The sequence below is a fragment of the Paenalcaligenes sp. GW821-LYS-B07-1 genome, from assembly GCF_058803365.1.
Genome location: NZ_CM179516.1, coordinates 1427132 through 1539426 on the forward strand (window position 1 = coordinate 1427132; position 112295 = coordinate 1539426).

At 50.2% G+C, this 112295-nt stretch carries 120 protein-coding genes and 1 pseudogene (2 of these 121 running past the window's edge); 74 read left to right on the plus strand and 47 right to left on the minus strand.

The genetic code is table 11. The features are described 5' to 3' along the window. The 14 genes from AC3QL0_RS06710 to AC3QL0_RS06775 all read left to right on the plus strand — a co-directional run. Nucleotides 1-698, plus strand: partial view of a DUF2184 domain-containing protein gene (locus AC3QL0_RS06710; protein WP_493010641.1) — the 3' portion only. Its footprint begins 253 nt before the window's first position; 698 of the gene's 951 nt are visible here — the last part of the coding sequence; its start codon lies beyond the left edge, outside the window; its stop codon occupies nt 696-698. A 2-nt stretch (nt 699-700) separates the two neighbouring features. After that, nucleotides 701-1018 (plus strand): hypothetical protein, encoded by a 318-nt coding sequence (locus AC3QL0_RS06715; RefSeq protein ID WP_493010642.1) that lies wholly within the window; start codon nt 701-703, stop codon nt 1016-1018. A 2-nt stretch (nt 1019-1020) separates the two neighbouring features. Beyond that, entirely contained in the window at nt 1021-1437 is a 417-nt protein-coding gene (locus AC3QL0_RS06720) for a DUF4054 domain-containing protein (RefSeq protein ID WP_493010643.1), read from the plus strand. Next, nucleotides 1437-1904: a hypothetical protein gene (locus AC3QL0_RS06725; RefSeq protein ID WP_493010644.1), complete on the plus strand. Its 468-nt coding sequence runs from the start codon at nt 1437-1439 to the stop codon at nt 1902-1904. The genes AC3QL0_RS06720 and AC3QL0_RS06725 overlap by 1 nt, the downstream gene beginning before the upstream one ends. Beyond that, on the plus strand, nt 1901-2266 hold the full coding sequence (locus tag AC3QL0_RS06730) for a hypothetical protein (RefSeq protein WP_493010645.1): 366 nt from the start codon (nt 1901-1903) through the stop codon (nt 2264-2266). The genes AC3QL0_RS06725 and AC3QL0_RS06730 overlap by 4 nt, the downstream gene beginning before the upstream one ends. Nucleotide 2267: 1 nt before the next feature. Further along, complete coding sequence (locus tag AC3QL0_RS06735; protein WP_493010646.1) at nt 2268-2795, plus strand: phage neck terminator protein; 528 nt, start codon at nt 2268-2270, stop codon at nt 2793-2795. Nucleotides 2796-2814: 19 nt separating this feature from the next. Then, nucleotides 2815-3951 carry a DUF3383 family protein gene (locus AC3QL0_RS06740; protein WP_493010647.1) on the plus strand — a complete coding sequence of 379 codons (1137 nt, stop codon included), beginning with the start codon at nt 2815-2817 and terminating at the stop codon, nt 3949-3951. A gap of 15 nt (nt 3952-3966) precedes the next feature. Further along, nucleotides 3967-4380, plus strand: coding sequence for a hypothetical protein (locus AC3QL0_RS06745; RefSeq protein ID WP_493010648.1), 414 nt, complete (start codon nt 3967-3969; stop codon nt 4378-4380). Next, entirely contained in the window at nt 4380-4763 is a 384-nt protein-coding gene (locus AC3QL0_RS06750) for a hypothetical protein (RefSeq protein WP_493010649.1), read from the plus strand. Before AC3QL0_RS06745 ends, AC3QL0_RS06750 begins: the two co-directional genes overlap by 1 nt. Before the next feature lie 20 nt (nt 4764-4783). After that, on the plus strand, nt 4784-4939 hold the full coding sequence (locus AC3QL0_RS06755; protein WP_493010951.1) for a DUF6889 family protein: 156 nt from the start codon (nt 4784-4786) through the stop codon (nt 4937-4939). An 88-nt stretch (nt 4940-5027) separates the two neighbouring features. Next, on the plus strand, nt 5028-6422 hold the full coding sequence (locus tag AC3QL0_RS06760; protein WP_493010650.1) for a hypothetical protein: 1395 nt from the start codon (nt 5028-5030) through the stop codon (nt 6420-6422). Beyond that, nucleotides 6419-7090: a phage baseplate protein gene (locus tag AC3QL0_RS06765; RefSeq protein WP_493010651.1), complete on the plus strand. Its 672-nt coding sequence runs from the start codon at nt 6419-6421 to the stop codon at nt 7088-7090. Before AC3QL0_RS06760 ends, AC3QL0_RS06765 begins: the two co-directional genes overlap by 4 nt. Continuing rightward, on the plus strand, nt 7087-7389 hold the full coding sequence (locus AC3QL0_RS06770) for a phage baseplate plug family protein (RefSeq protein WP_493010652.1): 303 nt from the start codon (nt 7087-7089) through the stop codon (nt 7387-7389). Before AC3QL0_RS06765 ends, AC3QL0_RS06770 begins: the two co-directional genes overlap by 4 nt. After that, nucleotides 7374-8780 carry a baseplate hub protein gene (locus AC3QL0_RS06775; protein WP_493010653.1) on the plus strand — a complete coding sequence of 469 codons (1407 nt, stop codon included), beginning with the start codon at nt 7374-7376 and terminating at the stop codon, nt 8778-8780. The genes AC3QL0_RS06770 and AC3QL0_RS06775 overlap by 16 nt, the downstream gene beginning before the upstream one ends. Here the strand turns inward: AC3QL0_RS06775 and AC3QL0_RS06780 are convergent. Beyond that, nucleotides 8777-9034, minus strand: a complete 258-nt coding sequence (locus AC3QL0_RS06780) for a hypothetical protein (protein WP_493010654.1) — start codon at nt 9032-9034, stop codon at nt 8777-8779. The genes AC3QL0_RS06775 and AC3QL0_RS06780 overlap by 4 nt on opposite strands. A 23-nt stretch (nt 9035-9057) precedes the next feature. Between AC3QL0_RS06780 and AC3QL0_RS06785 the strand changes: the two genes are divergently transcribed. From AC3QL0_RS06785 to AC3QL0_RS06810, 6 genes are read left to right on the plus strand one after another with little or no spacing between them, the layout of a single operon-like run. Further along, nucleotides 9058-9756 carry a Gp138 family membrane-puncturing spike protein gene (locus AC3QL0_RS06785; RefSeq protein ID WP_493010655.1) on the plus strand — a complete coding sequence of 233 codons (699 nt, stop codon included), beginning with the start codon at nt 9058-9060 and terminating at the stop codon, nt 9754-9756. Next, complete coding sequence (locus tag AC3QL0_RS06790; protein WP_493010656.1) at nt 9753-10124, plus strand: contractile injection system sheath initiator; 372 nt, start codon at nt 9753-9755, stop codon at nt 10122-10124. Before AC3QL0_RS06785 ends, AC3QL0_RS06790 begins: the two co-directional genes overlap by 4 nt. After that, entirely contained in the window at nt 10112-11329 is a 1218-nt protein-coding gene (locus AC3QL0_RS06795; protein WP_493010657.1) for a baseplate J/gp47 family protein, read from the plus strand. The genes AC3QL0_RS06790 and AC3QL0_RS06795 overlap by 13 nt, the downstream gene beginning before the upstream one ends. After that, nucleotides 11326-11970, plus strand: a complete 645-nt coding sequence (locus tag AC3QL0_RS06800; protein WP_493010658.1) for a baseplate wedge 1 family protein — start codon at nt 11326-11328, stop codon at nt 11968-11970. Before AC3QL0_RS06795 ends, AC3QL0_RS06800 begins: the two co-directional genes overlap by 4 nt. A gap of 2 nt (nt 11971-11972) precedes the next feature. After that, nucleotides 11973-13061 carry a hypothetical protein gene (locus AC3QL0_RS06805; protein WP_493010659.1) on the plus strand — a complete coding sequence of 363 codons (1089 nt, stop codon included), beginning with the start codon at nt 11973-11975 and terminating at the stop codon, nt 13059-13061. A gap of 4 nt (nt 13062-13065) precedes the next feature. Beyond that, nucleotides 13066-13452 carry a hypothetical protein gene (locus AC3QL0_RS06810; protein ID WP_493010660.1) on the plus strand — a complete coding sequence of 129 codons (387 nt, stop codon included), beginning with the start codon at nt 13066-13068 and terminating at the stop codon, nt 13450-13452. A 10-nt stretch (nt 13453-13462) separates the two neighbouring features. Here AC3QL0_RS06810 and AC3QL0_RS06815 read toward each other — a convergent pair whose 3' ends face one another. Beyond that, nucleotides 13463-13819, minus strand: coding sequence for a hypothetical protein (locus tag AC3QL0_RS06815; RefSeq protein WP_493010661.1), 357 nt, complete (start codon nt 13817-13819; stop codon nt 13463-13465). 322 nt (nt 13820-14141) lie between these two features. On the opposite strand from AC3QL0_RS06815, the gene AC3QL0_RS06820 reads away from it, so the two are divergent. The 4 genes from AC3QL0_RS06820 to AC3QL0_RS06835 are packed head-to-tail and all read left to right on the plus strand — an operon-like array spanning nt 14142 to nt 15409. Further along, nucleotides 14142-14387 (plus strand): holin, encoded by a 246-nt coding sequence (locus AC3QL0_RS06820; protein ID WP_493010662.1) that lies wholly within the window; start codon nt 14142-14144, stop codon nt 14385-14387. Beyond that, entirely contained in the window at nt 14384-14932 is a 549-nt protein-coding gene (locus tag AC3QL0_RS06825) for a glycoside hydrolase family protein (protein WP_493010663.1), read from the plus strand. Before AC3QL0_RS06820 ends, AC3QL0_RS06825 begins: the two co-directional genes overlap by 4 nt. After that, nucleotides 14914-15252: a hypothetical protein gene (locus tag AC3QL0_RS06830; RefSeq protein WP_493010664.1), complete on the plus strand. Its 339-nt coding sequence runs from the start codon at nt 14914-14916 to the stop codon at nt 15250-15252. The genes AC3QL0_RS06825 and AC3QL0_RS06830 overlap by 19 nt, the downstream gene beginning before the upstream one ends. Beyond that, nucleotides 15239-15409 (plus strand): hypothetical protein, encoded by a 171-nt coding sequence (locus AC3QL0_RS06835; protein ID WP_493010665.1) that lies wholly within the window; start codon nt 15239-15241, stop codon nt 15407-15409. Before AC3QL0_RS06830 ends, AC3QL0_RS06835 begins: the two co-directional genes overlap by 14 nt. Here the strand turns inward: AC3QL0_RS06835 and AC3QL0_RS06840 are convergent. Then, complete coding sequence (locus AC3QL0_RS06840; protein ID WP_493010666.1) at nt 15372-16784, minus strand: hypothetical protein; 1413 nt, start codon at nt 16782-16784, stop codon at nt 15372-15374. The two genes, AC3QL0_RS06835 and AC3QL0_RS06840, sit on opposite strands and share 38 nt — an antisense overlap. A gap of 718 nt (nt 16785-17502) precedes the next feature. On the opposite strand from AC3QL0_RS06840, the gene AC3QL0_RS06845 reads away from it, so the two are divergent. Then, nucleotides 17503-17904, plus strand: coding sequence for a hypothetical protein (locus tag AC3QL0_RS06845; protein WP_493010667.1), 402 nt, complete (start codon nt 17503-17505; stop codon nt 17902-17904). Nucleotides 17905-18366: 462 nt separating this feature from the next. Then, the gene (locus tag AC3QL0_RS06850) at nt 18367-18969 is read left to right on the plus strand and encodes a hypothetical protein (protein ID WP_493010668.1); all 603 of its coding nucleotides are present in this window, start codon (nt 18367-18369) and stop codon (nt 18967-18969) included. Between the two features lie 118 nt (nt 18970-19087). Here the strand turns inward: AC3QL0_RS06850 and AC3QL0_RS06855 are convergent, their stop codons facing one another. After that, nucleotides 19088-20284: a GGDEF domain-containing protein gene (locus AC3QL0_RS06855; RefSeq protein WP_493010669.1), complete on the minus strand. Its 1197-nt coding sequence runs from the start codon at nt 20282-20284 to the stop codon at nt 19088-19090. Between the two features lie 599 nt (nt 20285-20883). Between AC3QL0_RS06855 and AC3QL0_RS06860 the strand changes: the two genes are divergently transcribed. The 9 genes from AC3QL0_RS06860 to AC3QL0_RS06900 are packed head-to-tail and all read left to right on the plus strand — an operon-like array spanning nt 20884 to nt 29467. After that, nucleotides 20884-21147 (plus strand): hypothetical protein, encoded by a 264-nt coding sequence (locus AC3QL0_RS06860; RefSeq protein WP_493010670.1) that lies wholly within the window; start codon nt 20884-20886, stop codon nt 21145-21147. Beyond that, nucleotides 21144-22436 carry a hypothetical protein gene (locus AC3QL0_RS06865; RefSeq protein WP_493010671.1) on the plus strand — a complete coding sequence of 431 codons (1293 nt, stop codon included), beginning with the start codon at nt 21144-21146 and terminating at the stop codon, nt 22434-22436. Before AC3QL0_RS06860 ends, AC3QL0_RS06865 begins: the two co-directional genes overlap by 4 nt. Continuing rightward, complete coding sequence (locus AC3QL0_RS06870) at nt 22433-23050, plus strand: TadE/TadG family type IV pilus assembly protein (RefSeq protein ID WP_493010672.1); 618 nt, start codon at nt 22433-22435, stop codon at nt 23048-23050. The genes AC3QL0_RS06865 and AC3QL0_RS06870 overlap by 4 nt, the downstream gene beginning before the upstream one ends. A 3-nt stretch (nt 23051-23053) precedes the next feature. After that, on the plus strand, nt 23054-23713 hold the full coding sequence (locus AC3QL0_RS06875; RefSeq protein ID WP_493010673.1) for a hypothetical protein: 660 nt from the start codon (nt 23054-23056) through the stop codon (nt 23711-23713). A gap of 27 nt (nt 23714-23740) precedes the next feature. After that, nucleotides 23741-24724 carry a Flp pilus assembly protein CpaB gene (gene cpaB, locus AC3QL0_RS06880; protein WP_493010674.1) on the plus strand — a complete coding sequence of 328 codons (984 nt, stop codon included), beginning with the start codon at nt 23741-23743 and terminating at the stop codon, nt 24722-24724. After that, the gene (locus AC3QL0_RS06885; protein ID WP_493010675.1) at nt 24717-26099 is read left to right on the plus strand and encodes a type II and III secretion system protein family protein; all 1383 of its coding nucleotides are present in this window, start codon (nt 24717-24719) and stop codon (nt 26097-26099) included. The genes cpaB and AC3QL0_RS06885 overlap by 8 nt, the downstream gene beginning before the upstream one ends. Beyond that, nucleotides 26092-27732, plus strand: a complete 1641-nt coding sequence (locus tag AC3QL0_RS06890) for a TadA family conjugal transfer-associated ATPase (protein WP_493010676.1) — start codon at nt 26092-26094, stop codon at nt 27730-27732. The genes AC3QL0_RS06885 and AC3QL0_RS06890 overlap by 8 nt, the downstream gene beginning before the upstream one ends. Nucleotides 27733-27746: 14 nt before the next feature. Next, on the plus strand, nt 27747-28595 hold the full coding sequence (locus tag AC3QL0_RS06895; protein ID WP_493010677.1) for a type II secretion system F family protein: 849 nt from the start codon (nt 27747-27749) through the stop codon (nt 28593-28595). Between the two features lie 53 nt (nt 28596-28648). After that, nucleotides 28649-29467, plus strand: a complete 819-nt coding sequence (locus AC3QL0_RS06900) for a type II secretion system F family protein (protein WP_493010678.1) — start codon at nt 28649-28651, stop codon at nt 29465-29467. A 395-nt stretch (nt 29468-29862) separates the two neighbouring features. On the opposite strand, the gene AC3QL0_RS06905 is transcribed toward AC3QL0_RS06900, so the two are convergent. Together AC3QL0_RS06905 and AC3QL0_RS06910 are read right to left on the minus strand one after the other, a co-directional pair. Further along, complete coding sequence (locus tag AC3QL0_RS06905) at nt 29863-30666, minus strand: BPSS1780 family membrane protein (RefSeq protein ID WP_493010679.1); 804 nt, start codon at nt 30664-30666, stop codon at nt 29863-29865. A 10-nt stretch (nt 30667-30676) separates the two neighbouring features. After that, nucleotides 30677-31648, minus strand: a complete 972-nt coding sequence (locus tag AC3QL0_RS06910; protein WP_493010680.1) for a homoserine kinase — start codon at nt 31646-31648, stop codon at nt 30677-30679. 216 nt (nt 31649-31864) lie between these two features. Between AC3QL0_RS06910 and dusA the strand changes: the two genes are divergently transcribed. Next, nucleotides 31865-32893: a tRNA dihydrouridine(20/20a) synthase DusA gene (dusA, locus tag AC3QL0_RS06915; protein ID WP_493010681.1), complete on the plus strand. Its 1029-nt coding sequence runs from the start codon at nt 31865-31867 to the stop codon at nt 32891-32893. Nucleotides 32894-32900: 7 nt separating this feature from the next. Here the strand turns inward: dusA and AC3QL0_RS06920 are convergent, their stop codons facing one another. After that, nucleotides 32901-33359, minus strand: a complete 459-nt coding sequence (locus AC3QL0_RS06920) for a CBS domain-containing protein (protein ID WP_135864811.1) — start codon at nt 33357-33359, stop codon at nt 32901-32903. After that, the gene (locus AC3QL0_RS06925) at nt 33352-34704 is read right to left on the minus strand and encodes a YihY family inner membrane protein (RefSeq protein WP_493010682.1); all 1353 of its coding nucleotides are present in this window, start codon (nt 34702-34704) and stop codon (nt 33352-33354) included. The genes AC3QL0_RS06920 and AC3QL0_RS06925 overlap by 8 nt, the downstream gene beginning before the upstream one ends. A 72-nt stretch (nt 34705-34776) precedes the next feature. Between AC3QL0_RS06925 and AC3QL0_RS06930 the strand changes: the two genes are divergently transcribed. From AC3QL0_RS06930 to AC3QL0_RS06995, 14 genes are all read left to right on the plus strand, one after another. After that, the gene (locus tag AC3QL0_RS06930; protein WP_493010683.1) at nt 34777-35175 is read left to right on the plus strand and encodes a DUF2069 domain-containing protein; all 399 of its coding nucleotides are present in this window, start codon (nt 34777-34779) and stop codon (nt 35173-35175) included. Nucleotides 35176-35177: 2 nt separating this feature from the next. Next, nucleotides 35178-36653 (plus strand): protein adenylyltransferase SelO, encoded by a 1476-nt coding sequence (locus tag AC3QL0_RS06935; RefSeq protein ID WP_493010684.1) that lies wholly within the window; start codon nt 35178-35180, stop codon nt 36651-36653. 73 nt (nt 36654-36726) lie between these two features. After that, nucleotides 36727-37791, plus strand: a complete 1065-nt coding sequence (gene aroC, locus AC3QL0_RS06940; RefSeq protein WP_493010685.1) for a chorismate synthase — start codon at nt 36727-36729, stop codon at nt 37789-37791. Nucleotides 37792-37800: 9 nt separating this feature from the next. Next, nucleotides 37801-38640: a M48 family metallopeptidase gene (locus tag AC3QL0_RS06945; protein WP_493010686.1), complete on the plus strand. Its 840-nt coding sequence runs from the start codon at nt 37801-37803 to the stop codon at nt 38638-38640. Between the two features lie 188 nt (nt 38641-38828). Beyond that, entirely contained in the window at nt 38829-40241 is a 1413-nt protein-coding gene (gene leuC, locus AC3QL0_RS06950; RefSeq protein ID WP_493010687.1) for a 3-isopropylmalate dehydratase large subunit, read from the plus strand. A 2-nt stretch (nt 40242-40243) separates the two neighbouring features. Continuing rightward, nucleotides 40244-40894, plus strand: coding sequence for a 3-isopropylmalate dehydratase small subunit (gene leuD / locus AC3QL0_RS06955; RefSeq protein WP_430223469.1), 651 nt, complete (start codon nt 40244-40246; stop codon nt 40892-40894). A gap of 113 nt (nt 40895-41007) precedes the next feature. Further along, entirely contained in the window at nt 41008-42084 is a 1077-nt protein-coding gene (gene leuB / locus AC3QL0_RS06960; protein ID WP_493010688.1) for a 3-isopropylmalate dehydrogenase, read from the plus strand. A gap of 22 nt (nt 42085-42106) precedes the next feature. After that, nucleotides 42107-43228: an aspartate-semialdehyde dehydrogenase gene (gene asd, locus AC3QL0_RS06965; RefSeq protein WP_493010689.1), complete on the plus strand. Its 1122-nt coding sequence runs from the start codon at nt 42107-42109 to the stop codon at nt 43226-43228. Then, nucleotides 43229-44632: a type IV pilus assembly protein FimV gene (locus tag AC3QL0_RS06970; protein ID WP_493010690.1), complete on the plus strand. Its 1404-nt coding sequence runs from the start codon at nt 43229-43231 to the stop codon at nt 44630-44632. After that, complete coding sequence (gene truA / locus AC3QL0_RS06975) at nt 44629-45471, plus strand: tRNA pseudouridine(38-40) synthase TruA (RefSeq protein WP_493010691.1); 843 nt, start codon at nt 44629-44631, stop codon at nt 45469-45471. Before AC3QL0_RS06970 ends, truA begins: the two co-directional genes overlap by 4 nt. Before the next feature lie 94 nt (nt 45472-45565). Then, nucleotides 45566-46198: a TRAP transporter small permease subunit gene (locus AC3QL0_RS06980; protein ID WP_493010692.1), complete on the plus strand. Its 633-nt coding sequence runs from the start codon at nt 45566-45568 to the stop codon at nt 46196-46198. Between the two features lie 5 nt (nt 46199-46203). Continuing rightward, nucleotides 46204-47880 carry a TRAP transporter large permease gene (locus AC3QL0_RS06985; protein WP_493010952.1) on the plus strand — a complete coding sequence of 559 codons (1677 nt, stop codon included), beginning with the start codon at nt 46204-46206 and terminating at the stop codon, nt 47878-47880. Between the two features lie 16 nt (nt 47881-47896). Further along, nucleotides 47897-48550: a phosphoribosylanthranilate isomerase gene (locus AC3QL0_RS06990; protein ID WP_493010693.1), complete on the plus strand. Its 654-nt coding sequence runs from the start codon at nt 47897-47899 to the stop codon at nt 48548-48550. Nucleotides 48551-48594: 44 nt separating this feature from the next. Continuing rightward, nucleotides 48595-49419: a TlpA family protein disulfide reductase gene (locus AC3QL0_RS06995; RefSeq protein ID WP_493010694.1), complete on the plus strand. Its 825-nt coding sequence runs from the start codon at nt 48595-48597 to the stop codon at nt 49417-49419. Here AC3QL0_RS06995 and AC3QL0_RS07000 read toward each other — a convergent pair. Beyond that, a complete protein-coding gene (locus AC3QL0_RS07000; RefSeq protein ID WP_493010695.1) occupies nt 49416-50402 on the minus strand; it encodes a bile acid:sodium symporter family protein in 987 nt (328 codons plus the stop codon). The genes AC3QL0_RS06995 and AC3QL0_RS07000 overlap by 4 nt on opposite strands. Nucleotides 50403-50513: 111 nt before the next feature. On the opposite strand from AC3QL0_RS07000, the gene AC3QL0_RS07005 reads away from it, so the two are divergent. After that, the gene (locus AC3QL0_RS07005; protein ID WP_166409207.1) at nt 50514-50996 is read left to right on the plus strand and encodes a YajQ family cyclic di-GMP-binding protein; all 483 of its coding nucleotides are present in this window, start codon (nt 50514-50516) and stop codon (nt 50994-50996) included. 13 nt (nt 50997-51009) lie between these two features. On the opposite strand, the gene AC3QL0_RS07010 is transcribed toward AC3QL0_RS07005, so the two are convergent. Further along, a complete protein-coding gene (locus tag AC3QL0_RS07010) occupies nt 51010-51771 on the minus strand; it encodes an ABC transporter permease (RefSeq protein ID WP_493010696.1) in 762 nt (253 codons plus the stop codon). After that, nucleotides 51768-52718: an ABC transporter ATP-binding protein gene (locus tag AC3QL0_RS07015; RefSeq protein WP_493010697.1), complete on the minus strand. Its 951-nt coding sequence runs from the start codon at nt 52716-52718 to the stop codon at nt 51768-51770. Before AC3QL0_RS07015 ends, AC3QL0_RS07010 begins: the two co-directional genes overlap by 4 nt. 114 nt (nt 52719-52832) lie before the next feature. Between AC3QL0_RS07015 and tadA the strand changes: the two genes are divergently transcribed. The 5 genes from tadA to AC3QL0_RS07040 all read left to right on the plus strand — a co-directional run bounded on the left by tadA (nt 52833) and on the right by AC3QL0_RS07040 (nt 58168). Then, a complete protein-coding gene (gene tadA, locus AC3QL0_RS07020; protein ID WP_493010698.1) occupies nt 52833-53366 on the plus strand; it encodes a tRNA adenosine(34) deaminase TadA in 534 nt (177 codons plus the stop codon). An 85-nt stretch (nt 53367-53451) separates the two neighbouring features. After that, nucleotides 53452-54396: an LD-carboxypeptidase gene (locus AC3QL0_RS07025; RefSeq protein ID WP_493010699.1), complete on the plus strand. Its 945-nt coding sequence runs from the start codon at nt 53452-53454 to the stop codon at nt 54394-54396. A gap of 91 nt (nt 54397-54487) precedes the next feature. Further along, nucleotides 54488-56089 (plus strand): ABC-F family ATPase, encoded by a 1602-nt coding sequence (locus AC3QL0_RS07030; protein WP_493010700.1) that lies wholly within the window; start codon nt 54488-54490, stop codon nt 56087-56089. Between the two features lie 10 nt (nt 56090-56099). Next, complete coding sequence (locus tag AC3QL0_RS07035) at nt 56100-56702, plus strand: IMPACT family protein (RefSeq protein WP_493010701.1); 603 nt, start codon at nt 56100-56102, stop codon at nt 56700-56702. A 173-nt stretch (nt 56703-56875) separates the two neighbouring features. Continuing rightward, on the plus strand, nt 56876-58168 hold the full coding sequence (locus AC3QL0_RS07040) for an MFS transporter (RefSeq protein WP_493010702.1): 1293 nt from the start codon (nt 56876-56878) through the stop codon (nt 58166-58168). A gap of 110 nt (nt 58169-58278) precedes the next feature. On the opposite strand, the gene AC3QL0_RS07045 is transcribed toward AC3QL0_RS07040, so the two are convergent. Then, complete coding sequence (locus tag AC3QL0_RS07045; protein ID WP_493010703.1) at nt 58279-59118, minus strand: PA3715 family protein; 840 nt, start codon at nt 59116-59118, stop codon at nt 58279-58281. 222 nt (nt 59119-59340) lie between these two features. Between AC3QL0_RS07045 and AC3QL0_RS07050 the strand changes: the two genes are divergently transcribed. Further along, entirely contained in the window at nt 59341-59844 is a 504-nt protein-coding gene (locus tag AC3QL0_RS07050) for a macro domain-containing protein (RefSeq protein ID WP_493010704.1), read from the plus strand. A gap of 119 nt (nt 59845-59963) precedes the next feature. On the opposite strand, the gene AC3QL0_RS07055 is transcribed toward AC3QL0_RS07050, so the two are convergent. Then, complete coding sequence (locus AC3QL0_RS07055; RefSeq protein WP_493010705.1) at nt 59964-60944, minus strand: AraC family transcriptional regulator; 981 nt, start codon at nt 60942-60944, stop codon at nt 59964-59966. A 233-nt stretch (nt 60945-61177) separates the two neighbouring features. On the opposite strand from AC3QL0_RS07055, the gene AC3QL0_RS07060 reads away from it, so the two are divergent. From AC3QL0_RS07060 to AC3QL0_RS07095, 8 genes are all read left to right on the plus strand, one after another. After that, nucleotides 61178-62266: an LLM class flavin-dependent oxidoreductase gene (locus AC3QL0_RS07060; RefSeq protein ID WP_493010706.1), complete on the plus strand. Its 1089-nt coding sequence runs from the start codon at nt 61178-61180 to the stop codon at nt 62264-62266. 113 nt (nt 62267-62379) lie between these two features. Then, nucleotides 62380-62505 (plus strand): hypothetical protein, encoded by a 126-nt coding sequence (locus AC3QL0_RS07065; RefSeq protein WP_493010707.1) that lies wholly within the window; start codon nt 62380-62382, stop codon nt 62503-62505. 434 nt (nt 62506-62939) lie between these two features. Further along, nucleotides 62940-64124: an ABC transporter substrate-binding protein gene (locus AC3QL0_RS07070; protein ID WP_493010708.1), complete on the plus strand. Its 1185-nt coding sequence runs from the start codon at nt 62940-62942 to the stop codon at nt 64122-64124. A 15-nt stretch (nt 64125-64139) separates the two neighbouring features. Continuing rightward, nucleotides 64140-65060 (plus strand): branched-chain amino acid ABC transporter permease, encoded by a 921-nt coding sequence (locus tag AC3QL0_RS07075; RefSeq protein WP_135865122.1) that lies wholly within the window; start codon nt 64140-64142, stop codon nt 65058-65060. An 11-nt stretch (nt 65061-65071) separates the two neighbouring features. Next, nucleotides 65072-66058: a branched-chain amino acid ABC transporter permease gene (locus tag AC3QL0_RS07080; RefSeq protein ID WP_493010709.1), complete on the plus strand. Its 987-nt coding sequence runs from the start codon at nt 65072-65074 to the stop codon at nt 66056-66058. Then, nucleotides 66055-66819 (plus strand): ABC transporter ATP-binding protein, encoded by a 765-nt coding sequence (locus tag AC3QL0_RS07085; RefSeq protein WP_493010710.1) that lies wholly within the window; start codon nt 66055-66057, stop codon nt 66817-66819. The genes AC3QL0_RS07080 and AC3QL0_RS07085 overlap by 4 nt, the downstream gene beginning before the upstream one ends. After that, complete coding sequence (locus AC3QL0_RS07090; RefSeq protein ID WP_493010711.1) at nt 66816-67541, plus strand: ABC transporter ATP-binding protein; 726 nt, start codon at nt 66816-66818, stop codon at nt 67539-67541. Before AC3QL0_RS07085 ends, AC3QL0_RS07090 begins: the two co-directional genes overlap by 4 nt. Nucleotides 67542-67601: 60 nt before the next feature. After that, the gene (locus AC3QL0_RS07095) at nt 67602-69224 is read left to right on the plus strand and encodes an AMP-binding protein (protein WP_493010712.1); all 1623 of its coding nucleotides are present in this window, start codon (nt 67602-67604) and stop codon (nt 69222-69224) included. A gap of 70 nt (nt 69225-69294) precedes the next feature. Here AC3QL0_RS07095 and AC3QL0_RS07100 read toward each other — a convergent pair whose 3' ends face one another. The 5 genes from AC3QL0_RS07100 to AC3QL0_RS07120 form a co-directional block, all read right to left on the minus strand. Then, on the minus strand, nt 69295-70239 hold the full coding sequence (locus AC3QL0_RS07100; protein WP_493010713.1) for a ketopantoate reductase family protein: 945 nt from the start codon (nt 70237-70239) through the stop codon (nt 69295-69297). Between the two features lie 5 nt (nt 70240-70244). Beyond that, nucleotides 70245-71564: a TRAP transporter large permease gene (locus AC3QL0_RS07105; protein ID WP_493010714.1), complete on the minus strand. Its 1320-nt coding sequence runs from the start codon at nt 71562-71564 to the stop codon at nt 70245-70247. A gap of 2 nt (nt 71565-71566) precedes the next feature. Then, nucleotides 71567-72088: a TRAP transporter small permease gene (locus AC3QL0_RS07110; protein ID WP_493010715.1), complete on the minus strand. Its 522-nt coding sequence runs from the start codon at nt 72086-72088 to the stop codon at nt 71567-71569. A 61-nt stretch (nt 72089-72149) separates the two neighbouring features. Continuing rightward, nucleotides 72150-73121, minus strand: a complete 972-nt coding sequence (dctP, locus tag AC3QL0_RS07115; protein WP_493010716.1) for a TRAP transporter substrate-binding protein DctP — start codon at nt 73119-73121, stop codon at nt 72150-72152. A 145-nt stretch (nt 73122-73266) separates the two neighbouring features. Continuing rightward, nucleotides 73267-73878 carry a flavin reductase family protein gene (locus AC3QL0_RS07120; protein ID WP_493010717.1) on the minus strand — a complete coding sequence of 204 codons (612 nt, stop codon included), beginning with the start codon at nt 73876-73878 and terminating at the stop codon, nt 73267-73269. Between the two features lie 164 nt (nt 73879-74042). Between AC3QL0_RS07120 and AC3QL0_RS07125 the strand changes: the two genes are divergently transcribed. Continuing rightward, the gene (locus AC3QL0_RS07125) at nt 74043-75026 is read left to right on the plus strand and encodes an AraC family transcriptional regulator (protein WP_493010718.1); all 984 of its coding nucleotides are present in this window, start codon (nt 74043-74045) and stop codon (nt 75024-75026) included. A 9-nt stretch (nt 75027-75035) separates the two neighbouring features. Here AC3QL0_RS07125 and AC3QL0_RS07130 read toward each other — a convergent pair whose 3' ends face one another. From AC3QL0_RS07130 to AC3QL0_RS07150, 5 genes are read right to left on the minus strand one after another with little or no spacing between them, the layout of a single operon-like run. Continuing rightward, nucleotides 75036-76625: a phytoene desaturase family protein gene (locus tag AC3QL0_RS07130; protein ID WP_493010719.1), complete on the minus strand. Its 1590-nt coding sequence runs from the start codon at nt 76623-76625 to the stop codon at nt 75036-75038. 3 nt (nt 76626-76628) lie between these two features. Then, nucleotides 76629-77156, minus strand: coding sequence for a flavin reductase family protein (locus tag AC3QL0_RS07135; protein WP_493010720.1), 528 nt, complete (start codon nt 77154-77156; stop codon nt 76629-76631). 19 nt (nt 77157-77175) lie between these two features. Then, entirely contained in the window at nt 77176-78423 is a 1248-nt protein-coding gene (locus tag AC3QL0_RS07140) for a styrene monooxygenase/indole monooxygenase family protein (protein ID WP_493010721.1), read from the minus strand. 32 nt (nt 78424-78455) lie between these two features. Beyond that, nucleotides 78456-79244: an SDR family oxidoreductase gene (locus tag AC3QL0_RS07145; RefSeq protein ID WP_493010722.1), complete on the minus strand. Its 789-nt coding sequence runs from the start codon at nt 79242-79244 to the stop codon at nt 78456-78458. Between the two features lie 24 nt (nt 79245-79268). Continuing rightward, entirely contained in the window at nt 79269-80159 is an 891-nt protein-coding gene (locus AC3QL0_RS07150) for a SphA family protein (protein ID WP_135866480.1), read from the minus strand. Nucleotides 80160-80324: 165 nt separating this feature from the next. Between AC3QL0_RS07150 and AC3QL0_RS07155 the strand changes: the two are divergent. From AC3QL0_RS07155 to AC3QL0_RS07170, 4 genes and pseudogenes are all read left to right on the plus strand, one after another. Next, nucleotides 80325-80414 (plus strand): annotated as a pseudogene (locus tag AC3QL0_RS07155) (RlmF-related methyltransferase); the annotation flags it as partial. Between the two features lie 108 nt (nt 80415-80522). Continuing rightward, nucleotides 80523-81449, plus strand: a complete 927-nt coding sequence (locus AC3QL0_RS07160) for an alpha/beta hydrolase (protein ID WP_493010953.1) — start codon at nt 80523-80525, stop codon at nt 81447-81449. Nucleotides 81450-81611: 162 nt separating this feature from the next. Beyond that, nucleotides 81612-82607, plus strand: coding sequence for a 23S rRNA (adenine(1618)-N(6))-methyltransferase RlmF (gene rlmF, locus AC3QL0_RS07165; protein WP_493010723.1), 996 nt, complete (start codon nt 81612-81614; stop codon nt 82605-82607). Nucleotides 82608-82677: 70 nt separating this feature from the next. After that, nucleotides 82678-83004, plus strand: a complete 327-nt coding sequence (locus AC3QL0_RS07170) for a hypothetical protein (RefSeq protein ID WP_493010724.1) — start codon at nt 82678-82680, stop codon at nt 83002-83004. Nucleotides 83005-83133: 129 nt separating this feature from the next. Here AC3QL0_RS07170 and AC3QL0_RS07175 read toward each other — a convergent pair whose 3' ends face one another. The 21 genes from AC3QL0_RS07175 to AC3QL0_RS07275 all read right to left on the minus strand — a co-directional run bounded on the left by AC3QL0_RS07175 (nt 83134) and on the right by AC3QL0_RS07275 (nt 106367). Further along, on the minus strand, nt 83134-84165 hold the full coding sequence (locus AC3QL0_RS07175; RefSeq protein WP_493010725.1) for a TRAP transporter substrate-binding protein: 1032 nt from the start codon (nt 84163-84165) through the stop codon (nt 83134-83136). A gap of 12 nt (nt 84166-84177) precedes the next feature. Further along, nucleotides 84178-85212 (minus strand): TRAP transporter substrate-binding protein, encoded by a 1035-nt coding sequence (locus AC3QL0_RS07180; protein ID WP_493010726.1) that lies wholly within the window; start codon nt 85210-85212, stop codon nt 84178-84180. Nucleotides 85213-85239: 27 nt separating this feature from the next. Continuing rightward, entirely contained in the window at nt 85240-86529 is a 1290-nt protein-coding gene (locus AC3QL0_RS07185) for a TRAP transporter large permease (RefSeq protein ID WP_135865652.1), read from the minus strand. A gap of 16 nt (nt 86530-86545) precedes the next feature. Next, entirely contained in the window at nt 86546-87055 is a 510-nt protein-coding gene (locus AC3QL0_RS07190; protein WP_493010727.1) for a TRAP transporter small permease, read from the minus strand. A gap of 116 nt (nt 87056-87171) precedes the next feature. Beyond that, nucleotides 87172-87900 carry an SDR family NAD(P)-dependent oxidoreductase gene (locus AC3QL0_RS07195; protein WP_493010728.1) on the minus strand — a complete coding sequence of 243 codons (729 nt, stop codon included), beginning with the start codon at nt 87898-87900 and terminating at the stop codon, nt 87172-87174. 26 nt (nt 87901-87926) lie between these two features. Further along, entirely contained in the window at nt 87927-88319 is a 393-nt protein-coding gene (locus AC3QL0_RS07200) for a Zn-ribbon domain-containing OB-fold protein (RefSeq protein ID WP_430219592.1), read from the minus strand. Nucleotides 88320-88321: 2 nt separating this feature from the next. Continuing rightward, the gene (locus AC3QL0_RS07205) at nt 88322-89491 is read right to left on the minus strand and encodes a thiolase family protein (protein ID WP_493010729.1); all 1170 of its coding nucleotides are present in this window, start codon (nt 89489-89491) and stop codon (nt 88322-88324) included. After that, the gene (locus AC3QL0_RS07210) at nt 89491-91107 is read right to left on the minus strand and encodes an AMP-binding protein (protein ID WP_493010730.1); all 1617 of its coding nucleotides are present in this window, start codon (nt 91105-91107) and stop codon (nt 89491-89493) included. Before AC3QL0_RS07210 ends, AC3QL0_RS07205 begins: the two co-directional genes overlap by 1 nt. Before the next feature lie 23 nt (nt 91108-91130). Next, entirely contained in the window at nt 91131-91616 is a 486-nt protein-coding gene (locus AC3QL0_RS07215; RefSeq protein WP_493010731.1) for an aromatic-ring-hydroxylating dioxygenase subunit beta, read from the minus strand. 38 nt (nt 91617-91654) lie between these two features. Then, nucleotides 91655-92962 carry an aromatic ring-hydroxylating dioxygenase subunit alpha gene (locus AC3QL0_RS07220; RefSeq protein WP_493010732.1) on the minus strand — a complete coding sequence of 436 codons (1308 nt, stop codon included), beginning with the start codon at nt 92960-92962 and terminating at the stop codon, nt 91655-91657. A gap of 15 nt (nt 92963-92977) precedes the next feature. Continuing rightward, nucleotides 92978-93949, minus strand: coding sequence for a PDR/VanB family oxidoreductase (locus AC3QL0_RS07225; protein WP_493010733.1), 972 nt, complete (start codon nt 93947-93949; stop codon nt 92978-92980). A gap of 706 nt (nt 93950-94655) precedes the next feature. Further along, a complete protein-coding gene (locus tag AC3QL0_RS07230) occupies nt 94656-94913 on the minus strand; it encodes an SMI1/KNR4 family protein (RefSeq protein ID WP_493010734.1) in 258 nt (85 codons plus the stop codon). Between the two features lie 42 nt (nt 94914-94955). After that, nucleotides 94956-95747, minus strand: a complete 792-nt coding sequence (locus tag AC3QL0_RS07235) for a cyclase family protein (protein ID WP_493010735.1) — start codon at nt 95745-95747, stop codon at nt 94956-94958. A 72-nt stretch (nt 95748-95819) separates the two neighbouring features. Further along, complete coding sequence (locus tag AC3QL0_RS07240) at nt 95820-96845, minus strand: carbon-nitrogen hydrolase family protein (protein ID WP_493010736.1); 1026 nt, start codon at nt 96843-96845, stop codon at nt 95820-95822. 11 nt (nt 96846-96856) lie between these two features. After that, nucleotides 96857-97780, minus strand: coding sequence for a fumarylacetoacetate hydrolase family protein (locus tag AC3QL0_RS07245; protein WP_493010737.1), 924 nt, complete (start codon nt 97778-97780; stop codon nt 96857-96859). 55 nt (nt 97781-97835) lie between these two features. Next, on the minus strand, nt 97836-98963 hold the full coding sequence (locus tag AC3QL0_RS07250) for a cupin domain-containing protein (RefSeq protein WP_493010738.1): 1128 nt from the start codon (nt 98961-98963) through the stop codon (nt 97836-97838). 45 nt (nt 98964-99008) lie between these two features. Beyond that, nucleotides 99009-101297 (minus strand): bifunctional salicylyl-CoA 5-hydroxylase/oxidoreductase, encoded by a 2289-nt coding sequence (locus AC3QL0_RS07255; protein ID WP_493010739.1) that lies wholly within the window; start codon nt 101295-101297, stop codon nt 99009-99011. Nucleotides 101298-101403: 106 nt separating this feature from the next. Beyond that, the gene (locus AC3QL0_RS07260; protein WP_430219604.1) at nt 101404-101856 is read right to left on the minus strand and encodes an acyl-CoA thioesterase; all 453 of its coding nucleotides are present in this window, start codon (nt 101854-101856) and stop codon (nt 101404-101406) included. Between the two features lie 105 nt (nt 101857-101961). Next, complete coding sequence (locus tag AC3QL0_RS07265) at nt 101962-102477, minus strand: MarR family winged helix-turn-helix transcriptional regulator (RefSeq protein WP_493010740.1); 516 nt, start codon at nt 102475-102477, stop codon at nt 101962-101964. Nucleotides 102478-102633: 156 nt separating this feature from the next. Further along, complete coding sequence (locus AC3QL0_RS07270; protein ID WP_493010741.1) at nt 102634-104145, minus strand: indolepyruvate oxidoreductase subunit beta family protein; 1512 nt, start codon at nt 104143-104145, stop codon at nt 102634-102636. Nucleotides 104146-104165: 20 nt separating this feature from the next. Beyond that, complete coding sequence (locus tag AC3QL0_RS07275) at nt 104166-106367, minus strand: thiamine pyrophosphate-dependent enzyme (RefSeq protein ID WP_493010742.1); 2202 nt, start codon at nt 106365-106367, stop codon at nt 104166-104168. Nucleotides 106368-106546: 179 nt separating this feature from the next. On the opposite strand from AC3QL0_RS07275, the gene AC3QL0_RS07280 reads away from it, so the two are divergent. Then, a complete protein-coding gene (locus AC3QL0_RS07280; RefSeq protein ID WP_430223427.1) occupies nt 106547-107002 on the plus strand; it encodes a MarR family winged helix-turn-helix transcriptional regulator in 456 nt (151 codons plus the stop codon). Nucleotides 107003-107325: 323 nt separating this feature from the next. Here AC3QL0_RS07280 and trxA read toward each other — a convergent pair whose 3' ends face one another. Both trxA and AC3QL0_RS07290 read right to left on the minus strand, forming a co-directional pair. Next, the gene (trxA, locus tag AC3QL0_RS07285) at nt 107326-107703 is read right to left on the minus strand and encodes a thioredoxin (RefSeq protein WP_135861521.1); all 378 of its coding nucleotides are present in this window, start codon (nt 107701-107703) and stop codon (nt 107326-107328) included. A gap of 155 nt (nt 107704-107858) precedes the next feature. Next, the gene (locus AC3QL0_RS07290; protein WP_430219610.1) at nt 107859-109145 is read right to left on the minus strand and encodes an NCS2 family permease; all 1287 of its coding nucleotides are present in this window, start codon (nt 109143-109145) and stop codon (nt 107859-107861) included. A 190-nt stretch (nt 109146-109335) separates the two neighbouring features. On the opposite strand from AC3QL0_RS07290, the gene tsaD reads away from it, so the two are divergent. Then, on the plus strand, nt 109336-110379 hold the full coding sequence (gene tsaD, locus AC3QL0_RS07295) for a tRNA (adenosine(37)-N6)-threonylcarbamoyltransferase complex transferase subunit TsaD (RefSeq protein WP_493010743.1): 1044 nt from the start codon (nt 109336-109338) through the stop codon (nt 110377-110379). 210 nt (nt 110380-110589) lie between these two features. Here tsaD and plsY read toward each other — a convergent pair whose 3' ends face one another. Beyond that, nucleotides 110590-111216 carry a glycerol-3-phosphate 1-O-acyltransferase PlsY gene (plsY, locus tag AC3QL0_RS07300; RefSeq protein WP_493010744.1) on the minus strand — a complete coding sequence of 209 codons (627 nt, stop codon included), beginning with the start codon at nt 111214-111216 and terminating at the stop codon, nt 110590-110592. Nucleotides 111217-111340: 124 nt separating this feature from the next. On the opposite strand from plsY, the gene surE reads away from it, so the two are divergent. Beyond that, nucleotides 111341-112099: a 5'/3'-nucleotidase SurE gene (gene surE / locus AC3QL0_RS07305; protein ID WP_493010745.1), complete on the plus strand. Its 759-nt coding sequence runs from the start codon at nt 111341-111343 to the stop codon at nt 112097-112099. Beyond that, a protein-coding gene (locus AC3QL0_RS07310; RefSeq protein WP_493010746.1) for a protein-L-isoaspartate(D-aspartate) O-methyltransferase crosses the window boundary here: on the plus strand, nt 112080-112295 show its 5' portion. It continues 609 nt past the right edge of the window; only the first 216 of its 825 coding nucleotides appear in the window; the start codon lies at nt 112080-112082; its stop codon lies off the right edge, out of view. Before surE ends, AC3QL0_RS07310 begins: the two co-directional genes overlap by 20 nt.

Below are 112295 nucleotides of genomic sequence, written 5' to 3' on the forward strand. Positions count from 1 at the left end.
TGGGTACGCATCCGGTGCAAACCGCTGCATTGGGCTACGGTTTTAGTTTGGAAGAAATCAACCAAGCTCGCATGCTCAATATCAACTTGAGCGCGGACAAGGCTAAGGCGTCGATGCGCATTGCTGAGCAAGGCTTGAATAAGCTCGCCTATGTAGGCAACAAAGAAGCGGGCTATGGTGGCTTGTTCAATATGCCGGGCATTGGCGTAACAGCGGCAGGATCAACAATTGCAGCATTGGTAGCGGGTGCTACTGACGTGGCTGGCGCACAAGCTGTAGTAACTTTTTTCCAGCAAGCGATTGATGAGGTGTACCTCACCAATACCAACACCACATTTGCACCAACACATATCCTGTTGCCTCCTGCGCAGCGTAATTTGTTGTCGTCCGCGATTCTACCGTTTGGCGGCAATATGACATTGCTTCAGTACTTGGAAATGAACCTCGTGTCTGGCCGCAACGGGAAAGTGAAGTTCACGCCTGAGCTAAGCCTGAAAGGTGCTGGTGCGGGCGGTACTGATCGGATGATGGTTTATACCAAATCCGAAGAAACCGCTAAATTCCATTTACCAATGGGCTTTCGCTTCCAGTCTCCATACCAAGACAGTGCGCTGAGCTGGTTTATTCCTGGCATCTTGCGTACTGGCGGTACGGAAGTTCGTATTCCTAAGGCTCACCAATACCGTGACGGGGTGTAAACATGGCAGAGATTACCAACAAATCCAATCACCCCTTACGACACATCATCGGGAGCGAAGTGATTGATATTCAACCAGGCGAAACACATACTGTGGCCGATTCAAAAGAGCTTGCTGAGAGTGCGTTTGTTAAGGCGAAGTGGTTGGAGTATGTAGGGGGCGACAACGGTGATTCCAAAGGCACATCCAGTAAATCTTTGACAGTAGGTGAAATCAAGGCAGCGCTGGAAGAGATGGGGGTTGCGATTCCGGAAGGCGTCACAAAGAAAAATGATCTTCTCGCGCTACTGAACGACCAAGAAACCGGTACCGAGGAGTAATCATGGTGCAAATAACCCCAGACGTTGTGGCTGACTTCCGTGCCTACTTCAAAGGGCAATTCTCCGATAGTACGAAGTGGGCGGACGATACCATTGAGGAGGTGCTGTGCGAGGCAGATGCGGAAACCAGCGGCAGCGGCTGGGGTGTGTTTGCGCTGAAGTGCGGTAACTTCAAGCGGCGAGGCATGTATCTGTACGCTGCGCACTGGTTAACGTTCTTCTATGGCGATAACCCAACCAATGGCGTGGGGGGAATAGCCAGGCTTAACACGCAATCTAAGCAGGTAGGAGATGAATCAATCTCGTACCGTGTGGCTGCAATGATGGATGCTGGTAACGATGCCCTGACATATACGGTTTACGGGCAGCAGTTTTATAGGCTTCGTAGGCGTGCTGGCATGGGGGCGAGGGTAGTGTAATGAGCATGAACATAAAAGGGCTTCAGCAAGTGCAGGCTGCGCTTAAAAAGGAAGTCGATAAGCTGCGCACATCACACTATGCGCTTGTAGGTATTCACGAATCAGCGGGCCAAGCCAAGGATAGCGATATTACAACCGCTACCCTTGGTGCTATTCAGCACTTTGGCAATGACGACATACCTGCTCGCCCGTGGCTGGATAAAGGCCTAGAGTCAGGCACCAAAGAAATACTAGAAACCATTCAAGAGGGTATTGCTGAGGGGGTGGACGCTAAGCAGGTTATTGCACGAGCTGGACAAGAGGCTGAGAGTGCCATTAAGCAATACATCGATGATCTTGATACTCCACCAAACAAGCCGGCCACAATCAAACAGAAAGGGTCCAGTAATCCGTTAATTGATATGGGCAATATGCGTAACTCTGTCACATCAGTTGTGGTACGGAAAAAACCGCAGGAGGGTGTATGAGTGGGCCGTTAGATATGGCTGGGCACATTGATGATGTGTTCGCATCGCCTTCTGTGACTATCAATGCGTTTGAAGAAGGGCGCCGCGATGATTACGGTATTTGGGTGCCGGGAGTGCCGATTGAGGAAACCTACACGGCAACGATTCAGCCGCTGCGAGACCGGGAACTTGAAAATCTTCTTCGGGAGGGTAAACGAATACTAGACTCGCGCAAGATCTACATTAACTCGGGCGACTTGGAAAAGCTGAAGCTCAGTCACGACATTGAAATGCTGGACCAGCGATGGGAAATCATCGACTCAGATATCCGGCCATGGCGCACCTACGCAAAACTCATAGTAAGTCGTTACGACGACCAGTGATATGAAAAACATTGAACTGTACAAGCTACTTCATACAGCAGTAGCTAAGGCTTCTTGCGTCCCTACGATTATCCCCGCTGCCGATAATCACAAAGCACCGAAGGGTAGCTACGCGTCAATTCATATCGGCACGAACATACGTGAGCGTGGCATGGCCTTCAAAGACAGGCAGCTATTGCCGGATGACGAAACCTTTGAACACACGATCCGCAGCCAACAAGAGGTGACTTGTACGGTCGAGTTTTACCGAGACGGGGCAAAGGAGTATGCAGCCAACATGCTGCAAATGGACAAGCGTGATGACATTGTCTGGCCGCTATATAAGGCTGGGGTCAACATCATGTCTACCGGCCCAGTGCTGGATTTAACCGCACTGCAATCAAATAACTACGAAGAACGGGCAAGAGTAGAAATCTATCTACGGATGCAAGTTTCTAGTAAGTACAACATCAATCGAATCATGGAAGTGTCCGGTGCCGCACAGAACGAAGACGGTAGCGAGCTGCAATCCATGACTGTCAGGGTTTAATTTCGATAGGAACTAATTTATGAGCTACCCAGCCGACAGAATTATCCAAGTAAACGCCAGAATCAGCCCGGCTGGTTTGGGTTTTGCAAACTTTGCCTCCGCCACTGTTTTCGCTGCATCTGCTGATGTTGTGGCCGGTCAGCATGTGGCGGATACACGCAAGACGTATTTCACTGCGCAGGAAGTGGCCGCAGATTTCCCAGAATCCACCGAGACGTATAAAGCTGCCGCCGCATGGCTTGGCGGTACTCCCAAGATGCGCGAGGTCACAATCTGGATGACAGGCGAAGATGCGGCGATCACTGAAACATTGAACAAGGCGCGTGATGCGTACTGGTGGTATTGGAGCATGTTTACTGCTTCTGTCCTTGCGGGTGCGGGAGACGTAAAGGCTATTGCGGACTGGTGCGAGCAGAATGCCAGCATGTTCATTAACAGCCAGGTTGGTGAGTCCACTACCGGCATCCGAGACCAGAACAAAACGGATGATATCGCTAGCGAGTTGAACCTCTTGGGACATCGACACGTTTTCACCCCAGCGCACAGCAGCAATAGCTATTCCGGTGCCTACTTGGCCAAGCATTTTGCAGCGGTGAATTACTCTGCAGAGCGTTCGACTATTACAGGCGAGTTTAAAAAGTCTCCGGGCGTTGTGGCAGAGGATCTGAAAGGCTCAGAGATCGCAGCGATGGAGTCAAAGAATGCGCCGTTTTACGTCATTGTAGAGATGCAGGGTAGTCAGGATGTTGGCCGCTGGCTCAATACAAAAACTCACTCCACCTACGGCGAATATATCGATGATGTTGTGAACCTTGATGCGTTCAACAACACGCTCACTGTGCGCTTGTATAACGCGCTGGCTAATGTCACAACAAAGTTGGAGCAAACACCGCGTGGGCAAGCTGTGTTGCTAGCCACAGCTCGACAAGTGGGTGAACAGTACATTGCTAACGGCTATTTAGGGCCACGCAATTACGTCGACCCTGATGATGGTGTAGAGAAGTACACCATCGGGTTTGAAATTCTCACAAAGCCGGAAGACATTCTCGAACTCTCTACTGAAGATCGAAATGCGCGACTGGCGGCACCAATTCGTATGCGACTGTTTCGTGCCGGTGCCATACATAAAGCAATCGTGGATGTTGATATCTACTAACAAAAGGATCACGTAATGTCATTAGCAAGTATCACTACTGAAAACACGGTTGTTACAGTTAACGGCCGAGAGATTACCGACTGGGGGGAGGCTGAAAACCCCATTGCAGAAGAGCCTATTGATCAAGCGTCAACTATCCGGCGCGGCCAAGGCGGCAATGCTGTACGTCTCGATCGTAAAAATCCTGGTCGCCGTGTCACTTTGAACCTCAACCCTGGTGGCGCAGATGCTGCTTACATGCAGGGGCTGTTCAATAGCAATGCGAACATTACATACACGCGCACAATCATCGGCACATTAGAAAATGCCGTTGGCTCAGAGGGCGCGATTGTGAATGATGGGGCAATCAATCGCGGTGGTGGCTCATCCATCTCCGATGATGTGTTCATCATGGAATTTAATGCGTTTACGACGCTGCGAGGCGGCTAATGAGCGAGACCGTTAAATCCTTCACGTTAAAAAACGGGGCCTATAACGTGGCCCGCGCCTCCGCTGTTGCGCAAGACGAGCTGCTCAGCATACTAACGCAGCCACTTGTGCAGCGTTTGAGCGCAGGCGCTCCAGACAAGCCAGTTGACGAGAATGTGATTTTCTTCATGTTCCTAGCAATGCCGCATGCAGTGAAACTCAAGATTGATGACCTGATGTTGGATCGTGTTTTCAAAAAGGGTACTCAGCAGCAGGCTTCGCTCTCTGATGTGGATGCCATGGAGTGGAACAAGCTACGCGCCAAGGTGTTGCTGTGGAATCTAGAGGGTTTTTTTACCTACTGGGCAGACGCAAGCGCAAAAGAGGTGGTTCCGGCAGTGTAGGCCCAGTGAATTGGTATTTGATGCGCCCGTGCGTAGGTGTGAACGGTATCTGTCCACCGTTGTGTACTTGGGCGCAGCTCAGCGATGGAACGTATAGCCTCGAGGACGTTGAGCGTTTTAATCAATCCATCGATGAACTAGTCAGGGCGCATAGAGAGGCACTAAACAATGGCTAAGGTCTTACAAAACTTTCTGATAGGCGTAGGCCTTGATACTGAGAAGTACGACAAGGGAGCGAAAGGGGTAGAGTCTAGCCTTTTCCGGATGCGTACCTTAGTTGGCTTCACTGGTGTGGCAATCACCGGAGCTTTTGCTGTTGTGGGTAGCGGTGCCGTGGCGGCAGGTAATCGGGTTGATGAGTTCAAACTCGCCGTTGAAGGATTGAAAACCTCCCCAGACTACATCTATGCGTATGGCAGAGCTTTGGCCGCCATGGGCGGAAATGCCAGTGAGGCTGTAACGGCAATTAATGCCGCTGAAGATGCGCTTGCGCAATTCAAATTAAAGGGAACATTTGGTCCATTTGAAAACGCGGCATTTGCTGGGGTGCGCGATGAATTATATTCATTAATGAATGCATCCAATGGTGGTGAGTTAATTCGCGGGTTTGCCGGTGTCATGCCCAGCTTAAATAAAGACCAGCAACGGCTTATTCAGAACGCATTCAGTTTTTCACCCGAGGTTATGCGCTCAATTCGCGGTGGAACCGGTGAGCTTGATGCGGCTATTGCCCGTGCCAGTGAGCTGTATGGCGAGTTTGGCCGTGCAACTGATGCTGCTCGTGATTACAACCGCGCTCTGGCTGAGCTTAATACTAGATTCGAGGGTATTGGTGAGACGCTTGCTGAAAAGGTGTTGCCCGGATTTACGGGAATCATTGATTCATTCGGTGGCTTTCTTGATAAAAACAGAGACCTGATAGGCAAGGGCACTGAAATTATCGGCAATAACCCAGAGGCCGTATCACTGATCGGGGCTGGTGCTTTGGCGTCGGGCGGTGGTGCATTGATGCAGAAACTTGGGCTAAAAGGGCTTGGCGGGTTGGTGTCGCGTGCCGGCCCTATTGGTATGGCCACTGGTGCCTCGATGATGGCGTGGGACGCTAAGCCAGACGATATCGAGTCTCTAACGGGGTATAGGCCGCCAGACTACATTTTTGATAGGCCGGCAATAGAGGCTCTAGATTATCTATCTCAGAATGAATTGCCATCGTCTGCCTCTGGGTCGTATGGTCAGCTAGGACCGTTACCCGAAGGCTCATGGCCAGTGAATCAAATGAACTACCACGAGCCTGAATACCAAAATAGCGAGAGCCTATACAGCGGGGTAATGCCGGTCGACAGGAAAAATATCCATGAGCCGGAATATCAGATTTTTGAGTCACCATCCTCTGGATTTGTTCAGCCATACGAGCCGGTATACGCAGGTGGCGAAGTAAGCAACTCTGAGGCGGCAAGAGTCAGTCCTGAAGTCATCATGCTTAAAGAGCAGCGTGAACAAGCAGATCGTCCTGTAGCACCACAACGTGTGGATGTGAAAAACAGCCTAGATCTCCATGTCGAAATGGATGGCCGTGCGATTGAGTCAAAGGTTGTTGATGTTATTGAGCGTCGCGAACGGGAAGCGTTAGGTGATTTTTATTCTTCGGTGAACAGATGAGCATTGTAAGCATACTAACAAGGCAGTCACCAACGCTTGCGGGATACCAGTTTGATGCAGTTCTCGAAGATACGTTTGAGGCGTCTATCGAGTTGACGAGGTACCCCGTTGAGTCGGGTGTTAAGGTAGCAGACCATCGCGTTATTCAGCCCATGAAGTATTTCATGGTTGGGGCTGTCAGCAATAACCCGCTGAAGGTCATAGATAAATATGCGTTGGTGGCCGGTGGTTTGTCTAACATTCTGCGCAGCAATCCTTTAGTTGCTACTGTCGCTGGATTGTCAGCGGGGTTTCTTTCTGGAACTCCGGGTACACGCGCATCAAGCACGCTTCAACTGCTCATGGATCTGCTTGTTTCTGGTCAGCCGTTTGATGTTGATGCGGTGGATATCCAGCTTAAAGACATGGTGCTTACCCGCCTATCTCGGGATAGAGACCCAGAGACAGAGAACGGGCTGATCTTTGTTGCTGAGCTTCAGGAGCTTGTGCAGTTGAGCAGGCTCTCGGATTTCACGCAGCCAACACAAGACCAACTCGCAGACGGAGACCCAAGTAAAGCGGGGGCGGCGGCTGTAGCGAGTAGGGGGCAACAGACGGGAGGCACGCCAGGCGTATCAATCGTGTATGACGTAAATGTAGTTGATGGAATCAGAGAGGTACCGTTGTGATAGAGATTCCATTAAGAAACGGCAGCGCACATGCACACCAGCGGTTTACGCAGCGTTTGGGCGGCAATTTATTGGAATTTAAGGTGAACTACCTGGCCTATCAGGAGCGGCCGCTGTGGGTACTTGATATCTATAGGGATGGTGCGCCGGTGGCGCTTGGGATGGGGTTGAATGCTGGAGCAGTGCTAACGGAGGCATACAACTTACCTGATGACATCGGTAGGTTGGTCTTTGTGGGCGCTGAAGCGACTTTAGACAATCTTGGCGTGGGGAATCATTTGGTATGGCTACCGGTTTAAATCAGTATCTACGCAAGTGGTCTGTCATGATTAATGGAGAGACGTTTATTGATGGGCGTGAAGGCCATCAATTTCGTGTGGTGTTTGATATTGAAGTCAGCCCTCAGAATAGCTTCATCAGAGCAGAAGTTCAGCTTTACAACCTAAGCAAAGCGGCAGCAATCAGCCAGCGCTCTGACATTATCTTTTCCGCTGGGTATATAGATAATTTCGATATCCTGTTTGCAGGAACAGTCACGAATGTAATGAAAGAGCGTCGTGGCCCAGATGTGATTACTCGGCTATTTTGTCGAGGCGGAACGCCGGAAATGCGTGGCCTGATGGACGGGGCATACGGCGCTAACGCCCACGTGCTGGATGTTCTTAACGATGCTGCGCGTTCGTGGCCGCTTGCGTTAGTGGTGGATGAGGCTCAGTTTCACGGAAATGACAAGCTCCCAGCAGGATGGACGGCTGATAAAGATATCCCTAAGACCTTGGATAGCCTTGCGGGGATGTTTGGTTTTACATGGAAGGAGGAGCGAGGCGCGCTCGTTATAACTCGTATTAATGAAGTGCGAACCACGCCTATATTCGACGTGAATCAGTACACAGGAATGGTTGGGATGCCTGAGCTTATAGGGATTGGGAGTGGAGTAGGCGTAGAAGTGACGTGCCGTATTAATCCGGCAATAACCACTAGTGACCGTATAAACGTTCAATCGGAATACACAACATACCAGACAAGCAATCTTCACGTAGGCGAGATGGCGGGCGATGCATCGACCAGCGGTGAATACAACGTTTTTAGTATCCAGTACTTAGGCGATTCGCATGGCGATGTATGGGATATGAGAATGCTTGGTTTCAGGGCAGGGTCAGAAGCGCCTTTGCCTATTGATACCGGTGTTGGTTTAGTGTGGGGTTCTGTTGTTACGCCCGAGTTTAGAGCCAAAGTGCGTGAAGTGAGTGCGAACTTGGGCATGGATCCGAATTGGCTTATGTCCGTCATCGCTTTTGAGACAGGTGGTAGTTTTAAGTCGTATACACGCAATCCGTACTCAGGGGCGACAGGACTGATTCAGTTCATCCCAAGTACTGCGGCAGGTATGGGGACCACTACAACTGAGCTTGCTCGCATGTCTGAGGTGGAGCAGCTTGGTTGGGTAGAGAAATACTACCAGCCATACAAGGGCAAGCTCAGAAATATTGGTGACGCATACATGGCGGTTTTCATGCCAAAGGGCATTGGCAGGACGGATGATTTCGTTTTGATTGATAGAACAACACAGCCTAATACATACAACCAGAACCGAGGCCTAGATAAAAATCACGATGGCCAGATTACTAGAGGGGAGGCCGTTGATCGAGTGAGGACGGCCTATAAGGTAGGGCAGGCTCATATGGCCTAGCATTTCTTCGACTTCAGTAAACGCAGCGCCCAATAGCCTGAAAGCCCAGCAAGAATTAAATCTATCGTCAAAGCAAAAGCAATGGATGTGTGCTGGGCGGAGGGGATTGACTGAGAAAGAACCGCTGAGATGATGCTCAAAATGGCCAGTGCTTCGTAAGAAAACACAAAGATCAAAGCCACAGCAGCCGTGCATTTAGCAAAAAGCAGGATGGCGCTGCAGGTTCTTTTCTTGGGTTGGATGTTGTTAGGCATAACAGTTCCTTTTGAGTATAAAAATGAGCGTAAATTTCCAAAAAACGGTGTTTCGCGAGTTGATGAAAGGTATATGTACAAGTGTCCCTTGCCATGTACTGACCTTTGATCCTGTGCTGCAGCGTGCGCAAGTGCAGATAGGTGTTGAGGTGGTGGCAACTGCTGGCTTTACGGATAGATTGCCCCCGATAGCAGACGTTCCGGTCCTTTTTCTGGGTGGGACGCAGTACAGCATGACTCACCAGATTAACCCGGGCGATGAAGGCATGATTCTGTTCTCGCAACGTTGTGCGGACGGTTGGAAGCAAACTGGGGGTGTGGCCACCAACCCGCTAGCCAGATTCCACGACATGCACGATGCCTTTTTTGTACCAGGGTTTCGGCCTCTACCTACTTGCATATCAGACTTTCCCAACGATGGCATACGTATGCAGTCGCGGGATGGGCAACATCATGTCTGGATTAAGTCTAATGGCGAGATCGTTGCTGATAACGGTCAAGCGAGCATCAGCATTGAACCAGACGGTGGGATTAGCCTGAAAAACTCTGGCGGGTATATCAAACTGCTCGCCGACGGCAGTGTAGACATTAACGGCGCGATCATTAATACGGACGGCACGATTGTGGCGGATAACGTTACATATGGCGGCATCAGCGGCAAAGACCACAAACATACCAATGTGCAGAATGGGCCGCACATATCAGGAGGGCCAGTAAATTGAGAGTACGCAGGCTTGGTCCAGATGGTGACTTAGTTACCCGTGGAAAGATGTTTGTGACTGAGAGGGAAGCCATAGCACAGACGATTGTGACGCGCTTAAAACTTTTTCTTGGTGAGTATTTCCGCGATGTGAGTGATGGCACACCTTGGTTTCAAAGCATTCTTGGGAAGTTTGAAAACATCAATGCCGTGGAAGCGTTATTGCGGAATCGTATCGCACGTTCGCCGGGTGTCATCCGCTTGCTGTCTTTCAACATGCAGTTTGATCTAGATGCCAGATCACTTTCCATTCAAGCTCAGGTGTTGACCAAATACGGTGAGCAAGATATTCAACTTTCTAACGCATCGGTGATGGCATGGCAGAGTTAACGCCCAGCGGCTATAAGCTGAAAACCCAAAATGAATGGTTTGAGGACGAGCGAAAGCTATACAAAGAGATAGACCCAGCTTGGAGTCTTGAACCCTCAACCCCGGATGGACTAAAGGCTGCTCACGATGCTGAGGTGTTTTCAGCGCTCGATGAGGTGGTTTACAGGGCTTGGGCAAGCAAAGACCCAGCAAAAGCAGTCGGTATAGACCTAGACGCAGTGGCTTCAATCACGGGCACATTCCGTAAGCCCGGTACGCCATCGAACGTTGATGTAACGTTTACCGGAGTGCCTGGGTCAGCGATCTACGCAGAAAGTATCCTCGAATCAGCAGATACTGGGCAGCGCTGGATTGTTGAGCAGACGTTCACTGTAGGGCCTGATAGCACAGTTGTTGTGCCTGTTAGAAGCCAGCTACTGGGGCCAGTTCAGGCGGAGCCTCGCACAATCACGCGGATGATTACAACCATTGCCGGTGTGTCTGCAGTAACGAATGAGAACCCAGCAACACCTGGCACAGATAAAGAGAGCGACTCAAGCCTACGTATCCGTCGACGCCTAGAGGTTGGTAAGACGGGGAGCAATCAAATCGATTCGCTGTATGGGGCGCTATCCAGTACAGAAGGCGTGCGCCGCGTAAAGGTTTACAACAACCCAACGGGTAGTGCTGCAGTTGACCCAAATTTGAACCCTCACGGTTTGCCGAAGAACTCAGTAACGGTTTTGGTTGATGGCGGTAGCAATAGTGATCTAGCCACGGCTATCTACCTCAAGAAAAACCCCGGTGTTTTTCTGCATGGAGATGGTACGCCGGTGCAAGAGTGGGTGACATCTCCAACTATTGCTACGCATAAACAGTTAATTACTTTCGGCAGGCCGCTGTATGTAGATGTGCGTGTTGCTGTTGAGATTAAAAACGACGGTACATTGCCGGATGATGTTGAGCGTCAGATCAAAGAATCCATTATCTCTTTTGCCGCTGGCGAATCACCGTCTGGTCAGGATGGGTTCAAGGTGACAGGGTTTGATATCGGTGAGTCCGTGCCGATATCAACGATGTATACACCTATCAATCAAGTTATCGGAAGGTATGGCAATTCCTACGTTCATTCGCTAACTCTAGATGGCGTAGCGGCAAACAAGGCCATCTCATACAACGAGTTAAGCCGCTGGCTTGATGTGAATATCAATGTGAGCGTCCCATGATTGAAAACGTACCAAAACGGACATATTCGCAGTACAGAGATAAGCCCAAGCTAATGGATTGGTTATCTATTGCTAGACGCATGGGCGGTTCAATTAGTGATGCTGCTGTGGCCGTGCGTAACTCCTACGATATCGACAAGGCGCAAGGTGTGCAGCTGGATGCCCTAGGGCGAATCGTGGTTTTTAGTCGTGACTTCATCGGCCAGTTATCAATGGCTACCGCTGACTTTGATGCGGGGGATGGTGCTGAGTGCGGTGACCCTAGCGCAGTGTTTTCTGAATCTAAGGTATCAGATGACTCAAAAATGGCCGATGAGCTGTATCGCTTGGCCATCAAAGCCAAAATCATGAAGAACACCGGAGATGCCACCATTGAAAGCATTATCCAAGAGATGGTGTTTTTAGTTGGCCCCAAGTTCCTGCGTATCAATGATACAGAGGATATGAGGTTTTCAATAGAGTTCGCGGGTGATCTAACAGAGATCGAGCGATGGGCATTATTCAATGTGAACCTCGTGCAGATCCCGCAGGGTGTGTTGTTTGGGGGCTTTTTTGAGCTAACGGATATTGTTGAGTTCGATAACAAGGATATGGAGTTCGGAGATCCAGAGGCGATGTTTTCAGATTTTATAGGTGGTTAAAAATGGCGATTAATTTAGATGATAGATATCCGGGACGGGCTCACCCAAAAACGTTGAGCTACCCCGGCGGTAGTTTTAAGAATAGATCATCCCCTGATTCGAAAGATGGCACGTACTTAGAAGCGGATTGGGCTAATGATCAGTTGGCATTCCTCCAATCTTTGCTTAAAGAAGCTGGTGTGACTGCTAATGGCAGAGTAGACACTGTAGAGGCGTCACAGTACTTTGATGCGCTGGCCTTTCTGGTTGATAAATACCGCAAAGATAAGGCTGTCTCGGTGACGGGTGCAGGAGCGTTAACTGGCGGTGGAAAGTTGGATGCGAATCGCACCATTGATGCGAGCGCAGCTACTAAAGCGAGTTTGGCTAAAGCGGACAGTGCCGTGCAACCTACCCGAAGCATTACAGGTACGGGGGCATTGGCAGGAGGCGGGGATTTATCGGCTAACCGTACCATTGATGTGAGTGCAGCTACTAAGGCCAGTTTGCTCAAAGCCGACAGTGCTTTGCAGGGAGGGACGGGTTTTATCAGGCAAGCGGTACCCTCTGGATTTTCTGTTGAGTCAGCATCTGGAGCAGAGGGGCAATATACGACCTTTTTTCTATTTAACCCTAGTAGAGCATCTGGTAGTGCGGATGTCGCTCGATCAGCAAGGGTATACATGGATTTAGCCCCCAACACCGCAGGTCTGGACTTCACGTTCAGGCTGTCTGATGGGAGTGCTACGAATGCGACTAAAACCACGATGAGGCGTGCTGATGGGGTGTTGGCACTGACAAGTGACATCCCAGGTTTAAGTGAAAAATATATAAATCGTTTAGCTGAGAGGGCTTTTGCTACAACGTACACAAACTCATCGGGTAAACCGAGGTATGTATTAGTCAGTGCTGAACAGACAACGGGTACTGCTGGGCTAAACCATGCATTGAGGCTGACAATTGACGGTGTTGTCTTAACGTCTTTCTATGGGTTTGGTAGAGGTACGTCGGCAACAGCATTCTTCGTTGTTCCGGCTGGAAGTTCTTACAAGCTGGATAGGGCTGGAGAAGCATTTGATTCAATGGTTTTAAACTACTGGGGTGAGGTCTAATAGTATGAAATATTACAAAGACACAGATAGTGGAGAGGTTTACGCATATTCACGTGATCAGGTGGATGCTGGTTTTGTTGTGGATGGGCTTGTTGAAATGACAGAATCAGAGATTGATGAGCATTTAAAACCACCCTCACTGCCAGAGCCTGTACCGCAGCAAATCACGATGAGGCAGGCCCGTTTGATGCTGCACCGTGAGGGATTTTTGGCAAGCGTTCAACCAGCTATTGATGCTATGCAAGAGCCACAAAAAACTGAATCTCAGATAGAGTGGGATTTTGCTCAGACAGTAAATCGTGATAACGAAATTATGTTGCTTGTATCGGAGAAGCTGGGGCTAACTGCGAAACGTCTGGATGAGATGTTTATAGTAGCATCAACACTATAGTAGGAAATATTCAGGCTAATAGTGCTATTAAAGGGCCAAAGACTGTTATATGGTCTGCAATAGTGGAGATGAAATTTCTATAGCTCTGATCATAAGATTCTGATCCGTAAGAGGTCTTCAGTTTATTTAATGAATCTTGATAAGTATCTCTAGTTTTTTCATCAACATCTAGCTGGTTAATAGAATTTTGTATTTTTATAAATAACTCTTCTGTTTCTTTGCTGATAATTAAATTATGTGAAATATTTGAGTGGGTGTTTCCTTTTGAGTGGACACCTATGTCATACCCTTTAATGGTATTCCCGAAAACAAAGGCATGTTCTGTGCCTTCAATGACAATGCCTTTGGTTTTTTTTTCAAAGCTCATTTTTTTTACTCTATTAATGGTTTTGGGTTGATTTTGGTATTGGTATTCTTTACTTGTTGATCTGGAAAGTCAATGTGTTTGGAGTGCTTTGAATGCTTTGATGTGGTTTTTGGTTTATGGCTGCAGGTTTTTACGGTGGGTGTGATTTCTATCTGCTCGGAATCAATGTAATAGTCTCCTGTCGTATTACTAGGCTGTAGTGATTGTTTTTATGTGTTGGTTCATTGCGAGCAAAAGCCGCTATTGAACCATTTTTGTCGCCCCTGCGTTTGTAGGGGCTTTTTTATTGGAGGCCACTATGCAGCCCCAAAGGATTAAAACCATGAATTTGAGAGAGGTTGCAGTAGAGGCAACTGGGATATCAGCAGCCAACAAGACTATGGCTATAGGTGCTGGTGTTGGGGCTACTGGTTGGTGGGCGCAGGTGAACTGGCTTGGGCTGGCGGGGGTATTGGTGGCTGTGATTGGTTTGTTTGCAAATCTGTACTTCCAGCACCGTCGCGATAAGCGGGAGAAGGAAATGCATCAAGCGCAGCTGGCAGCGCTAAAGGAAAAGTGCGAGCTATGAATGCAGTAAGACAACGAATAGCTGTGGCGCTGCTAACTGTGAGCGCTGCAGGCTTTGCGGGCTGGGTGGCAAATGAAGGGGAGAGTACGCCTGTACGCGCAGCAGATGGTCAGACTTTGCTGGCTCCGCACATTCCAACAAAAGGCGATGTGCCGACCATAGGCCACGGCTCTACGCGCTATGAGGACGGCACGCCAGTCAAGATGACAGACCCGCCGATCACACGCGAACGAGCAGAGCAGCTGGCGCGTAATCTCATGAGTGGTGATGAGCGTATGTTCAGCGCCAGCTTGCCTGGTGTAAGGCTGTACCAGGAAGAGTACGACCTGTATTTGGATTTTGTGGGGCAGTACGGGATTGGGAGGTGGCGAAACTCGTCCATGCGCCGTCACTTGCTGAGCGGCGACTACTTGAGGGCTTGTAACTCGCTGCTTTTATATAAGTACTCCGCAGGCTTTGACTGTTCTACGCCGGGTAACAAGCGTTGTTGGGGTGTATGGGATCGGCAGCTAAAGAGGAATCAGAAATGCTTGGACGCACAATGACAGGGGCCGCTATTGCAGTGGCCTTTTTTGTAGGTGTTTGGCTATATGGGGGCATTCAGTACAGGGCAGGGCAGGCGGACTGTCAAGCTGCTCAGTATGTCGCCGACCTAGAGGCCTTTCGTGATGAATCAGAACGCCTAGCGCTTATTTCTATTGAGCTACAGGAGCGGGTGAACGCTCTAACCGCTGTCAAACCTACCGTTATAGAGAGGTATACCCGTGTTGAAGTTGAAAAGCCTTTGCCCGCTGATTGCCGTATTGATCCTGAGCGGTTGCAGCGCATCAATGAAGGGATACGTGCGGCCAATGCTGCCCGCTAATTTGTCTGAGCCTTGCCCGCCTGTGCCTGAGCTAGATACTGACTCATGGGATGAGCTGAGCAAGGCTTATATTGAGTTGGCGTTCCTGTATATGAAGTGCTCCAATCAAGTTGAGGCTGTCAAGTTTGCGTACTGTTTGACTGCTTTTTGTCGATAACTCTTAATGAGCGTCGGGCAAATTCGTAGTAACACACTCCAGTCCCATTACCGATGGAAACACTCCACGGCTTACTTCCGCAATCTAAAGGATGAGAGGATAATTTTTGGACTTCACAAACACCGAGGAATGGGCATGCTGTATTTTTCAAGTTGGCTGTATTACTTAGCCTGCCATCGGCAGTGAAGTGCTGCTGCAAAAAATGAATACTAGCCTGCAAAACACTTAGTTTTTGGAGTGCCTCATCTGGACTTTTTGCTATTGTGCTGTCATCTGGATATATCCACTCAAGCCTATTGACATCACCTGTCTCTTGATAGATAACTCTTTCCAGTATATTCGCTGATAGGTTAAGAAATTTTTCTGCTGTTAGCTTTTCGTATACCATTAGATACTCTAACAGCATCGCCTTCTTGCGTTTTTGCAGGCCTTTATCAATTAGTTCGCAATAGATATTAAGGCCTTCCAAATGGTCGCCCGATCCTTTGAGAATTTCTTTTAACTGATCTGTATAGGAGAAGGCGGATATATGATCTAGAAAGCTCTGATAGACATTATTGATCAGTTTTTTTTGACAAGAGAAGCATTCTTCTTCTTGGGTTTTATCATGTTTGATGGCTTCGCATAGTTCAAAGAATGTCTGTGATGTGTCTTTACTCAATAGCGCAACAACCCCAATGAGAATGCGCTCTAGAGTTGTGGTCTTGTGTGCAACAAGATGATCAATCAGTGGCCTATAAGCCAAATATGGATAACTCGGGGTCTGGGCATCAAGTTGATGATCTGGGGTGTGTGGTATGCGGCGCTGCTCCCGCTCAATCTCATAAGCGATACCCTCCGTGATGAAGTCAAGTCCCGGTGATAAGTCTAGCTGCAATGTCGTTCCATCATTGCCCTCTGCTTTGATGGGGATTATAGATATTTGACGCGTCATATCTAAGCTGGCAAACTCTATGGATCTTTGATAGACGTCACCGAATCTCCATTGCAATATTTTTGGCCACCTAAAGGCTCTATCGTTGGGGATGCCTGTAACTGAACCTCTGGCTATGCTCATCATCGTGAAAGCATCCAACACTTGATTGTCTGACTCAGATGGTTCAGGGGCTGTATACCAGCCTTGATCATTTGTGCCGCGCAAAAACGGCTCGAACATCATAAAACAGGTTAACAATGCGTCGAGACCTGCGGTGGTTGATAAGTTGTGAAGGTAATGAGTGTACTCATGCGCATGTAGAGCAACCGCGCCTGGATACGGGTCCTCATATTCAGGATGTAAATCTCCTTCACTAGTTATGCGAGTAAACAGAGAATGAACACGGTATGTCCCGAGTTGGCCAGCATTCAAGACTTCCCTATCATGGTATTCAGACATTACTTCTTTACTCCGATGGGCATGGGGTTATTCGATTTCTTCATTGGGTAATGACTGTAACGTAATATAAAGTAGAATCTTTAGTAGCTGCCTTTATATTGTGTGATCGTTGCATGTTAAGACTAGCAGGTCAGTCATTAGGCGGTCTTATGTAGTGCCGTACCGTAGATACGTTACGTAGCGCGCTCCCGCAACCAATAAGAAACCCCAGCATGAGAAGTCATGCTGGGGTTTTTCTTTTGCTGAAACATATGCCGTGAGGATATTTCTGGTTTTTTTTAGGTTAAAACGGGATATCTTGACGGTTTGGGATAGGAGCGCTGGGCACTGTGACTCCTGCACTTGATGGGTGAATTACTTTCACTTCTCGCCATCCTTTCTGTTTCATGCAGGCTTCTCTGATGTGTTTCTCACGAACCCATAAGGGCACATCGGAGTTTCCGCTAGCATATTTCACAGCATCATATTCACAAGTAGCCATGTCAGCCTCGAAGGCTGCTTCGGTACCTCCGACCTTTTTCCATTGCCAGTCCCAGTTTGGGGCTGTGCATCCTGTGAGGGTTATAGTTATAAATAACAGTATTGTTGTTTTCATCACTTTATTTTTACCTCACTTACATAATTTTGGATTGGTGAATAAAGGAGCCCAACGATACGAACTTTTGCGTTGGCTACTGGTGCTGCTATTATCTCAGCATCTTACTTAAAGGAGATGAGAATGAGAAAGCTTGTGGTGGGAGTGTTGTGTGCAGTGGCACTGACGGGGTGTGGCCAGCTTCAAAATGTCACGGTTGAGCAAATTAGAACTCCGGATCATTTGAGAAAATCGGGGACGATAGAAAAGTCGATTTCTCAGATTCAGCAGTCTCTATATGATTACGGTAATAAATGCAGATCCCCAAAGGGGCAGATTGCTGTTAATCCATCAGACCACAGGAAAGCTCGTGTCACCTCTTATATGGTTGGGCTGACAAAAGATAGTGCAGCACTTTTGATTGAGTTGAATCAGGTTGGAGACACGCTGACTGAATATCAAGGTTATACATACTATTCGAATTGGACAAAAATATTAGAACAGATTTTGTATATCATGGAAGGAGGTATGGACTGCGATAAATGAGATTGTTAAGTAGCGCTGTGGTATTGGCCCCTCTAATGTTTGGGGTGTGTCTACTTGAGTAGATTAAGTGGTTGTTAGAGGACTGTATCTAACGCCATGCCACATATGCTATGCAGCCTGCTCCGGAATCCCCAGCATGAGAAATCATGCTGGGGTTTTTCTTTTTCTGAAACATATCAGTCGGTAGTTGCTCAACACAAAGTTGTTGTTTGTGGCTTTAGGTGTTTTATTTTGACTTTAAATGATACATAATGGTAACCGCATGTTTTTTCATTCTTGAGAAGGAATGGAAAACTTTACGCCACCACTCCGAAAGGGTAGGTGGCGTTTTTTCTTGCCTAAACGTCTGCATAAGCTTTGTAACAATGGCACACGATAGAGCTGTACTACTATGACTGAAAATACGTGGCCGTTGATGTCAGCAGACTATTTGCTTTTTAGATTCAATTCCTAGGGGGAAAAATGAAGAAACGTGTCCTATTAATGGCGTTGCCAACGGCATTACTGATTTCAGGTTGTGGTTCCATGGGAGGCGGTGATGGTGGGCTGATGAGTGCTTTACAGCAGTTTTCTAATTTGTTGGATGGCACAGCACCATTGCTCCAAGAGTCGGAAGAGTGGGAGCAATATAGCATCACGAAAACGGCACAAGGTGTGACTTACACTACAGCAACTACGACAGATACACAGTTTGTGGTGGTGAAAATGGATGCAGAGTATCCTGCTGCCATTGATCGCTTGGCACGACCTTTTGCAAAGAGTGAGAGCACTCAAAAAGAGTTAGATGACACTAATACAGGCTATAAATTTGTCTACAACCAAATTAGAGCGGTGAAGGATAAAAAATCATCAAACACCATTGGGTATTGTGTGAATTACGATGTGAATAGATGGGAAAATGGTAAGCCCACACCTCAAGATGCTGCAGGAAATCTCCAAAAACATTTTATTTATGTAGCAAAAGATAAGCCCGTATCGGCAACCACAGCTAATGCAGACTTCGTTAAACGCATGTGTGGTGAAGACTTCTTTAATCGATATAAAAATCCAAATACATACGAATAGACAGTAGTAGTTGCCTGTCATAACATCGGCTTGGGTAATTCCAAGCCGTTTTTATGGCTCTGCTTTAGCTAAGAATGCCTACGTAACATACGATTAGTCTTTCTAGGCTCAGGTGAGTTTATGATTGAGTGCTATGCGCGGTTGAAATGGTGAAAGAAGGGTTGGTGATTTCTACTCTATTACGTCCAGCGGCTTTGCCTTTATAGAGCGCCGCGTCAGCATAGCGTAAAGCATCCTCCAACTCATTAGCACCGTAAAAATACGGTGAAATTCCTATAGTGACTGTGCATCGTAATAGCTGAGCAGAGTCTGCTGTCTGAATAGCTTGATGCTCAATGTTGACGCGTAGTCGCTCAGCCATATGTATGACGCCACTGCTATCCGTTTCCAAGCAGATGGCGACAAATTCCTCTCCACCTATACGCCCTGCCATGTCGTCGTGTCGCACGGTGGAGCGTAATAGTTCAGCGACACGGCAAATCACTTCATCACCAGCTTGGTGACCATAGGTGTCGTTGATTTGTTTGAAATGATCTATATCCATCAGCATCAAGTAAGCGGGCGAAGCGCCTCTGGCTTTAAAGTGCTGTTCTAGCGTTTCAGAAAGGCCTCGGCGATTGAGTAAACCCGTCATGGGATCTCGCGCAGCCATATTGCGTAAATCATCGGTAAGACGCCGTAGCACCAGCCAAACGATGGAGGGCGGTACGATGGTGGCTAAGGATGACATATAGATGTAGAAGATCAATTGGAAGCGGCTATCCATATGCAAGGCATCCAAGCCGCCATCTACAATTTTTAGAAACTTCAGCACGTTCAGAACGCAAATCCCACTAATGAGGATGGCAAAAAAGATCATTTCGCCATGTAAGTCCTTGGAAAAGGTGCGTACGCCGTAGATGACAGTCAGTGTCATCACAAAGAAAAGTAGGGCAGCCATTGCGGCAAGCATGGCATAACGTGCGGCAGGTCCAATATTCCACTGTATCAGTGCCTGCAGCATCGCGTAGGCAACACAAAAGAGTAGTAGTGGCCGCCATAGTCTGACGGGTTGACCAAAAAATCGCATGGCGCCCAGCCAGTAGGCAAGAGGAGCAGCCAGTGTGAGGTCGTGATTAATAACGCTCATCACGCTCCAGGCTGGACCGTCTTCTATCAGTTGCAGGATATAGGCCGATGCTAAGAGCAGGTTGCCTACCGCAAAAAAGTCCATCCCCATTCTGTTGCCTGGTAGACGTCTACTGATCAGTAAAAACATGACTGAGAAGCACAGCAAGTGTGCACACAGCATGGCAACAAGAATAGAAGCAACCATATAGTGCCGTAAGAGCTAAGTGTAATGTCTGTGTTGTTGCTACAGGGCTGTAGTTAGCGACACATCAACCGACAAGTAGAGCCGGATCAATTACAACTTTTGTATGGCGCTATAAATGCAGAACCCACCTAAGATGAGTAACGGCATTATAAAGATCTTGTTTATATTTTGTTACGGATGGTGTGGGTAGAGACGGAGGTCTAAAATTTTGGATCAGTATCACTACACCGTTAGCCATGGTGGAAGAACGGGCTTTTGGTGCCAGAGAGACCGGTAGTTCAAGAAAAGACACATTGAGCGCCGTAAGATGCGAGCTAGCTAATCAGGCAGTATTAAATCCAGCTGCGCAGGTGATAGCAGCACAAAAATTTGTGGCTACTATTTATGGTGAGTACTACGTCAAATCAGCAGAGCAAGCACACGTTAAAGTGTACAACGCGTGTATGAGTGGGTGCAGTAGGCACGTTGCAAAAGCCAAATCCTAGCACTCCTTCTTCCCTAATTTAGCCCCCTACATCACTTTATCCGCCCTCAATCTTACGAATTGAGGAGGGCACCGCTTTGTTCCAAACTGCTACTACAGACAACAGGAGAGTCGTATGACAGCAGAAAAGAAACAGAGCGGACAAGGCATGGTGGAGTACATCATTATCGTAGCGTTAGTGGCGATTGCAGCTATTGCTGTCTTTCAGCTATTTGGTCAGGTAGTGCGCTCGCAAACAGCAGCGATTGCTCACGAGCTGGCAGGTGAGGATGGCTCGGAAATGACGCAAGCGGCAGGGGATGCTGCTCAAGCTACAGCAGCACAAACCTCAGCTAAAGGCCTGAAGTCATTTACAGGCAATACGAGCGTTCCACAATGAGGCACGTTAGCCATTTCTCAGCACAGCAAGGCCAAGTGCTGGTGCTGGGCATTGTATGCCTAGCGGTTTTGGTGCTGCTATTTAATCGTGCGTTTTGGGTGGGGGACATTAGCTCAGCCAAAATGCGGCAGAACAGTGCTACGGATACTGCGGTGTATAGCGCAGGGCTTGTTCAAGCTAGATTATTGAATATGTTGGCGTTATTGAATCGGGCGTATGTAGCGCATCATGTGGCAAGTGCTCACTTGACTACGGCGGCTTCATGGGGCCATTTTGCATTGACCCAAGCAGAACGTTTTAGTAGAGCAAACCCACCAGCGAGTTTGATAGGTTTGATGTTTGGTCCTGCGCATGCAAGGGATTACGCGTCTTCAGCGAAAGCGTTAGGGCTGGGTGAAAGCCTGTCGTTGCAAAGTCGATTACAGAGTGCTGCGCTTGCACACACAGAGTTTAGTAATCAGGTGTTTGGCCGGGTTCAGAAAAATCTTCAGCAGCATTTTTTTGGTTTGGCAAAGCAAAGTGCTGAAGTGATTTTGCACCTCAGCTATCCAGAGAAAAGTGCAGCCTCTATGCTGCATGTCCAGTTGCAGCAACGCCCTAATACGGTATTGGCAACGGCGGCGGCGCAGTCATTTGTCGCGGACTGGGTGCGTGACAGTGCAGGGAGCTATGCCTTTTTACAGCCTAGAAACTACACGGCTAAAAACAAATGGGTAGTCAGCGCACGTTGTCCGCATTTGCGTCATCAACTTCGCCGACGCGGTGAAACACGGCTAGATGATAAAGCAGGGTGGCGAAGTGGTGACACCTTGTCTTTTCATGCGTTGAGGTCTAACCGTTGGGTTGGGTGTTATTACCGAGAATACGCCATGGGATATGCCTGGATACCTAGTCAACGAGGGCAAGTACCTGATGGGGTATTTATTGAAGACCCACCTGATAATTTTTCTCTGCAGGATTTCTGGCGTTGGGTACGCGAGGTGGCCGGTTGGGATCTGTTGGGAGAGGATGCAAACCCGCTAGCGAGTTCGTATGGGTATGCATTAGCGCAGCCATTAACGAGTGCAACATTGCAACCGGCTCTGGTACTTGCTCCCAATGTATCGACGGTTTCTCTGGTTTTGGAAGTAACCCAGCCTGCTGCCTCCTTAACGTTAACCACACAAAGTGCGGCAGAGGTGGCTTACTTACCGCCCGCGTATGTATCGCATCGTCCCAATCTCTTTATGCCGTATTGGGAGTCTAGGTTGGTCGCCGAAAGTAGTGTGCCTAGTTGGAGCGAATCATGAGCCAGCGCGGACAAGCAGTAGTGGAAAGCATCATCGTGCTGCCTGTATTGATGGGGCTGCTATTTATGGCGCATTGGTTGTTGTATGCGCAGCATGAAAAAAGTCGAATTCAATTGGCTGCTGCGCATGGCGCTTTCTTACGTGCACAACTATGGTCAGCCGATTTTCCCTTAACAGAGCAACAACGTAAAGCAATCTGGGAGGCAGAGGCGAAAGGGCTGAAGTATAGCCAAGAGGGTTATCGCTGGAATGAAGGCCTTAATAAAGAGTCATCTTCGCTAGCAACTGAGGTGCATTTAGAAGATGCAGGCATACATCAAAGTAGTCTACAGAAGCGATTAAGTCATGCCTTGTTCCCTTCGCTGAAGTTGCAACAACAGCATGTAGTGCTAGTGGGCAGTGGCAGTGCCGTAGCTGCTGCACAGGTAAGGCAACGGCTGGAACAAGCCCCTCAATGGTGGGGAAAGGCGACAGAGCGTAGTCGTAATCAGGTACAGAACATAGAGCACTTTGCGGGTGCTGTAGATAAAGCGTGGGGGCGCGCAACCCCTAGTCGCGACTGGCTACAGCAATGGGAAAGCAGTGTACCTACACGGTATGTGCAGCAGGAGTGATGAATGAGGACATTCGTTACTAGACTGTGCTGTGTGGGTTTGTTTGGCATAAGTGCAATCGTCTTAGCACGGCCACTGCAAGCGCAATGGCTAGTTCAGTTGCACAGTATGGAACAAAGCTTAAGTGCATACCGTCCGGAGTTATTGCTTTCTCTGCAATCTGATGCCTTGTGGTATTACGCATGGCAAGTGAAAGGCGTAGATCTGGTTGAGTTTATGCAGCAAATACAGGAGCGAATTCCTCATCTTAAGCAATTGCAAGTGCAAAAGAACGGAGTGTTATGGGAACAGTCTGCTGGGCAGGATCCTTGCTCAGTACGCCTACAAAAAGTGGATGTCAGCAGCTCGTTTATAGCACTGAGTTGTTTGCGCTCTGACCAGCCAGTGCATCAGCCGCTTTTCTCTCATCCTGACTTGCAGCTGTTGTGGGCATGGGAAGAAAAGCTGGCAGGCGGGAGAGTGCAGCATCAGTGGTATAGCGTGCCAACAAACGTAGAGCCACAGCCCTTGTTGACGGAAGCATTAGCCAACAAATTTCCCAAAATGTACGTGCATGCAGACCCCTATGCCATGAGCTTTCAGTATGGTGCAGAGCAGTGGGTGATAAGTTGGGTTCCTATGGGTGAGCAGATGGTAGGGATCTATGTATTGCGCTGGTATTAGCGCTAGAAGCAAGTAATGGGGGAAGCAATGAAACAAGTATGGCAGCAGCACTTATGGGCCCATCGATCAACCGCAATTTGGATAGTGTTGTCTTTGTTAGGGGCGGGGTTAGCGGTATGGTCCAGCTCTCGTTATTTGGCAGATAAAACGCAGGAATTAGAAGCGCGTGCAGCGGTCCCGATGGTGCCTCGCCTTGTGGCTGCACGCTCATTACCAGTGGGTGCCATAGTCGACAGTGATGATGTGGCGATACGTGATTTTCCTCAGCATTTGATTAGTAGCGATAGTTTGTCGCCAGAGTATTTTCTGGCCATAGAAAATCAGAGGTTGGGGCATGCTCTGGCGGCGGGAGATTTGATTTTGCCAGCCCATGTGCGCGAGCAAGAGCCTGATCGGTTTTCGTCTATCTTGCGTCCTGGTCGTAGAGCATTAACCATCCCCGCTGATGTGTTGAGTTCTGTGGCGGGGCTTTTGCAGGCGGGAGACTTGATTGATGTGTACGTATCTTTTGATTATCAACGACGTCGCATCTCTTCACCTTTGCTGCAAGGCGTGCGGGTGTTAGCCATTAATCGCAATACAGAGTACCTCAGTGAAAGCCGTTATGAGGCCAGCACATTGACGTTGGATGTGAGCCCTGAAGAGGGGGTGACCTTATTGGCGGCAAGGCAAGCGGGGACATTAACGGCCATGCTGCGACCCGTAGGCGATGCTGGTGTTTCCGATCGAGCTATTCGGGGTGATTTGGCGGCTCTGTTAGGCCTAGCGGGGTCATCACCGACTAAAGCAACAAGGTCTGCTCCAGTGGTGTATGGCAATCAGCAGAATCGTAAGTTGCAAGCATTGGCCCCGTCTATGGTGGCAGCCTCTACTTCTAGAGCCTTGTTTTCGTTGCCTGCTCAGGCTTACGGATTAGAGAGTATGTCTGAGCCAGCGGCTACGCAGTGGGGTAATTGGGCTGAACGTGACTCCGTAGAAGCGATGCCCTTACAGGGGGAGGCTTATGAGTAACGCTAGCGTAAAGCAGGTACTTGGTTTTGTGTTCTTTTTTGTGATGTGTGGGTGGGCAATATCAGTATCGGCACAGGCAGAAACCTGGCAAATGCAGGTGGGTGACATGCGAGTGTTAACAGTGCCAGAACTAGCGCGTGTCGCTGTAGGTGATGGGCATGTACTGAATGCCGTGACCACCGAAGAGCAAGAGGTGATTGTTTTTGCTCGCAACGAAGGCAGTAGTACGGTGCAGCTTTGGCAGCGTGACGGTAGTAATCAGGCCTATCATGTGGAGGTGCTGTCTACAGGCATACGTCAAAGCAAAAGCGAATTAAAACAGCTGCTGGCTAAAATTCCTGGTGTGGAAATTAGCGAGGTGGGGGATAAGCTAGTCGTAGAGGCCACGCATTTAACAGATAGGCAGCAAGAGCATTTGGCGGTATTGGCTAAGCGTTATCCGCAACTTTTGGACCTAAGTGACAGCCAGGGCTGGGATGCAATGGTGCTGTTGGATGTGCAGGTGGTAGAGGTGCCTCGCAATGCATTGCGCAATTTAGGCACACGCTGGAGTGATGCAGCAGAAGGTGGACTTACGGCTGGTGTTGCATGGGAAAACACAGCTGGCAGTATCGGTGCGCGTCCGGGTGAAACAGTAGTGGCCACGGAAATGGGTAGCTCGGCACTCAAGGGTTATTTTGGTATTAATGCATTGCTCTCGGCGCGTATACAAGCGTTGAGCGAGGTGGGAGCTGCAACTATCTTGGCACAGCCACAATTACTGGCTCGTAGTGGTAGCACGGCAGAGTTCTTAGCGGGTGGTGAAGTACCTTATACCGTGACCGACAGTAATGGTAATAACTCCACGCAGTTTAAGCCATATGGTGTTTCATTGCGTATTACGCCTTTGATTCAAGCTTCTGGGGCGGTACGTTCGCGTATTGAGGTTGAGGTGAGTTCTATAGATCCTAGTTTGTCAGTGCCCAGTGGTCCCTCTCTGAAAACGAGACGAACAGCTACGGAGTTTAATGTGCAAACGGGCCAAACCTTAATTCTGGCGGGGTTCATTTCCAGAGAGGTTTCTCGCAATCAAGATAGGGTTCCGGGGTTGGGTACATTACCGGTCTTGGGGGCGGCGTTTAGTTCTGAGCGTTTTCAGCGTCAGGAGACAGAATTAGCCATTTTTGTGACGCCGCATATTGTGGAAGCCAATCATCCCGTTATGCAGCAACGCATACATAGGGCTCAGGCAATGGTGGCGCAACAGTTTCCAGATGCCCCCAGAGTGAATACAGCCATGACTAAAGGGGAAAGCCAAGACTTATTATCGAGACCTGATTGGGCATTGCCGGTGGAGCCATTGGGGGTATTGCTTCAGGGTGGACATCATGAGTGATCTGGCTTTTAAGCTCTGTGGTGAATATCAAAATGGAGAACGTTTTGAGTTCCCATTGGCAGAGCAGTGTGTGATTGGTAAAGAGGCTTCCGCACAGTTGGTGTTAAAGGGATGGCGTATTGCCAAGCAGCATGCGCGTATCGCTAGGCATGCCCAACAATACTTTTTAGAAGACTGTGGGAGTTTGGCTGGTACGTATGTGAATGGGCAGCGTGTGACCCAATATGGGCCATTGCAAGAGGGTGATTGTGTGGTGATAGGGCCGTGTCAGTTAGTGGTGAAGCGTGTTGTAGAGGAAGAGCTGGAAGCAGGGCGGCTACAGATTAACAATGAAACCGTAGAGGCAAAGCAAAAAAGTGCTTCTGTCGCAGCGCAACGAGAACAAGCCTTGTTGTTAGCAGAGCATGTGGCTGCCTTGCATACGCGGTTAGTGGATGCATTAGAGTTGCGTCGTAAGCAGTACAGCGACATGAATGAAGCTGTTTTACGCTTGGAAGCACAGCAATGTGTAGAAGCATTGATTGCTAAAAGCACCGATTTGCCGCCTTCATTATGTAGGCAGCAATTAGTTCAAGCCGTGTTGGATGAGGCATTAGGTTTAGGGCCGTTAGAGGCTCTACTCCGAGACCCAAGCATCAGCGAAATCATGGTGAACTCACCGTCACAGATTTTTGTGGAAATGCAGGGACAATGCCATGAAAGCTCTGCTGTGTTTAGTAGTGAGACGGCATTGGTCGCCATTATGGAGCGCATCGTAGCCCCCTTGGGTAGGCGTTTGGACGATGCTTCTCCTATGGTGGATGCACGGTTACGAGATGGCTCTAGAGTGAATGCAGTGTTACCACCTATTGCACTTAAAGGTCCTACCTTAACCATACGAAAGTTCCCCGCCAAGCGTTTAGTGATGGACGACTTATTAGCGTTTGGTGCGCTCAGTTCAACGATGGCCGAGTTTTTGCGTTGCTGTGTACAGGCCAGAAAAAATGTGGTGGTGGCAGGAGGAACAGGCTCAGGGAAAACGACGCTGTTAAACGTGCTCACGAACTACATTGCTCCTCAAGAACGGGTGGTCACCATTGAGGATGCTGCAGAGCTGCAGTTGAACATGGCAAATTTAGTTTCTTTAGAAGCGCGGCCCGCCAACGTAGAAGGGGAAGGGCTAGTGAGTATTCGTGACTTGGTACGTAATGCGTTACGTATGCGGCCCGATCGCATAGTGGTAGGAGAGTGCCGTGGGGGTGAAGCCTTTGATATGTTGGCGGCGATGAATACGGGGCATGAAGGTTCCTTGACGACAGTGCATGCAAACACTCCTAGAGAAGCGCTTAATAGGTTGGAAACACTGGTGCTATTAGCGGGTATGGATTTACCTGTGACCGTGGCGCGTGAGCATATAGCCAGCAGCCTAGAGGTGTTGGTGTTGCAAAAACGTTTAGCTGATGGCCGCCGCATCATTCATTCCATTACTGAGGTATGCGGTTTGGAAGCTGGGCGTATACAGCTACAAGAGCTGTTTGCTGCAGAAGTATCCAGTTCTGGTAACGTGGTTTTCAAAGGGCAGGGGCTGATACCACAGATTTTTAGTGAGCAAATGGACTGGTTGGATCAACGCTGGTTTAGCGATGTGGCCTAACAAAGGAGGCTGGCATGTGGTGGATAGGCGCGTTGTTGGGAGTAATGGTGGCCGTGGCAGCATTCACGATGATGACGGCACCTAGGGTTTGGGGAGTATTCGAGCAGAAAAAGAAACAAGTAGACGCTCAGTCACAGGCGGTATTAGAAGCCGCGTATTGGTTTGTGGATGCTCGTGTACTGGCGGTGTTTTTTAGCTTGGTCTTGTTGTTCAGTGTGTTTCTCTGGTGGTGGCTCACGGGTAATGTTTGGCTAGCTTGGGTCGCTCCGGTCTTAGTGCTGATTGCGGTGCCTAGAACAATGCGACATTTGCAGAAAAAGCGCCATTTACGCGTCTGCACTCAGTTGCCAGATTTTATTCAGTCGTTAGCGGCAGCCTCACGAGCTGGCTTAGGGTTGCAAGTAGCGTTTCAACAGTTAGCACTTCAGAGCAAGTCGCCACTACGTGCTGAACTGGAGCTTTGCTTGCGTGAACTACGATTGGGCATAGGGCTGGAACAAGCCGTGATGAACTTATCTAACCGCATCCCACATGAAGGCACACAGTTATTGGCAGCAAGCCTCGAGGTTTCTCAACGCTGTGGCGGGCGTATCAGCGATGTATTGGAACGTTTAGCCCATAGTTTACGTATGCGCTTGTATCTAGAGGAAAAGGTTAAAACCCTGACGGCGCAAGCATCGTTGCAAGCGTGGGTAATGGCAGCAATTCCGCTCTTGATTGCTGCGGCATTGAGTTGGATGCAGCCCGAGTTGATGCAGAGTTTTTGGTCTGAACCCATAGGGTGGGGTGTGGCAGCTTTGATCGTGGTACTAGAGAGTGTTGGATTGCATATGATGCGTAAGATTGCTCAGATTAGGGTGTAGGTATGCAGGGTCTCTGGGGATATATTAGCTTTGCTTTGGTAGCTGTTACGACAATGGCTAGCACGCTGAGCATAGGGTATTGGCTACGTAATAGATGGCGGCAATTACCAGAGCAGGTACAAGAACGTGCATGGCATCAGTGGTTAGTGTGGCTGCATAGTGCGTTAGGGCGCAGATTGTGGGTGTTATTGCCGTGGCGATGGCGTTACCGATTACCAATCTGGCTAGGCATAGAGCAGCATGCCGAGGTCTATATGGTGCTGGGGCGTTTGTTTTTGCAAGCGCTAACCGTTGCATTCATTGTGTTGGTGCTCAGCGCTGTCTACAGCGAAGAAATGGACTTTTGTATGGCGGCTGTGGCTGGAGGGGTCACGTTGGTATTGCCTTGGTGGAAACGTTATCAAGAACGCCAAAGCCGGTTGCATGCACAGCGTTGCCAGTATCCGTTCTTTCTGGATGTGTTGGCGTTGTCGGTAGAGTCTGGTGCTGGTGTGATGCTGGCTTTGCAAACTGCTGCTGAAAGTTTGCCGCCAGGTGATTTGCAAAGGCTACTACAACAAGCCTTGTTTAGAATGTGTTCTGGTATGAGTAGAGAGCAAAGCTTTGAGCGCCTTGTACAGGACAGCGGTTTAGTAGAGATGTCTGTGCTTTCCGCTAATTTAGACAATGCCGTGAAAATGGGCTTGTCACTCAGCACCGTACTTCGTGCGCAAGCAGATCAATATAGGCAAGAACGTTTTTTGCGCGCAGAAAAACAAGCCCTAGAAGCGCCAGTGAAAATGCTCTTCCCAGTAGTAAGTTGTATTTTGCCTTGCACGTTCTTAGTGATTGCTTTTCCGTTGGTGATGCAAATGATGCAAAGCTTGTTTTAGGGTGACATCGTATGCCTACATCACCAGCACAACAGCGTGTGCGTCATATTTGGTGCATGCAAAGTTTTCAGGCAAGGCTCTTTGGTATGCATCGTATAACGATGTCAGAAAGGGCTCATACCGTTTTGTGTTTCAAGGGCTGCAGATTGGTGCATACGCTGGGGTTGTACAGCACACATGCAGTGCTTTTCTTGGATGCAAAGGGTGAAATACTCAAGGGGCCGTTGCTCATGCGGCCAAACCGCATATACGGTTGTAAGCATGCGGTAGAGGTGGTTGAGATGCCTGGATGGGTGCTGCAACTACGCCAATCAGTCTTAGAGCAAGAGCTAGGGAGTTGGCGTAGGTGTGCGCAAAGGCGTTAACAGCCAGCGTGATGCTTGGCTGTGATGGGTTTACAGGTCAGGGTCTTGGTGCGAGGCTGCATTTAATGCCATGGCGCTAGGACCAAATACCGTCAGGTAAATAGGGTAGAAGCTACCATACAAAATCGCCAAAATGACTAAGCTAAGCGGTGTCAGGATCAACTGTTGCAGGCTAGGGGCTAGGCCGGAAGACAGCAAGATTAAATCCAACTGTTGCATCAAGAAGTACAGCACTAACCAACATAGGCCATACAAAATGAATGGGAACTTGTTGCGCCAGCAAGCCACCATGGAATAGAACAGTGCTTGTTTGATGGCAATGTTGTGCCAGCCAATGAGGGCAGGAGCATGCCAGAATAGCGCAGACACCAGTACGTAGATAGCCATTAGGGCAAACATGGGCGCGCGTAAGGCACGCATGAATGCAACTTCATCTACGGGCTCGCCTGGTGCAGGCATCACACTCATGATGCTGTCTACGAATGGAATAGTGGCCAGTAGCCCTGCGGCCAAACAGGCCAGCATGTAGAGCGCACCCAGTTTGATTAATGGGTTACGCACGTTAGCAGGGCGTAGAGGTGCCGTCCACATGCCTAGCTGCATTTGCTGACCTTTAGCGATATTGTGGCTGGCGTTTAGAACGATGAAGGTCAGTGCGGGGGAAGCTACCAGCAAAGCGATTTGGCCTAATAACGGCAGTAAATAGCTTAGATGGATCAGCAAGTTGGTGACCAAGCTCCAGAACAGCATGGCCATAGGTTGACGCATGAAAAGGCGGTAACCTTCTCGAACCCAGAGCCAACCATAGAGAAAGGGCAGGGAAACAGCTTGCATACAGTGTCTCTTAGTCTACGAGTTGAGGTGTGCTGGTGTCACGACGATTACGCAGCACGCGTTCAAAATGACGGGGATCATGCGGTTTTAGGGTTTCCGCTTCGCGTGGGCGGAAGTAATCGTACAGGCGGGAAACCCAGAAACGCAGGGCAGCAGCTTGCAGCATATAGGGCCACGCTTGTTGTTCAGTCTCTGTGAAAGGGCGAACCGCATTGTAGGCTTGCAACCAAGCCTGTAGCTTCGCGTCGTCAAAACTACCATCTTCGCGGTTGATGCACCAATCGTTGACGCTAACTGCTACGTCAAACAGCCATGTATCGCAGCCGGCAAAGTAGAAATCGATGAAGCCACCCATTTGTGGGGCTTCTGGTGTGCCACTGAAAAGCACGTTATCGCGGAACAAGTCGCAGTGTGCGGGGCCAGATGGCAAGCTTTTGTAGGTGTCTGTTTGTGCAAAGGCCTCTTGCTCAGATAGTACGGTCAACAGCAGTTCGCGTTGGCTGTCATCTAAGAATTCCAAAATGGACGGCACGGTTTTTTGCCACCATGCCAAGCCGCGTAGGTTGGGTTGGTAAATTTCGAAGTCTTGAGCTGCCAAGTGGGCCTTGGCCAAGGTGTCGCCCGCTAAGATGCAGTGTGCAGGGCTTGGGTCAGGTTCGTAGCGACCTGGTAGCAGACTAACAATAGCAGTAGGTTTGCCATTCAAGCTGGTTAGCAACTTACCGTTTTTTAGTGCCTGAGGCTTAGGGACGGGAATGTTGCGCTCAGCCAAGTGGTGCATTAACTCAATGTAAAAAGGCAACTGCTCAGCAGTTAGCACCTCAAACAGTGTGAGCACATACTCGCCACGAGTCGTGGTCAGGAAGTAGTTGGTGTTTTCTATGCCTGCTGAAATACCGCGCAGATTGACCAAGTCGCCCAAGTCGTATGAGCTAAGCAATTGCTGAGCGTCCTTTTCAGAAACAGTAGTAAAAACAGCCATAGTATGAAAAATGCAAAAAAGTTGGGATAGCGCGATGATATGGCGCAAGACTTAACCCTTTACTTTAACCTGTTTGAGTGCTTGTAGTGAATAGCTTAGGCGCGAGTTACCTACATTTATTAGTGCTTAGTCATCGCTATCGCAGGGGAAAGAGAAAAATGCCGGTGAGTTCTGGCGTAAAATGCTGTTTTTGCCCCATTTTCAGCAGGTGAGTGTGTGTCAGGACTTTCAAACGTTATAGCCAATACGGCGTCTACGAACAAAGCAGATTGGACGCTTTGCGTAGCCCCTATGATTGACGTAACGGATAAGCATTGCCGTTTCTTTCATAGAATGTTGGCACCACGTGCAAGGCTGTACACTGAAATGATCACCACAGGCGCATTGCAGTATGGTGATGTGCCGCGTTTACTGGATTATGACGCGAGTGAGCACCCTGTGGCTTTGCAGTTGGGAGGCAGTGAGCCGGCGGCATTAGCCCATAGCGCTAAGCTGGGCGAGCAATGGGGTTACGACGAAATTAACCTCAATTGTGGTTGTCCTTCCGAGCGTGTGCAGAAAGGGGCGTTTGGTGCTTGTTTGATGGCAGAGCCTAATTTGGTGGCTGACTGTGTAAAAGCGATGCAGGATGTGGTGAGTGTGCCAGTCACAGTCAAGCACCGTTTAGGCTTGGATTACGAACAAGACTATAGCTTTGCCCAGAATTTCGTCGGTATTTTGTATGAAGCTGGTGTGCGTGTGTTTGTGGTGCATGCACGTAATGCGGTGCTCAAAGGCTTATCACCCAAAGAGAACCGTGAGATTCCACCGCTGCGTTATGACTATGCACGTCAGCTCACTAAAGACTTCCCGGATGCGACATTCGTGTTGAACGGTGGCTTGGCAACGACGCAGCAATCGTTAGACGAGTTGGCTGGCTTTGATGGGGTGATGTTGGGCAGAGCAGCATGGCATACGCCAGCGGTGTTGCGCGAGATTAGCCAACATTTATGGCCAGAAGATACGTATATGGACGGTGCTGAAATCGTGCAGCGTATGTACGGTTATGCGCAGGCATTAGTGGCGCAAGATCTGAATATACGTATGGCAACGCGTGCGATGTTGGGCTGGCCACATGGTTTGCCTGGTGCACGTCAGTGGCGTAGAACGTTATCTGACGCAACAATTATGAATAAGAATGAGCCAGAAGTATTACTGGCAGCGTGGGAAGCACTGCAAGCCCGTCAAAACGAGCCTGCAGCGTAACCAAAGATTAGGCAGCGGAGTTGCCTTGGTCTGATGGCCAGTCGCGAATGTAGGCTTTCAGCATGGTGTTTTCAAACTGCTGAGCCTTCACGATGGCTTTGGACATATCGTAGAACGAAATCACCCCTTGCAATGTGGGGCCGTCCATGACGGGAATGTAGCGTGCATGATTGTCTAACATCAGGCGCTGTACTTCGTCAGCGCTGGTGTTGGGCGTCACGCTTACTGGTGCGTCATCCATGATGGCGCGCACCGTAGTGGCTGTAGTGCCGTGTTGGGCTTTGTGCAAATAGCGAATGATTTCCCTGAACGTGAGCATCCCGGCCAATTGACCATGTTCCATAATCACCAGTGAACCGATGTCTTGTTCGCTCATGATTTGAATTGCGGTATCAATCGCCATGTCAGGAGTCGCGGTGTAGAGAATATCCCCTTTGACTCGTAAAATTTCACTAACTTTAAGCATACGAGGGCTCCTGTGCTGCATTAAGTGACGTGCTTAATTTTTTTTGTATGGATTCAGATATATCTTCCAGCAACCCAGGCTGTTCAAACAACTGCTGTAGACGCAGATGAGGATTAGCCAAGGTGGCGTTCATTATTAAGGCTACACCATTGCCCACTTCAGTGCTGGGTTGAGACCTATTTAACAGGAAGGTGTCAACGAGTGCGGCAAGGTCAGTTTGGGCAGGGTCGCAGGCTAAAACCCAGCGTTCACGGTTGTTTTCTTGGGTGTTAGCGACATATCCCAACTTTTTAAGCGTCAGTAGCGTACGGGTTAGCTCGTGAGCGTCGTGAGCCAAAGTGTCGCTTAATTGCTCCACTGGCAAGCCTACTGGTGTGTGGCCGCGCTGTAGCCACAGGCTGTGCAACATGCTGAGCGCATGCAAGAATGACTCACCTAAGTAGTGTTTTTCGTTAGGGTCACGGTGTCTACGTATATCAGGAAGAATAGCGGCAAACGAGGCGCCTAGCAGCACAACTAACCACGACAAATACACCCAGAGCAAGAAAATAGGGATGGTGGCAAATGCACCATAAATTAAGGTGTAGGTCGGGAATTTAGTCAGGTAAAACGCAAAGCCTGCTTTCAGCAGTTCTAGGAAGAAAGCGACGAGTACACCACCTACAAAAGCGTCACGCCAGCGCACATGGCAATTGGGCACGAAGGTAAAGAGTGCGGTAAAGCTCAGTACGGTCAGTAGAAAAGGCAGGGCAGACAGCAGTAATGAAATCACAATCCCAAAACTACTGATATAGCCCATGGATTCACGGGCAAGCATAGTAGTAGCCCAAAGACTAGCACCGCCCAATATAGGCCCTAAAGACAGCAATGCCCAGTACACCAACAGGCGCTGTGCGATGGGGCGCTGAGTATTAACCTGCCAAATATCGTTTAACGTACCATCAATGGTTGAAATCAACATGATGGACGTAATGATCAAAAACAAGCTACCAATGGCAGTGAGGCTAGAGGCCTTTGCAGCAAACTGATTTAGGTAGGACATGATCGTGTCAGACACGGCCTCGGGCATCAGATTCGTGGTGAAGAAGTTTTCTAACGCTTCACGAAAATCAGAGAAAAGAGGGAATGCCGTGAACAGGGACAGCACTACAGCTAGTAGTGGCACAGCTGCCAGAATGGTGGTGTAAGTGAGGCTGGATGCGACTTGCGTTAAGCGTCGCTGGGCTATGCACCGCAGCATGACCGCAGCCAGTTCACGTTTTTTGCGCTGAGGTTGGCCAGAAGCGGTGGGCGTTTTCGCCTTCTGTGCCAAAGCATCAATAGAAGGGGACGGTTGGTTGGTCATGGTAAAAAAATCATCCAGCTGACTGCGTGCAATGGTATAGGGTTTTAACCCGCCTTAGGCGATAATACCAGTATGAATGCTCAATTGAATCCCGTTTTACATCGTGTTGCCGCTGCATCGTTAATAGGCCTGATTGTCCTCTGCATAGCATGGGAAATGTGGCTGGCGCCATTGCGCCCCGGTGGGTCGTATATGGCACTTAAGGTATTGCCGTTGATTTTGCCTTTGCCTGGTATTTTGCGCGGGAAAATCTATACCTTGCAGTGGTCTTCTATGCTGATTCTGCTGTATTTCATGGAAGGTTGTGTACGCGCATGGTCTGACCCGAACCCGGCATCGGTGTACTGTGCGATTGCTGAAATCATCTTGTCGTTGGTGTTTTACTTTTGTGCCATTTTCTATTTGCGTCCTGCTAAAAAAGCGGCCAAAGCACATGCGCAACAAGTGGCTGCTGCAGCCAAGGAGCAGTAATCATGTCGGTGTTGGCCTCTACTCTAGAAGATTTGCACGTTAGCAATGGTTTCGCGTCGTCATTGCCAGAAACGTTCTACACGTTACTGCAGCCCTCGGGTTTGCGCGATGCTCAGTTGCTGCATGCAAACGATGACTTAGCACAGCGTTTGGGGTTGAGTCAGGTGCTGCTGCATTCGCCTGAGATGCTAGCCGTGTTGTCAGGTAATGCGCCATTGCCGGGTGGGCGAAGCTTAGCTGCCGTATACAGCGGCCATCAGTTTGGTGTGTGGGCTGGGCAGTTAGGTGATGGGCGTGCGCATTTGCTGGGGGCTATAGATGGGCCTCAGGGCACACAAGAGCTGCAGCTTAAAGGCTCAGGGTTGACACCGTATTCCCGTATGGGGGATGGCAGAGCAGTCATACGGTCGTCGGTGCGTGAGTATTTGGCCAGCGTAGCCATGAAAGGTTTGGGCATTCCAACGACTGAAGCCTTGGCTATTGTGACCTCACCTGTGCCGGTGTACCGCGAAACGGTAGAGCGTGCCGCCATCGTGACGCGAGTTGCTCCTAGCTTTGTGCGTTTTGGTTCTTTTGAGCACTGGTTAGGGCATCCCGAAGAAATGCAGACATTACTGCATTATGTAGTACAAAATTTTTATCCTGCGCTGTACAAACACAGCGAGGATCATGCTGAGTTAGCCCGTTTGTTGCTAACAGAAGTAACCCAACGTACCGCCTATCTGATGGCAGACTGGTTAACCGTGGGGTTTTGTCACGGTGTGATGAATACCGACAACATGTCCATTTTGGGGCTGACCTTAGACTTTGGCCCCTTTGGCTTTATGGATGCTTTTCAGGCTAACCATATCTGCAATACAACCGATCAACAGGGCAGATACGCATGGAATCAGCAGCCTTCAGTTGGACATTGGAATCTCTATAGATTAGCCAGTGCCATGACCACCTTGGGGGCGACGCCCGAAACACTGAACCCTGTATTGCAACAGTACGAAGGGTGGTTCTTAGAGCGGTACAGAGAAAATCTGTGCCGCAAAATGGGGTGGCAAGAGTGGCTGGAAGGTGATACGCAACTGATTGACGATTGGTGGCGTTTACTGCACAGAGACCAAGCCGACTTTAGTTTGAGCTTCCGCGCGTTGGCGTGGGCAGAAAAACACCCTGAGGCTTTCTTGCAATGTTTTCATGATCAAGATCAGGCGCGTGCGTGGGTAGATAGATACCGCGTGCGTCTAGAGGCTGATCAACAAACCACCGCACAGCGTCAGCAGTCCATGAATGCGGCCAATCCGCTGTATGTGTTGCGTAACTACTTGGCACAACAAGCGATTGCTGCCGCAGAAAAGGGCGATGCATCAGTATTGTCTGATTTGTTTACGGTGTTAAGTAACCCATTTGAAGAACGTGCTGGATACGAGCGCTATGCGGAAGTTCCCCCGCCCGAGGCGCAATCCATCGCCCTGAGTTGCTCATCCTAGCTTGTACACGGTGCATGCTCCCGGCTTTAATGCCATAATTCTGCTTTCGATTGGCCTATAAACCGAACTGTTTATGTCTGCAAATACTTTAGGTAGCTTATTTCGTGTAACGAATTTTGGGGAGTCTCACGGCCCAGCCATTGGTGCTGTGGTAGATGGCTGTCCGCCCGGATTAGAACTGAGTGTTGAAGATATTCAGCTAGAACTAGACCGCCGTAGACCTGGCACATCGCGCCATGTTACGCAGCGTCAAGAAGCCGATCAGGTTGAGATTTTGTCTGGTGTGTACGAAGGTAAAACTACCGGTGCACCTATAGCTTTGTTGATTCGCAATACCGATCAGCGCAGTAAAGATTACGGTAATTTGCTGGAAACCTTCCGCCCTGGTCATGCTGATTACACCTACTGGCGCAAGTACCAGCACCGTGATCCTCGCGGTGGCGGTCGTTCTTCTGCGCGTTTGACAGCGCCGACCGTTGCAGGCGGTGCGATTGCCAAGAAATGGTTAGCAGCGGAGTTCAAAACGGTGATTCGTGGTTACATGAGTCAACTAGGCCCTATCGTCATCCCATTCAAAAGCTGGGATGACGTGCCTAATAACCCGTTCTATGCAGCCGATGCAGCCGTAGTTCCTGAACTGGAAGCCTTTATGGATGCCCTGCGTAAAGAGGGGGACTCCATTGGTGCACGTATTGAGGTGATCGCTGAGGGCGTGCCAGCCGGTTTGGGTGAGCCTATTTATGGTCGTCTGGACGCTGACATTGCTTACGCGATGATGGGGTTGAATGCGGTGAAAGGCGTAGAGATCGGTGATGGCTTTGAAAGTGTGTCGCAACGTGGCTCTGAGCACGGCGATGCAATTTTGCCTGACGGTTTTGCCTCGAATCACGCAGGTGGTATTTTGGGCGGTATTTCTTCCGGCCAAGACATTCGTGTGTCGTTGGCGATTAAACCTACCTCCAGTATTCGCATCAAACGCCCCTCCATTACGCAGCAAGGCGAGCCTGTAGAGGTACAAACATTGGGTCGTCATGATCCTTGTGTGGGTATACGTGCCACACCTATTGCTGAAGCGCTATTGGCCATCGTGCTGATGGATCAAGCGTTGCGCCAACGTGCTCAGTGTGGGCAGTGGTAAGGATTGCGTATGAGCCTGTTCGGGGTATGGCGTAAGGCATGTATAGTGGCGGCGGCTTGTGCCACCATCATTTTGACGGGGTGTGCTGCAGTAGATACCACGGCGAGTGGCGTTGTCGGCATACAACGTAAGCAGTTTATGTCTAGTTTTGTTCCCGAGCAGGAGCTGAATTTAGCGGCTGCGCAGAACTACAACGAAACATTGGCTCAAGCCCAAGCACAAGGTGCATTATCACCGAACGCGGAGCAGGTTCGTCGTGTACGAGAAATTTCCGCCAAGATTATCAATCAAGTGCCGGTGTTTAGGCCGGACGCTTTGCAGTGGGACTGGCAGGTCAACGTACTGAAGTCGGATGAGCTCAACGCGTGGTGTATGCCAGGCGGAAAAATGGCGGTGTATACCGGTTTAATAGATAGACTCAAGGCCACTGACGACGAACTCGCTGCCGTTATGGGGCATGAAATCGCTCATGCGTTGCGCGAACATTCACGTGAACAAATGTCCCATAAGATGGGTACCAGTATTGGCTTGGCGATTTTGTCGGCGGTGGTAGGCTCACAGGCTGTGGGTGATTTGGGTGGTTCACTAACCGATGTGATGTTCCATTTGCCGAATAGCCGTACGCACGAAGCAGAAGCTGATCTAATCGGTGTTGAACTTGCCGCTCGTGCGGGTTATGACCCTAGGGCAGCCATTAGTTTTTGGGAAAAAATGATTAGCATGTCGGGCAGAAACGGCAATGAGTCAGATCTCTTGTCTACGCACCCGTCTCCGCAAAGCCGTATTGATGAACTACGTGTGGCGGCAGAACTGGTGATGCCTTTGTATTTGGAAACAAAAAAACAGTAGGGTGAAGCATCACCGACTACAGCGGGTTTTGGGCGAGTCTCAGAACCCGCTTTGTGTTTTTTGGGAGGTAAGGTGGTACTCCCAATACTAGTATAACTAATGGTCTTGTGCTGGTTTTAGAGACGGGCATAATGAATCCATCGCGAAATAACAGCGTTTCGCTTGTTCTGATTGATTGAGAGTCTGTTATGGCAAAAACTTTATACGACAAGCTGTTTGACAGCCACGTGGTGCACCGTGAAGACGATGGCACCTGTTTGCTCTATATCGACCGCCAGTTACTGCATGAAGTGACTAGTCCCCAAGCCTTTGAAGGGCTGGAGCTGGCTGGCCGTAAGCCTTGGCGTATCAGCGCCAACCTTGCCGTAGCAGACCACAACGTTCCTACTACATCACGTGCGGCGGGTATCGCGGATCCTATCTCCAAATTGCAGGTAGATACGCTGGAAGAAAACTGCCGGAAATTTGGTGTGACTCTGTTCGATATGGACGACCAGCGTCAGGGTATCGTGCACATCATCGGCCCAGAGCAAGGCGCAACGTTGCCGGGCATGACCATTGTGTGCGGTGACTCACACACCAGTACGCACGGTGCGATGGGGGCGTTGGCCTTCGGTATAGGTACTTCTGAGGTTGAGCACGTATTAGCTACCCAAACCTTGCTGATGAAAAAAAGCAAGAGCATGTTGGTAGAGGTAAACGGTGATTTGCCAGCAGGCTGTACGGCTAAAGATTTGATCTTGCACGTTATTGGTGTGATCGGTACTGCGGGTGGTACAGGCTATGCCATCGAATTCGGTGGTTCAGCAGTACAAGCGCTGAGCATGGAAGGTCGTATGACCGTGTGCAACATGGCTATTGAGGCCGGTGCGCGTTCGGGCATGGTAGCGGTGGATGATAAAACCGTTGAGTACTTCCGTGGTCGTCCTTACTCCCCTAAAGGTGCGCAGTGGGATCAAGCGGTTGAGTACTGGAATACATTGAAAAGCGATGATGGCGCGCAATTTGATGCGGTGGTTCGCATTGATGCCGCAGATATCAAACCTCAATTGACATGGGGTACATCGCCAGAAATGGTGTTGCCAGTGGATGCCAATGTGCCTGATCCACAGAATGAAAAAGATCCAGTACGCCGCGAAGGTATTATCCGCGCGTTGCAGTACATGGGTTTGGAAGCCAACCAGCCATTGACTAGCATTGCAATTGATAAAGTGTTTATTGGTTCCTGTACCAACGCACGTATCGAAGACTTGCGTGCTGCTGCTGAAGTTGCACGTGGCCGTAAAGTGGCGAAAAACGTCAAACAGGCTATCGTGGTACCAGGCTCTGGTTTGGTGAAGCAACAAGCTGAAAAAGAGGGTTTGGACAAAATCTTTGTTGAAGCCGGTTTCGAGTGGCGTGAGCCTGGTTGTTCCATGTGTTTGGCGATGAACGCCGACCGTTTGGAACCCGGTGAGCGTTGTGCTTCCACATCCAACCGAAATTTTGAAGGCCGTCAGGGGCAGGGTGGACGTACACACTTGGTTAGCCCAGCCATGGCTGCTGCTGCCGCTGTAGTAGGTAGCTTTGCCGATGTACGTCAATTGAGTCAGGAGCACTAATCATGCAAGCTTTTACTACTCACAAAGGAATGGTTGCTCCGTTGGACCGCGAAAACGTGGACACCGACTTGATCATCCCTAAACAGTTTTTGAAGTCCATCAAACGTACTGGCTTTGGCCCTAACTTGTTTGATGAACTGCGTTATCTGGATCACGGTGAACCAGGTATGGATAACAGCAAACGTCCTCTGAACCCAGAGTTCGTGCTGAACCAGCCGCGCTACCAAGGTGCTTCTATCTTGTTGGCACGTAAAAACTTTGGTTGCGGTTCTAGCCGTGAGCACGCGCCATGGGCGTTGTTGCAATACGGTTTTAGAGCCATTATTGCCCCATCGTTTGCCGATATTTTCTTTAATAACAGCTTCAAAAATGGTTTGTTGCCCATCATCCTGCCTGAGGATGTAGTCGCTAAGCTGTTTGATGCTGTGCAGGCCAAAGAAGGCTATCAGTTGAGCATTGATCTGGAGCGCCAGAAAGTGATTGCTGAAGACGGCCAAGAGTATGGCTTTGAGATCGATGCCTTTCGCAAACAAAGTTTGCTCAAAGGTTTAGATGAAATCGGCCAGACTTTGCAAAAAGCAGAAACTATCAAGGCATTTGAAGCCCAGCGTTTGGCGCAACACCCTTGGTTGGTGGGTAACCCATCTGCTTAATTCTTAACACACGGCTGCTAGGCGGCCGTGTGGTTTGTTCAGATCATGGGCAAGCCACACACAGAACATAGTGTGAACACCGCACGGTTCGTTACAACACCACAGGAAAACGTATGTCTACAAAAATCGCAGTATTACCCGGTGATGGCATTGGTACCGAAATTACGGAACAGGCCGCGCGCGTTCTAACCGCTCTGGGTTTGGATCTGGAATTGCATCATGCACCCGTTGGTGGTGCAGCCTATGACTTGCACGGCCATCCTTTGCCGCCAGCAACATTAGAGTTGGCTAAGTCATCCGCAGCAGTGCTGTTTGGTGCGGTGGGCGATTGGAAATACGATTCCTTGGCACGTGAACTGCGTCCAGAACAAGCGATTTTGGGTTTGCGTAAAGCCTTGGGTTTGTTTGCGAACCTGCGTCCTGCGATTTTGTACCCTCAGTTGGCCAATGCATCGTCGTTGAAGCCAGAAATCGTTTCGGGTTTGGATATCCTAATCATCCGTGAACTGACAGGCGACATTTACTTTGGTCAGCCACGTGGCGTGCGCACCGTGAGCGAAGGCAACTTTGCCGGTGAGCGTCAAGGCTTTGACACCATGCATTACGCTGAAAGCGAAGTGCGCCGTATTGCACATGTGGCATTCCAAGCCGCACAAAAACGCCAAGGTAAGCTGTGCAGCGTAGACAAAGCCAACGTGCTGGAAACCTCGCAATTCTGGCGTGACATTATGATTGATGTAGCGAAAGAGTACCCGGATGTTGCATTGAGCCACATGTATGTAGACAATGCGGCCATGCAACTGGTTCGTGCACCAAAAGAATTCGACGTAATCGTGACGGGTAATCTTTTTGGTGACATACTATCAGACGAGGCAGCGATGTTGACGGGTTCCATCGGCATGTTGCCTTCTGCATCCTTGAATGCGTCGCAACAAGGTCTGTATGAGCCTAGCCACGGCTCCGCTCCTGACATCGCTGGTCAGAACAAAGCCAACCCCTTGGCAACCATTTTGTCCGCAGCGATGTTGCTGCGCTACTCACTGAATGAAAATGCTCAGGCAGTACGTGTAGAAAATGCAGTGCGCCAGGTGTTAGAGCAAGGGTTACGCACAGCAGACATCTATGAAGCAGGTACTCAGTTGGTGGGTACTCGCGAAATGGGGGATGCAGTGCTTAAGGCATTGGGTTAATTTGGTTTTTAGGTGATTATTCATGAAACAAGCGGTAGGCCTAGTCGGTTGGCGTGGCATGGTGGGCTCGGTCCTCATGCAACGCATGCGCGAAGAGAACGATTTCTCACGATTTGAGCCGGTATTTTTCTCTACCAGTAATGCTGGTGGAGCAGCACCGGAATGGGCAGCAGGCGCAGGAGCCTTGCAAAATGCCTACGATATAGACAGCCTGAAAAAGCTGCCTATTATTGTGACGGCTCAAGGTGGGGACTACACCAAAGAGGTGTATGGCAAATTGCGCGCAGCTGGCTGGACTGGCGTTTGGATTGACGCTGCCAGTTCATTGCGTATGGACGATAACTCCATCATCGTGCTTGATCCAGTAAACCGCGACGTTATCGACGCTGGTCTGGCTAAAGGCGTGAAACAGTTTATCGGTGGTAACTGTACTGTTAGCTGCATGCTAATGGGCTTGGGCGGTTTGTTCAAACACAACTTGGTAGAGTGGATGACCTCCATGACTTACCAAGCAGCTTCAGGCGGCGGCGCACAACACATGCGCGAATTGCTGACACAGTTTGGCGACTTGAACGCCGCTGTTAAAGCACAATTGGATGACCCAGCATCGGCTATTTTGGACATTGATCGCGGTATTCTGCAAAAGCAGAAAGATCCTAGCCTGAGCAGCGTGCAGTTTGGCGTACCACTGGGCGGCAGCCTGATTCCTTGGATCGACTCCGATCTGGGTGATGGTATGTCCCGCGAAGAGTGGAAAGGTGGCGTAGAAACCAACAAGATTTTGGGTCGTCAGGGCCAAGATCACGTGGTAGTAGACGGTTTGTGTGTACGTATTGGTGCTTTGCGTTGCCACAGCCAAGCGCTAACCATCAAACTGCGCAAAGACGTACCGTTGGATGAAATCAATGAAATCATCGCTAACACTAGCGATTGGTCCAAACTGATTCCTAACGAAAAACAAGCCACTATGGAGCAACTGACTCCTATCGCTGTGACCGGTACGATGGACATTCCTGTGGGCCGTGTGCGCAAACTGGGTATGGGCCCTGAGTACATCAGCGCTTTCACCGTAGGCGATCAATTGTTGTGGGGTGCTGCAGAGCCGCTGCGCCGCATGCTGATGATCACCTTAGGGGAACTGTAAATGAAAACCAGCCGTTTATCGTTGCGTACTGTAAGTTTTCTTGCATTGGCATCAATGACGGCTTTGGCTGCGCATTCAGCGTATGCGGTAGAGGTGGGCAGGGCTCGCCTCTTGTCGCAACCGGCGCAGCCGCTAGTGTTAAGTGTGGCGTTACGAGATTGGAAGCCAGACGAAACGCTTAGCATACAGTTTCCTGATCGGGAACAATGGCAGCAGGCGGGGTTAACCCCGCCCGTTGCGTTAGAGGGATGGCAGATTGAACTGCAGCCGGGAAAGTCGCAAGTTATTTTGCGTAGCCCACAAGCGGTAGATGCCAAAGTCATCGACGTTTTACTGGATATTCAGTCGTCATCTGGTTTGCAGCGCCACCAAGTGAGCGTGGTTAATGCTGCCAAAGTGGCTGAATCCTTGCAGTTACCCAGTACCGCAGCAGCGTCAACAAGCAGTAGTTACGGCACTCGTAGCGTAGCCGCTACGGCTGGCAGTGGCGATAGCTACAAAGTGCGTAAAGGTGACAACTTAAGCACTATTGCGGCCAAGCGTACACCTGAAGGTGTCAGTACATACCAGTACATGGCGGCATTGTTAGCGGCTAATCCTGATGCGTTCCAGCATGGCAACATGAACTTGTTGCGAGCAGGCAGTACGCTTAGCGCGCCTACGGAAGCTCAATTGCAAGCTTATAGCGATGCTGAAGCCCGTAAACTGTTTGGTGAGCAAGCAGACTGGTATGCACAGTACAAACGTGGTTTGGCTGACAATAAAGCGCCTGCGTTAGCCTCAGAAGAGGCTACTACAGGCCAAGCTGCCCCTCAAGCGCCAGCCGCCCCTACAGAGCGAGCTGCTAAAGGCGACACGTTAACGCTTAGCACTGAATCATGGGCAGATAGCGTTAAGCAAGATCAAAGCGTGGCTACCGCACAAGCATTGCGTGACGCCAGCGAGAATGTAGAACAATTAGAAGAAAATGTACGCCAGCTTTCTTCGGCATTGAGCGAACAAGAAGCGCTTGCTGCCGAACAGCAGAAAGCGGGTGCAGCCAATGCGGCGGGACAACAACCTACGCCAGGCACGGCTGCTAGTGAGGCAGACAAAAACGAACCAGTGACAACTGCTGTTACCACAGCAGAGCCAGTCGCACAGAACACATCAACAACCACTGATACGGATAGTACTTTGTCTTGGATTCAAGAGCATTTGCTCATTGTGATGTCAGCATTGCTGGCATTGATTGTCATTATTACTGTTTGGGTATTGCGTCGCGCTAATAACAGTCGCGCCGAAGTTGATTCTCCCGCTCCGGTCACACCGGAAATGGTGCGTGAGAAGCTAGAAAAAATTAATCTAGATTTGGATGTACCGCCGTCTGATGAGCCCACGCCTTCGGAGCGTAAGCCTTCATGAATCGTGTAGCACTGGGCATATGCTATGACGGCAGTGCATGGTACGGATGGCAGCGTCAACCCGTGCTGCCATCTGTGCAGTCGGAATTAGAAAACGCATTATTGAAGTTTGTAGGGCAGCCGGTTGCCGTTTGTTGTGCGGGCAGAACGGATAGAGGTGTGCATGCACTTAACCAAGTGGTGCATCTGGACCCTCCTGTAAAACGCTCAGCTCAAGCGTGGGTAAGTGGCTTAAACGCCTTCCTGCCTAGCTCTATTTCTGTGCAGTGGGCGCAAGAGGTGGATGACACCTTTCATGCGCGATTTTCTGCTAGACAACGTACGTATTTTTATGTATTGCGCGAAGCCAATGTACGCTCTCCATTGCTTGATGGGAAAGTAGGCTGGGTATTTCGCCCATTGGATATCGAACGCATGCGTCGTGCCGCAGAACATTTTGTGGGCACACATGATTTTAGTAGTTTTAGATCGACGGATTGCCAGGCCAAAAGCCCGGTAAGAGAGATACACGCCATCGACATACAAAAGTCCGGCAGTTTCTATGTATTCCGTTTTGTGGCCAATGCGTTTCTCCATCATATGGTTCGTAATTTGATGGGAACTTTGCTCTACGCGGGCTATGGCCGCCTTGATGCTTCCGACATACCGGCTCTGATCGAGCGGCGTGATCGGCAGTATGCTCCTCCTACATTTGCACCAGACGGGCTATACCTAGCTGGCGTAAAGTACGAAGAGGCGGTACAACTGCCAATGCAGGATCCATTGACGTTGTTCCAGCAGCATTTGGGGCCATGGATAATCCCAGCGCGACCTGAGCCTGAAGACCCAGGTGTCGCATGATTAATCGTGGTGAATGGTAGGGAATTTCATCATCATTACGAGGTGGGTGTAGCCGCTTGAGATCCACTCTGGCTTATTCACCATCATTATTTTTATGACATTGTTATTACGTCTATCGCAGCTGATCGACCGCCTGAATACGGTGGTGGGGAAATCGGTTGCTTGGCTCACGCTACTGGTGGTACTGGTTAGCGCGGGCAACGCCATTGTGCGTAAAGTGTTTGGCGTCAGTTCCAATGCGTGGTTGGAGCTGCAATGGTATTTGTTTGGCGCTATCTTTTTGCTAGCGGCAGGCTATACCTATTTGCTGAATGAACACGTGCGTGTGGATGTGCTGGCTCAGCGCTTCTCTCGCAAAACACAAGTGTACATAGAAATATTTGGCATTCTGTTTTTCTTGTTGCCAGCATGTATCTTGGTGTTCTGGTTAGCGATTCCTTATTTTTGGCAGTCTTACGAAACCATGGAATTATCCTCCAACACGGGTGGTTTAATTCGTTGGCCTGTAAAACTGTTGATTCCCATAGGCTTTGCACTATTGATTCTGTCTGGGGTGTCGCGTCTGATTCGCTTGTTCGGCTTTTTGGCCGGTAAATGTGCGGATCCTTTAGAAGCACCTAAAGTAGCAGAGGCTGAGCTGGAAATTGCTGAAGACATTCGCAAAGTGGCAGAAGAAAACGACAGACGCCAACTTGAGCGACTACAACAAAAACAGAATAGGAATTGATCATGATGGAATTTGTCGTGGCAAACATTGCACCCATCATGTTTGTCAATTTGATTGTCTTTTTGCTGTTGGGTTTCCCCGTAGCGTTCACGCTAGCAGCAACGGGTGTGCTGTACGGTTTATTCGCGATTGAACTGAACTTGATGCAACCAGCGCTGTTCCAAGCGCTGCCGCAACGTATTTTCGGTATTGTGGCCAATGACACGCTCTTGGCGGTACCGTTCTTTACGCTAATGGGGCTGATACTTGAACGTTCAGGTATGGCGGAAGACTTGCTAGACACCATCGGCCAATTGTTTGGCCCGTTGCGCGGCGGTCTGGCTATTGCGGTGGTACTGGTAGGTGCGATGTTGGCAGCTACTACTGGGGTGATTTCTGCGTCTGTGATTTCCATGGGCTTGATCTCGCTGCCCATTATGTTGCGCTACGGTTATGACCGTCGATTAGCAACGGGGGTGATTGCAGCCTCGGGTACGTTATCGCAGATTATTCCGCCTTCTATCGTACTGATTATTTTGGCTGACCAATTGGGCCGCTCTATTGGCGATATGTACCGTGGCGCGATGCTGCCTGGTTTGCTCTTGGCACTGTCCTACATTGTGTATGTGGTTATTGTTGCCATTGTGCGTCCAAACAAAGTACCCGCATTGCCAGAAGAGGCCCGTGTCTACATAGAGCCTAATGGTTCGCGTGGGTTGAAATCGCTGTTGGTATTAACCATTGTGGCTGCTTTGGCTGCACACTTTGGTTCCATGCATTACTTCAGTACACACCCAAGTATTCCTATTGATGAGCACGTTGTGATCATCATGATGCTGTGGGGAGCTACGGCCTGGATCATTGCGATTCTGAATCGTGTGTTGAAACTGAACATGTTGTCGCAGATCGCTGAGCGCGTCACCTTTGTGATGATTCCACCGCTGTTCTTGATCTTCTTGGTGCTGGGTACCATCTTTATTGGTGTGGCTACACCAACAGAGGGTGGGGCGATGGGGGCTGTGGGCGCTATCTTGATGGCCGTTTCTCGCCGACGTTTGTCGTGGACCCAGCTGAAGCAAGCAATGACAGCGACTACACAGCTTTCCTGCTTTGTAGTGTTTATCTTGGTAGGTTCTACCATCTTTACTCTGAGCTTCCGTGGTATTAACGGTGATTTGTGGGTAGAAAGCTTGTTGATTGACTTGCCTGGCGGTGAGTGGGGCTTCCTGATCTTCGTTAGCGTGTTCACCTTCTTGCTGGCGTTCTTCCTAGACTTCTTTGAGTTGGCCTTTATTATCGTGCCGCTCTTGGGGCCGGTTGCTGATAAGATGGGCATTGACCTGATTTGGTTTGGTGTGTTGTTGGCCGTGAATATGCAAACATCCTTCATGCACCCGCCGTTTGGTTTTGCGTTGTTCTTCTTGCGTTCAGTGGCACCCAAAGAGGATTACACCGATGGCGTGACAGGACAACGTATTGCCAAAGTTACGACAGGCGATATCTATTGGGGCTCCGTACCATTTATCGTGATTCAGGTGCTGATGATCGTAGTGGTGTTGGTATTCCCAGGTATAGTCACGCACTACAAAGGCAACGAAGTCATGCTAGATGAGTCTACGATCGAGTTTGGTGTAGACGACGTTTATGGCTCGGATTCTTACGGAGACCCGTTTGGTTCCGATGCTGGTAATGCATTTCAGTAAATAGTGGTTTTAACAAATGAGTATGGGCAAAATACGGGTGAAAATGTGCGGTTTCACCCGTGCGGAAGATATCACCGCTGCGGTAGAACAGGGGGCTGATGCCTTGGGGTTGGTGTTCTATCCGCCAAGTAAGCGTTTTGTGAGCCTAGAGCAGGCCGTGGCGCTGCGTCGTCATGTGCCAGCTTTTGTTTCGCTAGTCGCATTATTTGTGAATCCAGAACCGCGCTATGTGAAAGATGTTCTGAAAGCGGTGCGCCCCAACTTATTGCAATTCCACGGTGATGAAAGCGTTGCCTTTTGTGAGTCCTTTGACCACCCCTACCTGAAAGCATTCAGAGTAGGGGGGCCACACAGCGACAGCGCTCGTGCGGTATGGGAGCAGTGCAAAGACTACCAAAGTGCCAGTGGCTGGTTATTTGACAGCTTTAGTCCGGCCTATGGCGGTACGGGTGTACGCTTTGATACGGCATTGCTAAATGAGGTGCATAAACAGCCTACGGCACGCCCTGTGATCTTAGCGGGTGGCTTAGATGCACTGAACGTAGGCGCTGCCATTCAACAGGTACGTCCATTTGCAGTAGATGTTAGCTCAGGCATAGAGCAGGCTCCTGGCGAGAAATCCAGCCTGCGCATGCAAGCCTTTATGCAGCAATGCAACCTTTACTGCTAATAGGTGTCTGATCCTGTTGCACTGAAGGTTTACGTGAGCAGGAAATGAACTCTATAACAATTGGTCCCTTTGCATTAAGCACTCCTCTTTTCATTGTCTTGTTGACGCTGCTCTGTGCAGTAGCGTTGGCATGGCTGCTTGAAAAAAAATACACCATCAAAATCGAATCGCGACTCTGGCTGACTACTCTAGCGGGGCTGGTGGTGGCGCGCGTGGTGTTTGTTGCCCAATACTGGGAGCAATATCAAACGAATCTGTTAGGCACGCTGGACATACGGGATGGGGGCTTCTCGGTTGCCGCTGGACTGATCGCTGCAGCAGCAATGGCCTTATATCTAGGCTATAAAAGTGTGGGACTGCAGCGCACGGCGTTCGCCTTAAGTGTGATGACAGCAGTAGTGGTTGGAGGTAGTGCCTTCCTGTGGTTGGGCGTCTATAAAAAAGAGGCACAACCCTTGCCTTTGCAAACTCAGCTGCAAAACCCGTGGGCAGAGTCGGTTGCAGAACAAACCGTGACACTAGAAAATTTTAGTGGCCAACCCATGGTGATCAATTTATGGGCGTCGTGGTGTCCACCGTGTAGACGTGAAATGCCCGTCTTTGAGGCGGCACAGAGTGAGTATCCGCAGCTCACATTTATCTATGCGAACCAGCAAGAGCGTGCGGAAACGGTAGACGGGTTTTTATCAGGGCAGCAGCTAAACTTGCAGCATGTGCTGTTGGATAAAGATGGTGATCTGGCGCGTTTTGCTCGCAGCAGGGGGCTTCCCACAACGTTGTTCGTGAACAGTGATGGCAGTGTACAAGCCATCCGTATGGGGGAAGTCTCCCGTGCGACGTTAGCGCAGTATATAGAGCAACTGCGTTAAGCAGCCGCTTCGGCTTTTTTCTTATGCTGAAGCGCGTAATGGTTGGCCATTACCGCGCAAGCCATTAACTGCAACTGGTGGAAAATCAGCAGCGGCAATAGCATAGGACCAATGATGCTGGCGGAGAACAGTACTTGTGCCATGGGTACACCCGTGGCCATGCTTTTCTTGGATGCGCAAAACACGATAGTGATTTCATCGGCCAAGTCAAAGTTCAGGCGTCTGGCGATCCACTGGGTCGCATATAAAATCGCAAACAACAACACCAAGCACACAATAGTCAGGGCAACCAGCGACATAGGGTGTACTTCTGCCCACAAACCACCGACTACCGAGGCGCTAAATGCGGTGTACACCACCAGCAAAATAGAGCCTTGATCAATGTTTTTGAGCCAGTTCTGATTGCGTGTCACCCACTGGCCAATGAAAGGGCGCATCAAGTGCCCGACCACAAACGGCAGCAGAATTTGCAGACTGATTTTGACTACTGTGTCGGTCATGTCAATTTCAACATCCGTTTCTAGCAGCAGTTTCAACAGCAGTGGCGTGAGCAAAATCGCAATAATGCTAGAGGCTGACGAGCTACAAATGGCAGCAGGCACGTTACCTTTAGCGATTGAGGTAAAGGCAATGGCCGATTGCACCGTACCTGGTAGAACACAGAGGTACAGAATCCCTGCTGCAAGTTGCAGACCCAGTAGTGGCACTAAAAGGGGTTGTGCAGCCCAGCCTATTAGCGGGAATAGCAGGAAAGTGCAGCTAAAGACCACCGCGTGCAAGCGCCAGTGCGTGGCACCAGCAATAATGGCTTCGCGGGAAAGCTTGGCACCGTGCATAAAAAACAGCAGTGCAATCGCGGCATTGGTGAGCCAATCAAAAAACACAGCGCCTTGCCCATGAGCAGGGAAGACGCTGGCTAGTATAACGACGGTTATAAGGATGAGGGTGAAGTTGTCAAATAGAAGGCGTAGTCTCGATAACATGTGAATGCTTGTGGTTTTTATTCATGGTACGTACTACTGTAGCATTATTTGACTAGCGGGCTAATGCGTTACACTTAAGGATGATAAATACTTCTTCTATTGGATTGCACTATGCCTTCTTTTGACGTTGTCTCAGAGGTAGACAAACAAGAGCTGAAAAACGCCGTGGATCAGGCTAACCGTGAATTGGTAAACCGTTTTGATTTCAAAGGCACAAATGCTCGTTTTGAATTGGACGAATATGTGGTGACACAATACGCGCCCAGCACCTTCCAGCTAACACAAATGATGCCTATATTGCGTGCACGTATTGCCGCACGAAATATTGATGTGCGTTGTTTGGAAACGGCTGATCCGTTGGAAAACGTTGCCGAAGCTCGCCAAGCGATTACGGTTAAACAGGGTATTGACCAGCCCACATCCAAAAAATTGATTGCAGCCATTAAAGCCGCCAAAATCAAAGTGGAAGCACAAATCCAGGGCGAAAAATTGCGTGTTACTGGCAAGAAGCGAGACGACCTGCAACAGGCCATCGCTTTGCTAAAACAAAGCGATGTAGAGCTGCCGTTGCAGTTTGAAAATTTCCGTGATTAAGGCATTTGCGCCTTTAGGGGCGTAGTCTATAGCCAGTACGGAAAATCTGGGCAATGACGGCGATACACAACAACATGAATAAGCAGGTCATGCCCAGGCTTAATGCCACATTCACATCGGCCACACCATAAAAACTCCATCTGAAGCCGCTCACCAAATACAGTACGGGATTCAGTAGGCTGACGTTTTGCCAGAAGCTAGGCAGCATATCAACGGTATAGAAACTACCCCCCAAGAAAGTAAGCGGGGTAATAATCAGCATGGGTACCAGTTGCAGCTTTTCAAAGTTATCCGCCCATAAGCCCACAATAAAGCCTAATAGGCTGAATGTCATGGCAGTGAGCAGTAAGAAGGCAACCATCCAAAATGGGTGTTCTACATGAAAAGGCACGAATATCTTGGCAGTAATCAAAATGATGGTGGCCAAAATAATGGACTTGGTTGCCGCAGCCCCCACAAAGCCTAACGTGATTTCTGCGTAAGACACTGGTGCTGACAGAATTTCGTAAATGGTGCGTGAGAATCGGGGAAAATAAATCCCGAATGAGGCATTGGATACGCTATGCGTCAGTACGGAGAGCATCACCAAACCAGGCACAATAAACGAGCCGTAACTTACGCCTTGTACTTCGTGTATGCGTGGGCCAATGGCTGCCCCAAACACCACAAAATACAGTGCGGTAGAAATGACCGGAGCAATAATGCTTTGCAGCAATGTGCGCCTAGTACGTGCCATTTCAAACTTATAAATAGCGAATAAAGCACGCAGATTCATGCCGGTTTCTCCATGAGGCTGACAAAGATTTCTTCTAACGAGCTGCGATGAGTGTCTATATCCTGAACAGGAATATGGTGCAACTCTATGGCCTTGAGAATAGTGGCAATACTCAGATCGGCATCATCGGTTTTGTAGTGGTACAGCAAAGCCATGCCGTCTTCTGCTAAGACCAAACCTAAATCGGCTAAGTCATCAGGTAGGGCAGTAATAGGGTTTTGCAGTTGCAGGCGCATGGTTTTCTCGCCAAACTTTTGCATTAACTGCTGTTTGTTTTCTACCAGTAGCAGTTTGCCCCCTTGAATAATGCCAACTCTATCAGCCAGCTCTTCGGCTTCTTCAATATAGTGGGTGGTCAAAATAATGGTGACGCCTTGATCACGTAATTGGCGTACTAGTTCCCACATATCTTGGCGTAAGCTCACGTCCACGCCTGCAGTGGGCTCATCCAAAAATAAAATAGCGGGTTCGTGCGACAACGCTTTGGCGATCAAGACGCGGCGCTTCATGCCACCAGATAACGCAATTTGCGGATTCAGGCGTTTTTCCCAGAGGCTTAAGCTTTTGAGGATTTTTTCTACCAGTGCGGGATCAGGGGCTTTACCAAATAAGCCACGGCTAAAACTCACGCTGTTCAACACATTTTCAAAGCTTTCGGCACCAATTTCTTGGGGAACTAAGCCTATACGCGAACGTGCTTGGCGGTATTGTCGTTTGTAGTCAAAACCGTCAATGGTCACAGAACCGTGACTGGCGTTTACCAGTCCGCATATAATGCTAATCAAGGTGGTTTTGCCGGCACCGTTTGGGCCTAGCAAGGCAAAAATCTCGCCTCGTTGTATGTTTAGGCTGACATTATCCAGCGCTTGAAAGCCATTGGCGTAGCGCTTGGACAAACCGTCAATCTGTATCACAGTTGGGTCAGATGTGTTCATGGTATGTGACATGAGAGTGAACACCAAAAATAGAAATGGCCTCTAGTATACGTGCCCCGCACACGATACGACGTAGTAGCAAAGTCGTGATTGGGGATTTGGCTGATTAGGTAAGGTGGTAAACGGGTGGATCTGCAAAACTTCGGAGCTGAAGCTGAGCAACGCTATATGGATAGGGCGCTAGAGCTAGCTATGCAAGCTTGGGCGTGCGGAGAGGTGCCTGTAGGTGCTGTCGTTGTAGATACACAAGGGCAAATCATTGGTGAAGGGTATAATCGTACAATTACCACGCCAGACCCCACTGCGCACGCCGAGGTGGTGGCATTGCGGGAAGCTGCGAGTAAGGTAGGTAATTACCGTTTGCCAGGTGCTAGCGTATACGTCACCTTAGAGCCCTGTGTGATGTGTATGGGGGCGATGTTGCATGCACGTGTAGGCCGTGTGGTATTTGCGGCTACAGACCCTAAAACGGGGGCGTGTGGCAGCGTATTATGTTTGCAGCATACCCAGTTGAATCATCAAACCATTGTTGAGCAAGGTCTGCGAGAAACCGAAGCAGCCGATTTGCTACGTCGTTTCTTTAAAGAGCGACGCGCTCAACAAAAAGCACAACGCAAGTCGTGCGACAGCGAAAGTCCTACAGATAGCGAAAACGCTTAAATCTGCTTATAGATGTGCCTTGCCTGCGAGAGCAGGATGGGTGCACTATCTTGTTTCAGTTAAATTTGTGTGAGTCAGCCAAACCATGAGCCAGCATCATCACCATTCTTGTACCTGCAGTGACCATCATCATGAACACGATGCGGTATATGTGATTTCACCTTCTAGTGCGGTGAAAGAGCCGGTTCAGTTAGAACGTGCCACACAATGTTTGAAAACACTGGGTTTTGAAATGGTGTTAGACCAAGATGCTTTGGCTCGCCATCAGCGTTTTGCTGGTACGGATGAACAGCGCTTGGCAGCTATTGAGCGTTCTATTCATGTAGAGCAGAACATTATTTTGGCTAGCCGTGGTGGTTACGGTATGTCCAGATTACTGCCGCACATTAACTGGAGAGCTATTGCTGATAGTGGCAAACGTTATGTGGGACACAGTGATTTCACCGCCTTTAATTTGGCGTTGTTGGCGCAAACAGGTGCGATCAGTTATGCAGGCCCTTGCGCTGCATTTGATTTCGGTGCCGAAGAAGTAGACGATTTAACCGCCGATTTATTCGCGGAAACCATGCGTCACGAACTGGAAGTGTTGAGTTTTGAATCGTTTGGCTCAGATCCAGTCGATGAGCGTGGTGTTTTATGGGGTGGGAATTTAGCCATGTTGTGCTCGTTGATGGGCACACCCTATTTCCCTAATGTGGAAAACGGCATTTTGTTCATTGAAGATGTGAGTGAACACCCATATCGCATTGAACGCATGCTGAGCCAGTTGCTGTATGCCGGCGTGTTGGATAAACAGCATGCCATCTTGTTGGGTAACTTTAGCCACTACAAACTGAGCGACGAAGATAGAGGTTTTGATCTAGATGTCGTGGTTCAGTGGTTACGTGCCAACACTAAAACGCCAATTATTAACGGCTTACCCTATGGCCACACTGAAGTAAAAGCCACGTTGCCAGTAGGCAAACAGGTGGGTGTGGCATGGGAAGACGACATGGCGTACTTATTGATAGACGAGCACGTTCACGACTAAACGTGTACTCGTTCGGGGAGTGTGTGGGGCTGTGCTTTGTCACAGCCCTTGCTACACTTGAAGGTTTTAGTTTTTAGCGAATTACAATAGCGTGATCTCCACTGCAAATCTCACCATCCAATTTGGTGCCAAACCTCTTTTTGAAAATGTGAACGTCAAGTTCGGCGGCGGTAACCGTTACGGCTTGATTGGTGCCAACGGTTCGGGCAAATCTACGTTCATGAAAATTATCGGCGGTGACTTGGAAGCCACTTCCGGTAACGTGACGCTGGACCCGGGCCTGCGTATGGGTAAACTGCGTCAGGATCAGTTTGCGTTTGAAGACCAACGTGTGTTGGATGTGGTCTTGATGGGGCACACAGAAATGTGGCGTGTCATGAGTGAGCGCGATGCCATTTATGCCGACCCCGAAGCTACTGAAGAAGACTACTTAAAAGCAGCTGATCTGGAAATCCAGTTTGCTGAGTTTGATGGTTACACTGCCGAATCACGTGCGGGTGAACTGTTGCTGGGCTTGGAAATTCCCGTCGAGCAACACACGATGTTGATGTCGCAAATCGCACCCGGCTGGAAGCTGCGTGTGTTGCTGGCTCAGGCATTGTTCTCAAACCCTGATGTGCTGCTGCTAGACGAACCTACCAACAACTTGGATATTCATACTATCCGTTGGTTGGAAGACGTACTAAACAGCTACCAAAGCACCATGATTATCATCAGTCACGATAGGCACTTCCTGAATCAGGTGTGTACGCACATGGCTGACTTGGATTACGGCGAACTGCGCGTGTACCCAGGTAACTACGATGACTACATGCTGGCATCTACCCAAGCGCGTGAGCGTCAGCTGAATGCCAATGCTAAAGCTAAAGAGCGTATTACTGACTTGCAAGACTTCGTGCGTCGATTCTCGGCGAACAAATCTAAAGCCAGACAGGCTACTGCTCGTATCAAGCAGATCGATAAGATTAAATCTGACACCGTAGAAGTCAAACCATCTTCACGTCAGAACCCGTACATCCGTTTTGAGCAAACCAAACCGTTGCACCGTTTGGCAGTGAAAACCGAACTGGTCAGCAAATCGTATGACCGTCCTATCGTGAACCGCTTGAACTTAGCTGTAGAAGCTGGTGAGCGTATTGCGATCGTAGGTGCAAACGGCGTGGGTAAAACCACATTGCTGCGACTGCTGGCACAAGACTTGGCGACCGATTCCGGTACCTTAACGTGGTCTGAAAACGCCGACATCGGTTACATGGCGCAGGACGTATCGGACCAGTTTGATACTGATGCTAACTTGTTTGATTGGTTGAGCGAGTTCCGTAAAGCAGGGGATGACGATCAAGCCATGCGTTCTGTGTTAGGGCGTTTGTTGTTCTCGGCAGATGAAATCAACAAGTCGGTCAACGTACTGTCTGGTGGTGAGAAAAACCGCTTAAGTTTTGGTCGCTTGATGCTGGGTAGGCACAACGTATTGTTGATGGATGAGCCTACCAACCACTTGGACATGGAGTCCATCGAGTCCTTGCAAATGGCCTTGGAAAAATACCCTGGCACCTTGATTGTGGTTTCTCATGACCGAGAGTTTGTGGGCGGCGTGGCACAACGTATTCTGGAAGTGATGCCAGACGGTAAGATCGAAGACTTCGTGGGTAACTACGATGATTACTTGACCTACCGCGGTTTGGATTCCTAACGGAGTGACTATGCTGTGCAGTTTGACAGGGGTGCATCAGTTTGAGGAAGACATCAAACGTAGCCGTTTTTTGGCTATTGCTGCCCCTGTTAACACGGTAGAAGATGCTATGCGCTTCTTAGAAGCGCATAGTGTACCTGACGCTACACACAACTGCTGGGCCTACAAAATAGGCAATAACTACCGTTTTAATGACGATGGTGAACCAGGTGGTACGGCGGGAAAACCCATTTTGCAGGCCATAGAAGGGCAGCAGTGCGACGAAGTCGTGGTGCTAGTGATTCGCTGGTTTGGTGGTGTAAAGCTTGGCACAGGTGGTTTGGTGCGGGCATATGGTGGTGTCGCAGCGCAATGCTTGCGACTGGCTGAGAAGCGCGAAATTATCGCCTTGGCCGAAATAGACTGTACCTGTAGCTTTAGCGATATGGCGTTGGTGCGTTCCCGGTTTGAACAGCACGGCGTGCAAGTTGTCACCGAAGATTTTGATGCCGAAGGTGTGGTGTGGCGCTTAGCCATACCCGTAGAAAACGTGCCTGAGTTTGAAAATTCCTTCACCAATATGACGCGCGGGCAGGGCCTGTTTGAGAAAGTCAAAGCGCCTGAAGAAGAATAAGAATTACGTGCCATAGGAATAACGGGTAAACCCCTATAATCCAAAAGGTGCAACCTCATTATACTCTCGGTTGTTTTTTGTTATTGCTAATCACGCAGTGGCAACATACGGCTGGCTTGTAGGGAAGTGGGCAGCTTCTAAAAACACAAGCTTATTCAGATCAAGGAGACATAGTGAGTCAACAAAACGAGGCCGCAGTAGCGTCAAAGGTTTCGCATAAACGCGTACTTATAGCGAGTTTAACGGGTAGTTCCATTGAGTGGTTTGACTACTTTTTGTATGCCACCACCGCAGCGTTGGTATTCAATAAAGTGTTCTTTCCTACCGTTGACCCAGTCGTTGGGTTGATGCTGGCATACCTGTCTTTTGCGCTCACATTTTTCATTCGCCCATTGGGTGGTTTCATTTTTGCGCACATTGGTGACCGTATTGGCCGTAAGCGTACACTGGTGATAACACTGTCCTTGATGGGTGGTGCAACCGTAATGATTGGCTTGCTGCCTGGCTATGATGACATCGGTATTTTGGCGCCGATCTTGCTGATCGTTTTCCGCTTGATCCAAGGCTTGGGGATTGGTGGTGAGTGGGGCGGTGCGCTGTTGCTGGCCTACGAATACGCGCCTAAAAACCGTAAAGGTTTGTACGGCAGTGTGCCGCAAATGGGTGTGACCATCGGTATGTTGCTGGCTACGTTGGCTATGACGTTGATGAGCCTGCTGCCTGATGAAGATTTCTTGAAATGGGGCTGGCGTGTACCATTTATTGCCAGTGCTGGTTTGGTGTTCTTGGGCTTGTGGATTCGTAACGGTATTGATGAAACACCAGCCTTTAAGAAAGCGAAAGAAAGCGGTGATATCTCACGTATGCCTATTATGGAAACACTGACTACGCACCGTCGTGAAGTGTTGATAGCCATTGGTGCTAAAGTGGTTGAAACGGCACCGTTCTACATTTTCTCTACCTACGTAGTGAGCTATGCTACTGGTGCGTTGGATTTCAACCGTTTTGATGTACTGAACGCCGTAACGATTGCTACCTTGGTAACCACTATCTGCATTCCGCTGATGGGCTTGTGCTCTGACTACGTAGGCCGTAAACGCCTGTTTATGCTGGGTGCAGTGGCAATGGGCCTATATGCCTTCCCATACTTCATGATGCTGGATAGCGGTAGCACCACCCTGTTGTTGATCGCAACGGTAGTAGGTCTGGGAATTATCTGGGCACCTATTACTGCTGTATTGGGTACCATGTTCTCGGAAATTTTCTCAACACGTGTTCGCTACACCGGTATCACTTTGGGTTACCAGATTGGTGCAGCCTTGGCGGGTGGTACAGCACCACTGATCGCTACATGGTTGATGGATAAATACGATAACTCGTGGACACCTGTTGCGGTGTACATCGTACTAACAGCACTAATTTCGCTGTTTGCGGTGGCAACAGTACGTGAACAAAAAGCTCAGTAATACCAACTTACTGTAGCGAATAAAAAAGCGGGGGCATGCCCCCGCTTTTTTGTGCATAGAGTCAGCTAACGCATGTGATGTAGTGCGTTAGCAGCACGCCGTACGTGGGCTCACTCCCATACTCTCATACCTGCTGGCACCGAATAGCGTAGCCCGTCGTATTGCAACTTGCTGCGGCTGGTCGTGTTTTCTACCTCCGTTTCATTGCAGTCACCGTTTGCATCTGCCTTGGCTTCTGAGTTATTACGTTTGGTAGTGATCAGAATCTCTGCGCCTCTGTGCTGATTGGGCTTCCCCACTGCTAGGGTGCGGGTCAGGCTAGAAAAGGTGCCATTGCATAGGCCATCCCATTCGCCTGTGTGACGTTCTACCTCAAGGTTAAGCAGTAGGGGGCGTAGCGTCGTGTCTTTTAAATTAAATAGCAATAAACCCGTTTGGTAAAACGGGTTCACGCGTGAGGCGCCTCGGTGTGACATGCGCACCCCAAAGGCCAAGCGGCCCTCTACCAGTCTATAGGGTGCTGTGTCTATGTCTATCATGCTGAGACTAATGGCGTCATCGTCAATAAGCCCATCAATGCGGTGCTGCGCGACAGGGCTAAGAGTGTCATGGCGCAGTACGGCAACGACCAGATCGCCGGTGGCATAGTGATCGCCTTCATCGGTAAGCAGCGGTAGCGCTACCAACAGGTGTTCGGGCTGTGCAGGCCATTGTCGGCATACCATCGCGTAGGGCGACATTCCTAGATAGCTATCGGTAGATATTCTGGCGGTAGCACCCTCTACTGTGAAATCTGTTTCGGAGACTTTTTCTGCTTGTGGGTAGAGGGCTCGTAGAATGGTTTCGGCTCGTTCACCGCATTCGTTGGATCGCTCTTGGGCGATTACTGCACCAGAGGCAACAGAGAGCGTGATGGCAGCAACAGTTAGGGCTAGGAAACGTGGAGGCATAAAGTGAGTCTTGTGTTCCAAGGTAAGCGATAGGGAGCGGGTTGTATGTGTGTTTGATCGTTAGAGCATTTGCCGCCATGCTTGGCAATGGTATCGCAGACTGTGCAGAAATGTTGGGTGCTTAGGTGCTCTCTTGACCCTCATCAACCTCTCAAATTGCTGTTAGGGGCATAGTAATAGTGAAAGCATAAATTATTCACCCTTGTACAAAAAGGAGCATTTATGATTCGTGAAGTTGAAGGGGACATCCTGCTGACCCACGCCCAGTTAATCGCCCACGGTATTGCGCCACAAGATCCATTTGATAGTGGTTTGGCATTGGCACTACGCGAGCGTTGGCCTTCTATGGTGCGTGATTATAGGCATGCCGTGCGTGCCAATTCTATTAATCCAGGTGAAGTATGGCCGTGGGCTGGTGTGGATGAAGATGCGAGTGTGCGTCGCATTTTGAATCTGGTAACCCAGAACAATTTGGGTGATGGCAAAACAGCTCGCGCCGGTAAAGCTACCTTGGAAAACGTACGCCATGTATTGCAGAGCTTGGCGAAATACGTGCAAGCAGAGGGCATTACCAGCGTTGCAATACCACGCCTTGCCACGGGTGTAGGTGGCTTGGAATGGAGCGATGTGAAGCCCCTAGTTCAGCAGTATCTAGGCGAATTAAAAATTCCTGTGATTGTGTACGAGGTTTATCAGAAGGGCGTGGCAGCAGATGAGAAGCTGTGACGCTAGCAAGTACCTGTAGCAGTGAATCGTTAGTATGGTGCTAGCGTTGCTAATGCCTGTTGTTGAGTAGGACGCATCATGCAAACGATAAGAGGGCGGCGATTATTCGCTGCCCTTTTTTATGACACTATGGCGCTGCGTTTTTGTTGCAAAGTAACCGAGGGGCGTACTCCAAATTGCCGTTGGTAATCGGCCGAGAATTGCCCTAAATGACAAAAGCCTGTTTGCAGCGCCAGTTCAGTGACGGTTGCTGATTTAGGGTCTGCCTCTAGCAATAGCTGATGTATATGCTGCAAACGTTGTTGCTTCACATATTGCATGGGGCTAAGCCCTACAAAGCTTTTGAAACCACTGTATAGGCTACTGCTGCTAATGTCAGCGGCGGTGGCTATTTGGCTAATAGTGAGTGCTGCATTTAAATTCTGCGCTACATAGTCTTTGGCTTTCTTGATGGCATGTGGGGTGATAGTGGTTGACTGTTGTAAGGGCTGGTTATGTGGCCATAGGTCTAGCAAAGTAGCCAAAAAAGTTTCTTCTAACCGCTGTCTAGCTTCTGGACGGTCAAATAAAACCCCCTCAGAGGCTTCAGCAAACTGCCATTGCAACATATGCCAAAGACTGTACCCAGCCTCTTTCTGCAAAGAAAGCAGCGGGGCGAATTGCAGTAAACCTTGTAGGGGGCGCTGGTAATGCTGCTGAAAAAACTGTTCTAAGCTGTGCCGGTTGATGCGCACAAATAGCTTATTAGTGGTGTCGGCGTGCTGCATCGCAAACTCTTGCTCAGGGTTAATGATGGCAGCCACGGTGAGGTCATAGTCTAAATGCTGGTTATGTAGGTGTAGCTGTTCTTTGCCATGCACGGGCAGTTGCAGCAAATAGAAGTCTTGTAAGGGCTGGGGCGCAATGTGTACGGTTGTGCCATAGCGTAAACGCCCAAAGCCTAAGTGGGTGCCCGGCCGATAATAAAGTTCGGTATTCAGCGAGTGCTTAGGATTGCGTAGATGCAGTTGGTGGGGGCACAGTACCTGAGCGATGTGCGACTGCACTTGCTCGGGGTCTGTAGAGCGTAATTGCTTATGGCGTTCAAGAGCGCACTGCATGATGAGCCCCACCCGTAATGAGTAAATTATTATAGTAATGAATAGTTTAGTCCTAACCTATTGGTGTATTCACGTAGTACATATAGGCAGCTGTAGCAATGCCTACCACTGGTTTTCCCTAGCGAAGTTTGCTGTGTTTTTTAGATAGTGCTGCAGTTTTTTGATAGCGAGTTATAGGCCTGGTTCTTAGAATTTCAGGCAGAAATAAAGCAAATCGCTAACAGGAGACAAGCATGAGTCAGAATAGTTTGCTGCAAAGTAAGCATTTTTTATTGGGTACCTTTGCCAGTAATTGTGGTGGTGGCATGACAGTGTCGAAGTTGCCTGATCGCTGGCAGGCTACATGGGAAAACAACCTTAAACTGGCGCAGTTGCTAGACGATGCCGGCATTGATTTCATGTTGCCTATTGCTCGCTGGGTGGGCTACCGAGGTGAAACCGATTTCCATGGCTATGTACTGGAAACCGTGACGTGGGCAACGGCATTACTGGCTCGTACTAAGAACATCAATATCTTTGCAACGGTACATACCGTTGCGAATCATCCTGTTGTGTTGGCTAAACAAATTGCCACCATGGCACAAATGAGTGGTAACCGGGTTGGGCTGAATATTGTGGCGGGCTGGAACAAGCCTGAGTACGATGCGCTGGGTTTGGATTTACCTAACGATCACGAAACCCGCTATGGCTATGCCCAAGAGTGGTTTGATGTGGTGCGTAAGTTGTGGGATCACGAAGGTAGGTTTAACTGGGAAGGTAAATACTTCAACTTGCATCAGGTGCATGGCGATCCACGCCCCGATTGCCATCCCCCTATTTTTAACGCGGCCGGTTCAGGGCAGGGGCGTGATTTTGCCAGCCAAAATGCAGACTTTCTATTTACGCCAGCGATGGAGCTAGAGCGTTCACGTAACGAAGTGGCCGAGCTGACACAAAAAGCAGCCGACAAAGGGCGTACTGTAGGAGTGATGACGTTCTCGCATGTGATCTGTAGACCTACGCAAGCCGAGGCGGATGCTGAATGGCAGCGCATGTTAGATAACGCCGATGAAGGTGCCGTAGATAATTTGGTGAACCTACAGTTTGCGCATGCACATTCTTTTCCGCACGAACTACTGGCACAAATACGTGAACGTATGGCGGTAGGGCATGGTGGTTTCCCCTTGGTGGGTACGCCAGAACGCGTGGCTGATTTGATCTGTGCATTACACGATGCCGGCTTTAGGGGCACGACACTGTCATTCTTTGATTATGTCAAAGAGTTCCCATACTTCCGCGATGAAGTATTGCCGTTGTTGAGTGCCAGAGGCATTCGCCCGTAATTGGAGCAGGGCATGATGACTATAGAGAGAACCGAGGCTAGCAGTCGCTATAAGCAAGGTATGCGCCATTTGGCTGGTGCCATCAGTGTGATTGCGAAGTAGAGGAAATCGTGATGTGTCACAGCCATGCCGTGGTGGTGGCTCGTGTACTGCAGATACAGGCAATTGAAGGAATGACTCCAGCTCCTTTACTGTATTGGCAAGGCCAGTTTGGCACCCTGCAAGCGAGGGTTGCGTAAAACACTATTCCAGAAGCTGTAATGGCTGCGAGTTGCTGTTGTTGTCACGCAGGCGTTGCGGTTTTTTTTTGCAGTATCAGTAATCAGAAATGGTTAGTGGTACTGTTTTTTTTGCCTAAAAAAGTCTGTGATTATAGCCACGTAGATTGCTACAAACCTTGGCAAGGCTTACGTTTTGCGGGTTTGAGTTGAATGGTGTATACGCATGCGAGCGAGCGAGTTGGGCCGGCAATTAAAGTATTAGGGCTTTCACCAATTACGCATATTTAGTTTAGAAATGAATAATACATAAGTAAACATTGCCAGAGTGACAAGCTAGGCTTGGCTCTTTTCGTAAGGGTAACAGAGCAAGCGAGATTTCCCATCACCGCATCAAGTATTGATTCCCACATTGACTGGCCAGTAGTGGAAAAAATCAAAATAAGGAGACATCAATGAATACATCAGTTTGGTTGGGCTTTGCTCCTCGCCGTCTAACAGTAGCGTTGTTAGCGGCTGGTGTCAGTATGTCAGCGTGGGCGGAGGATCCCGTCAAAGTGGGGATTGCACTGGATATTTCTGGTCCCTTTGCTGCTTCGGGTGCCGAAGCACGTGACGGTTTTGATTTGGCGATTGAAAAACTGGGCAGCACCTTGGGTGGTAAACCTGCTGAGTTCATTAAAACGGACTATGCCGGTAGCCCAGAGCAAGCGACACAGTTGGTGAACCGCTATTTGCAGCGTGAAAAAATCGACATGTTTACTGGGCCTATCCCGTCTAACGCGGCGTTGGCAGTAGCGCCAGCACTGTTCCGTGCAAAAGTGCCATTTTTGTCCAGCAACCCAGGCCCTAGCCAGTTTGCGGGTGAGCGTTGCAGCCCCTACTTCTTTGGTCAATATCAGAACGATACCTATGACGAAGCAGGCGGTAAGCTGGCCAACGAAAAAGGCTACGCCAATGTGGTCATCATTGCGCCTAACTACCCAGCGGGTAAAGACCACCTGAATGGTTTCAAACGTTTGTACGAAGGTGAGATTCGCGACGAAATCTACACCAAAGTAGGCCAAATCGATTACGCCGCAGAGATCGCTCAAATCCGTAGCCAGAAACCGGATGCTGTGTTCTTCTTCTTGCCTGGCACCATGGGCATTAACTTCGTTAAACAGTACGTGGCAGGCGGTTTGCAAGACATTCCGATGATTGCTCCTGGCTTCTCGGCTGACCAAGACATCATCCCAGCGGTGGGCGATGCCATGCTGGGCGTACAGAACACCGCGCACTGGGCACATGATCTGCCACTGCCAGCCAATACGGAATTCGTAACGGCTTTCCGCGAAAAATACGATGGCCGTTACCCATCGGTGTATGCCGCCATGGCCTACGACACCATCATGGCGATGGATGCTGCCGTACGTGATGCGGGTGGTGCACAAGACAAAGATGCGTTGGTAAAAGCGTTAGAAAACCCTAGCTATGCATCGGTACGTGGCGATTTTACCTATGGTGCGAATCACTATCCAATCCAGAACTACTACGTACGCGTGGTAGAAAAAGACAGCGATGGCAATTTGACTAACAAGCTGGTGGGTACGGTGTTAGAGCAGCACCAAGATGCTTACGTTGCTGAATGCAAAATGTAAGAAAGGGCGGTAAGCATGAACGGGATCTTCATTACTGAGCAATTGCTAAATGGAGTGGGGTTTGGCCTGATGCTGTTTCTGATTGCAGCAGGTCTGACCTTGGTCTTTGGCATTATGGATACCATGAACTTGGCCCACGGGTCGTTGTTCATGGTGGGCGCCTATGTAGCGGCACGTGTGCATGTGGCCAGCGGGTCTATGTGGTTGGCTTTGGCCGTTGCTATTGCTGCTACGGTGGTGGTTGCTTGGCTTCTGGAGTTCCTGATCATGCGGCATTTGTACCGGCGCGATCACCTCGCGCAGGTACTGGCCACCTTCGGCATTATTTTGTTGGCCGACGATGCGGTAAAAGCCATCTGGGGTGCGGCGCCTATTATGGCGCCCATGCCAGAAATGCTGGCAACACCCATTGAGCTTATTCCTGGTTTGCCATACCCCGCCTACCGCTTGATGTTGTTGGCCGCTGGGTTATTGGTAGCCGTAGCGCTGTATGTATTGGTGAACCACACACGTATAGGGATGCTGGTGCGTGCGGGGGCGTCTAACCGTTCCATGGCGGAATTCATGGGTGTGCGCGTAGGGCATATTTTCTCGTTTGTGTTTCTGGTGGGCGCAGCCTTGGCAGCGTTGGCCGGTGCATTAATGGGGCCTATTAGTGCTGTGCAGGTGGGGATGGGCGAGTCCATCTTGATCCCTGCATTAGTAATTATTGTGATTGGTGGTATTGGTTCGGTACGTGGGGCATTTGTGGCCTCGATGATTGTGGGTTTGGTGGACACGTCGGGCCGCGCATTCTTACCACCTATCTTGCGTGAAATTCTTTCTCCTGCGTTGGCCGCAGATTTGGCACCCGCGTTGGCAGGCATTGCTATGTACCTGCTGATGGCTGTTGTGCTGACATTTAAACCAGCAGGGCTGTTCCCTGCGCGAGCCTGAGGAGACTACACATGACTATTGCCATGACTTCGGAACAGGCTAAACCCACGGCTCAGCGTGCAACGACTGCAGGGAGACTCTTTCCGTGGCTAGTGTTTGCAGTATTAGCGGCGTTGCCGTGGTTGCTGCAAGCCTTAGAGCTGGATTATTACATTGGTTTTGTGAACCGCTTACTGATCATGATGATGGCGGTTACGAGTTTGAACTTTATTTTGGGCTACGGTGGTTTGGTGGCGTTGGGGCACGCTGGCTTCATCGGTGTGGGGGCATACACCGTCGTTGCGTGTGTGGATGCTGGCTACAGCTCAGCATGGGCTGCATGGTTCATGGCGCTAGCGGTATCCGGTGTGGTGGCCTTGCTGATAGGTTTGGTGGCACTGCGTACCCGTGGTGTGTACTTCATCATGATCACCTTGGCTTTTGCCGAGATGCTGCATTACCTCGCCATGTCGCTACGCGTGTTTGGCGGTGATGACGGCTATAGCATTTACACGCCGCTCTCCATGGGGGGCTGGTTAGACGACATGTCTTACGGCTTTTATGGCGTGGTGCTGGTGATTGCAGCCCTGATTTTTGCCTTGAACAGCCGCTTGGAAGTATCCAAATACGGCTACGCCTTAAAAGGCACACGTGATAACGAAACTCGTATGGGAGCATTGGGCTTTCCCGTATTCAGACTGCGCTTGGTGGCTTTTGTGGGCGCTGGTGCTGTGGCTGGGTTGTGCGGTGGTTTGTTAGCCAGTAACGACGGTTTTGTGAGCCCATCCCTCATGTTGTGGACGCACTCTGCAGTGCTGATCGTGATGGTAGTGATTGGCGGCGTGGGTAATCGTTGGGGGGGCGTGATTGGTGCAGGCGTGTGGTTAGTACTGGAGGAAGTACTGCGCATGTACACCGATTACTGGCACTGGCCCATGGGCTTATTGCTGCTGTTTGTGGTCTTTGTTGCGCCTAAGGGTATTGCGGCCTGGTTTGAACCAAAGGGGAAAACAGCATGAGTTTGTTTAAAACCGAAGGTGTGGTGAAACGCTTTGGCGGTTTGTTGGCTACAGATAATGTGTCGTTAACAGTAGAAAAAGGCGAGATTCATGCGCTGATTGGGCCTAATGGTGCCGGTAAATCCACCTTGGTTAACCTAATTTCAGGGCTGATCCCGGCCGATCAGGGCCGCACGGTATTGGATGGTAAAGACATTACGGGCATGCCTTCGCACTTACGTGTACGTGCTGGGATGGCGCGCTGTTTCCAAGTAACGAACATCTTTCGTGATGACACGGTGCTGAACAATCTAATGCTGGCAGTGCAGGCGCATTCTGGTACCAGCTTTAGGTTCTTGTCGCGTCGTTCTAATGAGCTGTTGCTGCAAGAGCATGCCGAGCAATTGGCTGCCAAGCTGGATCTGACTCAACACTTGCATCGTATTGCTGGCACGTTGCCGCATGGTGTACAGCGCAAGCTAGATGTGGCGTTGGCATTGGCGTCACGCCCTAAATTACTGCTTCTGGACGAGCCTATGGCAGGTATGGGGCCAGAGGACTCCCTACAAATGGTGGGCATTATTCGTGAATTGCGTAAAGAAACCACCATTTTGCTGATTGAACACGATATGGATGCCGTATTTCAGTTGGCTGATCGTATTTCCGTGCTGGTGTATGGCCGAATTTTGACGTCTGGCACGGCTGAAGAAATACGTAATCACCCGCAAGTGCAAGAAGTGTATTTGGGTACAGAAGACGATGCAGTGGAGGCGATGGTATGAGTAGCAGCAATACTGGGACCTTACTGTCCTGCAAAAATGTGGAAGCCGGTTATGGCGCAAGCCAAGTGCTGTTTGGCGTAGGGCTGGAAGTACGTGAAGGCGAGGTAGTGACCTTACTAGGGCGTAACGGCATGGGTAAAAGCACCACCATCAAAACCATTATCGGTGCGCTGAAACCTAGAGGCGGTGAAATTCACTTTGCAGGTGAAAAACTTAACGGTCTTAAAGCCGATTCCATTGCACGTCGTGGTATTGCCATCGTGCCAGAAGGGCGTATGTGTTTTCCTAACCTCACGGTTGAAGAGCATCTGATCGCTTTTGCCGATAACCGCAGCGGCCAGCAAGACCGTTGGACACTAGACCGTATCTATTCGATTTTCCCTAGGCTCAAAGAACGCTATCGCAACTTGGGTAGCCAATTATCTGGTGGCGAGCAGCAATTGCTGGCCATAGGTAGAGCCTTATCCACCAATCCCAAACTGCTGATTTTAGATGAAGCTACCGAAGGGCTGGCTCCCTTAGTGCGCGAAGAAATTTGGCGGTGTTTGGATATGTTGCGCGACGCAGGCCAGACCATTCTGGTCGTCGATAAATATGTACAGCGATTAATTAGGCTGGCGGACCGACACGTGATTTTAGAAAAGGGGCACGTGGCGTGGCAGGGATCGTCAGCAGAATTGGACAGTGATCGCAGCCTCTGGAAAACGTACCTAGGAGTATAAGCTGGGGCGGTTTCAAGGCAGGGCGATCACAGAACGACAAAGATAAGCCGGAGGAGACCTATGTACAGTGCACACCAAGATACTTTTGCACGAGACAACCTGCCACCACGCGAATGGTGGCCAGAGCTGCTGTTTGATTTACCGGAGTACCAATTCCCTGAGCGCTTGAACTGCGCCACCGAGCTGCTGGATAAACACGTAGCGGAAGGGCGCGGCAATAACGTTTGCATACGCGCCGAAGGTCTGACATGGACCTATGCTGACCTGCAAGAAAAAGCCAATCGCATTGCTAACGTATTGGTAGACAAAATGGGCTTGGTGCCAGGGAATCGCGTGTTGTTGCGATCGGCCAATAACCCCATGTTGGTGGCATGCTGGTTTGCGATCATGAAAGCGGGCGGTATTGCTGTGACCACCATGCCACTGCTACGTGTAAAAGAGCTCACGCCAGTGATTATGGTGTCGCAATCCACCTATGCACTGTGTGATGCGGCATTGGCTGAGGCGCTGCTAGAGGCGCAAGAACAAGAGCCGGTGCTGAAACACATCATGTTCTACCACAGCGATGCAGCAGACAGCCTAGAAACGCTGATGGCGCAAGCCTCACCACATTTTGAGAATGTGGATACCTCTGCTGAAGACTGCTGCTTGTTTGGCTTTACCTCGGGTACTACCGGTATTCCTAAAGCCACCATGCACTTTCACCGTGATGTCATGGCCATTTGTAATGGTTGGGCAAAGCATGTGTTGAAGCCAGTGGCAGATGACGTCTTTATTGGTAGCCCGCCGTTGGCGTTTACCTTTGGTTTGGGCGGGTTGGTGCTGTTCCCTATGAGCGTAGGTGCCAGCACCGTGCTGCTAGAAAAGAGTACCCCCGAACCGCTATTGGCAGCAGTGCAAGAGTTTGGTGCCACTATTTTGTTTACGGCCCCAACGGCGTACCGTGTGTTGTCGGCACAAGGTGATTTATTACGTAATGGCACATTGCGTAAATGCGTGTCGGCAGGTGAGTCCTTACCTATTGCCACACGTACCGCATGGCGTGATGCTACTGGCATAGAGCTGATTGACGGTATTGGTGCAACCGAGATGCTGCACATTTTTATCTCTCATGACGAAACAACGGTGCGCCCAGGCGCAACGGGTAAACCGGTGCCGGGGTATCAAGCGGCTGTACTGGACGATAACGGTAATGAAGTGCCACCCGGTACAGTAGGCAGATTGGCTGTGAAAGGGCCGGTGGGTTGCCGTTACTTGGCAGATGATCGTCAAAAAGTATACGTACAAAACGGCTGGAACGTCACGGGCGATGCCTATGTGATGGATAAAGATGGTTATTTCTACTATCAGTCGCGTACGGATGATCTGATCATTTCTGCGGGCTACAACATCGCTGCTATAGAGGTAGAAGAAGTGCTGCTGATGCACCCTGCGGTCGCTGAGTGTGCGGTGGTAGGGGTAGCCGATGAACTGCGGGGGCAAGTGGTGAAAGCATTTGTGGTGCTACGTGCAGGGCATACCGTAGGCGAGGCGATGGTGAAGGCACTACAAGACTTCGCTAAGCAAAATGCCGTGCCGTACAAATACCCACGTCAGGTGGCGTTTGTAGAAACCTTGCCGCGTACCTCTACAGGGAAGTTGCAGCGTTTTAGATTGCATACCGAAGCGGAAACCGTGTCCTAATTGGTAGAGCGACAGCCAAAAAAAGCCCATGGATAACACCATGGGCTTTTTGTTGTACTGAGGAATTGATCTAGTGGGACGTAGGGGTAGGGGCTGGGTAATGTTGTTGCAGACTACGTACTAAGTTAGCGGCGAACTCTGTCACGGGTGTGGCGACGTTTAACTGCTGACCTTGTCTGACGATGGCCCCGTTAATGGCTTCGATTTCAGTGGGCTTACGGTTACGTATATCGATAGCCATAGAGGGAATGTGATCGCGCGTGAACTCGGCAACATGCAGCACATGTTGCAAGGCTTTTTCCCTAGAAATCGCTAAGCCCTTAGCTTGGGCGACGTCCGCGGTTTCAAACACGATACGGTCCAGAAGTTGGCGTGACTCAGGGGTGTCTACCACTTGCCCTACGGTTTGCTGCAAGATGCCGCACAAACTGTTTAGCGAGGCATTCACCAGCAGTTTCATCCAAATATCATGCTCCACATTGGCGGAAATGTTGGTGTTTAAGCCTGCTTGATTCATCAGTTCGCACAAGCGTTGTAAGGCAGGGCTAGGTTGATGGTTCAGTGGCCACATCGCTGTGTGCAGGCTGAGGTCACAGGTCACGTGGATGTGGCCAGGTTCTACCAAATCGCTGGTGAGGGTGCTGAAACCGTACACAATTTGTGCAGGGTTTAGCACTTGTTTCATCAGGTCGGTGTTACCCAGTCCATTTTGTAGACTCACCACGACGGTATTGGGGGTGATAGCTTTTTGCAAGCCATCCTGCAGTGCGCCTTGCGTATAGGGATGCTTCACAAACAAAATGACCACATCCATGGCTTCCAGCTCATTGGCATCAGAAACGGCGTGGATGGCAATAGTTTCTGTGCGGTCTGGGTACGAGACCCGTAAACCATGCTGTTTGATCGCCCCTACATGCTGGGTATTTAAATCGTACAGTATGGGTTGGCTGACTTTGCTGAGCAAACTGCCAAACAAGCTACCCATTGCACCCGCACCAATAATGGCTATTTTCATAGTGGTTATTTGATTAAGTTAGGTAGTCCAACCGCAATGACGGGGATGAAAAATACCGCAGCAAGTACAACGAGCTCGATGGTGATGAAAGGCACTGCTGCACGATATATTTGTGGCAGGCGTATAGCCGGTGGCACGACGCTCTGCATCACGATCAGCAGTAAACCAAAGGGTGGGGTGAGCAGGCCGATTTCTAAGGCGATCAACATCATCACGCCTAGCCATACGGTATCGATATTGGCGGCTAACGCCAGTGGCATGAAAAATGGCAGAGTGATCATCATCATGCTGATTTGGTCCAGTACCATACCCATGATCAGCAAGATCAACAGCATGCACAGAATCAGCAAAGCAGGGGACAGATCTAAGCTGCGTATAACATTCAGAAAGCCCGTGCTGGCACCAGAGAAACTCAGCAATTGAGCAAAGGTGGTAGAGGCCGCCAGAATAAACAGAATCACCACAGACACCTTGGCGGTTTCAATCAAGCTTTTCCAAAGAGCGCTAAGCGTAAAGACGCGGTAGATAAAGGTAGCCAGCACAGACGCCAACACACCTATAGCGGCAGACTCAGTAGGAGAGGCCCAACCTATAAGCATAGAACCCACTACCGCTATAAAAATACCCAATAGAGGCAGTACGTTTTTGCAGAATGGGCCCCACTTTTGCCAGCCTTTCAAACCAGAGTCGTCTTGTTCGCTAACAGGTGCATCTTGGGGACGCATAATGCTGCGTATCACGACATAGCCCAAAAAGCCTATGGCCATCAGGATGCCCGGCAAAATGCCACCAATTAGCAAACGCTCAATGGAAATACCAGCCAAGCTACCCATCATCACGGCTAACGCCGAGGGTGGAATCAGCATAGCGATACCGCCTACGGCCATGATGGGGCCCATGGACATCGTAGGGTGATACCCACGGCGCATCATTTCAGGCATCATCATGCCGCCCATCATCGCGGTATTAGCAATGGATGAACCGGACAGCGTGGCAAAGGTTGTACCGCCCAAAATGCTGACGATAGACAGTTTTCCTGGCACGCGGGAAATGGCTTTCTCAATGGCATCAATGGCCCTGAATGCGAGGCCAGTGTGAAAGAGCACTTCACCCATCAGTACAAATAAGGGGATGGGGGTGAGGGAAAAGCTGATTAGTGACGAGTTGGTGTTGCGTACCCATTGGCCTAAGCCTATTTCACCGCCTAAAAACACCCAAGCGCCGATAAGGTTGACGGCTAAGAAGGCAAATACCACGGGCATGCCTACCGCCATGAAGAAAAACAGGGAACCTAGCATCAGTCCCAATGCAAGTGGCCAATCCATGGTTAGTTTCCTTGATGACGCAGGTGATGAATAGACTGGCGCAAGCGGCGGCAGAATTCGATGGTGAGCAGCAGGCTAGCAATCAGCAGCGGCAGATTGAGCCACCATTCAGGAAATACCAATTCTTTAAATACCAGCGTGCCCGTAGTCGCGTTGTCGAGTGCGATGATGTAGGACTGCCAGGTTAAGGTGGCACAGACCACAATACCGATGAGGTTGCAAAGCACCTCTAATTGGCGTGCAAATGCAGCAGGAAGCTTATTGACGATCACGTCCACGCGTATGTGTCCGTTATGGTGCAAAAGCCAAGGCGCACCGGCAAAGGTAGCAATCATCAGCATGTATTCGGACAGTTCTACGCTGGAAGGAATCCAGTCGTAGCCTAGGTTGCGCAGAATCACATCAAAACCAATCAGCAGGCTCATGAGCCCAAAGATAATGGCAGCAAGTGCGCCGCAGGCCGACATGATGAATTTATAGCCGTGCTCCAGCACGCCTACACGAGAAGTAGAGGCTGTTGTCATAATGAGAAGGCAAAAAAGAGGGTGGCCAGACCGATGCGTATCGATCTGGCAGGAGGGCGAATTAAGGTGCGTCGTCGCCGAACAGTGCTTTCAGTTCAGCCACATGAGTAGGGCTGGTTTTAGCAATACCGTCCCAACCTGCTTGGTAAGCAATGGCACGTAGCTCTTGGCCGGCTTCGTCAGACAGCGTAATGGTTTCTACGCCAGCTTCGGCCTGACGTGCTTTTTCTTGTTCAGCACGTTGCAAGTCTTCTTGGTTTAAGGACTCTACCCAGTCGATTTTTTCTTTTAGGAAGGCTTTTTGTGCATCATCCAGCTTGTTCCAGCTGTTTTTATTCATGAACAAGCTGACCTCTACGTTGTAGAAGCCTGGGTCTACGCGGTATTTGGTTTTCTCTTGCCAGCCTAGGTCTAGTACACCCACAGAAGGCCAGCCGTAGCCATCGACAACGCCACGCTCAAGCGCTGTGTAGACCTCGCCGGGAGGTACTTGCAAGGCTGATGCACCTAACGCTTGGAAGAAAGCCAAATACGTAGGTACACTGCGCAGCTTCATTTTCTTCAAATCGCTGGCTTGGGTAACAGGTTTGTTGGTGTAGATATGGTATTGCAGGCCATCGGTAACACGGGCCAGCCACAGCATGTTGGCTTTGTCTTGGTGCAGTTTGTCCATCAGCGCATGGCCGCCATTGGCGCGCAGCTCTTGAATGGAGCGGTCGGTTAACGTCATGGCTAAGGCTTCGGGCACCAAGTTGGCATGAAACACGGCAGAGCTGTTGGCCAGATCAACCACGCCCGCCCGCACGGCATTACCGACTTCAAACGTGGGAATGGCTTCGGGGCCCCCCATAAACTGGATTTGTACTAGCCCTTTACCGTCTTCATTTACCTTATCTACGAAGACTTTGAAGCGGTCGGTAAAGAAGGTGTCGGTGTTAAAAGCACTAACGGCTTTTAGGGTGACTTCTTCAGCTTGAACGCTAAAGAAGGTACATGACAGTAGGGCGGCACCCAGCAGTGTGCGTTTGATCATGATGGTTGTCTCCGTTCCTTGTAATGATCATTTTTAATGTATTTGTTTTCATATTTTTAATACTAAATATATTAATGATGAAATAAAAAAAAGGCATCTAGGGGTTTGCGCTAGTGCCTTGGGAGTAAACGGAAACAGGGTGAAATTAGGTGGGTCTACGCATATCAAATAGCGTGTCGTCAGAGACTTCAAAGAAGTCACCTGGACCACCACCACGTAAGATAGGTTGCGCCGCAGCGGTGTGATACACACCATCTTTAATGAGGGTGGGCGAGATATGTACGGCCACCACTTCGCCTAAGACCATCCAGGTATCGCTTTGCCCGTCCAGTTTTTGTAAGGGGAAGTGCTGCGTGACACGGCACTCTAACGAGACTGGGCTTTCGCCTACGCGCGGCGCAGCAATCATCTGGCCCGGCACAGGCGTGAGCTTGCTGAGTTCGAACTCGTTTACGGGCTGCTCTAGGCTACTGAGGTTCATGGGTACGGCAAGCGGACGGGTGGCCAGATTCCACGTAAATACGCCCGTTTCAATGGCATTGCGCACGCTATCTTTGTAGCCCACACTAGAAAACGCAATGATGGGCGGGCGGTAATTAAAAATATTACAGAAGCTATAAGGCGCTAAGTTGGTTTCGCCTTGGGCATTCTGTGTACCAATCCAGCCAATCACACGTGGGCCCACAATGGCGCTGATGGGGTCGTAGCGTAAACCGTGGCCTTGGCAGGGTTCGTAGGTATGGTAATTGTGCTGCATGGTCAATCTTGTCTCCTAAGCACTAACGGGTAGATAGTTGTTGGGGAATATACGTATAGGGTTCAATATACTTTATAACTAAACTATATTGGCTGCCAACCTAGAAAAAACGCATTCTGTTAATCCTTTCGGGTTTTTGTTAACTTGTTTTCCGAGTATCTGCCATGAGCAATGATTCTGTTTCTTGGGAAAACGTTATGTCTACGGATGCTGATCAGGTGAAAACAATGATCAGTAGTATGTTGACGCCACATAAACTTAGCCTCTTAAAGGCAAGTTCCTTGCAGTCCTGTATACGCCAAGCCAACTTTGGTCAGGTGGATGTGATACGGCTGGGCTATGGGGCGCATGTGCGCATACAGCCAGATGACTTGGTGGACTATTACCTCATACAGATTCCGCAATATGGTCAGGCAACGGTACGTTGTGGGGCAGAAGAAGTAGAGTCCATGCCGGGGGTGGCATCGGTATTAAGCCCAAACGCTGAAATAGACATGAACTGGCAAGCCAGCAACGAGCAAATCATGATCAAGGTAGACCGCTTGTTGTTAGAGCAAACCGCGCAAGACATGGGTATGGACCCCATGGTGAACGGGGTGCATTTTCCGACCAAGTTTGAATGCCACCGCTCGGTTAGCTGGCAGTTGATGTTGCGTTACTTAGTAGACTGTGCCCGCAATTCGCTCTCCATGCAGCGTTCCCCGTTATTGATCAGGCAGATAGAGCAATTGGTAGTGACTACCTTGTTGGGTGAACACCCACCGGTATTGCAATCAGGGCTAAATCGCTTACGCAGCAGTATTTTGCCTAGGCACATTAAACAAGTAGAAAATTACCTGCATGAGCACATAGACCAGCCCATCAACTTAGCGCTGTTGGCGGCTCAGGCACAGGTAAGTGTGCGTACGTTACAGGTGGCATTTAAAGAACATTGTGGCGTCAGCCCCATGCAGTATCTGCGGCAATTGCGCTTAGAGCGCGTACGAGCTGATTTACTCACGCACGGTGATTCGTTGGAATGCTCGGTGGCAGATATTGCGATGCGCTGGGGCTTTGCCCACTTAGGGCGTTTTAGTGCTGCCTACAAAGACCGATTTGGCGAAACGCCTAGCCAGAGTCTGCAGCGGTTGCGGCAGAACCCCGTCTAGGCGCTATCACTACTTTTTACAGATACGCTGTGCGGCTAAGTAGCCAGACTGCCCACCTAATCCAGGGCCAGGGTGCACCGAGGCACCAATCTGAAACAGATTAGGAATAGGGGTGCGGCCAGTACGCGTTTTGGCGTTACCCGCAAAGGGGCGCATAAAGAAAAACTGATCTGGCGAACACACGCCTGAATACGGATCGCCACCTACCAAGTTCATATTCCACGCTTCTAAATCAGCCGGGCTATAGGCTTTGCTACCGATAATATGCTGGCTAAAACCGGGCATAACAGTTTCTAGGCGTTGTCTGACGCGTTCTATCATGCCATCACACAACGTATCGTTCCAGCGGCCGTCTGCAGGAATAGGTAGCTCATTGGCGACGTCTGCCTTAACCGTAGAGGGCATGTCTTGCATTTGCACCCACAGTATCCAGCTGCCTTCGGGGGCACGGCTAGGGTCTACAGCCAATGGCTGGCCTACTGCCAAGGTGGGCTTGGCAGGCAACCATCCATTATTGGCCTCCACCACTGATGCACACACTTGCTCCATGCTTTCCGTGACGTGCACCATGGGTACGTTGAGCAGCTCAGGGTTTAGCCAGTGGGGGCGTTCTTTCAACGCAAAGTGTATTTGCATGCCACCACGCCCGTATCTATAGCGCTTGGCCATTTGTTGATACTCAGGGCCGGCCGTAGGCAGTAGTTTTTCGTACAGTTGGTTAGGCGTAACGTTGCAGACCACGGCTTTGTTTGCCATGAAACGCTCTTGGGTAGCTGTGCGCACACCTATAGCCTTGCCATTTTTGACTACGACTTCGTCTACGTGTTGACCGGTGAGCACGTGGCCACCACGTTCTTCAATAACGCGTATAAAGGCTTCCACTAACTTATAGCTGCCACCTTCTACGACGGGCATGCCACCCGCGACAACGGCAGCAAAAGTCAGTTTACCTATCAGTGAGGAGGCTGCCTCATCAGGGCCTAAGCCACTGTGCAGTACCCACGGCGCAATTAAGGCGCGGCTAAGGTCGTTTTGCAGGGCATATTCTGCCCAGCGCCTAAAATTCTCTAAGGAGTCGGACGCAAAGTGCAGCATGCCATCAAGGCCACGTTGACACCATGACGAGAACAGCAGCTTGCTGGTTTTCCAACTGTAGGGGTCGTTACCCATTAGCCCAAAGACCAACGCCGCATCATTGCCGAAAATCTGCGCTGCCGCTTGGCCTATGGCGTCTCCATCCCCCGGGGAAATGGCATTTAAACGCTGTACGCTGTCTTCCATGTCTTGGCGTAAGGCAATGCCCGTACCATGTGGCGTAGCTAGTCCCGTACTGTAGTCGCCCGATACAAAACGCAGCCCGGCATCGGCCAGCGGTTGCGCGAGCTCGGCGTAGGCGGCACCCCCTACAAACAGGGGGTACCAACTGGAAAACACATCGTGGGTAAAGCCGGGGAAGAGCTCCTCGGTGCGAATGCAGCCGCCCGCGACGGGGTTGCGCTCCAGTACCGTTACCGTTAACCCTCTACAGGCGAGTAGGGCGGCACAACATAAGGAGTTGATGCCGCTACCTACCACCACCACATCCTGATGTTGTGGCATGAATTAGTCTCCTGATTGTTGTTGTAGATGGGTGAAGCTACCACGGTGAAATACCGCTGGTGCTTGATTAGGGACCGTGTCGTGACGAATGACTTTGCCAATAAACAGCGTGTGGTCCCCCCCATCGTGTTGTTTATGATTTTCGCAGATAAAGGTCGCTAAACAGTCATCAATTACGGGAATCCCCTCATCACAACTGTAGTGGCTAACTAACGAAAATTTGTCTTCCAACCGCGAGTTGGCAAAACCCAGCGCGGCTTCTACTTGGTTCTGACTAATCACATGAATAGCAAAATGTTTGCAGTCCTGAAAAAAGGCGAGGCTAGGTGAATGCTTCACCAAACTCCACAACACCAACGGAGGGTCTAGCGACAGAGAGGCAAAGGAGTTGATGGTCAGGCCTACAGGCCGTCCTTCGGGGCTGCGCGTGGTGACAATGGCAACTCCCGTAGGAAAGTGCCCCAGCGCCTGCCTGAAGGTACGGCTATCAAAGGTGACCGTTTCCTGAACAAGTTCAGCCTGTGTGGACATGGCAATCTCTCCTGTACGCTTAGGCAGCCGTAGTCTGCTCTTCTGCCAGTTTGGCGATCAGTCCTTGTGCGGAGGGCAGATCTGTCCAAGCCGGGAACAGCGTGGTGGGGTTATTAAAGGCATTAGCTAGGAAGTTAGCTAAACGCGGTGAACCGGCGGCATTTCCCAGCAAGGCTAGAGCGGACTCGGTAGGCGGCAACAACATAGAGTTGGTCCAGGCCACAACTTTGCTGGCGTAATCCCAGTAGGTATCAAAGGTGTGCTGCATCCATTGCCTATCAAAGGCTTGTTCGCCACGGGCTAAAATGCTGTCTAAATACACTTGTGCTGCACGTGCCGCATTGTTAGAGCCTTGGCCTGTAATAGGGTCGTTCACCACTACAGCGTCACCCATGCCCAGCACGATGCGCCCTGATGGCAGCGTCAATACTGGCTTACGTATTGTGGGAGGGAAGCTACCAGCCAAGTAACCTTGGTCATCGGTAAGCTCTACGTTGCGACAGCGATCGCCTTCCCATGGCAAAAATTCCTGCAAGAAAGACACGCTGCGTTCTAAATGCTCTTGTGGCGAGGTGGTGTCGCGGAAGCGGTCTAAGGGGCCGCCTGGAATGCCCTCAAACACCATGATGTCGCAGGGGCCAGACAAGGTGAGTGATGGGAATACAAAGTATTCGCCCACACCGGGGATGAAGTTAAAGGACACGCGTGAGAACTCAGGCATGGGCTCTAAACCGTGCACATACGTCAGGGCTAAGGCGCGTTGCGGTTTGTCGAAAGGAGAGCGCTCTGCATCACGTTCAAACAGACGTACTACTTCGCCTTTGCCTGCGGCCAAAATGGTGAGCTCATATTCTTCAGCGATACGTTCTAATTCGGCTACGCCTACATCTTCCATGATCAAACGCCCGCCGCGTTTCTCAAATTCTTCCAGCCATACCGGCATTTTTAAACGCTGGTCGGTAGCCTGAGCTGGGCGCTCAATGCGGCTGGCCCAGTCCAGCAGTTTGGTGTCGGGTTTGTCGGGGTTGGGGAGAGCAAAGCCAATACCTTCTACAGGAGGGCATTCGTCATCCCAGTAGTTAATACCTAAGCGTCGTTCTACATCTAGCGCATGGGGGAACATACACTGGCTAGACATCACACGCCCTTGGCGAATTTGATCTGGCGTGCGGTTGGTGTACAGGGCAACGTCATAGCCTTTGTCTAACAGGCCAAAGGCCACGGGCATACCAGCCTGACCACCACCGATAATGGCAACTTTACGCATAAGAGTCTCCTAATTATTCTGATAAAAGTGCGTTATTGGGCAAGTTTTGGAATGGCGGGAATGTTTTGTTCCGGTCCCATGGCGGAATAGCCGCCGTCCACGGCGTAGTCGGCTCCGGTGACAAAGCTGGCACAGTCAGACAATAAAAATGCCACCACTTCGCCTACTTCTTCGGGGTTGCCTACGCGGCCCAATAAATGGAAAGGTGCGGCAACCTTGTCGGTTTTGTAGCGGTTGCCGTTTGTTAAGGAGTGCATCACCTTGGACCATGTCCAGCCTGGGGACACAGAATTCACCCGTATGTGATCCGGGGCGAAATCCATGGCAAGACTACGGGTGAGCTGCACAATAGCAGCTTTGGATACCGGGTAGAGCCAGCGGCCAGTTTGCGCAATGGATGAAGAAATGGATGTGAAATTCACAATCGCGCCACCCTGTTGCTCTTGCAGATAAGGGCGTACTGCCTTGCTCATGGCAACCGTGCTGATCACGTTAATATCTAAGGCTTGCTGCCAGTCTTTGCGGGGGGAATTCATGCCCTCATCCAAGTAGGAGCAGGCCAAATTCACCAACCCATCTACACGCCCAAAGTGGGCATTAACGGCAGCAATATTGCGGCTGATCGCGGCGTCATCGGTAATATCAGTACGCCAGAATCGGCAGCGTTTGGGATCGTTACCAGCGGCAATCTTGCCACCCGCCTCATCAATATCAAAGATAGCAACGCGCGCACCATAGCTGGTCAGAACGTTGACTACACCCGTACCAATCAACGTGGCACCGCCCGTGATGATAAACACCTTGTCTTGTAGACCCTTCATATCAGTCTCCTTGCTGCGAATACATTAAAAAGGAATGGCGGCTTTCAGCATGAGCTGGTGACCTTTAGGGCGGCTACGCACGCCGAAGTCTTGCTGCCACTTGGCGGTAAATAACCAGCCACTGGCATTGGCGTAACGCAGAGAGGGGCCAATGCTGAACGCACGAGCTCGGCCATCGCCAGAGCGTGGGCCAGAATCGCTGGCAATTTGTTGGTAGGCATAACCACCAATACCAGCTACGAAACCGTTACCAAAGCCATAGCCCAGCGCGTAATCAGCGTGGATGGCATTACCTGTGCGCGTGCGGGTGTCGTTATTGCGGAAGTTAAAATCCACCATCACCTTCAGGTCGGCATTAATCCCGCTGGGTTGCATATAGGTGAATGCAGCCGCCGGTTGAATAGTCCAGTAATTGCGACCCAAATTAGCCATCGCGTCTTGGCGGTAGTAGCCCGTAGGTGCCACAAAATCCACCCCCACAACAGCGTGGGCGCTTTCACTAAAGTGATAGCCCAGCGCAGGACCAAAGGCGATATCGCCCAGACCGGTGCGGCGCTTACTTTGGCCGAAAGCCTCTTCTTTAACCGTGAGTAGAGGAAACAGAGCATGAAACGCCAATTGGCCGCCTGCCACTTCAGCGGAAGTTACCCAAACCACACGCGGCGCCACCATATTGACGTCAACGCTGAAATCTTGAATGGGCAGCTTATCGCCGTGTTTATCGCGTACTGAGTTGTAGCTAAGAGAACCGGCATACATCAGAAGGTGGACGCCGGGGCCAGGCAAAGCACCTGAAAGGTAGTTTTCAAGCCCGTCTGGGTAGACAGGCAAGCCATTACCTTCAATGGCAACAGCGCTATGGCTGATGAGTACCGCTGCGCCACAGGAAAGACGCACTAGGGTGTTTTTTAACATGAGGAACTGTCTCCACTGTTATTGTGATTGTGGGTGAGACAGATGGTAGGGTGGGGGAGAAAGCGTGGTCTAGCCGCTTTCCGCAAGCACTATCCACTTAGCGAAATTACTTTAGATTTCAAGGGAAAACCCCAGCACTAGGGGGCTAGGCTTGGCGTAAGGCGCGTGTTGTTAAAATCTTTCTACGGTATAGAGCAGTGGGATATTCCTGCGAATTATCTGTGTCCGCCTATCCGAGATCGTGCGGACTACGTGCATTATTTGGCAGCTTGTAGGCTCAGATATTTCGCAACGGCCCACGGTTTAGTAGTATCTGCTATTCTGCTGCGCAATCGCTTCAGCCCTCATCGACAAAGAAACCCTATGCATCAACGTATTTTACCTGCCGTATTGATCGTTCTATTGACCAGCCTCGGCGCCTTTATCGCTCCCGCGCATGGACAGTCTTCATCGGCACCAAAGGTGCAATCTGGTGAAGGGCACCCCTACGAAATCGCTGATAGCGAGGTATGGGACGTGCCAGATCCTGTTTCTAATCGTGGTTATCAAGTCTTCGTTGCCTTGCCACCGTCCTACGCCACGCAGCCGCAGCGACACTATCCAGTAGTGTATGTGACGGACGCAGACTACGCCTTTCCGATTATTAAGCAGCTAGGGCGCCGCCTGAATGTGGAAGGCCCGAAGATTGAGGAGTTTATTCTCGTCGGCTTATCTTACGCAAAGGGTGAGGACGGCGTTGTCAGCCGCCAGCGTGATTACACACCTACACCAAACGGCCCAAGTACAGCGGCACCCAATTCTATACATGGTCAGGCTAGCGCCTATCAACAGTATCTGCGCGATCAGGTAAAGCCCTTCATCAACGCTCAGTATCGTGCAGACCCTGCGAAAGCAATCTTTCTGGGCCACTCCTATGGTGCACTACTTGGAGTGCAGGTGCTTTTCACTGATCCTAGCTTGTTCAGCGACTATATCCTAGGCAGTCCTTCTCTTTGGTACGACAAGCGATATGCCCTTAAGTTAGAGGCGAGCTACGCCGAGCAGAATCAAGACCTGAGAGCGAATGTCTACCTTTATGTCGGTGCTTATGAGGCGCTGCGCAAAGGCGATCGACGCTACAACCAGACGGTGGATATGGTTGCCGACAACCGCGCATTGGAAGCAGCACTGCTGAGCAGAAAGTACCCTGGCTTGAAACTAGAGTCAGAGGTCTTGAACGATGAAGATCATTTGAGCGTCGCGCCACGAGGCTTCACTCGAGGGTTGAAGTACCTGCTGTCAGTGCGTTGAATACTGCCTCACTGTAACTCATTGCCCCTCTTGTCTGGCACTCTGCGCATCAGTGATGAGTCAACAGCAACCAAAACATAAATGAATTCTATAATGTCCGCCATATATCCCTACTTACCATAACGAACTCTGAAAACCGATAAGGGTTCCTGTTGAAACACGATGTCATCTCCAAAGTCAGGTAATCCCATTTCTACACCCTCAACACCTAGCAAAACGGCGGCTTTGCTGCATACACGTAACCGCCATCAAGGTCGTTACGACTTCGATGCGCTGATCAAAGACACGCCAGACCTGGCTGCTTTCGTAGCTTTGAACCCGCATGGCGATAAAAGCATGGATTTCGCTAATCCTAAGGCCGTGAAAGCGTTGAACCGTGCTTTGTTGAAGTCCTTTTACGGTATAGAGCACTGGGATATTCCTGCAAATTACCTTTGCCCGCCTATACCTGGCCGTGCGGACTACGTGCACTATCTGGCTGATTTGTTGGCAAGCAGTAATAAGGGTGTGATTCCGCAAGGCGCTGCAGTACGAGCTTTGGATATTGGTGTGGGCGCAAACACGATTTATCCCTTAATAGGGCATGCCGAATATGGCTGGCAGTTTGTAGGCTCAGACATTGATGCGAATGCACTGACAGCGGCACGAACTACTATTAATGCGAATAAGGGCTTAGCTACAGCTATCACATTACGCCAGCAAAAGTCGCAGAAGCATATTTTCAAAGGCGTGTTCAGTATAAATGACTACTTTGACCTAACGTTGTGCAACCCTCCATTTCATGCGTCACGGGCAGAAGCGCTAAGTGGCTCTACTCGAAAATGGCGTGGCTTAGGCAAGGCGACACCAAAGCAAAACAATACCGTGCTGAATTTTGGTGGGCAGGGTACGGAATTGTGGTACGAAGGCGGTGAAGCGGCCTTTATACGTCTCATGATAGAAGAGAGTAGGGCCGTAAGCAGGCAAGTGTTTTGGTTCAGTACCTTGATATCCAAAGAATCTAATTTGCCCGGCATATTGCATGCCTTACGAAAGGCGAATGCGTTTACGGTAAAGACCGTGGAAATGGCTCAAGGACAAAAGAAAAGCCGCTTTGTAGCATGGACGTTTTTAAACCTGGCTGCGCAAGAGGCGTGGCGTAAGGCACGTTGGCGATAAGCTTATCGCATCAGTATGGGCTCTACTGTTTAGGGTAGGCAACTTGCATATACAAACGAAGGACTTAACTATGAACGCTAAACAGTTTGTCGATAATTGGATTAGCCTGAAATCAGAACTGTTAGCTTCATTCATGAACCCTCATGACAGCTCTGATGTAGCGGCGAAGATCCAAGCGCTAGGCCTTACGTCTATACAGAACGAGCAGCTACGCGAGATTTTAGATTCTGCACTGAAAGATACGATGTATACCTTACTACTAGGGCTTGATGGTGCGGGAAGCATAGGTGACGGGGAGCAACAAACGTATACGCTTCATGATGAAAGTGGCAATCTCATCTCAGAGTGTGGCGAATTAGAAGCGGCTGCGTGGGAAGCTTTTCACGGGCAAGATTAAAAGCTGATGGCGCTACGTATCTGCCTTGTCAGCAGCCTTGCCGCATGTGTGATAAATGCTGCTTCACAAAATGGCCAAAAAAAACCGACAACCAAAACGGTTGTCGGCTAACGCAGGAACTATAAAAACTTATTGGTTGCTCAGAGTTTCGATTTGAGCGCGGTAGAACTCTAGTACGGCTTTGCCATCAATACCTTTCTTCTCGGCAGCAGCAATCCAGTCTGTTTCGATGAAAGACAACTCGCTACGCAACTGGGCCAATTGTTCGCCTTCAACTGTGTAGGTTTTCAAGCCAGCATCGGTCAGCGTTTTGATCGCGGCATCTTCAGATGCTTGCCATTTACCACCAAAGTCACGCGCAATGTACTCACCAGAGATCTGTTCAATGGCAGCACGGTCGGCTTCGCTTAATGACTGCCATTTACGTTCGTTCATGAACATAAACTGACTACTTTTACCCAAACCACCAGGTACGGCTACAGCGCTTTTGATCAGTTTGTCTAACTTGAAGTTCTCGATCTGGTCGTACTGGAAGAACAAGCCATCAATCACGCCACGCGACAGCATTTCGTAGCTCTCGGAAGCGGGTGCGTTCAGCGTCACAACGCCCATGGCTTTGCCGATGGCATCAAATAGTGGGCTAGGGGAGCGCAGTTTCAAACCTGACAGGTCAGAAACGGTGCTAACTTCTGGTTTGGTGGTGAAGATCACGGTGGCAGGGCTAGTCCACAAGCCCATTAGTTTGACGCCACGGTGCTCGTTGGCACCCAGCATGAACTGGCTGTAAGTATTCCAGTAAGCCACCGAGTTAATTTCACCGTTGTCGGTGGTGAAGGGCATTTCCGCAAACTCAATCATTGGGAAACGGCTAGCGGTATAGCTGTGTACCGACATCCCCATGTCAGCAATACCATTACGCACCAAATCCAAGTGCGCCTGTGGTTTGCCCAATGGGTTGATGAATTCGATTTTGACGCGGCCTTCGGTGACTTCAGAAACTTTCTCTGCCCATGGCTCTAGCATCTCTGTAACGATGTAGTGTGCTGGGGGCAGCCAGTTGGAAAAGCGCAGTACTTGTGTTTCAGCATGAGCATTGCTGGAAAGGCCAATGGCGCTTAGGCTCAGGCCCATACAGAGCCCTAGTTTTTGTAATAGTTTCATGTGTACTCCGGATTAGGGTTGAGTGTTGAGTGCAGCGATTTGTGCGCGGTAATGGTCGAGCACGGCTTGACCATCAATGCCTTTTTTATTGGCAGTTTCTATCCAGTCGGACTCGATAAATGCCAGTCTTTGATGTAATTGATCCAGAGCCTCGCCTTCAACGCGATAGGTGATTAAGCCTTGTGATGCGTGTTTTTGTATGGCGTCTTGCTCGGATTTGTTCCATTTTTCACCAAAGGCTTTGGCCATATGACGCTCAGACACAGACAAAATAGCGGCTTGGTCTTCGGGGCTGAGACTGTCCCACTTGCGTGGGTTCATGAACAAGAATTGGCTGGTTTTACCAAAACCACCGGGTGCTACAACTACCGATTTCACCAGTCTGTCCAGCTTGAAGTTGTCGATCTGGTCATGTTGGAAATACATGCCGTCAATCACCCCTCTGGAGAGCATTTCATAGGCTTCAGAAGCGGGAGCCGTAATAGGGGTAGCACCCAGTTCTTTGGTGATGGCATCAAACAAAGGGCTAGGGGAGCGCAGCTTTAGGCCTTTTAGGTCATCCAAGCTAGTAACGTTATCTTGGGTGAGCAGAATGACCGAAGCAGGGCTAGTCCATGCACCCAGTAGTTTCAGGCCACGGTGTTCGTTTTGATCCAGCATGAACTGTTGGTAGGTATCCCAATATGCCACTGAGTTAATGCCGCTGTCTTCAGTGGTAAACGGCAGTTCGGCGAACTCCACCATAGGAAAACGGCTAGCGGTGTAGCTGTGCACCGACATGCCCAGATCAGCAATGCCGTTACGCACCAAGTCCACGTGCGCTTGCGGTTTGCCTAGAGGGTTAATGAACTCGATCTTTACACGGCCATTGGTGGCTTCTTCTACTTCTTGCCCCCACGGTATCAGCATGTCGGTGGTGATGAAATGTGTAGGTGCTTGCCAGTTAGAAAAACGCAGTACTTGTTGCTCGGCAGAAGCTGTAGATGTAGCCGCTAAGGCACCAAAGCCAAGGCCAACATACAGTCCTAGTGTGTGCAGCAATTTCATAGTGATCTCCTTGGTGACGAAGAGGGACTACATACTGTTAGGAATGAGCAGCACCATACCTGGCAACAAGATCAACAGCACCATGCGCAGAATGTCGGTGAGAACAAACGGGGCTGTACCGTAGAAAATGGTGCGTAATGGAAGCTCTGGCATGACGTTTTTGATCATGAAAATGTTCAGGCCTAGCGGGGGGGCAATCAGACTGATTTCAGCCGCCACCACCACGATGATCCCGAACCACACCAAATCGAAGCCCAAGGAGCTAACGATAGGGTAGAAAATAGGCACGGTGAGCATCACCATAGACATGGTTTCTAAGAAGCAACCCAGTACCAAGTAGATCAGGCAGATAATAAAGATGACGGTCAGTGGCGATACATCTAGGCCGTTAATAAAGCCCAGCAGGTGGTTAGGTAGACCAGCAACGGTCAGGAAGTTGTTGAACACCAAGGCACCAATTACCAGTGCAAACATTACAGCAGTAGTGTGTGATGCTTCCAGCAACACGGTGAGGTACAGCTTAGGCTTCCAACCGCGCCGTTTTAGGGTGATCAAGAAGGTACAGAAGGCACCAATACCAGCGGCTTCGGTAGGGGTGAAGATACCGCCATAGATACCGCCCATAATCACCAAAAACAGCACTGTGATGGTGAAAATACCTTTAATGGAATGCAGACGTTCTTTCCATGTGCTGCGAGCACCCGGCATACCCAGTTTGGGATTGATGACTGTCAAAACCAGTACAGTCAGCAAGTACATCAAAATGGCTAAGGCACCAGGGATCACACCAGCAGCAAACAGTTTACCAATGTCGGTTTCGGTCAGAATGCCGTACACCACCATAATCACGCTTGGAGGAATCAGCACGCCCAACGTACCGCCAGCGGCAATACTGCCAGCAGCCAGTCTGTCGTCGTAGTTGAATTTACGCATATTGGGCATGGCCACACGGCTCATGGCCGCAGTTGTTGCCATACTGGAACCACACAGCGTACTAAAGGCACCACAGGCCAAGATAGTCGCCATTGCCAAGCCGCCACGTAGGTGACCGATAAAGGCATTAGCAGCGGTATACATGTCGCGGGATAAGCCGGATGCATTCACTAGATTACCCATCAGTACAAACAGCGGCAGCACGGTAAAGCTGTAGCTTAAGCCAGTGTCAAACGCCGTTTGGGCGGCCATGGTGTAGGCGGCTTCAAAGTCGGTATAGAAGCTGAAACCCAGCGTCCCTACCAGCAGCATCCCCCAAGCGATAGGTAGGCCAACAAACAGGCTGATCAGCAGGATGATCAGTCCAAGCAAGGAAATAAGCATGATGGAGTCCGGTGGGTCAGGGTTGGCGGTGGCGGGTGAACAGTTGCGACAAGGCAGCAAGTGACGCAAGGCCTGTCAGTACCGAAATAAGGTACGCAACAGGGGCAATGGGAATATCTAAGGCGTTACTGCGGTCACCATAGTCGGCAAGCTGCATGGCATGTAGCCAGAGGAAGTAGCTCAAAATAGCGAGCCCGCCGCCAGAGATCAGAGCAATGATCATGCGCTGGAACTGTTTGGCGCGTTTGCTTAGCACGGAATCCAGCAAACTAACCGTTAAGTGCTGATTGTGCAAAGTGACGTGGGGCAATGCTGAAAAGATCAGAATGGCTAATAAGAACTCGTTGCTTTCGTAAGCACCATGTATAGGTGCATGAAAAACATAGCGGCCTAGAACATCAAGGGTGGTGACCATCACCATCAATGTCAGGATTATGACGCACACCCCATTCAGTAGACGCTCAGCCATACGTAGCGGCCCTTTAGGGGAGTGTTTGACTTGCATACCCTCTAATTCGTTGTCCATGTTGTCTCCGTTGTGGACTGGGTTTGGCAATCTCTAAGGGGTTTATCATCCCCTTATATAATATTTATAAAAATATAGTTTATAGGTAAACAAATTCATGTGAATAGGAAATAACCCTAGATGGTCAGAGTGCCGATACTCGCGCCACCACAAACATACAGGGTTTGACCGGTCACAAAGCTGTTTTCAGGGTCAGAGAAAAACTGCACAGCACGGGTAATGTCGTCCACTCTGCCTAGGCGTTTTACGGGGATTCCAGCGGCAATATTTTGTTCGCGTTCGCTGCCTGCAGGCACCACGTCATAGAACATAGGGGTTTGGATAGGGCCGGGGGCAACTACGTTGACGGTGATACCTTGGTCTGCAAATTCCAGCGCCCAGGTTCTGGCCATGCCCATCATGCCGGCTTTGGTGGCAGCGTATGCGGTACGGGTTTGCAAGCCCAAGGCACCGCGTGATGACATCAGCACCACGCGCCCAAATCGCTTAGCACGCATGGATGGCAAAATGGCCTGCATGATTTGTATGGCTGAGCCTAAGTGAATTTGTGTGAGCCCTTGCAGTTCTTCTAGGCTGACGTTTTCCAGCAGGTTAGGCCAGATGACGCCCGCATTATGTATGAAGTGGCTGACGTCATACTGGGCTGTGATCTGCTCAATGGCTTGTTGGGTGGCTTGGCTATCTAACAAATCCACTTGCACTGATACCAGTCTTTCATGGCTCCAGTCCGGTGCTTTACGTGCCATAGAGATAACGGTGTAGCCTAGGGCCAAGTAGTGCTTACACAGATCAGCGCCAATACCAGCGCTGCCGCCGGTCACAATAACGGTATGGGGAGTAGTCATAAGAGTTCCGCGACGAAATAGGGCTATCAAATAGGGGTGGCGTTGAGTACAGCGCTTTGCGAGGCGTCTAATTCCAGCGCTAAGCGCAGGCGTTGGCCTAGAGGCAGCGACGCCGGCAAGTTCACGATGGCCACCGGGCCGCAATCTAATTTGGCCGTACCGATGTACCACGGCAGCTTGGCTTGGAAGTAGGGCTCATTGCTGTGATGCAGTGTGCTGCAGGCTACCAACGTGGCGGTAGCGTCTACGGCTTGCCATAACAATCCAGCGCCTAAGCAATGGCTGCATACATCGCGAGGTGGGTACTGAACGGTGTGGCACTCTTGGCAAACTTGCAGGCTAAAACTGCCGGATTTAGCAATCTCATTTAAATGCAGAGCCGTTGTGCTGCGTGCATGGGGAGGAAGAGACTGTGTCATGGTTATCCTCGCTGCAAAATGGTTGCGGCCGTACAAATGCCACGGTCGTAATTGATCATGCCAAAGCCAGACACCATGCCGATGCGGGCGTTTTCTACTTGCGTGCTACCGGCAGTGTTCGTTAATTGGCGTATAGCTTGTACTAGGCCTAAATAACCACCCGCAGCACCTGCTTGGCCTACGGATAACTGGCCACCAGAGGTGTTAAAGGGGAAGCTGCCATCTATGGTGAAGCTGTGATCGCGGATGAACTGTGGACCTTCGCCTTTGGCGCAGAAGCCCAAGTCTTCGAATTGCAGTACGTTAATGACGGGGTAATCGTCATAGGTTTCTAAGAAATCTATATCGCTGGGCGTGACACTAGCCATGTTGTAGAGCTCGTCTACATCCATTGCCCACCCACCGCGGTATTGCACGGGGTCTTGGTGAAAGGCGTTGTGCCGTTCAATGCTGCCTAAAATACGTACATAAGGCAGACCTAATTTTTCGGCTTGTTCGCGGCGCATTACCAAGTAGCCCTCTGCACCCGCGCAAGGCATCACGCAGTCAAACAGATGTATGGGGTCGGCAATTACTCTGGCATTGAGGTAATCGTCTAGGGTCAACGGTTTTTTCATCAACGCATCTGGGTTACGTAATGCGTTGTCGCGTTGGGCGACGCACAATTTGCCGAAGTCGGCGCGGGTAGCGCCATAGTGGTGCATGTAGTAGTTGGTCAGCAAGGCGAAGCTGCCATTGGGGCCTGCGGCACCATAGGGGTAGACGGCGTCTTGTGAAAAACGAGAGAACGCACTCACCGTGTGTTTGAAGGATTCACGGTGGTTGGTATCGCCAGCAATGCAGGCCACAATACTGGCATCACCGCATTGCACGGCGCGTGCAGCACGGCGCAACGCGACCACGCCGCTGGCTCCACCCATAGGGATATGATCCAGCCAGCGTGGGCTCATTTGGAAGTGCTGCATCACACCCACGGCAGAGTCGTTACCCAGCGTGAAGCTGGACACACACACGCCATCAACTTGAGTTTTTTGCAGCCCACTATCATCCAGTAAACGTCGTAAGGCAGTGCCTAACCAGTAGTGTGCGCTTTGTTCGGAAAAGCGCTCATACGCAATGGTGACAGGGCAAGCCAGTACGACATCATCGTAGGGCAGGCGGGTAGTGCTCATCAGCGCTCCTGACGTTTTTTCAGGTGATTAGTGTCAATGCACTCGGGGCTTTGTAGCAGGGCTAAGGCTTTAGCTTTAAGCTCACCACGTTGAATTTTGTTGGTAGAGGTAAGCGGTACGGCATCTACAAACACTACATAGCCAGGCACTTTGAAGTAGGCCAATTGGGTCAGTGCCCACTGCACAATTTCTTCAGCCAAGGCTGTTGGGTTAGTGGGGGCTTCGTGGGTGATGATAAGTGCCATCACTTCGTCACCCCGTATAGAATCCGGTACCGCTGATACGGCAATAGAGCGAATAGCAGGGTGTTGCTGCAAAGCGTTTTCTACTTCAACTGCGGCAATGTTTTCGCCACTGCGACGAATCACGTTACGTTTGCGGTCGATGAAGTGCAGGTAGCCGTGTTCATCGCGCATGACGATATCGCCAGTGTGAAACCAGCCATCGGCCCATGCTGCTTCGGTGGCAGCAGGGTCTTTCCAGTATTCAGAGAAGAAGCCAAAACGTGGGTTGGGGCCAGCGCGACGTACCAGCAGCTCACCGTTTACACCGTTAGGTACGGGCTGGCCGTTGTCATCCACCAAAAGAATGTCTACGTTGTCGCTTTCTTTGCCAAAGCAGCTAGTACCAATGAAACGTGGCTCTTCGTTGGCGATAACGCACGCGGCAGCGCCGGTTTCTGTCATGGCCCAGGCTTCTAATAAGGGGAAGCCAAAGCGGGTTTCAAAAGGATGGTGCAAGGTTTTTTCTACCCCGGCACCAAAGCCAAAGCGCACGCAATGGTTTGTGTCTGCGCTGCTTGCGGGCAGCTTCATCAGAATCGCAGGCATCACGCCTAAGTAATGCACGATGGTGGCTTTGGATAGTCTGACGGAATCCCACCAGCTACGTGGGTGGAAACGATCTAAAACAATGATGCAACCGCCAGTTTTGATGATGGCCATGGTGGACGTGGCCAAGGCGTTCATGTGGAACAGTGGCAGGGGAGTCAACATACGCTCTTTGCCGGGTTCTAGATGAGCTAGACCACCTACCGTGGCGTACCAGTCACCGGCGTAGTCAAAGTACTCATTGGTCAGCACACAGCCTTTAGGTAAGCCAGTGGTGCCTGATGTGTAGAGCAAGGCACATTCAGTGTGCAGACCCAATGGGCCGTCTGCACGAGCAGGTATGCTCGCGGCTGGGAAAGGTTGCTCTGGCGTGATCACTGGCAGAGCAATGTTGTTTTGTGCAGCAGCTTCGTTCAGATCATTCACGCGAGAGGCCAAGCTAATGGCCAACACCATATCCGAGTGTTGAATCAAGTAGCTGAGTTCGGCAATGCGCAGATCTGGGTTGATGGGCACAATGGATGCGCCCAATTTGTTCAACGCTAACCAGTGCAGCAGAAACACAGGGCGGTTTTCCAGCAGTAACCCAATACGGTGGCCTTGGCCGTAACCGGCTTGCTGGTATTGCTCTGCCAACTGGTCTATGCGGTGTAAGGCCTCGGTATAGCTAAGACTGCCAGCGTCAATTCCATAGATTTCTGCTGTTTCAGGTAGAACAGTGATGAAATCGTTGTTTGGCCATTGTTTGGCGGTGCTTTGAAAAACAGAATAAATCGTGTGTGACATGAGTAATTAGGCTCCGAGGGGGCTTACATGAACAGCTGTATATTGCCGAAGGGGGCGTCACAGTTCAGCAGATCAACGCGTTTCAGGCGTATGCGTAACTGACCGTCCTGATCTACAACCACGTGGTGGGTGGCCCAGCCTACGTAAATTTGCAGATCGTCACCGCGTGTTTCGGTGTAGTGAAAGGCGGTGCGTACGCAGTGCTCGGAAGCCTGTGCATCGAAGTTCACGACTTGGGGGCGTTGCAATAGGTGGTGGCAACGGCTTTTAGGCTGTTGAGAAAAGGTACGTTGTCCGGCTAGGCGCTCAATACGTATGCGCAGCAACAGCGTGTCTTCATACATCAGCGACGCATGCAAGACAGGGTCTGTTTGGCCGTGTGCCAGCGGCATCCAGTAGTAGCCATCTTCAGTAAACAACTTGAGCCAATCGTCGTACTGTTGCTGATCCAGCAGGTCGGCTTCTTGGTAGACAAAATCAATGAGGTCTTGGGAGGTAATGTGGGTCATGTCGTATTCCTTGAATGAAGAACCAGGAAATTCAGGGTTTAAAGACCCATGTATTTCAGCCAAGCACGAAACTGTGCGCGCATTTGCAGCTCACTGGTGCCATTAATCACCACATTGGTGCGAGTCTCTTCACCGTCTTCATACAAACGCCCTACGTTCATCCAGTCGCGGCCACGACTTTGCAGCGCGGTTTGAGCGCGTTCGTACATTTCTAGATCGTCATGACCCACTACAGAAGTAGGCGCATTGATCAGGCGGTTGTACATGAGCGTGCGTTCCAGCAGCTTGTCGGGTGCGCCTACTAAGCGGAAGGTCCACGATTCCACCAAGGTTTTGTCGGCGGCAATAGGCTTGAAGACGCGCAGGGTTTGGATTGGGCCTTTAACCATGATGTTGGGGAAGTAAATGGTGTTGTGACGCACTTCACCCAAAATAGCTTTGGCTTTATCTTCGCCATAGGCTGCAACCATCTGATCCCAGTAGCCGCTGATGTCAGCATAATCAGCGTGAATAGAATCGCTGACCCCGGTATGACCGTGACCGTTTTTCCAGACGCGTATGCCCATGTTTTCATAGAACTCATACGGCGACATAAAGGGCGCAAAGAGTTCAACTGCCATAGGTTTTGGTGTGCCCTCAGGGGCTTCTTGCCACACTTTGACAGCGGTACCTGCTGACGACTCGTGTGCCACCATGGGGTGACAGGTGTCAGTCTGGTTATCTACCAGCATTTTCCAGTTGCAGTTGTGCATGTAGCGCATCACGCCACCGGTCACTTCCAATTTACCTTCTGGGGATCTGTCCACCATGTTGTCGATGGTGCTTAAGGATTCGCCAAAGAAGTCCGCAAAACTTTCGCCTTCAGGGCTTAATCTACAGAATACGAAGTCACGGTATACCTCTACGTTCTCAACCGGAGCCATGCCTTGGCTGGCTTCGCTGCATTCAAAACCCGTGTTCTCGTAACCTTTTTTTAGTGGAATAGCTAAAAGTTTGCCATCTGTGCGGAAAGTCCAAGCATGGTAGGGGCAACGGAAAAACTTACCAGTGTTGCCACAGCTTTCGCCAGCCACTTTGACGCCTTTATGCGGACAGCGGTTGTACAGCACTTTGATGCTGTCATCGTTATGGCGCACCATCACCACTTCTTCATTACCTACAGTAGTAGTGATGTAATCGCCCTTGTTAGGCACTTGGCTAGCATGGCCAACGTAAACCCACGTGTTGGCAAATAACTGTTCCATTTCCAGTTGGAACACTTCCGGGCTGATATACAGGTCTTTGTGTACCTCAGTATCACGCACCAGTTGGCGAATGGCGTCGGGGTTGTTGCGATAGGTAGTCATGATGGCACCTGCTAATTACAGATCAAGAACAAGTTTGGGTGTTTTGCAGCGGGAAATACAGGTCTGTATGACCTTATTGCTGGCTTTCTCGTTATCACTCAGGAAGTAGTCGCGGTGGTCGGGAATGCCTTCCAGTACGTCGGCAGTACAGACACCACACTCGCCGCGTTTGCAGTCAAACATAGGGTCTAGACCAGCTTCTTCCAGCACGTCTACGATGGTTTTATCGGCAGGCACCGTCAGTGTCATACCAGACTGACGCAGCTCAAGTTCAAAAGGTTGGTCGCCGGCTTGAGCCGTAGCGGTCGTAAACAGCTCAAAGTGCACATGGCTGCGTGGCCAGTTACGTGCTTTGGAAATCTCAATAACCGCATCAATCATGGATTGTGGGCCACAGACATAAATATGCTGCTCAGGATTCAGCGTGTCGAAGAGCGCATTCAACTCTAAGGGTTGGCCGTCATTCACATAGCACACCAACTTGTCACCCAGCGCCTGTTGCAAGCTATCGGCAAAGGCCAACTGTGCTTGACTGCGCGCGCTGTAGTGCAGGCGGAAAGGGCGGTTTTGCTGTTGCAACGTACACGCCATACTGGCAATAGGCGTAATGCCAATACCGCCAGCAATCAACACATATTCGGGTTCAGCTTGCGGAGCAGTGTGCACCGGGAAATCATTGACTGGGCCCTTAACCTGAATCACATCACCTACTTGCAACTGGTGCATGAAAGCCGAACCACCGCGGCTTTCCGCTTCTAGGCGCACACCTAAGCGATAACAGGAGGGGGCGTTTTGCCAGTTGTAGTCGGGAGCAGTGACAATCAACGAGTAACAGCGGTGATCGTTAAGGCCAGGGATGTGTACTTGTAAGTGCGCACCAGCATCAAAACTGGGCAGAGGTGAGTTGGTTGCGGATTCCAACAAGATTTCTCGTATCAGCTCGGAAGCTGGGCGTACGTCGCGAACCACAAGATCGAATGTAGGCATCGTTTATCTCTTCCAGTATGGCCTGAAGTCAGGTCAATTATTTTCTTATTGCTTAATAGTTTAGTAGTAAACATATTCCAAAGAATATAAAGGAAAACCATTAGTGGAAGATGACGGTTTTTTGGCTTGATGTGGAAGGGGGGAAGCAGAGTGGGGCGAGGGCAGCTAAGTGCTACAAATGAACATCGCATTCATCGCACGCGCTGGGGGACTGCGGGAAAGCTTTTTGTGATTTGAGACACCAAATCAAAAAAGTTTCCTCTCCGTCCCCCGATTGGTCTGAGTGTGGTGAGGTTTACAGCCCTTTCTTTTGGATGACTAACCGATTGACCCAAGGGTTTAGGGGCGTCTGTAATGTCAGCTGTACCATCAGAAAATACAGCTTGGTTGTTTTGATCAAGGCAACGAGTACTGGGATTGTCAGCCTTCAGACTAACCAGGTACCTTCAGCAATTGGCAAACATGCTTTTTCATTTGTCACAGAAGTACGCAGTAGTCTCAATAGCGACTACCCTAAAAACCGTGGCAAGCGATGAAGGGGAAACGGAGGAAAGTATTTTTTTATTTGGTGTCTCAAATTAAAAAATACTTTTCGCAGAGCTAGCTATGGCAGCCAATTGCTGGCGAGTAGTAGCTCTGTGGGCTTAAGAGTATGTTGACAGGTTAGTGCTACAAAGGAGCATCGCATTCATCGCACGCTCTTTCTTCAGGGCAGTATGGCTTCAGCCGTTAATTGAGCTAGAAATTGCTCAAATGATTCCGCCACTACATCTACCTCCTCGAACTCCGGCCCTAGTCCCATGACGATGTGGCCAAAGTGTGCGGGTGAGGTATCTATCGCGTAATAGCTATACCCATTGGTGACTGAGAGCATAAAAGGGAAATGATGATCCCAGAATGAACGTATTTCAGACTGCAGCATCACAAATAAAAACCCCTTCGTAGATACGAAGGGTTTAGGCATTACTACAATCCCCGTATTCCAAAAGGGAAGCCGTAACGTCGCTTAGTTTGGCACCAACGCGAGCACACGCAGTGGGCTACCTGAGCCTGCCTCAATCTTCAATGGTGCAGAAATAATCAGCGCGCCTGTAGGAGGTAGCTGATCAAGGTTTTGCATGCATTGCAAGCCGTAGCGGTTGGCGCCGTGCATCAGCGTGTGGCAAGGGAAGGGCATGGGCCACGCGTAAGATTGTCCGGCATCGGTATTGATGGTTTCTACCCCAAAACCGTGCACGTTACGTTCTTTGAGCATCCACTCCACTGCTTCTTGGCTTGGGCCTGGTGTGTGGGGGCCGTCTTCTTTCATGTTGACGTAGCTGGCAGGGTCTTTGGCCAGACGTTTGTACCAGTCAGTACGTAAGAATACCCAACTGTGCTCTGGGATACGGCCATGTTTGGCTTCCCATGCTTTAAGGAAGTCGCTAGTCAGTACCCAGTCTTCATTCGCAGCAACTTCAGCCGATGCATCAATCACGACCGCAGGGCGTATGAAGTTTTGCGCAGGAATGGTGTCTACGGTGTTCTGTGGTTGATCTTTGCCCGACACCCAATGCACAGGTGCATCAAAGTGTGTGCCGGTATGCTCACCACAGGTGAAATTGTTCCAATACCACGCCGGGCCTTGCTCGTTGTATTGGCTGATAGTTTGTTTGCTGAATCCTGCAGTTTGGCCAAACTCAGGTGGCAATTGCAGGGCAGGGAAGCTTTCGCTCAGTGTGTGGGTGAGGTCAATGACCTTTACCTGTTGGCTATTCAGCGCTTGTACAAGCTGACTGATGCTGTTCTGTGTACTCATCCCGGTGTCTCCTCGTTGTACTCGTACCTGCCGCTATTACTGGAATAACGGCAGGTAGGTACATATCATTCTTTAGTTTTCGGGTTGTTCATCCAGACCTGCGGGTGCCGGGTTGAGCTCGGCTGCGCAGAAGTCATCGTTCACAAAGGTGGCAGCACTTAAGGAACGTCGGTTGACTTGCAGATTGAAGATGTCAAAACGGTTGTAGTGACCGGTGATGTCATGCATTTGTCGTGGCTGTATGCAGCGTGACAAATCAATCTCACCGTAAGCAATACCGTCATCATCAATCAGCGGTGTGCCTATAGTGCGACCATCAGGCCCGATCACGCCAGAGAACGCGCTATTTTTGCGTTCCAGCAAAGCACGAGCGTCAGGGTGTACGGTGCTCATTTGTTCGATGATTTCTTCCGAAATCGTAGAACACGCAATCACTGTAAACACTTTGCCTTCAAAACAGTGGGCTGCAGCACGCAGACGGATGGCTTCAGCCATGTCGTAGTCTTTAGGCGCCACAGGCAAACCAATGTAGTTAGCCACGTGTACCAGTTCACCTTGTGACAGCAAGCTAAAGCGTGCCAAGGTGTTGGTGTTCTCACCGCAGGCCAACGCACCCAATGGGCCTACGCTGGTTTTGTGTACGCGTAAGGACGATGCATCGCCCGGCGACCATGTCAGTTTTTCAGCCCATGTAGGTACCAGCTTACGATGACGACCCAACAGGCGACCTTCGTCGCTGATAGTCACTATCGTGTTGTAGATGGTAGCGATGCTGTTTGGGTTGCGCTCGTTAACGCCAATCACCACGTTTACTTTGCGCTGACGAGCTACTTCGGCGATTTTCTGGATTTCCGGGCCTGGCACTTCAATGGCGGACTTCACCAGTTTTTCAAACCACGGGCTACCGTCTACTGGGTTCAGAATCCAGCTCCAGTAAGGGTAGGCCGAAATAAATACTTCAGGAAAAGCCACCAGTCGGGCACCGTTATCGGCAGCTTCGTGGATCAGCTTGCATGCTTTTTCTACGGTGGCATCCGTATTCAGGAATACAGGTGCTGTCTGTACGGCAGCAGCCTTAAACACTGGAAGATCTAGCATGTGACTACTCCTTATTTGTTGGGCGTAACGTCAACAATAGGGTGACGCAGTGTACCGATGTGTTCTACGTAGGCTTCTACTACGTCGCCTGGCCACATCCATTCTTGTGGGCTACGGCCTGCGCCTACGCCTTCAGGCGTACCTGTTGCGATGATGTCGCCGGGTTCCAGTGTGATACCAGCGCTGATGTCAGCAATCAGGTGGTTCACGTTGAACAGCATGTGACGTGTGTTGGAGCTTTGTTTAGTCACGCCATTCAGTGTCAGGCTCAGGTTGATGTTGTGTGGGTCTGGCAGTTCGTCAGCGGTAATGATGACTGGGCCAAATGGTGCGTAGGTGTCTTGGCCTTTGGAGTAAATCCACTGACCAGCACGACGGCAGTCACGTGCGCTCACGTCAATCATGGCGCTGTAGCCAAACACGTATTTCAGCGCGTCTTCTTTGCTGACTCGTTTAGCACGTGTACCCATGATTACGGCCAACTCAACTTCCCAGTCCATTTGTTGGGTGATGTTTTTGTTGTGTTCGATAGCGTCGCCAGGGCCTACAACGGTGGTTGGTGGCTTGGAGAAAATTACAGGCTCTTTAGGCAGTTCTTTGGAGGTATCCAATGTGCGGCTAGATTCGGCTACGTGCTCTACGTAGTTCAAACCAATACCAAAGATGTTTTTGCGTGGACGAGGAATAGGGGCCAGCAGTTTTACGTTAGCCAGCGGTACGGCGATGCCAACAGGCATGTCGTCGCTGTATTCGTTCAGCAAGCGGGAAACGGCTGTGACTGTAGCAGGACCCATATCGATGAAGTCCAGCATGTTGTCTGGCAGTGGGGTGCCAGTCACAACGCCAAAATCGTGCAGGTCAACAACCAAGTCGTTAACGATAGCGCCTAAACGGCCTGCTGCTGCGGGTTCACTGCGGTAAGTTACGAGACGCATTTTCTTCTCCAGAGTTACGAACATGCTTCATGGAGCATGTAGTGATGCAAAGGTGTTAGTTAGTAATGAGTTGATGCCCGCCGTTATCGGCCAAGGCTTCTTCACGATAAAGATTCAGTGCACGCATGGTGGGTAGATCATGGAACGAGAACAAGCAGGCGTCTTCACTGTTAGAGCCGTTGACGTGCTCGTGGAACATCCATGACGGCACGCAGAAAATGTCGTGCTCATTCCAGTCATAGCGTTTGCCATTGATGATGGAGTGACCATGACCTTTGGCGACGTGATAAATGATGCTGCCGGTGTGGCGGTGGGCTTTGGTGTGTTGACCGGGCAGCAGCATCTGCATGCTGGCACCCATCGTGGCCATCACAGGGCCGCCTGTCAGCGGGTTCAAGTAATCCATGATCAGGCCATCAAATGGGCTGCCTTCAGATACTTTGGCGTAGCGTTGCAAGGCTTCGTACGTAGGTTCCCATTCGTATTTCAGCAAAGGGGAGTACGGTTTTTGCCAGTCGTGCAAGGTAGGTTTCAGACCTGGGCCGCCCCAAATATTGGTGGCATCGTTGACCGGGAAGGTCACGGCTTGCTGCAAGTCTGGGTGCACAGCATAAAAACCGGCTTCCAGTGCATTCACCAGTGGAATGTCCAAACCGTCTTGCCAGATGCAGGTGGTGCCGTCTGAGCTAACACCGTGCTCGTGCCATGAGCCATTAGGTGTGAGGACGAAGTCGTTCGCGCCCAGTGTCATTTTGTGGCCATCTACGACGGTGTAAGCACCAGAGCCTTCCATGATGAAGCGCAGCGCTGACGATGAGTGAGCGTGAGCAGAGGCGGCTTCACCTGGATGCATGACTTGCAAGCCAGAGTACAGCCAACCCACGGCAGCTGCGAAATCGCGGCGGCCAGGGTTGTTCAGGTAAATTACACGGCGACCTGCTTGTTCTGGGGTAACCAAGTCTACTGAGCGTAGTACGTAGTCACGCAGGTCTTTAAAGCGCCATACCACCGGTACGGAATCAGACTTAGGTTCCCACGGCTCAATTTTATTGGCCACGTTCCACAGCGCACCCGTCTCGAACTTTTCCAGTTCGCGGTAGTACGCCACCAGTTCTGGTGTGTCAGTGACGTTGGCTCGGCCAATTACATCTTCGCGGTAGGCGTCATAGCGTTCTTGTGTCATTGTTGTCTCCTTTGATCTTCTGCCATGTTGCTTAGTGTGGGGTTCCTAGCGTGTAAGCCAGTCCTTTCCCCACTGATAGGGGGCAGGCCACGGCATGTCTTGATAGCCTAGCTTGGCGGCTTCATGTAAGGGCCAAGCGGGGTTAGCAAGGAAGCCACGGGAGAGCGCACATAAATCGGCACGGCCTGCGGCGATAATGCTGTTTGCATGGTCTGCTTCAAGAATCGCACCCACTGCCATGGTAGGGATGGATGCTTCATTACGGATGCGGTCAGCAAACGGTGTTTGGTACATACGGCCATACACCGGTTTTTGGTGAGCAACGACTTCACCACTGGACACATCCACCAGATCTGCGCCTGCTGCCTTGAAGTGGCGAGCAATTTCTACGGCATCGTCTGGGGTAATACCGCCTTCAGCCCAATCGTGTGCTGAAATGCGTACCATCAACGGTTTGTCAGTAGACAGTGCAGCGCGCATGGCTTTCAGCACTTCTACGGGATAACGCAGACGGTTTTCTAAGCTGCCACCAAATTCATCGGTGCGCTGATTGGTTAGCGGAGAGATAAAACTGGACAGCAAGTAGCCGTGACCCGCTTGTAGCTCAATGCAGTCAAAGCCAGCGGCATCAGCGCGTTTGGTTGCCGACACAAAGGCATCACGTATGGTTTGCATTTGTGCTGCAGTGATGGCGCTAGGAGTAGCGCTATCCGCGTTATAGGCAATGGCAGAAGCCGAGACCAGATCCCAGTTGCCAGATGCTAGAGGTTTATTGGCCTTTTCCCAGCCTACTTGGGTAGAACCACGACGACCCGCATGACCCAGTTGAATACCAATACGGGCATCTAAGCTGTGTACGTGGTCTACGACTTTTTTCCAAGCAGATGTTTGGTCGTCATTCCACAAACCAGCGCAACCGGGGGTTACGCGGCCTTCAGGGGTAACAGCAGTCATTTCTGCCATCAGCAAAGCTGCACCGCCTAAGGCTCTGGCACCGTAATGGGTGTGGTGGAAATCGTTAACCAGACCGTCTTTAGCGGAATACATCAGCGTAGGCGCAAAGACGATACGGTTTTTCAATGTCATGTTACGCAGTTTGAAGGGCGTAAACATAGGTGGGGGCGCTTGTTTACCTGCTTCCAGTTTCAGACCGGCGTTGGTAGCAAACCAGCGTTCAAACTCGGCAATACCTTCAGGGTCACGCAAACGCAGGTTCTCGTGGGAGATACGCTGTGAGCGAGTGAGCATGGAGTAGGTGAATTGCTCCGGCGCCATATCGGCATAGCGGGCAACGTTTTCGAACCACTCAGTAGAGTTACGAGCAGCATTCTGAATGCGCAGCACATCAATGCCACGAGCTGTTTCGTACTCTTTCAGTGCAGTTTCCAGATTGATGTCATGTTTCAGGTGCTGCGCTAAGGAAATAGCATCTTCCAAGGCTAGCTTAGTGCCTGATCCAATAGAGAAGTGGGCCGTGTGGGCCGCATCACCCATCAATACAAACGGTGTTTGCTTGCCGTCTACGTTTTCCCAATGTACCCAGTTACGGCAGATTACACGTGGGAAACGAATCCAGATGGCAGAGCCACGCAGGTGGGAAGCATTGCTGATCAGCTTGTTGCCATCCAAGTGCGGGGCAAACAGTTTCTCGCAGTAGGCAATACCTTCTTCTTGGTTCATGTTCTCGATGCCAGCTTTTTCCCATACTTCATGCGGTGTTTCTACGATGAATGTGGAAAGCCCGTTTTCAAAACGGTAAGCGTGGGCTTGGAACCAGCCATGTTCGTTTTCAACAAAAATGAAGTTGAAAGCGTCGAATTTTTTCTCTGTACCCAGCCACACAAAACGGCACTGGCGCTCGTCAATGTCTGGCTGATAGCTTTGCGCGTACTTCGTACGAATACGGCTATTAATACCGTCAGAAGCGATGACTAAGTCAGCTTGATATTTGCGGGCGATCTCAAGTTCGTCTTCAACGAAGGTTTCAAACACCAGTTTGACGCCGATTTCTTCGCAACGCGCTTGCAAGATGTTCAGCAGTTTTTTACGGCCAATACCTACGAAACCGTGCCCACGGCTGCGCAGTGCACTGCCTTTGAAGTGCGTTTCGATGTCGTCCCAGTGGTTGAAGGCATCACCGATGGTTTGAGCGGAAACTGGGTCAGCTTCACGCAGGTTTTCCATGGTGGCATCTGAGAACACAACGCCCCAGCCAAAGGTATCGTAGGGGCGATTACGCTCCACCACAATGATCTCGTTGCTAGGGTCTTGCAACTTCATTAGTAGACCGAAATACAGGCCGGCGGGGCCTCCTCCTATGCATACGATCTTCATGTCTGCTCCCTTATTGGTATGTACCACGCTGAATTAGATGCAGAGTAGTATGTTTATTAATAAATAATATACAAATAAAGTATTTAGGTACAGGAAAAAACGCGATTTATTTTGCGCTATCCATCACTGCGGCTTCTTTCTGAACGTAAGCCTGCATGGGTGTACGTAAAAACTCTGGAATATCAATGGCTTTGTGCGTTACCAATGATGTGGTCACAATAACTTGGTTGATCTCCATGCGTAGCTGACCTTCCAAGTCGGTGCACTGCAAATGCAGCTGAATTGAGCGTCCACCCAAGCGTTCTATGCTGAGGCTAAGGATGACGTCATCACCCATTTTGCTGATGGCACGGAAGTCGGCATCCAAATGCACAGTAGGCAGGCCAACTTTACGATCGGCAATAACGCCGTGAAAACCTTCGGTGGGAACGATGTCATCGATCCATTTTTCCAGCAGATCGTTGAACATCACAAAGTACTGCGGATAGAACACAATGCCTGCAGGGTCGCATTCCGAGAAACGGATTCGGTGTTTTTGCATGTATGGCTTTGATTCCATGCGTTTTCCTTTTTATTTATAGTGACGCCATAAAGCGCTAGGTCTAGGTGGAGCCAGACTAGATGCATGTTGTGCCTAGTCTGGCCTGTTTGGGATTATCAGTAATTAGCCGAGGTTCTTTTGCAAATGCACGCGCAATTGCCCCAGTTGCTGCAGCGCTTGTACGATCACATCGTGGTCCAGACCTTCAAACAACTCGCTTAGCCACTGGTTATGTTGGCTAGCCATTTTTTCAAACGCTGTTTTGCCTTTTGGGGTCAGATGCAACAACCAGGTTCTGCGGTCGGTTGGACTGCTTACACGTGAGACCAGACCTTCGCGGGATAGCTCGTCGGTCAGGCCCGTAATATTGCCGCTGGTGACCATAAGATAACGGGATAACTCACCCATTTTCAGGCCTTGGGGGTAGCGGTATAGCTGAGCCATGTAATCGAAACGTGCCAGCGAAATATCGAAATTAGTGCGTAGGCGTTTACGTATTTCGTCCTCAATCTGCTTGGTGCAGGTCATGAGTCGCAGCCATAGCCGCACGCTGGCGGGATCTTTAGGGCTGATGCGTCCTTCGTAGCCGCTGTCTTGTACTAATTCGGTAGACAGATCTAAGTCTGTGGTTGGTTGCATTTTCTGATTCCAAGCGCACCCTTAAATGAGGACGCAGTACGTTAACAATAAAGACCAAGCCGTCGCATACGCACGTAGTCAAATTACATTCTACACTATATTGTTTAGTAGTAAAGTATCTGACACCGACTTACCATAATTGCTCACATAAAGTGCTTAAACTAAGGCGTACGCCTGTCTAGTTTCGTCTAGTTTCTTCCCATGCTCATCAGCAAGAGCAGCGTCACGTAGGGCATGCAGCATCTCAGGCGAAACGCGATCAGCGTGTTGATCCAAAATTTGCATCAAGGCCGAAAAGTTGCGTAAGCCTCGCTGATGGGTGTCGCCATAGCCTTTCACCAAGCGTTGTGTACGGGTAATTTCCAGTGCCAAAGCAGGGTGATTAGAGGCTTGTTTAGCAATACGTTGCAGCCATTCTTCAATGCGCAGTTGTTCCGCTTCGTAGCGCAAGGTTTTGCGACGCCAGCGTTTCATGCCGCTTAAGGTGTTCAGCAACAAGAAGCCACGTAACGAGCTGGTTTGGACGATTCTGCCTTTACCGGTCATGCTACGCAGAAAGCGGTGTCCCCAGGACTTACTGTTTAACAGCCAACGGGCAAGACCTTTGCAGGGTAAAATCTCACTAATTTCTTCTACACGAGGATGCATGTATTCGTTGATGGCCAAGATTTGGCCGGACTCAAGCTGTACCTCTTGGCTGACGCGCTCAAAGCGTGTGGCACGGGTTTTGAGTTCAGCAACACGTATGGCGTCTTCAAAAGACATCCATAGAGCTAGGTAACGAGCGGCCTCACTCAATAGCAAGTGATCGTCTGCACGCATGTTCTGTTGCAATGCGGCCAGCCTGTCTACATACAGTTCACCGTACTCCACGTCTTGGAAGTCGATGAGTCGTCGTGTGCCTTCCAGAATAATGGGCTGGGTATTGGCAGGGAAGGTCTGACGAATGCGTTCTACCAGCATGGCCACACGTGGGTGTTTGGGGTTGACTGTGGCGGGGTCGGGTAGAGCAGGTTTGTCGTCGTCGGAGCTTTCTTCTTGTGCAGCATTAACGCGGCTGTACGCCGCATCAAAGGCACGCAAGCTAGGTTTGACGCCTACGCCACCGCGCTCAATAGTCTGTTCAAACTGTTCGCGGCTAAAGGGTAGTACACCTGCGGCAGACAAAGCACCAAACATTACGGCGCTGATCACGCTGCCAGCATCTTCTGCGGCTTTGGCCATATTGAAATGGATAAAGCGTTTGGCTGCCTTCTTGGCGTGTTGAATCAGTGCATCACTGTCTACACGGCCGTCTCCCATGGCTGTTTTTTCAGCAATGGAGTACACGCGGTGTGTGGATGCAATCAACGTGGTACGGTCATCGGTCACAATACCGCGTTGTACCGCACGACCAGCTTCCATCAACTCAGAGGCCAAGACTATATCCACGTCGCCGGGCATAGGCATGAGCGACAGCACCGGTTTTTTGTCTTGTGGCGCAGCACTAATAGGAAACAGCTCTACATAGTAGATAGTGGCGCCTGTACGTTGGGCTACGCCTGGTACCGACGTGGTTTGTGCAAAATAGCCATTGTGTTCGCCTAGGCTGACTACCCAATCGGCCAACACGCCGCCACCTTCACCGCCCATCGCCAAAATAGCAATTTTTATGGGTTTGACTTGCATGATTCTTTATTCCCTAATGTTCAGAATGCGTAGCGTTCACGCTTAGCGGCGCTACGGCGCTGGAACCAACCAATGACTCCGCGGCGCACTTTTTCGCGCCAGCGATCCCAGCCGGTAGGGTTGTGAATGATTTGTGCGCGGTAGAACGACGGACACAAAATGGCGGCATGCGATACTTCGCCGCACAGGCCGCAGCCCACGCAACTGTTCATCACGGTAGCCACAGGGTCAGAACGCAGTGCATCTGGGTTAGGACGAATGGATAAGGAAGGGCAGCCAGACAAGCGTATACAAGAGTGGTCGCCTGTGCAGGTATCAGAATCCACGCCAAAGCGTTCACGCACTACACGTTGGCCGTCCGACAAGGCTTTACGTACTTGGCCGCGCTCACGACGTTGTCGATTCAGCATGCACTCACTTTGTGCAATCAGTACTTTGGGGCCTTTTTCTTCTGTGGTTAAGGCGTCGCGCAGTGTTTCCGTCATCGCTTTAAGGTCATAGGTGCGACGGATGGTACGCATCCACTCCACACCTACACCTTTAACGGCTTTTTCAATAGGGTGGTTGGTACTACGAGTGATGTTCTGTGCACGCGATGACAAGATATCTTGCCCGCCGGTAGCCGAGGTGTAGTTGTTGTCGATAATGATGGTGAGGTTATCGCTCTTGTTGAACACCGCATTCGCCACACCACTAGTCAAACCGTTGTGCCAGAAACCACCATCACCCATGACGGAAATAGCACGCTTGTTGCTGGCGCTGGTGTTTAAGGCGGCTGCACCTGCGCCACCCAATCCGTAGCCCATGGTGGTATTACCCAGATGGAAAGGCGGCAGAATAGAGAACAAGTGACAGCCAATATCGGCACTTACGTGGTGGGGGCCTAGTTCACGCTCTACAAGTTTCATCGCCGTGAAAATAGGGCGCTCTGGGCAACCAGTACAAAAACCTGGTGGTCTACCGTGCACGTTGTCATTCAACGAACCCGCGGGCAGCACTTCGGCGGCCACAGCAGGCGTAGTAGCAGGTTGCTGTTGTACGCTTTCTTCTTTGAGCGGAATAACGCGTGGCTTACGAGCAGGTTGTGGCTCAATACGGCCATAGTGTTCTAAGTAAGCGCGTAGGCCTTTCAGCATGGTGAGGGTGTTGTACTCGCCAGCCATAGGCAGAAAATCTTTGCCATGCAGCTCGGTTGTGCTTTTGGCTTTACGCAAAATAGCCGAGATGTTTTGTTCTACGAAGTTAGGTTGGCCTTCCTCTAACACCAGAACGGCTCGTTTGCCCTCACAGAAGCGCATGATTTCGGACTCTATCAGTGGATAGGCCACGTTCATCACGTACATAGGAATCTTGGATTCGCCAAACACATCAGCTAGATCCAAGTGTTCTAGCGCGCGTATAACGTTGTTGTAGCCACCGCCCTGAACGATCAACCCTATATCGTCGTGGTTGTCACCGAAGAATTCATTAAGCTGGCGCGATTCAATGAACTGCACCGCAGCAGGCCAGCGCTGTTCGATTTTCTCTTTTTCATGCAAAAAGCTAGCAGGAGGCAGCACAATGCGATCCAAGTCGCGTTGTGGGTTTTCCATAGCTTCTTTAAGCGAAAATTTGGCGCGTTTATTATCAGAGGCAACAAATTGGCCGTGTACGTGACAAGCACGTATGCGCAATTGCAGCATCACTGGTGTATTGCTGGCCTCAGACAGATCAAAGCCATCTTTTACTGCTTGCACAATACAGGGTAGGTTAGGGCGCGGGTCTAGCATCCACATCTGCGATTTCATCGCAAAGGCGTGGCTACGCTCTTGCATAATAGAAGAGCCTTCACCGTAGTCTTCACCCACGATGATCAACGCGCCACCTTTTACACCACCAGAAGCTAAGTTAGCTAAGGCGTCAGAGGCTACGTTAGTACCTACAGTGGCTTTAAACGTGACTGCACCGCGCAATGGGTAGTTTACAGAGGCGGCTAAGGACGCAGCAGCAGTGGCTTCACTGGCGCTGTTCTCAAAACGTATGCCGTTTTCCGTGAGGATATCTTGGGCATCTGCCAACACATCCATTAAATGGGAAATGGGTGCGCCTTGATAACCGGCCACGTACGAGACACCAGACTCTAATAGTGCTTTGGTAACGGCAAGAATGCCTTCGCCGCTAAACACATCGCCTGCGCCTAAACGTAACAGCTCAACCTCTTTGACAAATGAACGCTCTGCCATTGTGTCCTCCTAGTGCTACTGCTTTTTGTATATTGGAATATTATTATTTTCATATGAATATGTTTAGTTCTCAATATATTATTTGTGATGGTTTTCCCTGATAAGGAAAACGGCATACCGCGGTGCGGCAAGCAAAGTTTGGTATATTAGGCAAACTTTTAGACTCTATTGGCCACGTAATGACCGCCTCTACAACCGATAAATTTGTGTTCGTTGATGACTATTTACCCGCCTTGCTGGCGCAAGCGAGTTTGATTATCTCAACAGAGTTTCACCAAGTCGTACTGAAAAAAGGCCTATCCATTACCGAATGGCGCGTGCTGTCGACGTTGTCAGGAGCTGGTGTGGTGAGCGTGGGGCATTTGGCGCGTATTGCGACTAGTAAGCAGCCTACAGTCACGCGCGTGGTAGATAAGATGGTGGGGGCGGGCTACATATGCCGTGTGCCGCATTCGGGCGATAGGCGTGTCACATTGGTGGAAATTACCGAGGAAGGGCAGGTGTTGATTTCGGGCTTGATTCAAGAGGCTAAGCACCACGAGTCTGAAGTGATTCGACGTTTGCAGCCTTTAGATATAGATATGCTCAAAGACACGTTGCGTAGCTTGATTGCGGAAACGCGTAATGATGATTGATGCGGTATTCATAGCACACGCCGGGGAACTGCAGGAAAGCTTTTTGTGATTTGAGACACCAAATCAAAAAAGTTTCCTCTCCGTCCCCCTGATATCTCTGAACCTGGCAGGTTCACAGTCCTTTCTTCCGCTCGACAATGACGAGTCTGAGCGATCCCACTGATCTGCGATAGAAATAGAAAAACCTTGCGGTAACCGCTAAAGCAAAGCCAAAGAAAGCGACCACGCACGACTATAGCTACGCTTCTGCGCTACTAAAGGGAAATAGGGAGTAGGGAGAGTCTGAAACCGCTTGAAATCATCCAAGCGGTTTTCAAGCATGATTAGGCTTCAGGAGCCTGTTTTTGCTGTTCGGCAATTTCAGCATGCACTTGCTGCATGTCTACGGCTTTAACCTGAGAAACCAGTTCTTCCAATTGTGACTCAGACAGAGCACCAGAGTGGGAGAACAGCAGTACGCGTTCACGAAATACCATGATGGTAGGAATAGAACGAATGCGCAGTGCAGCAGCCAGTTCTTGCTCTTCTTCGGTGTTTACTTTGGCAAAAACGATATCATCGTGTTTTTCGGACACCTTTTCAAAGGTTGGGCCAAATTGGCGGCAAGGGCCACACCATGGCGCCCAGAAATCGATAATTAGTGGCTTTTCGCCTTCGATGCTGGATTGAAACGTGTTTTGCGTGAGTTCTACAGTGCTCATGAGCCGGACCTTCTAAAATGAGAGCAAACAGTCGCTGGGACAGTGAGTAAGGTTCCAGTGTAGCGCGTTTAAGTGCTATTGCAACGCCCTGCAGTTACAAAAACGGCAACAGAATATTAGCTTCTGTTGCCGTTGGAGACCGGAGAATAAAGGACTTATTCGAAGGTGTATTTCGCGATAAACAAGGCCGCTACGATGATGGTAGCAGGGTGCATGTCACGGAATTTACCGGTGACAGCCTTGATCACTACGTAGCTGATAAAGCCGAATGCTAGACCGTTTGCAATGGAATATGTAAAGGGCATTGCCAGAGCAGTCAGTGCGGCTGGAGCGGCTTCGGTGACGTCATTCCATTCAATATCGCCCAGCTCACGCAGCATTAAGCATGCGACATACAACAATGCAGGGGCAGTAGCATAAGCAGGTACGACGCCAGCCAGTGGTGAGAAGAAGAGCGCCAGCAAGAACATGGCGGCAATCACCAAGGCGGTCAAACCTGTACGACCGCCAGCCTGCACGCCAGAGGCGCTTTCTACGTAAGCCGTTGTACTGCTGGTGCCGATCATGGAACCAGCCACAATTGCGGTACTGTCAGCCAGCAAAGCACGATTCAAACGGTTAGGTTTGCCTTCTTGGATTAGGTTGGCGCGTTTGGCTACACCAATCATGGTACCGGTAGCATCAAAAATCTCTACCAACACCAACACCAGAATCACGTGCACCACACCCATGGACAGTGCGCCCATGATGTCTAGTTGCAGGAAGGTAGGAGCAATGCTGGGTGGCAAGGACATCAGGCCATGAAATTCACTGTGACCTAACTGGATGGACAACAGCGTAATCACCAAAATACCGATCAAGATAGCGCCGCGTACTTTCAGGGCATCCAATGCAGCAATGATGAAAAAGCCCAAAATGGCGTACAGTGCAGCAGGTTCAGTCAAGCTACCCAAGCCTACTTTGGTGGCTGGGTTGGCAACCACGATTTGGGCGTTGGACAATGCAATCAAGCCCAAGAACAAACCAATACCAGCCACAATGGCAGAGCGTAAGGAACGGGGGATGCCATCTACAATCCAGCTACGTATGCCGGATACCGTCAGAATCAGGAAGATAATCCCCGATATAAATACGGCCCCAAGTGCTTGTTGCCACGTAAAGCCTAGCGTACCGACAATAGTGAAGGCAAAGAAGGCGTTTAGCCCCATGCCCGGCGCCATACCGATAGGCCAGTTGGCGACAAAAGCCATAATCAGCGAACCAATAATGGCGGCCACACAAGTCGCCACGAAAATAGCATTGCGGTCCATGCCGGTGGAGGACAGAATCTCCGGGTTCACAAAAATGATGTATGACATGGTCAGGAAGGTAGTCACCCCTGCCAGTATTTCTGTTCTGATATTGGTTCCGTGCTCTCTTAGTTTGAATAGCTGTTCAAACATAAGGCTCCCCTGTGAAATAAAAATGTGTGTTGCGCTTGAGCAATTTGCTGCGAGGCAGATTTTAGACCTTTTGGCTGCATTGTGGTGGGGAATGCAGGGTATATCATCATGTGGGGATGCTGATAAGGCTTATGTGCCTCAATAGAGAAGCTTAGCGGGGTGGTGTGCTTTCGCAGTACAATAGAGGGCTATGAAAATACTTGGTTATGAAAGCTCTTGCGATGAAACGGGCGTCGCAATAGTCTGCACAGAAAAAGGGCTGCTGGGCCATGCGCTGCACAGCCAAATCGCCATGCACCAACATTACGGTGGCGTGGTGCCTGAGCTCGCCTCTAGAGACCACATTCGCCGTGCGCTACCGCTCACACAAGAAGTGTTGGACCAAACGGGCTTGAGCTTATCGGATATTGATGCCGTGGCGTACACCGCAGGGCCTGGCTTGGCGGGTGCGTTGTTGGTGGGTGCCAGTGTGGCGCGATCCTTAGCGTGGGCGCTAGATTTGCCTGCTATTCCTGTGCACCACTTAGAAGGTCACTTGTTATCACCGTTGCTGGCTGAACCTAGACCTGACTTCCCCTTTGTGGCGCTGCTGGTATCAGGCGGCCACACGCAGTTGATGCGAGTGGATGGCGTAGGCCAATACGAATTATTAGGCGAAACACTGGATGACGCCGCCGGTGAGGCGTTTGATAAAAGTGCGAAGCTAATGGGCTTGGGGTATCCAGGCGGCCCAGCCTTGTCCAACATGGCACAAAAAGGCAATGCTGATGCTGTCGTGTTACCGCGCCCTATGTTACATAGCAAAGATTTAGATTTCAGCTTTAGCGGTCTGAAAACAGCCGTACTGCTCAAGATGAAAGAACTGAAAGCACAGTATGACGAGGTGCCGGAAGAACAGTTGGCCAATCTGGCCGCTGGCACTGAGGCTGCTATTGTGGATGTGTTGGCCGCAAAAGCGATACGCGCCTTAAAAGAAACCGGCTTGAAGCGCTTGGTGGTGGCAGGGGGCGTGGGGGCTAACTTGCCGTTGCGTCACCGTTTGCTGACACAAGCCGCCAAGCTCAAAGCTGAGGTGTTCTTTCCGCCCGTGGCGTTGTGTACGGATAACGGTGCAATGATTGCGTTTGCTGCAGCAATGCGAGCGAATGCGGGCTTGTTGCCTGAGAACCTGAAAAAGCCTGGCTTTACGGTGCGACCGCGTTGGGAGTTAAGTAAGGCGGGCGAGCTGTACTAAGGTGTAGCGCTGCTGTGGGATTCATCGCACGCGCAGGGGACTGCAGGAATACTTTTTGTGATTTGAGACACCAAATCAAAAAAGTTTCCTCTCCGTCCCCCGGTTGGTCTGAATGAGTTAGGTTTACAGCCCCTTTTATTTGTCACAGACGTACTTGTTCCCTCTGCCTAAGACTGGAAGCGACAAGGGAATTGAATGTGCTTAGACCTTCTACTCTTTCTTCTGACCCACTTTAGGTTCAGTGCCCTGAATCAGTCTGCGGATGTTGGCACTGTGACGCCAGAGCAACAATGCGCAAATTAAAATTAAGCACAGTGCGATCACGCCATTCAGTGGCCATAAAGTGCCTGCCCCTAGGAAGTAATACATGGGGCTAAGTACAGCAGCGGTCAGGGCAGATAACGACGAATAACGGCTGGCGTAAAACACCACTAACCATGTGGCTGCCGTGAGCAATCCCAACCAAATGTTCAACGCCAACAGCACGCCCAGTGCCGTGGCAACCCCTTTGCCGCCTTTGAATCTCAGGGTGCAAGGGAAAATATGTCCCAAGAAAGCAGCCAGTGCGGCAATGCCTGGCAAGCCGGTAGACAGTCCCCAGTGACGCACGGCATACTGAGCCAGAAGCACAGCTACTACGCCTTTCAGCATGTCACCCAACAAGGTGTATATTGCGGCTTTCTTATTTCCCGTACGTAAAACGTTGGTCGCTCCTGGGTTTCCGGAGCCGAAGCTGCGCGGATCCGCCAGCCCCATGAACTTGCTGACAATCACAGCAAAAGGCAGTGAGCCCAGAAGATAGGCGATAAGAGCGGTCAGAATAACGCTGGGTAACATGGTTGTTTTGGGAAATGGTTGAAGAAGAAAATACTAAAATGGTGATTCTACTGGCTTGATGATAAAAAACCAAAGCAGCAGGTACAATGTGAGCTGTGCCTCACTCTGTTTTTCGGGTTGAACGATGAAAATACTAATTTCCAACGATGATGGGTATAACGCAGAAGGCATTGAGGCTTTATATGCGGCCCTGAAAAACTTGGGAGAACTGGTGGTGGTGGCACCAGAAACCAACTGCAGCGCATCGTCTAATGCGTTGACTCTAAATAGGCCACTGTTTGTGCGCCAAGCCTCCAACGGCTTTTACTATGTCAATGGTACTCCGTCAGATAGCGTGCATGTCGCGCTAACAGGCTTATTGGATTTCAAACCTGACTTAATCGTATCTGGCATTAATAACGGTGCCAATATGGGTGACGATACCCTGTACTCAGGTACGGTTGCTGCCGCAATGGAAGGTCACTTGTTTGGTATCCCGTCTATCGCTTTTTCACTGATTGAAAAAGGGTGGCAACACTTGGATAGTGCCGCGCGCGTTGCTCGTGATGTAGTAGAAAAAGTCGCGAAACAACCGTTGGCAGCAGGTACGTTATTGAACGTGAATATTCCTAATGTGCCTTACGAGGCCTTAAAAGGTATACGTGTTACTCGCTTGGGTAAGCGCCATCCTTCAGAGCCTGTGATCAAAAGCGCTACACCTTATGGTGAGCCGGTGTACTGGATTGGGCCAGTAGGTAAAATCCGTGACTCAGCTAGCGATACTGACTTTGGTGCAGTAGCTGATCTAGCTGTGTCATTGACACCATTACGTTTCGATCTGACCAGTTATGACAGCATCGAAGCCATGAAACGTTGGGTGAGCGATGAGCAAGAATCCCAATAACAACAGATTTTCGTGGGCAGACGGCACCACCAATAGGTTTGGACGTTCCAGACTAGGTAAGGGCTTAACTACCTCGAACAGTAATGCAAAGGTCATCCAACCAGGCCAGTTACGTGTGCCACTCAGCACACCTATAGAAACAGTGGCAAGGAATGTAAATCTGGGTTTGAACTCAGAGCGTTCGCGTGGCATGATG

Bases quoted from the DNA above. Each gene is read 5' to 3' on its own strand.
- AC3QL0_RS06715 (WP_493010642.1), top strand. From the start codon at position 701: ATGGCAGAGATTACCAACAAATCCAATCACCCCTTACGACACATCATC.
- AC3QL0_RS06720 (WP_493010643.1), top strand. From the start codon at position 1,021: ATGGTGCAAATAACCCCAGACGTTGTGGCTGACTTCCGTGCCTACTTC.
- AC3QL0_RS06725 (WP_493010644.1), top strand. From the start codon at position 1,437: ATGAGCATGAACATAAAAGGGCTTCAGCAAGTGCAGGCTGCGCTTAAA.
- AC3QL0_RS06730 (WP_493010645.1), top strand. From the start codon at position 1,901: ATGAGTGGGCCGTTAGATATGGCTGGGCACATTGATGATGTGTTCGCA.
- AC3QL0_RS06735 (WP_493010646.1), top strand. From the start codon at position 2,268: ATGAAAAACATTGAACTGTACAAGCTACTTCATACAGCAGTAGCTAAG.
- AC3QL0_RS06740 (WP_493010647.1), top strand. From the start codon at position 2,815: ATGAGCTACCCAGCCGACAGAATTATCCAAGTAAACGCCAGAATCAGC.
- AC3QL0_RS06745 (WP_493010648.1), top strand. From the start codon at position 3,967: ATGTCATTAGCAAGTATCACTACTGAAAACACGGTTGTTACAGTTAAC.
- AC3QL0_RS06750 (WP_493010649.1), top strand. From the start codon at position 4,380: ATGAGCGAGACCGTTAAATCCTTCACGTTAAAAAACGGGGCCTATAAC.
- AC3QL0_RS06755 (WP_493010951.1), top strand. From the start codon at position 4,784: ATGCGCCCGTGCGTAGGTGTGAACGGTATCTGTCCACCGTTGTGTACT.
- AC3QL0_RS06760 (WP_493010650.1), top strand. From the start codon at position 5,028: ATGCGTACCTTAGTTGGCTTCACTGGTGTGGCAATCACCGGAGCTTTT.
- AC3QL0_RS06765 (WP_493010651.1), top strand. From the start codon at position 6,419: ATGAGCATTGTAAGCATACTAACAAGGCAGTCACCAACGCTTGCGGGA.
- AC3QL0_RS06775 (WP_493010653.1), top strand. From the start codon at position 7,374: ATGGCTACCGGTTTAAATCAGTATCTACGCAAGTGGTCTGTCATGATT.
- AC3QL0_RS06780 (WP_493010654.1), bottom strand. From the start codon at position 9,034: ATGCCTAACAACATCCAACCCAAGAAAAGAACCTGCAGCGCCATCCTG.
- AC3QL0_RS06785 (WP_493010655.1), top strand. From the start codon at position 9,058: ATGAGCGTAAATTTCCAAAAAACGGTGTTTCGCGAGTTGATGAAAGGT.
- AC3QL0_RS06795 (WP_493010657.1), top strand. From the start codon at position 10,112: ATGGCAGAGTTAACGCCCAGCGGCTATAAGCTGAAAACCCAAAATGAA.
- AC3QL0_RS06800 (WP_493010658.1), top strand. From the start codon at position 11,326: ATGATTGAAAACGTACCAAAACGGACATATTCGCAGTACAGAGATAAG.
- AC3QL0_RS06805 (WP_493010659.1), top strand. From the start codon at position 11,973: ATGGCGATTAATTTAGATGATAGATATCCGGGACGGGCTCACCCAAAA.
- AC3QL0_RS06810 (WP_493010660.1), top strand. From the start codon at position 13,066: ATGAAATATTACAAAGACACAGATAGTGGAGAGGTTTACGCATATTCA.
- AC3QL0_RS06815 (WP_493010661.1), bottom strand. From the start codon at position 13,819: ATGAGCTTTGAAAAAAAAACCAAAGGCATTGTCATTGAAGGCACAGAA.
- AC3QL0_RS06820 (WP_493010662.1), top strand. From the start codon at position 14,142: ATGAATTTGAGAGAGGTTGCAGTAGAGGCAACTGGGATATCAGCAGCC.
- AC3QL0_RS06825 (WP_493010663.1), top strand. From the start codon at position 14,384: ATGAATGCAGTAAGACAACGAATAGCTGTGGCGCTGCTAACTGTGAGC.
- AC3QL0_RS06830 (WP_493010664.1), top strand. From the start codon at position 14,914: ATGCTTGGACGCACAATGACAGGGGCCGCTATTGCAGTGGCCTTTTTT.
- AC3QL0_RS06835 (WP_493010665.1), top strand. From the start codon at position 15,239: ATGCTGCCCGCTAATTTGTCTGAGCCTTGCCCGCCTGTGCCTGAGCTA.
- AC3QL0_RS06840 (WP_493010666.1), bottom strand. From the start codon at position 16,784: ATGTCTGAATACCATGATAGGGAAGTCTTGAATGCTGGCCAACTCGGG.
- AC3QL0_RS06845 (WP_493010667.1), top strand. From the start codon at position 17,503: ATGAGAAAGCTTGTGGTGGGAGTGTTGTGTGCAGTGGCACTGACGGGG.
- AC3QL0_RS06850 (WP_493010668.1), top strand. From the start codon at position 18,367: ATGAAGAAACGTGTCCTATTAATGGCGTTGCCAACGGCATTACTGATT.
- AC3QL0_RS06855 (WP_493010669.1), bottom strand. From the start codon at position 20,284: ATGGTTGCTTCTATTCTTGTTGCCATGCTGTGTGCACACTTGCTGTGC.
- AC3QL0_RS06860 (WP_493010670.1), top strand. From the start codon at position 20,884: ATGACAGCAGAAAAGAAACAGAGCGGACAAGGCATGGTGGAGTACATC.
- AC3QL0_RS06865 (WP_493010671.1), top strand. From the start codon at position 21,144: ATGAGGCACGTTAGCCATTTCTCAGCACAGCAAGGCCAAGTGCTGGTG.
- AC3QL0_RS06870 (WP_493010672.1), top strand. From the start codon at position 22,433: ATGAGCCAGCGCGGACAAGCAGTAGTGGAAAGCATCATCGTGCTGCCT.
- AC3QL0_RS06875 (WP_493010673.1), top strand. From the start codon at position 23,054: ATGAGGACATTCGTTACTAGACTGTGCTGTGTGGGTTTGTTTGGCATA.
- cpaB (WP_493010674.1), top strand. From the start codon at position 23,741: ATGAAACAAGTATGGCAGCAGCACTTATGGGCCCATCGATCAACCGCA.
- AC3QL0_RS06885 (WP_493010675.1), top strand. From the start codon at position 24,717: ATGAGTAACGCTAGCGTAAAGCAGGTACTTGGTTTTGTGTTCTTTTTT.
- AC3QL0_RS06890 (WP_493010676.1), top strand. From the start codon at position 26,092: ATGAGTGATCTGGCTTTTAAGCTCTGTGGTGAATATCAAAATGGAGAA.
- AC3QL0_RS06895 (WP_493010677.1), top strand. From the start codon at position 27,747: ATGTGGTGGATAGGCGCGTTGTTGGGAGTAATGGTGGCCGTGGCAGCA.
- AC3QL0_RS06900 (WP_493010678.1), top strand. From the start codon at position 28,649: ATGGCTAGCACGCTGAGCATAGGGTATTGGCTACGTAATAGATGGCGG.
- AC3QL0_RS06905 (WP_493010679.1), bottom strand. From the start codon at position 30,666: ATGCAAGCTGTTTCCCTGCCCTTTCTCTATGGTTGGCTCTGGGTTCGA.
- AC3QL0_RS06910 (WP_493010680.1), bottom strand. From the start codon at position 31,648: ATGGCTGTTTTTACTACTGTTTCTGAAAAGGACGCTCAGCAATTGCTT.
- AC3QL0_RS06920 (WP_135864811.1), bottom strand. From the start codon at position 33,359: ATGCTTAAAGTTAGTGAAATTTTACGAGTCAAAGGGGATATTCTCTAC.
- AC3QL0_RS06925 (WP_493010682.1), bottom strand. From the start codon at position 34,704: ATGACCAACCAACCGTCCCCTTCTATTGATGCTTTGGCACAGAAGGCG.
- AC3QL0_RS06930 (WP_493010683.1), top strand. From the start codon at position 34,777: ATGAATGCTCAATTGAATCCCGTTTTACATCGTGTTGCCGCTGCATCG.
- AC3QL0_RS06935 (WP_493010684.1), top strand. From the start codon at position 35,178: ATGTCGGTGTTGGCCTCTACTCTAGAAGATTTGCACGTTAGCAATGGT.
- aroC (WP_493010685.1), top strand. From the start codon at position 36,727: ATGTCTGCAAATACTTTAGGTAGCTTATTTCGTGTAACGAATTTTGGG.
- AC3QL0_RS06945 (WP_493010686.1), top strand. From the start codon at position 37,801: ATGAGCCTGTTCGGGGTATGGCGTAAGGCATGTATAGTGGCGGCGGCT.
- leuC (WP_493010687.1), top strand. From the start codon at position 38,829: ATGGCAAAAACTTTATACGACAAGCTGTTTGACAGCCACGTGGTGCAC.
- leuD (WP_430223469.1), top strand. From the start codon at position 40,244: ATGCAAGCTTTTACTACTCACAAAGGAATGGTTGCTCCGTTGGACCGC.
- leuB (WP_493010688.1), top strand. From the start codon at position 41,008: ATGTCTACAAAAATCGCAGTATTACCCGGTGATGGCATTGGTACCGAA.
- asd (WP_493010689.1), top strand. From the start codon at position 42,107: ATGAAACAAGCGGTAGGCCTAGTCGGTTGGCGTGGCATGGTGGGCTCG.
- AC3QL0_RS06970 (WP_493010690.1), top strand. From the start codon at position 43,229: ATGAAAACCAGCCGTTTATCGTTGCGTACTGTAAGTTTTCTTGCATTG.
- truA (WP_493010691.1), top strand. From the start codon at position 44,629: ATGAATCGTGTAGCACTGGGCATATGCTATGACGGCAGTGCATGGTAC.
- AC3QL0_RS06980 (WP_493010692.1), top strand. From the start codon at position 45,566: ATGACATTGTTATTACGTCTATCGCAGCTGATCGACCGCCTGAATACG.
- AC3QL0_RS06985 (WP_493010952.1), top strand. From the start codon at position 46,204: ATGGAATTTGTCGTGGCAAACATTGCACCCATCATGTTTGTCAATTTG.
- AC3QL0_RS06990 (WP_493010693.1), top strand. From the start codon at position 47,897: ATGAGTATGGGCAAAATACGGGTGAAAATGTGCGGTTTCACCCGTGCG.
- AC3QL0_RS06995 (WP_493010694.1), top strand. From the start codon at position 48,595: ATGAACTCTATAACAATTGGTCCCTTTGCATTAAGCACTCCTCTTTTC.
- AC3QL0_RS07000 (WP_493010695.1), bottom strand. From the start codon at position 50,402: ATGTTATCGAGACTACGCCTTCTATTTGACAACTTCACCCTCATCCTT.
- AC3QL0_RS07005 (WP_166409207.1), top strand. From the start codon at position 50,514: ATGCCTTCTTTTGACGTTGTCTCAGAGGTAGACAAACAAGAGCTGAAA.
- AC3QL0_RS07010 (WP_493010696.1), bottom strand. From the start codon at position 51,771: ATGAATCTGCGTGCTTTATTCGCTATTTATAAGTTTGAAATGGCACGT.
- AC3QL0_RS07015 (WP_493010697.1), bottom strand. From the start codon at position 52,718: ATGTCACATACCATGAACACATCTGACCCAACTGTGATACAGATTGAC.
- AC3QL0_RS07025 (WP_493010699.1), top strand. From the start codon at position 53,452: ATGAGCCAGCATCATCACCATTCTTGTACCTGCAGTGACCATCATCAT.
- AC3QL0_RS07035 (WP_493010701.1), top strand. From the start codon at position 56,100: ATGCTGTGCAGTTTGACAGGGGTGCATCAGTTTGAGGAAGACATCAAA.
- AC3QL0_RS07045 (WP_493010703.1), bottom strand. From the start codon at position 59,118: ATGCCTCCACGTTTCCTAGCCCTAACTGTTGCTGCCATCACGCTCTCT.
- AC3QL0_RS07050 (WP_493010704.1), top strand. From the start codon at position 59,341: ATGATTCGTGAAGTTGAAGGGGACATCCTGCTGACCCACGCCCAGTTA.
- AC3QL0_RS07055 (WP_493010705.1), bottom strand. From the start codon at position 60,944: ATGCAGTGCGCTCTTGAACGCCATAAGCAATTACGCTCTACAGACCCC.
- AC3QL0_RS07060 (WP_493010706.1), top strand. From the start codon at position 61,178: ATGAGTCAGAATAGTTTGCTGCAAAGTAAGCATTTTTTATTGGGTACC.
- AC3QL0_RS07065 (WP_493010707.1), top strand. From the start codon at position 62,380: ATGTGTCACAGCCATGCCGTGGTGGTGGCTCGTGTACTGCAGATACAG.
- AC3QL0_RS07070 (WP_493010708.1), top strand. From the start codon at position 62,940: ATGAATACATCAGTTTGGTTGGGCTTTGCTCCTCGCCGTCTAACAGTA.
- AC3QL0_RS07075 (WP_135865122.1), top strand. From the start codon at position 64,140: ATGAACGGGATCTTCATTACTGAGCAATTGCTAAATGGAGTGGGGTTT.
- AC3QL0_RS07080 (WP_493010709.1), top strand. From the start codon at position 65,072: ATGACTATTGCCATGACTTCGGAACAGGCTAAACCCACGGCTCAGCGT.
- AC3QL0_RS07085 (WP_493010710.1), top strand. From the start codon at position 66,055: ATGAGTTTGTTTAAAACCGAAGGTGTGGTGAAACGCTTTGGCGGTTTG.
- AC3QL0_RS07090 (WP_493010711.1), top strand. From the start codon at position 66,816: ATGAGTAGCAGCAATACTGGGACCTTACTGTCCTGCAAAAATGTGGAA.
- AC3QL0_RS07095 (WP_493010712.1), top strand. From the start codon at position 67,602: ATGTACAGTGCACACCAAGATACTTTTGCACGAGACAACCTGCCACCA.
- AC3QL0_RS07100 (WP_493010713.1), bottom strand. From the start codon at position 70,239: ATGAAAATAGCCATTATTGGTGCGGGTGCAATGGGTAGCTTGTTTGGC.
- AC3QL0_RS07105 (WP_493010714.1), bottom strand. From the start codon at position 71,564: ATGGATTGGCCACTTGCATTGGGACTGATGCTAGGTTCCCTGTTTTTC.
- AC3QL0_RS07110 (WP_493010715.1), bottom strand. From the start codon at position 72,088: ATGACAACAGCCTCTACTTCTCGTGTAGGCGTGCTGGAGCACGGCTAT.
- dctP (WP_493010716.1), bottom strand. From the start codon at position 73,121: ATGATCAAACGCACACTGCTGGGTGCCGCCCTACTGTCATGTACCTTC.
- AC3QL0_RS07120 (WP_493010717.1), bottom strand. From the start codon at position 73,878: ATGCAGCACAATTACCATACCTACGAACCCTGCCAAGGCCACGGTTTA.
- AC3QL0_RS07125 (WP_493010718.1), top strand. From the start codon at position 74,043: ATGAGCAATGATTCTGTTTCTTGGGAAAACGTTATGTCTACGGATGCT.
- AC3QL0_RS07130 (WP_493010719.1), bottom strand. From the start codon at position 76,625: ATGCCACAACATCAGGATGTGGTGGTGGTAGGTAGCGGCATCAACTCC.
- AC3QL0_RS07135 (WP_493010720.1), bottom strand. From the start codon at position 77,156: ATGTCCACACAGGCTGAACTTGTTCAGGAAACGGTCACCTTTGATAGC.
- AC3QL0_RS07140 (WP_493010721.1), bottom strand. From the start codon at position 78,423: ATGCGTAAAGTTGCCATTATCGGTGGTGGTCAGGCTGGTATGCCCGTG.
- AC3QL0_RS07145 (WP_493010722.1), bottom strand. From the start codon at position 79,244: ATGAAGGGTCTACAAGACAAGGTGTTTATCATCACGGGCGGTGCCACG.
- AC3QL0_RS07150 (WP_135866480.1), bottom strand. From the start codon at position 80,159: ATGTTAAAAAACACCCTAGTGCGTCTTTCCTGTGGCGCAGCGGTACTC.
- AC3QL0_RS07160 (WP_493010953.1), top strand. From the start codon at position 80,523: ATGCATCAACGTATTTTACCTGCCGTATTGATCGTTCTATTGACCAGC.
- rlmF (WP_493010723.1), top strand. From the start codon at position 81,612: ATGTCATCTCCAAAGTCAGGTAATCCCATTTCTACACCCTCAACACCT.
- AC3QL0_RS07170 (WP_493010724.1), top strand. From the start codon at position 82,678: ATGAACGCTAAACAGTTTGTCGATAATTGGATTAGCCTGAAATCAGAA.
- AC3QL0_RS07175 (WP_493010725.1), bottom strand. From the start codon at position 84,165: ATGAAACTATTACAAAAACTAGGGCTCTGTATGGGCCTGAGCCTAAGC.
- AC3QL0_RS07180 (WP_493010726.1), bottom strand. From the start codon at position 85,212: ATGAAATTGCTGCACACACTAGGACTGTATGTTGGCCTTGGCTTTGGT.
- AC3QL0_RS07185 (WP_135865652.1), bottom strand. From the start codon at position 86,529: ATGCTTATTTCCTTGCTTGGACTGATCATCCTGCTGATCAGCCTGTTT.
- AC3QL0_RS07190 (WP_493010727.1), bottom strand. From the start codon at position 87,055: ATGGACAACGAATTAGAGGGTATGCAAGTCAAACACTCCCCTAAAGGG.
- AC3QL0_RS07195 (WP_493010728.1), bottom strand. From the start codon at position 87,900: ATGACTACTCCCCATACCGTTATTGTGACCGGCGGCAGCGCTGGTATT.
- AC3QL0_RS07200 (WP_430219592.1), bottom strand. From the start codon at position 88,319: ATGACACAGTCTCTTCCTCCCCATGCACGCAGCACAACGGCTCTGCAT.
- AC3QL0_RS07205 (WP_493010729.1), bottom strand. From the start codon at position 89,491: ATGAGCACTACCCGCCTGCCCTACGATGATGTCGTACTGGCTTGCCCT.
- AC3QL0_RS07210 (WP_493010730.1), bottom strand. From the start codon at position 91,107: ATGTCACACACGATTTATTCTGTTTTTCAAAGCACCGCCAAACAATGG.
- AC3QL0_RS07215 (WP_493010731.1), bottom strand. From the start codon at position 91,616: ATGACCCACATTACCTCCCAAGACCTCATTGATTTTGTCTACCAAGAA.
- AC3QL0_RS07220 (WP_493010732.1), bottom strand. From the start codon at position 92,962: ATGACTACCTATCGCAACAACCCCGACGCCATTCGCCAACTGGTGCGT.
- AC3QL0_RS07225 (WP_493010733.1), bottom strand. From the start codon at position 93,949: ATGCCTACATTCGATCTTGTGGTTCGCGACGTACGCCCAGCTTCCGAG.
- AC3QL0_RS07230 (WP_493010734.1), bottom strand. From the start codon at position 94,913: ATGCCTAAACCCTTCGTATCTACGAAGGGGTTTTTATTTGTGATGCTG.
- AC3QL0_RS07235 (WP_493010735.1), bottom strand. From the start codon at position 95,747: ATGAGTACACAGAACAGCATCAGTCAGCTTGTACAAGCGCTGAATAGC.
- AC3QL0_RS07240 (WP_493010736.1), bottom strand. From the start codon at position 96,845: ATGCTAGATCTTCCAGTGTTTAAGGCTGCTGCCGTACAGACAGCACCT.
- AC3QL0_RS07245 (WP_493010737.1), bottom strand. From the start codon at position 97,780: ATGCGTCTCGTAACTTACCGCAGTGAACCCGCAGCAGCAGGCCGTTTA.
- AC3QL0_RS07250 (WP_493010738.1), bottom strand. From the start codon at position 98,963: ATGACACAAGAACGCTATGACGCCTACCGCGAAGATGTAATTGGCCGA.
- AC3QL0_RS07255 (WP_493010739.1), bottom strand. From the start codon at position 101,297: ATGAAGATCGTATGCATAGGAGGAGGCCCCGCCGGCCTGTATTTCGGT.
- AC3QL0_RS07260 (WP_430219604.1), bottom strand. From the start codon at position 101,856: ATGGAATCAAAGCCATACATGCAAAAACACCGAATCCGTTTCTCGGAA.
- AC3QL0_RS07265 (WP_493010740.1), bottom strand. From the start codon at position 102,477: ATGCAACCAACCACAGACTTAGATCTGTCTACCGAATTAGTACAAGAC.
- AC3QL0_RS07270 (WP_493010741.1), bottom strand. From the start codon at position 104,145: ATGCAAGTCAAACCCATAAAAATTGCTATTTTGGCGATGGGCGGTGAA.
- AC3QL0_RS07275 (WP_493010742.1), bottom strand. From the start codon at position 106,367: ATGGCAGAGCGTTCATTTGTCAAAGAGGTTGAGCTGTTACGTTTAGGC.
- AC3QL0_RS07280 (WP_430223427.1), top strand. From the start codon at position 106,547: ATGACCGCCTCTACAACCGATAAATTTGTGTTCGTTGATGACTATTTA.
- trxA (WP_135861521.1), bottom strand. From the start codon at position 107,703: ATGAGCACTGTAGAACTCACGCAAAACACGTTTCAATCCAGCATCGAA.
- AC3QL0_RS07290 (WP_430219610.1), bottom strand. From the start codon at position 109,145: ATGTTTGAACAGCTATTCAAACTAAGAGAGCACGGAACCAATATCAGA.
- tsaD (WP_493010743.1), top strand. From the start codon at position 109,336: ATGAAAATACTTGGTTATGAAAGCTCTTGCGATGAAACGGGCGTCGCA.
- plsY (WP_493010744.1), bottom strand. From the start codon at position 111,216: ATGTTACCCAGCGTTATTCTGACCGCTCTTATCGCCTATCTTCTGGGC.
- surE (WP_493010745.1), top strand. From the start codon at position 111,341: ATGAAAATACTAATTTCCAACGATGATGGGTATAACGCAGAAGGCATT.